Origin of the sequence: Streptomyces sp. NPDC020489, assembly GCF_044386545.1 — a bacterium.
Lineage (GTDB): Bacteria > Actinomycetota > Actinomycetes > Streptomycetales > Streptomycetaceae > Streptomyces.
In genome coordinates, this window is record NZ_JBIRUZ010000006.1 from 206828 (window position 1) to 321189 (window position 114362).

A 114362-nucleotide genomic window follows, 5' to 3' on the forward strand; every position below is an offset into this window, starting at 1 on the left:
ACACCCTATTTGAGGGTTTTACTGCGTTGTGCTCGCGGGTGGGGGGGGGGGGCGGCCCCCCGGGGGGGGCCCCCCCCCGGGGGGGGGGGGGGCCCCCCCGCGGGTTCGCCGTCAGTGGCTCACGGCTTCAGCACCAGGGTGTCGCTCGTGCTCTTGTCGACCGCGCCCTTCGAGAAGGACCAGTCCAGCAGTTCGCCCTTGACCCACTTGCTCGTCTGATCCGTGTAGTGGGCGCTGTAGGCGTGCCCCGAGGCGCCGGTGAGGTTGATCCACTTCGACTTGTCGAGGTCGCCGAGGTTGACCACCATCCGCATCGACGGCACCCAGACGACGCCGTAGCCGCCGGCGGCGTTCCAGCCGGTCGCGTTGACCGTGGCCTCGCCGCCGCTGAGCTTCCAGGGGCCGCGGTTGAGCATGTACCGCACGAAGCCGGGTCCCTCGATGCCGAGCGTCTGGTTCTTCAGGAACAGGCGGTGCAGGCGGCCCCAGCTCCAGGAGTCGATGTCCTTGCCGAGCTTGGCGGTCAGCTCCCAGCGGGCGTCGATCATGGCGCGCTTGAACAGCTCGTCACGGTTGTCGGCCTCGGGCCGGTCGCCGACCCCGTCCGGGGTCTTCCACCAGGCGCTCTTCTCGTCGTCCATGAGGTTGCGCACGACCTCGAACCAGCGGTCGCCGCCGTCCGGCTGGGCCTGGTCGGCGTCGCGCTGGCCGCACTCGCGGACCTTCTTCGACTCGTCAGCGGGCCCGGTCGTGTTGATGGGGTCCACCCACAGGCACTGGCCCTTGACCCGCAGCTCCTTGGGCAGCTTGTTGCCGAAGGCGAGCTTGAGGATGTTGCGCCAGACCGAGTTGAAGTAGGCGGCGGCCGCCGAGTCGGCGTCCTGGGTGTAGTCCCAGCCCTCCAGCAGCTTCTGCGCCTCGCGGACGTCCTTGTCGTCGATGTCGATCTTCAGCAGCTTGGGCACGAGCAGCTTGGCGATCTCGCTGCTGTTGTCCAGCTGCATCTGGCGCATGTCGTCCGTGGAGATCTTGCCGCCGTCGTCGATCTTCGACTTGATCAGGTCGGTGATGCGCTGGCTGCGGGTGCCGTAGCCCCAGTCGGTGGTGAGCGTGTACGGGTACTTGTCCTTGTCGATCACGGCCTGGTTGGCGGTGACGATGTATCCGCGCGCGGGGTCGAACTCGTAGGGCAGCTGGTCCTTCGGGATGTAGCCGGTCCAGCGGTACTTGGAGTCCCAGCCCGGCTGCGGGATCGATCCGTCGACGCCGTCCGCGCGCGTGGGGATCTTCCCGGGCAGGGTGTAGCCGATGTGGTTGTCCGTGTCGGCGTAGATCAGGTTCTGCGAGGGCACGTCGAAGAGGGCCGCGGCCTCGCGGAAGCCGTCCCAGTCCGTCGCCCTGTCCATCGCGAACACAGCGTCCATGGAGGTGCCGGGGTCGAGGGCGGTCCAGCGCAGGGCGATGCCGTAGCCGTCGCCGCGGTCGGGGGCGGCGGCGTCGACGGTGGCCTTCTTGCCGACCTTGACCAGTTCGTCGTCGCGGTCGGACAGCAGGGGGCCGTTGGTGGTCTCGCGGACGACGATCGTCTTGGACTCGCCGCCGGCGACCTTGATGGTCTCCTCGCGCGTGGTGAAGGGCTTCACCTTGCCGTCGTACAGGTAGCCGTCGCTGCTGAGCTTCTCCAGGTAGAGGTCGGTGACGTCGACGCCGGAGTTGGTCATCCCCCAGGAGATGTCCTGGTTGTGGCCGATGATCACGCCGGGCATGCCGGCGAAGGTGTAGCCGCTGACGTCGTACTGGCACTTGCTGGAGAGGGTGCGGCAGTGCAGGCCCATCTGGTACCAGACGGACGGCAGCGAGGCCGACAGGTGCGGGTCGTTCGCCAGCAGCGGCTTGCCGCTGATGGTGTGCGAGCCCGCCACGACCCAGGAGTTCGAGCCGATGCCGTTGCCGTTCACGCCGACGGCCGCGGGAAGGTCCTCGAGGACACCGTAGAGGCCCGAGAGCTGGCTCTGGAGGGCCGTGGAGCCCGAGCCGGACGCGGTGCCCGTGGTGCCGCCCGTACCCGTGCCCGTGGTGCCGCCCGTGCCCGTGCCGGCGGTCGACGTCCCCGTGCCCGAGGTGCCGTCGCCCTGCTCGAACGCCTTGGTCAGCTCGTCGTACTGGCCTTCCTGGACGATCGCCTTGTTGCGGCTGTACGGATAGTCCGGGTACAGGTCCTTGATCTGCTTGGGGCCGAGGCGGCTGGTCAGCAGGGCGCGGTCGACCTCGTCCTGCATGTTGCCGCGCAGGTCCCACGCCATCGCCTTCAGCCAGGAGACCGAGTCGACCGGCGTCCACTGCTCGGGCTTGTAGTCGTTGACGAAGCCCAGGGCGGCGTACTCGAGGGAGATCTCCTTGCCGTCCTTGCCGTGCAGGTAGGCGTTGACCCCCTTGGCGTACGCCTGGAGGTACTTCTTCGTGGCGGCCGACAGCTTGGTGTCGTACTCCTTCTTCGCCACCCGGTCCCAGCCGAGGGTGCGCAGGAACTCGTCGTTCTTGACCTGCCCCTTGCCGAACATCTCCGACAGGCGCCCGGAGGTCATGTGGCGGCGCACGTCCATCTCGTAGAACCGGTCCTGCGCCTGGACGTAGCCCTGCGCCATGAACAGGTCCTCGTCGCTGGAGGCGTAGATCTGCGGGATGCCGTAGCCGTCGCGCTTGACGTCGACCGGTCCGGACAGGCCCTCGAGCGTGATCGAACCCTTGGTCTGCGGGAAGGAGGCACGGACGGTGCTGATCGACCAGTAGGCCCCGTAGGCGACGCCCCCGATGATGGCCAGCACCAGGACGAGGACGATCAGACGGGCTTTGCGCCCCTTTTTCCTGCCGGACTTGCCGGGCTTCTGACCCGATGAGGCGGTGGTGTTGGGGGGCATCGCTGTCCTTGCTGTCCTAACGCGAGCGGCAGGCGGGGCTGTGACTTTGAATGAGCGCTGGAGCAACCATAGGCGCAGGGCCCGACGCCACTTGACGCGGAGTCGGGAACCAGCGCGCACGGGCGTTCGATCTTGCCTGGGGAAGTGTCAAGAAATCGTCAAGAGTTAGGTAAGGTAACGAAGTACTTGGGTGCGGAGACCCAGCACTTCGTGTCCTATGTACGTGAGCCCACGCGCGCGTGCCGCCCGTGAGCCAGGGAAGGGAACAGCCGCTGACCGTCCACGACCTCAACCAGCTCCTGCTCGTCTGCTCGCTCGTCCTGCTCGTCGCCGTCGCAGCGGTCCGGATCTCCTCGCGCAGCGGGCTCCCCAGCCTGCTCGTGTACCTGGGCATCGGCGTCGCCATGGGCCAGGACGGCGTCGGCGACATCCACTTCAACAACGCCGAACTGACCCAGGTCATCGGATACGCGGCCCTGGTCGTGATCCTGGCCGAGGGCGGTCTCGGCACGAAGTGGAGAGAGGTCAAGCCGGCGCTGCCGTCCGCGACCGCGCTGGCGCTGGCCGGGGTCGCGGTGAGCGTCGGGGTCACGGCGACGGCGGCGCACTACCTGGTCGGGCTGGAGTGGCGTCAGGCGCTCATCATCGGCGCCGTCGTCTCCTCGACGGACGCGGCGGCGGTCTTCTCGGTGCTGCGCAGGATCCCCCTCCCCGCGCGCGTGACGGGCACGCTGGAGGCGGAGTCCGGCTTCAACGACGCCCCCGTGGTCATCCTGGTCGTCGCCTTCTCCACGGCGGGCCCGGTCGAGCACTGGTACGTCCTGCTGGGCGAGATAGCCCTGGAACTGGCCATCGGCGCCGCCCTGGGCATCGCGGTCGGCTGGCTGGGCTCCTGGGGCCTCAGGCACGTGGCGCTGCCCGCCTCCGGCCTCTACCCGATCGCGGTCATGGCGATCGCCGTGACGGCGTACGCGGCGGGCGCGCTGGCGCACGGCAGCGGCTTCCTCGCCGTCTACCTCGCCTCCATGGTGATGGGCAACGCCAAGCTGCCGCACTGGCCCGCCACGCGCGGTTTCGCCGAAGGGCTCGGCTGGATCGCCCAGATCGGCATGTTCGTCCTGCTCGGTCTGCTGGTCACACCGCACGAGCTGGGCGACGACGTCTGGCCCGCGCTCGTCATCGGGCTGGTGCTGACCATGGTCGCGCGCCCTCTGAGCGTGGTGCTGTGCCTGACGCCGTTCCGGGTGCCGTGGCAGGAGCAGACCCTCATGTCCTGGGCCGGGCTCCGCGGCGCCGTGCCCATCATCCTGGCGACGATCCCCATGGTGAACGGCGTCGACGGCAGCCGCCGCATCTTCAACATCGTCTTCGTCCTGGTCGTCGTCTACACCCTGGTCCAGGGACCGACGCTGCCCTGGCTCGCCCGCCAGCTGCGGCTGGGCCAGGACGCGGAGGCCGCCGACCTCGGCATCGAGTCGGCGCCCCTGGAGCGGCTGCGCGGGCACCTGCTGTCCGTGGCCATCCCCGAGGGCTCCAAGATGCACGGCGTCGAGGTCAACGAGCTGCGGCTGCCGGCCGGGGCCGCGGTCACCCTCGTCGTACGCGAGGGAAAATCGTTCGTCCCGCTGCCCACGACGGTGCTGCGGCGGGGCGACGAGCTGCTCGTCGTCGCCACCGACCCCGTGCGGGACGCGGCGGAGCGGCGGCTGCGCGCGGTGGGCCACGGCGGCAAGCTGGCCGGGTGGCTGGGCACGAACGGCGAGACACCGCGGCCCGAGCGGCGCTGAACGGGCACCCCGCGAGGCGGGATGTCGTTAAGGGCACGTTTCGTACGGTTCACACCCTGGGTAATCGCAGGCGGACGACTCCATGGTGCGCGTTTTCACAGGCGCACCATGCGTTGACCCCTGTACGATGAAGGCACATTCTGATCGAACCAACTCTGCCTGACGCAGGGCTGGCGCGACCGTATGGCGGCCGAGAAGCCCCTCCGCAGTGGGCGCCGGCATCTACCGCAGTCCGCGCAAGAGGACAGCTCTCGGCGCCCCCGCACGGGCGCGCTACCAGGCGGCAGAAAGGCACGGGCCGTGGCATCCACGGTCACCTCACGCCCGGGATACGGGCAGCTGCTGCGCACCCGCGGCGCCTGGACGTTCCTGCTCCCCGGCTTCGCGGCACGCCAGCCGTTCGCGATGCTGACGATCTCCATCGTGCTGCTCGTGCAGCACACCACCGGCTCGTACGGCGCGGCCGGCGCCGCGGCGGCCGTCACCGGCGTCTCCATGGCGCTGTTCGCGCCGTACAGCGGGCGCCTCGCCGACCGCTACGGGCAGCGCACCGTCCTGATTCCCGGCGTGCTCGTCCACACGGCCTCCGGTCTGACGCTGACGGCGCTCGCGCTGTCACACGCGCCCCTGTGGGCCCTGTTCGTGGCGGCCGTCCCCACGGGCGCCTCGGTGCCGCAGGTCGGTCCGATGGTGCGCGCTCGCTGGGGCGTGAAGCTCCAGGGTTCGCCCCTCATGACCACCGCGGCGGCCTTCGAGTCCGTCACGGACGAGCTGACCTTCGTCGTCGGCCCGCTGCTGGCCACCGCCCTGTGCACCGCCGTCGACCCGGCCGCGGGCCTGCTCACGGAGGCGGCGCTGACCCTGGTCGGCGGTCTGCTGTTCGCCGCGCAGAAGAGCACGCAGCCGCGCGTCGCCCTCGACAGGCACGCACGCGTGGAGCACGGTTCCGCACTGCGGGTGCCCGGCGTGCGCGTGCTGATCGTGGCGTTCCTGGGGATCGGCTCGGTCTTCGGTGGCATGCAGGTCTCGCTGGCCGCGTTCACCGAGTCGATCGGCGAGCCGGGCATGAACGGCGTCCTGTACGGCGTCTTCGCGGCGGGCAACATGCTCTCCGGTATCGTCTGCGGCGCGATCGCCTGGAAGGTGGCTCCGCAGCGGCGCCTCCTCGTCGGCTACGGCGCGCTCGCGCTGGCCGCCTCCGGGCTGTGGGCCGCGCACTCGGTGCTCGCGCTCGCCGGACTCGGCCTGCTGGTCGGCATGTGCATCGCGCCCGCGCTGATCACCGGCTACACGCTGGTCGAGACCCTGGTGCCGGCCGGCGCCCGTACCGAGGCCTTCACCTGGCTGACCGGCGCGGTGGCGCTCGGTCAGGCGGCCGCCGTCACGGCTGCCGGACAGCTGGAGGATCGCTTCTGGAACGGTGCCGGATTCCTCGTGCCGATGGGGGGCACGCTGCTCGCCCTGGGGACCCTGCTGGCGCTGCGGTCTCGCCTGATGGCCCGGCCCCGGACACGCACGGTGGCACGTGGCGTCGGTCACCGCGTGCCGGTGACGGTGGACTGATCCTCAGGAATACGTCACTATGGACCATCGTTAGCACTCATTGAGTGAGAGTGCCAGGAGGAAGACAAGTGCCGACCTACCAGTACCAGTGCACCGAGTGCGGCGAGGGCCTCGAGGCGGTGCAGAAGTTCACCGACGACGCTCTGACCGAATGCCCGAACTGCCAGGGCCGCCTCAAGAAGGTGTTCTCCGCGGTCGGCATCGTCTTCAAGGGCTCCGGCTTCTACCGCAACGACAGCCGCGGCTCCTCGTCGAGCACCTCGCCGGCGTCGTCGAAGCCGTCGACGTCCTCCGCGTCCACCTCGACCTCGTCGTCCTCGGACTCGAAGTCGTCGAGCAGCGGCACCTCCAGCAGCACCTCCGCCGCGTAAGGACTCGTTCGCGGGACCCTGTCGTCGTACGACGACGGGGTCCTCGGCGTTTGCGGAGCCGCCCCCTGCCCTCCGCGGGGGCCCGCTAGTGTGCGGGCATGGCGAACGCAGAGATCGGTGTAATCGGCGGCTCGGGCTTCTACTCGTTCCTCGAGGACGTGACCGAGATCCGGGTGGACACCCCGTACGGGCCGCCCAGTGACTCCCTGTTCCTCGGTGAGATAGCGGGCCGCCGGGTCGCCTTCCTGCCCCGGCACGGACGCGGCCACCATCTGCCGCCGCACCGGATCAACTACCGGGCCAACCTGTGGGCGCTGCGCTCGGTGGGGGCGCGCCAGATCCTCGGGCCCTGCGCGGTGGGCGGTCTGCGCCCGGAGTACGGGCCGGGCACGCTGCTCGTGCCGGATCAGCTGGTGGACCGTACGAAGTCCCGCGTGGGGACGTACTTCGACGGGTTGCCGCTGCCGGGGGGTGCCGTGCCCCACGTGGTGCACGTGTCGCTGGCCGACCCGTACTGTCCCGTCGGGCGGACGGCGGCCTTGAAGGCGGCGCGTGGGCGGGACTGGGAGGCGGTGGACGGCGGGACCCTGGTCGTGATCGAGGGGCCGCGCTTCTCGACACGCGCCGAATCGCTGTGGCACCAGGCGCAGGGCTGGTCCGTGGTGGGCATGACCGGTCACCCCGAGGCGGCCCTCGCCCGTGAACTCGAGCTCTGCTACACGTCCTTGACGCTGGTGACGGATCTCGACGCGGGCGCCGAGACCGGTGAGGGCGTCTCGCACGACGAGGTGCTGCGGGTGTTCGCCGCGAACGTGGACCGGCTGCGGGGTGTGCTGTTCGACGCCGTGGCGGCGCTGCCGGCCAACGAGGACCGGGACTGCCTGTGCACAACCGCGTTGGGTGGCATGGATCCCGGGTTCGACCTGCCGTGACGTGGTGGAGGACGGTGGCCCCGAGCGGATGGAACTCCTCGTTCGGGTGAGGGAGTTGTCCACAGTCGGGCGCTGATCCACCTGTCCCGGCGGGCGACGGCGCGAGGCCTCATCGTGGCCTTGCAAGCCGAACCCTCGCGACAGGTGGTGCCCCGTGTCCTACGGTCCGTCCTCCCCTCCCCCGCACCTCTCCCCGCTCTCCCCGCTCGCTCCGCGTCCACCGGGCGCCGACGCCCCCGCCACCTGCGAGGTACCGCACTTCGCCCCGGTGCGGGTGGGTGGCGGACGGCGTCAACTGGCCCGGCTCGTCAGGCATCGCAGGCGGGCCGTGGCGGCGGGCCTCGCCGTCACCGCCGCCGCGCTGGTCGCCGTCGGCCCGGGCGAGGCCGACGGGGCGCGCGGGCATCCGGTGGCCGAGCCGGTACGGGAGCGCCGCGCCGTCGAGATGGTGACGGCGCCGGTACGGATCGCCGATGGGGCCACGGTCCTGTTGCTGCGGCCGGGCGACCGGGTCGACGTGATCGCCGCCGAGACGACGGCGACGGGCGGTGACGCCCAGGTGGTCGCGCGCGGGGCGCGGGTGAAGAAGGTGCCGGAACCGCTCGAAGACGCCCCGGAGAGCGGCGCGTTGGTCGTGCTCTCGGTGCCGCGCCCGATCGCGGCACGTCTCGCGGGGGCGAGCGCCACGGCCCGGCTGGCGGTGACACTGTGCTGAGCCATGCGGACCGCCTGCTGCGCGGATTCCTGTCAAGTCCCTCTTACGAGCTACCCAATTGGACAGGGTCGCCTCGCGTTGACGTAGGTTGCGGAGCTGTTTGTTCCACACCCTGCGCGTACGAGGAGAGTCCCCTAGGTGAGCGAGAAGAAGACGAGCCTCTGGGAGGGCTTCAAGGCCTTCCTGATGCGCGGGAACGTCGTCGACCTGGCCGTCGCGGTGGTCATCGGCGCCGCCTTCACCAACATCGTCAACTCGGTGGTGAAGGGCATCATCACGCCGCTGGTCGGAGCGATCGGCACCAAGAACCTCGACAGCTACAGCTCGTGCCTCCAGGCCCCGTGCAAGGTCGCGCCGGACGGGACCGTGCTGAGCGGCATCCCGATCCGCTGGGGCACCGTGCTCGGCGCGACACTCAGCTTCTTGATCACCGCGACGGTCGTGTACTTCCTGATGGTGCTGCCGATGTCGAAGTATCTGGCCCGGCAGGAGGCCCGCAGGAAGGCGAAGGAGGGCACGCAGGAGGTCATGGACGTGACCGAGCTGGAGGTCCTCAAGGAGATCCGCGACGCGCTGCTCGCGCAGCGGGGGCCCGGCCACGACATGCGCTAGCGGTCACGGTCCGGGCGGCGGTCCGGCGGGTCCGGGCGGGGGTCCGGCTGGTCCGGGCGGCGGCCAGGCCGCTTCGGGCGGCGGCCGGGCCGGTTCGGGCGGCGGCCCGGGTCGGTCAGAGGTGGTGGGGCGGCTTCTCGTCGAGGAAGCGCTTCAGGTCCGCCGCGCTGTCGGTGCCGGGTCGCTCGCCCCACCCGCGGTCCGTGTCGTCCGAGGACTGCTGGTCCAGCGGGTCGTCGAAGATCAGCGACGGCTTCGGGGCGCGCGGGGGCTCGGGGTCGGGGACGGTGCTCATGCGTCCAGGGTACGGCCCTGGGGGCGACCGGCGTCCGGGGAGGGCGGAGGCGGAGGAGGAGGCGACGGACAGTGCTTGTGAATCCGTTCACAAGAATTTCCGGCCGGTATCTGCTCTGCTAGGACGCATGACGTCCAGTTCGACTCCCCCGCCGGTTCCGTCCACGGATCGCTCCAGCCCGCTGCGCAGGCTCACCGCCCGCGCCCGCGACGAGAGCCACCGGGTCGCCTCGCCCCTGGAGCTCTTCTTCGACCTGTGTTTCGTCGTGGCGATCGCACAGGCGGGCGCCCAGCTCGTGCACGCGGTGGCCGAGTCGCACACGGGCGAGGGAATCCTCAACTACGCGATGGTCTTCTTCGCCATCTGGTGGGCCTGGATGAACTTCTCCTGGTTCGCCTCGGCATACGACAACGACGACGTCCTCTACCGGGTCGTCACCCTCGTCCAGATCGCCGGCGTCCTGGTGCTGGCGGCCGGGATCTCGCGGGCGTTCGAGGACCATGAGTTCCTGGCCGTCTGGTTGGGCTACCTGATCATGCGGCTCGCCATGTCCGCGCAGTGGCTGCGCGCGGCGCGATCGAGCGAGGGACCCGAGCGGACGACGGCCCTGCGCTACGCCTTCGGGGTGCTGCTCTGCCAGGTCGGCTGGCTCGGCCTGCTCCTGCTGCCCGAAGGCGGGCGGCCCTGGGTCTTCCTGGTGATGGCGGTCCTGGAGATGTGCGTGCCGCTGTACGCCGAGAAGGACTTCGCCACGTCCTGGCATCCGCACCACATCTCCGAGCGGTACGGCCTGTTCACGATCATCGTGCTCGGCGAGACGATCGCCGCGGCCACGGTCGCCGTGAAGTCCGCCGTGGACGAGCACGAGGCACTCGGAGAACTGCTGCCGATCGCCGCGGGCGGGCTCCTGATCATCTTCTCCGCCTGGTGGATCTACTTCGTGGTGCCGATCCACGGTCATCTGCGTTCCAACCGGCAGTCCTTCCTGTGGGGGTACGGCCACTACCTGATCTTCGCCTCGGCGGCCGCGATCGGCGCCGGGCTGGAGGTCGCGGTCGAGCAGGCGGTCGGCCACGCGCACATCTCCACGCCGGCGGCGTCGGCCGCGGTGACCCTGCCGACCGCGCTCTTCCTGCTCACCGTCTGGGCACTGCACTCACGCCACTTCAAGGTGGGCATCGCCCAGCAACTGGTGCTGCCGACCACAGCTCTGCTGGTGATCCTCTGCACGTTCCTGGGCGACTGGGCCGTCCTCGCCGCGGGCATCGTCTCGGCGCTCGCGGTGGCGACCGGGGTGACGCTGACGGCGCGCATGGCGGCCCGGGAGAGCAGAGCGGCCGTACCGGTCGGCTGACCTCCTGGGGCGGCGCCGCCGGCTGGACGAGACTGGTCCCATGACAGTTGACGCTCTGACGGATGTCACCGGCGTGCGCGTGGGACACGCGACACGCGTCGGCGACGGATGGCTCACCGGTACCACCGTCGTGCTCGCCCCGGAGGGCGGGGCCGTCGCCGCCGTGGACGTGCGGGGCGGCGGGCCCGGAACCAAGGAGACCGACGCCCTCGACCCGCGCAACGTGGTGCAGAAAGTCGAGGCGATCGTGCTGACCGGCGGCAGCGCGTACGGACTCGACTCCGCGTCCGGTGTGATGGCGTGGCTGGAGGAGCGCGGGCGCGGAGTGCCGGTCGGGGTGGACCCGGCGCATGTCGTTCCCGTCGTACCCGCGGCCTGTGTCTTCGACCTGGGCCGGGGCGGCGACTTCCGCGCCAGGCCCGACGCGGCCACCGGCCGGGCCGCGGTCGAGGCGGCCGCGGCCAGCGAGGTCGGCGCGGCGGTGGCGGAGGGGGGCGTGGGCGCCGGTACGGGTGCCGTGGTCGGGGCGATGAAGGGCGGAGTCGGTACCGCGAGCACCGTTCTCGACTCGGGGATCACGGTCGCCGCGCTGGTGGTTGCCAACGCGGCGGGCTCGGTGATGGACCCCGAGACGGGGGTGCTGTACGGGGAGTTGTTCCAGGGGCGCGTGAACTATCCGGAGGCGAGCGTTCATGAGGCCGCGTGCCGACGCCTCGCGGAGGGTGCGGCCAGGAACGCGCCGCCCCCGCTGAACACCACGCTCGCGGTGGTCGCCACCGACGCGGACCTGTCGAAGGCGCAGGCACAGAAGCTCGCCGGCACGGCGCACGACGGCATCGCGCGCGCCGTACGGCCGGTGCACCTCCTGCACGACGGCGACACCGTGTTCGCGCTGGCGACCGGACAGCGCCCGCTCGACACGGGGCACCCCCTCGCGCTGAACGACGTCCTCGCGGCCGGCGCCGACGTGGTGACGCGCGCGATCGTGCGGGCTGTGCGCGCGGCCGAGTCGGTGGAGGGTGCTGGTGGAGTGTGGCCCTCCTACGGGGAGTTGTACGGGGGCCGATGACGGAGGGCGGGACGGGCGGACAGTGATGACGGAGGTGGGGCGGCCGGGGGCGGACAGCCGCGCCCACGCCGGGGGTTGAGCGCCGGTGCGGGAGGCCTGGGAGGCCCGGGAGGTCTCCTGTCCACGGCGCGCGGATCCCGTCGCCGTGGGCGGCACGAAAGTGGCGTGATGTGGCGCAAAGTGTGCGATTGATGTCCCGGTTCTGTCACGTGATGGCGTTCACGGCTGTCGGAGGGAACCCGTGCGGTCATGGATGCGCTCTTTCTCCACACAGAGGAACGGATCACGCACATCACACGAACCTGGAGCAGCTCGTGACTACGCCGGACATATCAGCGCGGCGCGCACTCGGGGCCTGTGCCGTCCTGGCGGTCGGCGCCCTCACCCTCACCGCCTGCGGCGGTGGTGCCGATGCCGGGAAGGACGACGGCAAGAACGGCGGGGACTCACCCAAGTCGTCGGACGCGAAGATCGTCATTTCGGCCAAGGACGGTTCCACCCGCGCGTCGATCAACACGACGGCGGTCAAGGTCAGCGGCGGCAAGCTGGCCGACGTGAAGATGACGGTGGCGGGCACGGGTGAGTCCGTGCCGGGGTTCATCTCGGCGAACGGCGGGAGCTGGAAGCCGAAGGAGCAGTTGGAGCGCGGCACGAAGTACGAGATATCGGCGACCGCGAAGGACTCGGACGGACGGACCACCACGGCCGATTCGACGTTCACGACCGTCAGCAAGGCGAACAGCTTCATCGGGACGTACACGCCGGACAACGGGACGACCGTGGGCGTGGGGATGCCCGTGTCGTTCACCTTCGACAAGGCGATCGGCGACAAGAAGGCCGTGCAGTCGCACATCAAGGTCACCACCACCAGCGGGCAGAAGGTGGTCGGGCACTGGTTCGGCTCGCAGCGGCTGGACTTCAGGCCCGAGGAGTACTGGAAGGCCGGGTCCAAGGTCACGATGAAGATCGACCTGGACGGGGTCGAGGGCGCGAACGACGTCGTCGGGGTACAGAAGAAGACCGTCACGTTCACGGTCGGGCGGTCGCAGGTCTCGACGGTCGACGCCGACACGCAGACCATGACGGTCGTGCGCGACGGGAAGACGCTCAAGAAGGTACCGATCTCGACCGGTGACGCGCAGTACACCACGTACAACGGCCAGATGGTGATCTCCGAGAAGTTCCCCAAGCTGCGCATGGACAGCAGGACGGTCGGCCTCCAGAACGCCTACGACATTCCGGACGTGCCGCACGCGATGCGTCTGACGCAGTCGGGGACGTTCCTGCATGGCAACTACTGGTACAACAAGAGCAATCCGCCCTTCGGCCGGCAGGGCACCAGCCACGGCTGTGTCGGGCTCCAGGACGTGCGGGGCGGACAGGGGGACACGAACGCCGCGTGGTTCTACGACAATTCGATGCTCGGGGACGTCGTGATCGTCAAGAACTCCCCCGACAAGACGGTGTCGCCGGACAACGGCCTCAACGGATGGAACATGTCGTGGGCCGAGTGGATGGCGGGAAGCGCCGTGTGAGCGCCCGCCGAGCGCGGGGGCGCACGGGGACCGGGGCGCGCCGTCCGGGGCGCCTTGACGCGGCAACCACCCTCTGACCGGCGGTTTTTGACGGTCGCTCGGGTCGCGCGGGAACCTCTCGCGCGACCTGAGCGTTTTCTGTGCGCACGTTTTCTCGGTTCCCGGACATGATGTCCGACCGAGGGGCTACGGTATGCACCCACAAGGTGACATGCAGCAACGCCGGGAGAAGCCTTGAGCGTTCCGTACGAGACAGCAGCGTACGAGCCACGCGAGTCGCCCGAGTCTCCGGAGGAGCATCTCGCGCGACTCCTCGGTCGCGCGCTGAACTCCTTCGAGCTGCCCGACGAGACGATACGGCGACTCGACTGCGCGCTCGCGCACGACAGCTCGCTGCACTCCGCGCACCACAGCGCGGGGCTGCACCGCGAGACGTACCGCCACACCTGGCTCCTCGCCGACGGCACGGCGCTCACCCTCTGGGAGCTGGTCCACAACACCGGGCGGGACAGCGTCCCGCAGCACGAGGTGTACGTCGACGAGGAGGAGGTGCGCGCCGCCACCGCACGGCTGCCGCTGCCGCCGGACGCGCCGGACCTCGCGCTCCCGATGTCGGTGCAGCTCTCGCCGATCCCCGCGCCCCGGCACGCGTACGTGCCCGACGACTCGGCGGACCACGCGCGCCGGCTCCTGCGCCGGGCGGAGAACGCGGACCGGCCGGACGGGGAGACGGCCGAGCTGCTGCGGACGGCGTGCGCGCACCAGATCACCCAGGCGTTCGGGCGGCCGTGCCGCGCGGGGCGGATCGGACTGTGCTTCTCCCTCTACGAGCACGCGTTCCTGTTGCGTGACGGCAGGGAGATCTCCCTGTGGGAGGTCGAGCACACGGCCACGCCCGACGGACGGCACATGTGCGAGGTGTACGTCTCCGAGGACGCGGCGCGCGATGCCATGGAGCGGCGCGCGGCGCGGGTTTCGTAAGCCCCGCGTGATCCCCGAGATCCCCGTCATCTCCGCGAGCCTCGTGAGCCCCGCGATCCTCGTATCCCCGTAGGCCCTACGAGCCCCGCCGGGTGCGGTCTCAACCGCGCGCGCCGGTCGCGCCCCGCCGGACGCTGGTCCCCTGGGCCCGCCGGACGGTGGTCCGCTGAACCCGCCGGACGCTCGTTCAGCGGCCGTCGCTGAGCTGTCGTACCAGGCCCGCGAACGCGTCCCGCTCCGCCGGTGTCAGCTGGACGGCCTCCAGGTCGGGGCCGGTCTGCCGCTGGTAGGGAAGAGCCGGAAGGCCGGTGGAGGTCCGCCACAGGGTGGCCTCACGGCTGCGGCGCAGGACGCGGGTCAGGCCGACGGCCCAGACGACGGTCGCCAGGGCGAGGACGGCCATGCCCGTCAGCTGGTAGATCGAGACGTGCTCAGGCATGCGCCCCAGTAGACACCACGGTCCGGGACTTTGGCCCCGGACCGTGACGTATCTCGCAGGAGCCGTGAACAACTCACGGCTGCCCAAAGGGACATAGGACCGCTGAAACGGCCGCGGCCGGGCGCCACCCCGTCCCGCGAGGGTGGCGACCGGCCGATCTCGCCGGGGCGGGCCCTGTGCGCCCGCCCCGCCTCCCGCCGCTTACGCGGCGACGGGCTGCTTCACCTCGGCCGCCGGAGCCGCCGCGGACTCGTCGGTGCCGGTGGCCGGGTCGCCCGGGGACGTCTTGCGCACGCCCTTGAGGACGATGACCAGGCCGGCCGTGATCGCGGTGCCGATGGCGATGGCCACGAGGTAGAGAAGCGGGCTGCCGATCAGCGGGACCACGAAGATGCCGCCGTGCGGGGCGCGCAGGGTGGCACCGAAGGCCATCGACAGGGCGCCGGTGACAGCGCCGCCCGCCATCGAGGCCGGGATGACCCGCAGCGGGTCCGCCGCGGCGAACGGGATCGCGCCCTCGGAGATGAAGGAGGCGCCGAGGACCCAGGCGGCCTTGCCGTTCTCGCGCTCGGTCTGGGTGAAGAGCTTCTTGCGGACGGTGGTCGCCAGCGCCATGCCCAGCGGCGGGACCATGCCCGCGGCCATCACGGCGGCCATGATCTTCATCGCGGAGTCGCTGGGATCCTGGACGGCGATACCGGCGGTGGCGAAGGCGTACGCGACCTTGTTGACCGGGCCGCCGAGGTCGAAGCACATCATCAGGCCGAGCAGGACGCCGAGCAGAACGGCGTTGGTGCCGGAGAGGCCGGAGAGCCAGTCCGTCATGCCCTTCTGGGCCTCGGCGATGGGCTTGCCGATCACGACGAACATCAGGAAGCCGACGACGATCGAGGAGATCAGCGGGATCACCACGACCGGCATGATGCCGCGCAGCACCGGCGGGATCTTGACGCGCTGGATCGCGAGGACCACGGCACCGGCCAGCAGACCGGCGGCCAGACCGCCGAGGAAGCCCGCGGCGATGTTGGAAGCGATCATTCCGCCGACGAAGCCGGGAACGAGACCCGGGCGGTCCGCCATGCCGTAAGCGATGTATCCGGCGAGGACGGGGATGAGGAAGCCGAAGGCGACCTGACCGATCTGGAGCAGCAGGGCGCCCCAGCTGTCGACCTGGGTCCAGGAGAAGTGCTCCATGACCGAGGGCGCCTTGGTGATCTCCCAGCCGCCGATGGCGAAGCCAAGGGCGATCAGCAGGCCGCCCGCCGCGACGAACGGGACCATGTAGCTCACGCCGGTCATGAGCCACTTGCGCAGCTTGGTGCCGTAGCCGTCGCCGGACTCACCGGCCCGCTCGACCGGCGTACCCTCGCCGGACGCGGCAGTGCCCGTCACCTCACCGCGCGCGGCCTTGCCCCGCACCTCGCTGATCAGTTCCGCGGGGCGGTTGATGCCCGCCTTCACGCCGACGTCGACGGTCGGCTTGCCGGCGAAGCGGTCCTTGTCGCGCACGGGGACGTCGTGGGCGAAGATCACGCCGTCCGCCGCCTGGATGACGGCCGGGTCGAGCCGGGTGAAACCGGCCGAGCCCTGCGTCTCGACGACGAGTTCGACGCCGGCCTCGCGGCCCGCGTTCTCCAGGGACTCGGCCGCCATGTACGTGTGGGCGATGCCGGTCGGGCAGGAGGTGACGGCGACGATACGGAAGGGGCGCGCGTCCGCGGCGTCCGTGTCCGTGGCGTCCGCCTTCCTGACGTCCACGCGGGCACCCGGGGTCGGGGTCGGTTCACCCGTGGCGGCATCGGCGGAGGCCGCCCCCGATGCCGCCACGGAGTCTGCGGAGGCACCCACAGGAGCGCCCACCTCGCTCTGCGCGCCCACGGGAGCCGCGGAAGCGGCACCGGCGGAAGCCGCGCTCGCGCTCCCCGTCGGCGCATCCCCACGGATCAGCGCCGCCGCGGACGCCGCGTCCGTCGCCGCCCGCAGTGCGTCGGTGAACTCGGCGTTCATCAGCTGCCGCGCCAGCGAGGACAGGATGGTCAGATGGGCGTCGTCGGCCCCGGCGGGCGCCGCGATCAGGAAGACCAGGTCGGCGGGGCCGTCCGCCGCGCCGAAGTCGATCCCGGCAGCGCTGCGCCCGAAGGCGAGCGTGGGCTCGGTGACGTGCTCGCTGCGGCAGTGCGGGATGCCGATGCCGCCGTCGAGGCCGGTCGGCATCTGTGCCTCACGGGCGGCGACGTCGGCGAGGAAGCCCTCCAGGTCGGTCACCCGGCCCAGGGCGACCATGCGTTCCGCGAGGGCGCGTGCCGCCGCTTCCTTGGTGGGGGCGGACAGGTCGAGATCGACCAGGTCCGCGGTGATCATGTCGCTCATCGCGGGCTCCTTCGCACGCGTATCGCCCGGGGGGAGAGGTGGGCGGGGGCGGGGGTGGGGACGGGGGTGCGGTGGGGGGTGGTGGTGAGGGCGGAGCCGGGGAAGCCCCGCCCCCACCGGGTGGCAGGGCGGCTCAGGTGGCCCTGCCTCCCGCAGGCCGCGGCGAGTAACGGGGAGCCTCGCCGCGCCATGGCCGGGTCATCGGGGGGTGCGCCGCACGGCACCGGCGCGGACAGGGACGTACCCGCGCCGCACGCCCGCGGTGCCGACACGGACGTACCCGCGGCGCACGCCACCGGCGCCGCCCCGGACACGCCCCGCACCACCGGCGCCGACACCGCCGTAGAAGCCGCCCTCGCAGAAGCGGTCGTCGCAAAAGCGGTCGTCCCAGAAACTGTCGTCCCAGAAACTGTCAGGTCTCTCATGACACCGGCTCCTTCAGCGCGCGGTCGACCGGTACCTCGGACGTCACCGAGACCGCCGCCGGGTCCAGGTCGTCCGGTGTCGGCATCACGCTGCCGGGCAGCTGTACCGCCGCCGCGCCGTGGGCGACCGCCGAGGCGAGCGCCTCCGGGCCGCTGCCGCCGGCGATGAGGAAGCCGGCCAGGGAGGAGTCGCCGGCGCCCACGTTGGAGCGGACGGCGTCCACGCGGGCGCTCGCGAACCAGGTGCCCGCGCCGTCGACGAGCAACTGCCCGTCCGCGCCCAGGCTGGCGAGCACGGCGCGTGCGCCCATCTCGCGCAACTCCTCGGCCGCCTTCATCGCGTCGCCCACCGTGGACAGGGGGCGCCCGACGGCCTCCGCGAGTTCCTCCGCGTTCGGCTTCACCACGTCGGGCCGCTCGCGCAGCGCCTCCAGCAGTGCACGCCCCGAGGTGTCGAGCGCGATCCGCGCGCCTCCGGCGTGGGCCCGCGCGACGACCTCGGCGTACCAGGAGGGGGCGAGCCCCCGGGGCAGGCTGCCGCAGCACGCGATCCACGAGGCGTCACGCGACTGCATCTTCACGGTCTCCAGGAGGAGTTCCTGCTCCTCGGGAGTCAGCTCCGGACCCGGCGCGTTGATCTTGGTGAGCACCCCGTCCGCCTCCGCGAGCGCGATGTTCGAGCGCGTGGCGCCCGCGACCGGGACCGGCGCGACCTCGATGCCCTGCGCGTCGAGCAGGTCCGCCACCAGCGCCCCCGGCGCGCCGCCCAGGGGCAGCACCGCGACCGTGCGCTGCCCGGCGGCCGCCACGGCGCGCGAGACGTTGACGCCCTTGCCGCCCGGGTCCATGCGCTCGCCGGTGGCGCGGATGACCTCGCCGCGGTCGAGTGAGGGGACCTCGTAGGTGCGGTCCAGGGAGGGGTTCGGGGTGACGGTGAGGATCATGCGCGCACTACTTCCGTGCCGCCGCGCTCGATCGCGGTGGCGTCTTCGGGGCTCAGCCCGCTGTCGGTGATCAGCAGGTCCACGTCGCTCAGGTCACCGAAGCGGGCGAAGTGCTCCTGGCCGTGCTTGGAGGAGTCGGCGAGCAGCACCACGCGCCGGGCGGCGGCCACGGCCGCCCGCTTCACCGCGGCCTCGGCGAGGTCGGGGGTGGTCAGGCCGTGCTCGGCGGAGAAGCCGTTGGCCGCCACGAACAGGACGTCGGCCCGGATCTCGCCGTAGGCACGGAGCGCCCAGGCGTCGACGGCCGCGCGTGTGCGGTGCCGTACGCGGCCCCCGACGAGGTGGAGCTGGATGCCGGGGTGGTCGGCGAGGCGGGCCGCGATCGGCAGGCTGTGGGTGACGACGGTGAGGGACGCCTCCAGCGGGACGGCGGCGGCGAGGCGCGCCACCGTCGTACCGGCGTCGAGGATCAGGGTGCCCTCGGTCGGCAGTTCCGCGAGGGCGGCCTTGGCGATGTGGTCCTTCTCGTCGGCCGCCGTCGTCTCGCGCTCGGCGAGGTCCGGCTCGAAGTCGAGGCGCCCGGCGGGGATGGCGCCGCCGTGCACCCGCCGGAGAAGGCCCGCGCGGTCGAGCGCCTTGAGGTCGCGGCGGATCGTCTCCGCGGTGACCTGGAACTCCTCGGCCAGCGACACCACGTCCACCCGCCCGCCGTCACGCGCGAGCCGGAGGATCTCCTGCTGCCGCTCCGGTGCGTACATGTCCGTCGCCTCCGACTCGATGTCCGACCACTCCCGGTCGGTGCCCGAACTTGTGGTTTCGCTCGGGAGGCTACGCCCGGATGTCCGAAAAGTAAACGGGTTCAGACCCAATCGGGACCCAACCGGGCATGAACGGACTCCCGGACCTGCGCCGGATCATCCGTCGGGCCTGCTCAGGGCAGACGGAAGGCCCGGCGCCCCGGGTGGAACCCAGGTGCCGGGCCTTTTCCTCTGTGTTCAGACGAGCTCCGGCTCCCGCTCCCCCACGACGCCGCCGGTCGCCTCGGCCCCCTCCACGTGCTGCACCGCCCGCTTCGGCAGCGCGAACATCAGCAGGAAGATCACGCCCATGATCGCGGCCACCCACCACAGCGCGTGCTGGAAGGCGTTCACGAAGGCCGGGCCCACGTCGGCGGGCCGCAGATCGTCGGCGATCGTGCCGAAGAAGACCACCGAGACCAGGCCCAGTCCCAGCGCGTTGCCCATCTGCTGCACGGTGTTGATCAGACCGGACGCCGAGCCGGCGTGCTCGCGCGGCACCCCCGAGAGCACCATGTCGGTCAGCGGCGCGAAGATCAGGCCCATGCCGACGCCCATCACGACCAGGGGCAGGGCCATCTGCCAGGGGGCGATGGACATGCCGTAGCGGTCGGCCTCCCACAGGTAGAGCAGGACGCCCGCCGCCATGGTGAGCGCGCCCGCCTGGAGCACCTTGCGACCGAAGCGCGGCACCAGCTTCTGCACGGACAGCCCGGCCGCCACGGAGACCGCGATCGAGAACGGGACGCCGGTCAGGCCCGCCTTCAGGGGACGCCAGCCCAGGCCGGTCTGCATGTAGAGCGTCCACACCAGGAAGAAGATGCCGAGCGCGATCCCGAAGACGGTCTGCACCGCGATGCCCGCCGCGAAGCTCTTCACCTTGAACAGCGACAGTTCGACCAGCGGGGAGCCGTCCCGCGCGCTCTTGCGCCGCTCGTACGCCACCAGCGCCCCGAAGACGACGAGCGCGCCCGCCATCGATACGTACCCCCACAGCGGCCAGCCCAGCTCACGGCCCTGCGTCAGCGGGTAGAGCAGCATCAGCAGACCCAGCGTCACCAGGGCGACGCCCACCAGGTCCAGCTTCAGCGCGCGCGGCGCCCTGGACTCGGTGATGTAGCGGCCGCCGAGGATCAGGCCGGCGATGCCGACGGGCAGGTTGATCAGGAAGATCGGGCGCCACTCCAGACCGAACAGGTTCCACTCCGTCAGCAGCGCGCCGAGCAGCGGTCCGGACACCGCGCCCAGGCCCACGATCGCGCCGAACAGCCCGAACACCTTGCCGCGCTCCTCCGCCGGGAAGGTCGCGTGCACGATCGACAGGACCTGCGGCACCATCAGCGCCGCCATGCCGCCCTGGAGGATGCGCGCGGCGACCAGCATCTCCGGGTTCGCGGCGAAGCCGCAGAGCGCGGAGGCGACGGTGAAGCCGCCGATGCCGATGAGGAACAGCCGCTTGCGACCGTGGATGTCGCCGAGCCGTCCGCCGGTGATCAGTCCGGCGGCGAAGGCGAGCGCGTACCCCGCGGTGATCCACTGGATCTGGCTGACGGACGCGCCCGCGTCGGCCTGGATGGACGGGATCGCGATGTTGACGATCGTGACGTCGACGAGGTCCATGAAGGCCGCGGTCATCACGATCGCGAGGGCGAACCAGCGACGCCGGTCAGACGTGGAAGCCGTGGCTCCCGGGATTTCGGTGGAGGTCATGCTGTGAAGCTACGGCCGCAATAGGTCAGATCGTGTCCTAGTTCTACGGCATCCTCGAACTCATGACGACGGACACCCCGGCTCGGCTCCTCCAGCTCCTCTCCCTCCTCCAGACCCCGCGGGAATGGCCGGGCGGCGAGCTCGCCGACCGCCTGAGCGTCTCCCGCCGCACCGTGCGGCGGGACATCGACCGGCTGCGCGAGCTGGGCTATCCCGTGCAGGCGACGAAGGGCGCCGACGGCGGGTACCGGCTGGTCGCGGGCAAGGCGATGCCGCCGCTGGTCCTGGACGACGAGGAGGCGGTGGCGATCGCGGTCGGACTGCGAGCGGGTGCCGGGCACGCGCTGGAGGGCGTCGACGAGGCCTCGGTGCGGGCGCTGGCGAAGCTGGAGCAGGTGCTGCCGTCCCGGCTGCGCCACCGGGTGTCCACCCTGCAAGCGGCGACCACCCCGCTGACCAGCGGGGACGGGGCGAGCATCGCGCCGGAGACCCTGACGGTGATGGCGTCCACGGTGGCCGGGCACGAGCGGCTGCGGTTCGCCTACCGGGCGAAGGACGGGGTCGGCTCGCGGCGCGTGGTCGAGCCGTACCGGCTGGTGTCGACGGGACGGCGCTGGTACCTCGTCGCGTACGACCTCGATCGCGCCGACTGGCGGACGTTCCGGGTCGACCGGGTGAGCGAGCCGTTCGCGACCGGGGCGCGGTTCGCGCCGCGGGAGCTGCCGACGGGGAGCGCGGCGGAGTTTCTGCGGCAGTCGATGTACCGGCGGCAGGAGACGTACGGGTTCGAGGCGACCTTCGAGGCCTCGGCCGACTTCGTGGCGGCCCGGCTGCCCGGGTGGCTGGGGACCCCGGAGCCCCTGGGGGACGACCGGTGCCGGCTGCGGGCCACCGTGGGGGACGCCGTGGAGTGGATGGCGGTGCGGCTGGCCACGGTGGGCTGCGACTTCACGGTCCGGGAGCCGGAGGAACTGGTGCGCTGCGTACGGGACCTGGGTGCCCGGCTGACCCGGGCGGCGGGCGACTGAGGGCGTCCCGCTCCGCGGTACGTGGGCCTGCTCACACCGGCAAGCTATGCCCATGTGACACAATCTGCCATCCGGCGGGCGTCCCCGGGGTTCAGGTACGGGGAAGCCCGCCGCCCAGCATGCCCGGCGGCACGAACACCCCGCGAGCTGGCCCCCCTGAACCCGTAGCCCTGGAAAAGGGGCAGAGCCGGACCCCGGCGCCCGGGGGGGGGAGGGCGCCGAAGTCCGGCTCGGGGAGAGTCCCGGCGCCGGGGGGGGTTGCGACGGGACGTGGTCATCGGGGTCCGGACCGTCGTCCGGGAGTCGAACTGGTGGGCCCTGAAGTCTTGTTCCCAGGGTTCCACCTGTTGAAGCAGTCGGGGACCGCTGTGTTTGCGCCGCTTTCGCGACCCGGCGCACGCGGGCACACGGCCCGTGAGGCGAGCCGTGTCCCAGCCCTTACGCCGCCGCGTCGAACCCGGTGTCCCGGGCCAGCTTCTTCAGTTCGAGCAGCGCGTGCTTCTCGATCTGCCGGATCCGCTCGCGCGTGAGGCCGTGCTCCTTGCCGACCTCGGTCAGCGTGCGCTCCCGGCCGTCCTCGATGCCGTAGCGCATCTTGATGATGGAGGCCGTGCGCTGGTCGAGGCGGCCGATCAGGTCGTCCAGTTCCTCGCTGCGCAGCAGCGTCAGCACCGACTGCTCGGGCGAGACCGCGGAGGAGTCCTCCAGCAGGTCGCCGAACTGGGTGTCGCCGTCGTCGTCCACCGGCATGTTCAGCGAGACCGGGTCGCGGGCCCAGTCCAGGACGTCCGTGACCCGCTCCGGGGTCGAACCGAGCTCGGCGGCGATCTCGGCGTGCTCCGGGTCCCGGCCGTGCTCGCGGTTGAACTCGCGCTGCACACGGCGGATCCGGCCCAGTTCCTCGACCAGGTGGACGGGGAGGCGGATGGTGCGGGACTGGTCGGCTATCGAGCGGGTGATGGCCTGGCGGATCCACCAGGTCGCGTACGTGGAGAACTTGAAGCCCTTGCGGTAGTCGAACTTCTCGACCGCGCGCACCAGGCCCGCGTTGCCCTCCTGGATCAGGTCGAGCAGGGGCAGGCCGGCTCGCGGGTAGCGGCGGGCGACCGCGACGACCAGGCGGAGGTTGGAGCGGATGAAGACGTCCTTGGCCCGCTCGGCATCGGCGACCAGCGCCTCCAGCTCCTCGCGGGTGGCGTCCGCCCGGGCCTCCTCGAATCCGTCGAGGACCTGTCGTGCGAACACACCCGCCTCGATGATCTGTGACAGCTCGACCTCCTTGGCGGCGTCGAGCAGCGGCGTACGCGCGATCTCGTCGAGGTACATGCCGACCAGGTCGCGATCGGCGATCTCGCCGCCATGGGCGCGAACACTGTTTGCCGCGTGAGTCCCGCCAGTGGCGGACTGACGACGGGCGACGGCACGGGTTGCCATGCGTGCTCCCTTGCGGTGGTGGGCTGGCGGGTGGTCCTGTGGACGCCTGGCGCGTCTTCGGCACTGTCCTCGGGTGCCCTGCATCCGATGGAAACAACGACTGGAATCAGGACAGAATTCCCAACCGGCGCCACTATTTTTCTGATCATGCAGTACCCTGTGCGGCCACACGGGGAGGACGGGCGATGACGGAGCGTACAGAGGTGCAGGTCAGGCCAGGAGTCGAGGCCGACCTCACGGCCCTCACGGACATCTACAACCACTATGTACGTGAGACGCCGATCACCTTCGACACGTCCGTCTTCACTCCGGAAGAGCGACGCCCTTGGCTGCTCTCCCACCCTGTAGACGGTCCGCACCTCCTGAAAGTTGCCGCGGACGCGGACTCACAGGAAATTCTCGGTTACGCCACCTCCAGCCCGTTCCGCCCGAAGGCCGCCTACGCCACCTCGGTCGAGGTGACGATCTACCTCGCCCCGCACGCGGGCGGCCGCGGCATCGGCACGCTCCTGTACAAGACCCTGTTCGAGGCGCTGGCCGGCGAGGACGTCCATCGCGCCTACGCCGGCATCGCCCAGCCCAACGAGGCCTCGCGGCGCCTGCACGAGCGCTTCGGCTTCCGGCACGTCGGCACCTATCGCGAGGTCGGACGGAAGTTCGGCCGTTACTGGGACGTGGCCTGGTTCGAGAAGGAGCTGTGAGCCGGTCTCAGCCGAACTGCACCGAGCGCTTCGCCAGCCCCAGCCAGAACCCGTCGATCACCGAGCGCTGCTCCCCGAGCTCACCGGTCGCCTCGGCGGCCCCCATCGTCACGAACAGGGGTGCGAAGTGCTCGGTGCGCGGGTGGGCCAGGTGGCCGGCCGGGGACTTGTGGAGGAAGTCGAGCAGGGAGTCGACGTCCCCGGTGTCCAGCGCGTGCCGGCCCCAGTCGTCGAACTCGGCGGACCAGCCGGGCACTCCCCCGCCGGTGTGCCGCAGCGCGGCCAGGTTGTGGGTGAAGAACCCGGAGCCGACGATCAGCACGCCCTCGTCGCGCAGCGGCGCGAGCTTGCGGCCGATGTCCATGAGCTTCACGGGGTCCAGGGTCGGCATGGAGATCTGGAGGACCGGGATGTCGGCCTCGGGGAACATCTCGACGAGCGGGACGTAGGCGCCGTGGTCCAGGCCGCGGTCTGGGATGTCCTGGACGGGCACGCCGGGGGTCCGCAGCAGCTTGCGCACGGACTCGGCGAGGCGCGGGGCGCCGGGAGCCTCGTAGCGCACCTGGTAGTAGTGCTCGGGGAAGCCCCAGAAGTCGTACACGAGCGGGACCGTCTCGACCGCGCCGAGCGCGAGCGGGGCCTCCTCCCAGTGGGCGGAGACCATGAGGATCGCCCGTGGGCGGGGCAGGTCGGCGGACCAGGCGGCGAGTTCGCCGGGCCAGACCGGGTCGTCGGCGAGGGGCGGGGCGCCATGACTGAGGTAGAGCGCGGGCATGCGTTCCTGGGTGGCGGCGGACATGGCGGCTTCCTCCGGACGGAATTGCTTGAAGTCTAAAACTCCTGAGGAAAAAAGTGTACGCCGAACTTGTTTAACTTTCAAGGAGAACTCTCGTACAGTGGAACCCATGAACACGGCATCCCCCTCCACCACCGCCGAGGAGCCGCAGTGGCTCACCGCCGAGGAACAGCGCGTCTGGCGCTCCTACCTGCACGCCACCACGCTCCTCGAAGACCACATGGACCGCCAGCTCCAGCGTGACGCGGGCATGCCGCACATCTACTACGGCCTTCTCGTCAAGCTCGCCGAGTCCCCCGAGCGGCGGCTGCGCATGACCGAGCTGGCCATGCACGCCAAGATCACCCGGTCCCGGCTCTCGCACGCCATCGCCCGGCTGGAGCGGAACGGCTGGGTCCGCCGCGAGGACTGCCCCTCCGACAAGCGCGGCCAGTTCGCGGTGCTGACGGAGGAGGGCGGCCGGATGCTCGCGCAGGCCGCGCCGGGCCATGTCGCCGTCGTACGCAACGCCCTGTTCGACCGGCTCACCCCGGAACAGCAGAAGTCCCTCGGCGAGATCATGGAGATCGTCGCCGAGGGACTTCAGCCCGACGAAGCGGGTGCGGACCTGCCCTGGCTGCGCTGAGCCGCCGGCTCAGCCCCGACAGGGCAGGCCCTGGGTCGTACGTACGGAGCGTCCCCGTCCCCGTACGTACGAGACCCGGAAGGGGTACGACCCGACGGTCGCCGTCAGTGGGCGACGACCGGCACCTGGAACTCGTCCTCGATCGCCTCGCCGGAACCGGCGACCGCGTGGTCCTCCGGCTTGCCGGCGGTGACCAGCGTCACCACGATGACCGCGGCCAGGACCAGCATGCCGACGGCGAACCAGATCGCGTTGGTGTAGCCGTGCACCTGACCCTCCAGCGCCACCAGCCGGGCCTGCGCCGGGGAGGCCGCGGAGCCGATGTGGTCGGCGACGTAGGTGGTCGTGGCGGACGCGGCGATCGTGTTCAGCAGAGCCGTGCCGATCGCGCCGCCCACCTGCTGCGAGGTGTTGACCATCGCGGAGGCGACACCGGCGTCCCGGGGCTCGACGCCCAGGGTGGCAAGCGACATGGCGGGCATGAACGCCGTACCCATGCCGAGACCGAGCAGCAGCATCGCGGGCAGGATGATCGAGGCGTACGACGAACCGATCTCCAGCTGCGTCATGAGCAGCATGCCGACCGCGGCGACCAGGAAGCCGGGGCCCATCAGCATGCGGGCCGGCAGCCGGGTCATCAGGCGGGTGCCGATCTGGGTGGAGCCGACCATCATGCCGACGATCATCGGCATGAAGGCGAAGCCGGTCTTGATCGGCGTGAAGCCCTTCACGATCTGGAGGTAGTAGGTCAGGAACAGGAACGTGCCGAACATCGCGATGATCGCGATACCGAGCGAGAGGTAGATGCCGCCGCGGTTGCGGTCGGTCACCACGCGCAGCGGCAGCAGCGGGGCCTTGACCTTCGCCTCGGTGACGACGAAGGCGATCAGCAGGACCGCGGAGGCGACGAACATGCCGATGGTCACCGAGTCGCCCCAGCCCTCGGACTCGGCGCGGGTGAAGCCGTAGACCAGCGCGACCAGGCCCAGGGTGGAGAGCAGGACGCCCGGGATGTCGAGGGGGTTGCGGTTACGGCCGCCCTCGGGCTCACGGATGACGAAGTACGCGCCGAGCGCGGCGGCGACGGCGAACGGAATGTTGACGAAGAACGTCCAGCGCCAGTCCATGTACTCGGTCAGCACACCACCGAGGATGAAGCCCACCGCGCCGCCACCACCGGCGATGGCGCCGTAGATGCCGAACGCCTTGGCGCGCTCCTTGGCGTCCGTGAACATCACGGCGAGCAGGGAGAGCGCGGCGGGCGCGAGCAGCGCGCCGAAGACGCCCTGGAGGGCGCGGGCGCCGAACATCATGGCCTCGTTGGTGGCCGCGCCACCGAGCGCGGAGGCACCGGCGAAGCCGATCAGGCCGACGACGAAGGCGTTCTTGCGGCCCCACAGGTCGGCTATACGACCGCCGAACAGGAGCAGACCACCGAAGGCGAGGGCATAGGCCGTCACGACCCACTGCCGGTTGCCGTCGGAGATGCCCAGGTCGGTCTGGGCGGAGGGCAGGGCGATGTTCACGATGGTCGCGTCGAGCACGACCATCAGCTGGGCGAGCGCGATGAAGATGAGCGCCTTCCAGCGGTTGGGGTCGCCGGTGCCGGCGACCGAGCCGGGAGCCTTTGAGGCTGTTTCAGACATGGGTGTACCCACTTCGGGACTTCGTGACGGAAAAACGCAGTGACAAGGGGACGGTCCGTCTTCGGTGACGGCCGGTGAACGTCGAACGTCGTGGCAATGACTGCGGTGGCGCTCTGAAGTAATCGGTGCGGTGGGGCGCTCTGGTAATTGGTGGGGTGGTGCTCTGCGGTAAGTCGGTGCGCTGCGGTGATCGGTGCGGGGCGCTCCGCGGTAGTCGGTGCGGTGGCGCTCCGCGGTGGTCGGTGCGGTGGCGCTGTCAGTGATCGGTCAGGCCTGGCGCAGGTCCTCCATGGTCATGGCCGAGCCCGGCAGGACCGAGCGGGCCGGGGCCCGCAGCCCGTCGAGGAACAGCTGAAGGTGACGGTGGACGAACCGGTCGACGTTGAGGCAGTCGGTGCCGGCCAGCGGTCGGCTGAGCTGCGCCACGGCGACCGTCAGGTCCCCGACCCCGATGTCCGTGCGGAGCTGTCCGGCCGCCTTGGCACGGTCCATGAGCTCCGCGATGAGCTCCTCGCACCGCACGCGCGCGGCCTCCAGGTCGGGGTGGTTCTGGTCGAAGGTGCTCTGGACCATCGGGCACAGCGCGCTGACCCGTTCGTCGGCGGAGGTGTGCACGAAGCGCTCCAGAGCCTCGAAGGCGTCCCCGGTCTCGGCGAGCGCGAGCTCGGCCGCCTCCGTCGTCCGGTCCATGACGGAGCAGACGACCTCGCGGACGAGCGCGTCCCGGTCGGGGAAGTTGCGGTACACCGTGGCGTTGCCGACGCCGGCGCGGCGGGCGATCTCGTCGAGCGGCACCTCGGGGCCGAACTCGGTGAACATCTCCCGGGCGGCGGTGACGATGCGCTCCCGGTTGCGCAGGGCGTCGGCGCGGGGCCGGGTCACCTTCTTCTGCACAGTGGTCGCGGTCACGGCGTACTCCTCGGACAGGGGGTTGGCGATCCGGGGAAGGCTTCCCCGTTTCGCGCGGACACAGGTCTAAACGGGGAGACGCTCCCCGGTTATTTCGGGTTGAGGGAAAGATTTCATGTGACCTGAATCACAAAGCGGTCCGAGAGAAACCCACGTTCGGCCTCTCCAGCGAGCGCCCACCCCACCCGCGACACAGGGTGATCGCAAGGGTGCAGCCCGTGGACCTGCGGCTGCCGGGGACGGAAGAGGGCGTGCATGCAGCAGACCAGCCGGATACGACCGCGCCGCCTCGCCGCCCTCGCCTCCGTCACCGCGCTGACCCTCGGCGTCTGCACCTCGGCCGGCACCGAGCACCTCACGCCCCCGCCCGCGCCCGCGGGAGCCGGCCCCGTCGCGCTGGCCCGCACCTCCGCCCACGGCCCCTGCATGATCCGCGGCGGCACCGCCGTCCAGATGTCGGAGGGCGTGCCCACCCCCGGCGGCTACTCCCGCTCCACCGGCACGGTCCGCGCCCTCACCCTGATGATCGACTTCTCGGACGCCCCGGGCCGCGGCCGCGCGCTCGACCGCTTCGAGGAGTTCTTCCCGCAGACCCGCGACTGGTTCCGCACCAGTTCCTACGGCCGTCTCGACTACCGCGCCGAGACCCCCGTCCCCGGCTGGCTGCGCATGCCGAAGTCCTTCGGCTCCTACGGCATAGAGCGCGGCGCCCCCTTCGACCCCGGCTACCGGGAGCTGGTCCAGGACATCGTGGCCGCCGCCGACCCGAAGGTGGACTTCCGCTCGTACGACTTCCTGAACGTGCTGGTCACCCCGAACGCCGGCCCCTCCGCGCTGGACACCGTCCTGTCGGTGACCTTCGCCGGGAACCCGGACGCGCCGGTGGCCGACGGGGTGCCGGTGGCCAACGCGTCCTTCGTGTACTCACGTCAGGACGACGGCTCCGGTTCCTTCCCGCGCACCGGCTACCGGGTGCTGCCGCACGAGAACGGCCATGTCTTCGGCCTGCCCGACCTCTACACCGCCGAGGGCGGCGGCGCGGTCGGCCACTGGGACATCATGAGCGAGGACTGGGGCGCCAACAACGACCTGCTCGGCTGGCACAAGTGGAAGCTGGGCTGGCTGGACCCCTCCCAGGTCAGCTGTGTGACCACGCCGGGCACCACCGAGTACGCGCTGACCCCGCTGGCCCGCTCCGGCGGCCACAAACTGCTCTTCGTACCGGTCAGCCCCCGCACCGGGTACGCCGTCGAGCTGCGCACCCGCGACGGCAACGACGAGGCGGTGTGCCGGCCGGGCGTACTGATCTACCGGGTCGACGCGGACGTGGACACCGGCATGGGCCCGGTCTCGGTCTACGACTCCGAGCGCGACAGCGGCGGCTGCACCCGCAGCCCCAACGTCCACGCGGAGCTCTCCGACGCGCCCTTCACCTCCGGCGAGGACTTCCAGGACCGCAAGAAGGGCATCCGCATCAGCGTGCTGGGGACGGACCCGGCCGAGGACTATCGGGTGCGGGTGACGCGGAGGTGAGTGGGCGGGGGGTGCGGGGCTGGTCGGGGGGTGCCGGGGGCGCGGGCCGGGGCGCCGGGATCTGGCTGAGGGTTGTCGGGTGCGTGTGACGCGGGGGTGAGTGGCCGGGGGGCGCGGGTCTGGCCAGGGGTTGTCGGGTGCGCGGGCCGGGGCGCCGGGATCTGGCCGAGGACTGCCGGGTGCGCGGACCCCGGGCGCCGGGATCTGGCCGAGGATCGCCGGGTGCGTGTGACGCGGGGGTGAGCAACCGGGGGCGGCGCGGGTCCGGCCGAGGACTGTCGGGTGCACGGACCGGGGCGCCCGGATACGGCCGAGGAATGCCGGGTGCGCGTGACGCGGAGGTGAGTGGCCGGGGCGGACCGGGATTACGGTAGGCCTTCCCGCGACCGCCGTACCGGAGAACCGATGCCCGCGAAGACCACCACGGACCACCCGGCCGCCCTGGCTTCGGCCGGCTCCGCCGCCGCACCGGCCGAGGCGGTCACCCCGCTGATCCGCGGTGTCGCCGTGCTGCGGGAACTGACCGAGGCGGGCGGCACCCTCAGCCCGAGCGCCCTGGAACGCGCGACCGGCCTCGCCCGCTCCACGATCGACCGCATCACCTCGACCCTGGCCCGGATGGGACACGTCCGCGTCGACGGCCGAGACGTGGTCCTGACCCCCCGGCTGATGGAGCTCGGCAACGCCTATCTGGCGGCCCTGCGGCTGCCGGCCCTGCTGGACGCCCGGGCCGACCGGCTCGCCGACGAACTGGACGAGTCGGTGTCCCTCGCGGTCGCCGACCGCGACGGCATCCGCTTCATCCACCAGCACACCCGCCGCCGCGCGATGTCCCTGAGCTTCCGCATCGGCGACCTGCTCCCGGCCGAACGCACCGCGCCGGGTGCCCTGTTCGCGACGGAGTGGACGGCCACCGACTGGGCCGGCTGGCGCGCCCGCCGGGCGGCGGATCCCGAGGACCGCGGCTTTCCCGCCGTACCCCCGCGCGAACAGCCCGCCCCCACCGCGGAGTTCGAGCGGCGGGTACGGCAGGCGGGGGTGGACGGCTGGGCGCTGGACGACCAGTTGATCGAGCCGGGCCTGGTGGCCGTCGCGGTTCCGGTACGGGATCCCCGTACCGGCCGGATCGCGTGCGCGGCCAGCGTCGTGAGCCACACCAGCCGGCACACCGCGGCGGGCCTGCGCGAGACGCTGCTGCCGCGGCTGCGGGCGGCGGTGGCGGACATGGAGCGGGAGTTGCGGGAGGCGCCGGCCGGCGACACGGAGCCGCCGCCCTGCGATCTGGCCCTGTGGACCGGGGCGTCGAAGCAGGAACTGGGCCGGGAGTTCATCGAGTCCCTGGCCCGTGGGCTGACGGTGCTGACCGCCTTCGGCGAGGGCCGGGCCTCCCTGACACTGACCGAGGTGGCCAAGGCGACAGGCCTGGCACGGGCGACCGCACGCCGGGCGCTGATCACCTACGAGCACCTGGGACTGGTGACGGCGACCCCGCACCGCACGTTCACGCTCACACCGCGGGTGCTGTCCCTGGGCTTCCCGCCGCTGTCGCGGACTTCGCTGCCGCAGATCGCCACACCGCACCTCGCGGAACTGGCCGCGCGCATCCACGAGTCGGCGTCCCTGGCGGTGCTCACGGCCCCCGGCGTCTCGGGGCACGAGATCCAGTACACGGCCCGGGTGGCCACCCAGCGCGTGATGAGCGTGAACCTCGCCGTCGGCACCCGGCTGCCCGCGTACGCCACCTCCATGGGCCGTGTGCTGCTGGCCGGACTCCCCGCCGCACAGCGGGAGTTCGGCGAACTGCGCCCGCTGACCTCCCACACCGTGACGGACCCCGAGGCGCTCACCCGGGCGCTCGACGAGGTCCGCGCACAGGGATACGCCCTCGTGGACGAGGAGTTGGAGGAGGGGCTGCGCTCGATCGCGGTCCCGGTGCGCGACCGCAGCGGGACGGTGGTGGCGGCGCTGAACACCGCGATGCACACCACCCGCCGGACCACCGCGGAGTGCGTCCGCGACCTCCTGCCCGAACTCAGGGAGACGGCGGCCCGGATCGAGGGGGAGCTGCGGGTGGCGGCGCGGTTCACCCGGGTGCCGGTGGTGTGAGCGGGGGCCGGGGGGCGGCGGTGCGCGCTGGTCACGGGCCCGGGGGTCAGGCGCGGCGGGCCCCCTGTCCACGACGGAGAACGTACCGGTGACGGCGACGGCGACGGCGCGGCGACGGCGAGGTTGGGGCGCCGCCGGGGTCAGCCGGTGACGAGTTCCTCCGGTGTGGAGCGGGCGAGTTCGGCGAGGGTGCCGAGGGCCCGGGCCAGTACCTCCGGCGGGGGTGTGGCGAGGCCGAGCCGGACCGCGTTCGGGGCGTGGTGGTCGGGCGTGGTGAACGCGGCGGCGGGCACCACCCCGATGCCGTGCCGGGCGGCCGCGGCGACGAAGGTGTCCGCGCGCCACGGCCGCGGCAGCCGCCACCAGCAGTGGTAGGAACGCTGCTCGCCCCGCACCTCGAACCCCTCGAGACAGCGGGCCGCGATCCGCTGCCGGGCCACGGCCTCCCGCTGCTTGGCCGCGACCAGCGCCTGGACGACGCCGTCCTGCTGCCAGCGGTGCGTGGCCTCCAGGGCGAAGCGGGCCGGGGCCCAGCCGCCCGACCGCAGGGCGGAGAGGATCCCGTTCGTCAGCGCGGCCGGCGCCACCACGAAGCCGAGCGTCAGGCCGGGGGCGACCCGCTTGGAGAGGCTGTCGACCAGCACCGTCCGCTCGGGCGCGTACGCGGCGAGCGGCGGCAACTCGTCCTGGAGAAAAGCCCAGATGGCGTCCTCCACCGCGACGATCCCCAGCCGGTTCAGCACGTCGGCGAGCTGCTGGACCCGCTCGGCGGGCATGGTGAGCGAGAGCGGGTTGTGCAGCCTCGGCTGGACGTAGACGGCGTGCAGCGGAGCCGCCGCGTGGGCCTCGGCCACGGCCTGCGGGACCAGTCCGGACTCGTCCATGGCGAGCGGGACCAGGGTGATGCCGAGACCTGAGGCGATGGCCTTGACGACGGGGTACGTCAGCTCCTCGACGCCGAGCCGGCCGCCGGGCGGCACGAGGGCGCTGACGACGGCCGAGATCGCCTGTCGTCCGTTGCCCGCGAAGAGGACCTGGGCCGGGTCCGGGCGCCAGCCGCCGCGGGCGAGCGTGTCGACGGCGGACTCGCGTGCGGTGGGGAAGCCGACGGTGCCGACCGGGCGCAGGGCGTGTCCGAGGGCGTCGGGCCGCAGCAGCCCGGCGAGCGCGTCGGCGAGGAGCGCGTTCTGCTCGGGTACGACCGGATAGTTGAGCTCCAGGTCGATCCGGCCCCCGTCGGCGGGTTCGGTGAGGGCGGGGGCGGACACCGCGGACTCGGCGGGCACCGCGCGGACGAAGGTGCCGCGCCCCACCTCGCCCACCGTCAGGCCCCGGCGCCCCAGTTCGCGGTACACGCGGGCGGCGGTGGAGCCGGCGATGCCGTGCTGCCGGGCGAAGGCGCGCTGCGGGGGGAGGCGGTCGCCGGGGCGCAGGGCGCCGGACCTGATCTCCGCGGCGACGGCGTCGGCGACGCTCTGGTAGTCGTTCACGACCCTCCACCCAACCACAGCATTGCACCGAGCGCAATATAAAGATTGCACCGATGCAATCGGAAGCCCTAATCTCGAGCAATACAGCGGCGCGGCGGCGGGACGGGGGCTCTCATGATCGAACCGAGCGGGCTGATCGGCGTGGCGGTGGTGGCACTGGGCATGGTGCTCACGCCCGGCCCGAACATGATCTATCTCGTCTCCCGCAGCATCACCCAGGGCAGACGGGCGGGCCTGGTCTCCCTCGGCGGCGTCGCGCTGGGCTTCATGGTCTACCTGCTCGCCGCGAACCTCGGCCTGTCGGTCGTCTTCGCCGCGGTGCCGGAGCTGTACTTCACGGTCAAGCTCGCGGGCGCGGCCTACCTCGCCTACCTGGCCTGGAACGCCCTGAGGCCGGGCGGGGTCTCCGTCTTCGCACCGCAGGACGTACCGCCCGACTCGCCCCGCAGGCTGTTCACGATGGGCCTGATGACGAACCTCCTGAACCCGAAGATCGCCATCATGTACGTCTCGCTCATCCCCCAGTTCATCGACCTGGACCGTGGCCACGTCCTCCTCCAGGGCCTGCTCCTGGGCTCGGTCCAGATCGTGGTCAGCGTCGCGGTCAACCTCTGCCTCGTCCTGGCGGCCGGCGCGATCGCGGTCTTCCTGGCCCGCCGCCCCTCCTGGCTCAGGGTCCAGCGCTACGCCATGGGCACGATCCTGGGCACCCTGGCGATCTCCCTCGCCATCGACACCACACCCCCGACCAAGCCGAACTGACGCCCGCCCACAGCACCCCGACGCCGGTCACGGCCCCCACACCACCCGCTACACTGTCGCCGGTGGCATCGCACACGCCACGCCTCGCCTTCGTAGCTCAGGGGATAGAGCACCGCTCTCCTAAAGCGGGTGTCGCAGGTTCGAATCCTGCCGGGGGCACGAGATCCACAAGGGGAAAGGCCCCGGAACTCCCAGGTCAGGGATGGTCCGGGGCCTTTCTCGTGCCCGACGCCCCACTCTGCCTCGGTCCGGCTGACGGATCAGGTCATCATCAACAGCCGTGTTCAGGATCGCCCGCACGATCTGGTCAGCCTTGACCACGGTCGGCTCACCTGTCCGCGCGAGGCACCGTGCGCCAGGCCCGAACGCGAGCGGTCGTGGCTCCGCAGCGGCTCCGGCCCACGGTCGTTCGACCGACCGCGCGGTATCGTGCCGCCACGGGGAGGCGGGAGGGCATCATGAGCGAGGGCATCAGCCGAGAGCGGTTTGAGGTCGGTGACGTCTTGCTCGTCAGCTGCCCGTCAGCACGTGCACGAGTCGTCCACGTGACCCCGCGAGAAGTCTCGGTCGAGTGGCCGTGGGGACAGATTGATCCGAGCTCTGAGATCCGGTGGAACGGCCACAGGTCAATCCCCTGCACTGCGCCAGACGATGAGTGGGGCGGGCTCTTCCAGATCGACCCACATCCGGGACACCTGGAGGTCGGCGGCTACTGCCTCGTGGGCATCCCCGAGACTCTCGTACGGATCATCGACATTGGTCGTTTCGACCCACCGGCAGACGTGGGATGGCTTCCGAGACCTCACACCATGTTGATCGTGTTGCCGGTCGCCCATCCGCGCGCCCCCCGCGCGGAGGAAGAGGGCGACACCATCGACCTCGAATCGGCGGCTCCCATCAAAATCGATCTCCTCTCGCGGGGCTGACGAGTCATCTTCCGGGCCGTCTCTGAGCCGTGCGGAGATACGCAACGACGCCCACCCCGACCTCCACCACCGAGCCGCCCCCGCCCGAAGCCCCCTACTTCAGCTCGTCCGCCGTGAAGTACTCGTCCTTGATCAAGATGTCGTAGTTGGACTTGTCGACGCTCGTCGGCTGGAGCAGGACCGCGGGGACGGCCTTGACGCCGTTCTTGTAGGCGACCGCGCTGTCCACCCACGGGTCCCGGTCGCTGAGGACGTCGTCGACCACCTCCGCGGCGGCGGTGGCGAGCCGGCGGACGTCCTTGAAGACCGTCTGGGACTGCTGACCGGCGATGATCGACTTCACCGATGCCAGCTCGGCGTCCTGGCCGGTGATGATCGGCAGCGGCTTGGCGCCGGTGCCGTAGCCGTCGGAGGTGACCGCGGTCAGGATGCCGCGCGAGATGCCGTCGTACGGCGAGAGGACCGCGTCGATCCGTCGGTCGCGGTACCACTTGGCGAGGAGGCCGGTCATGCGCTTCTCCGCGGTGGGGCCGTCCCAGCGCAGGGTGGTGATCTGCTTGAGCTCGGTCTCGCCGGACGGGACGACCAACTGCTTGTTCTCCAGGAAGGGTTGCAGCAACGCCATCGAACCGTCGAAGAAATACTTGGTGTTGTTGTCGTCGGGCGAGCCGGCGAACAGCTCGATGGCGAACGGGCCCTTGCCGTCCTCCAGGCCGAGCTTCTTGATGATGTGGCGGGCCTGCATCCGGCCGACCATCTCGTTGTCGAACGAGACGTAGTAGTCGACGTTCTTGGTGCCGAGGATGAGCCGGTCGTAGGAGATCACCGGGATCTTCGCGTCGGCGGCCTGCTGGAGCACCCCGTTCAGCGACTTGTTGTCGATCGCCGCGATGATCAGCGCGTCGACGCCGTCCTTGACCAACTGCCCGATCTGCGCGACCTGCGCCTTGGGGTCGTCGTCGCCGTAGACCAGCTTGCTCTTGTAGCCCATGTCCTTCAGACGGTCGACGACGCTCTTGCCGTCCATGAGCCAGCGGTCGGAGGCCCGGGTCGGCATGGCGATCCCGACGGTACCGCCCCCCGAGCCGCTCCCGGCACTGCCCTCGTTCTCCTTGCCGCAGGCGGACAGGGTGAGGGCGAGGGACGCGGCTCCGGCGAGGACGGCTCTGCGATTGAGCATGGTGATGGTTCCTTGTGCCTCTCGTCATTGAGGGGGGTGACGGCTGGTCAGACCGAACTCCAGACAGAGCCGTGCACACAGGTCCAACGGCGAACGTTCGAAATACCGTCACACGTTCGCAAGATTGGCGTGACAGTAGGGGCAGGTGCGCGAGGTGTCAACGGTCCGAACAGGATCGGTTACAGAAACGGCATCATCGGAAGTCGACCGAAACATTCGTAAAGATTCGATCCTGGAGATGATCTCGGAAGGAGGCGAGCGTTCTTACTGACGGCTGCCATATCCGCAAATCGCTTCCCTAGCTGGGGAGTTGAGGGCCAGCCGGACCCCAGCCGCATCCGAATGTTTCGAAACAATTGCCGAAACTGTTGACAGCTGACAGGGACACTCCAAAACTGCCGATGACCGGGCTACTCGACCAGGAGGAGGCAGGCACATGAACCACATCAGTCGCAGGACGTTCGTCAGCGGTGTCGGGACCACGGCGCTGGCCGTCGCGACCGGGGTGGCCTTGCCGGGTACCGCGCACGCGGACACCGTCGTCACCACGAACCAGACCGGCACGAACAACGGGTACTACTACTCGTTCTGGACCGACGCCCCGGGCACCGTCTCGATGACGCTCGCCTCCGGTGGCTCCTACCGCACCTCGTGGCGCAACACCGGCAACTTCGTAGCCGGCAAGGGGTGGGCCAACGGCAGTCGCAGGACCGTGAGTTACTCCGGTTCCTTCAGCCCGTCCGGGAACGCCTACCTGTGTCTGTACGGCTGGACCTCGGGCCCGCTGGTCGAGTACTACATCGTCGACAACTGGGGGACCTACCGGCCGACGGGGACGTACAAGGGCAGCGTCACGAGCGACGGCGGCACGTACGACATCTACCAGACCACCCGCTACAACGCCCCGTCCGTGGAGGGCACCCGCACCTTCAACCAGTACTGGAGCGTCCGGCAGTCCCGGCGGACCGGCGGGTCCATCACCACCGGCAACCACTTCGACGCCTGGGCGCGGGCCGGGATGACGCTCGGCAGCTTCCGCTACTACATGATCATGGCGACCGAGGGCTACCAGAGCAGCGGCAGCTCCAGCATCACGGTGGCCTGAGCATGAACCCCATGAGCCGCAGGAGCCGGCAGACCCGCACCCGGCCCCCGTCCCGCTCTCTCGTCGCCCGGCTCGCGGTCCTCGCGACCGTCGCCGCCGGCACCCTCACCGTCCACGCCGGACCCGTCCACGCCGACCCCGCCCAGGCCGCCGCCGCCTGCACCGGCTACGTCGGTCTCACCTACGACGACGGCCCGTCCGCCAACACCCCGGCCCTGCTGAACGCGCTGCGGCAGAACGGGCTGCGGGCCACCATGTTCAACCAGGGCCAGTACGCCGCCGCCAACCCGGCCCAGGTGCGGGCGCAGGTCAGCGCCGGGATGTGGGTGGGCAACCACAGTTACACCCACCCGCACCTCACCCAGCAGAGCCAGGCGACGATCGACTCCGAGATCTCCCGCACCCAGCAGGCCATCGCGAACGCGGGCGGCGGCACCCCCCGGCTGTTCCGGCCGCCGTACGGCGAGACCAACGCCACCGTCCGGGCGGTGGAGGCCAGGTACGGGCTGACCGAGGTCCTGTGGCAGGTCGACTCGCAGGACTGGAACGGGGCCAGTACGGACGCCATCGTGGCGGCGGCCGGACGGCTGACCAACGGGCAGGTGATCCTCATGCACGACTGGTCCGCCAACTCCCTCGCCGCGGTCCCCCGGATCGCCCGCGGACTGGCCGCCCGCGGTCTGTGCGCCGGGATGATCTCCCCGCAGACCGGCCGCGCCGTGGCCCCCGGCTGACGGACGACCGCGGTACGCGCGGATGCCGTATTCTCGCCGCACCCGCCGTGCCCGTGACCTGGGGGGTTCCAGGGTCCGCGGCCGGCACGAGGCAGATGGGGATCCATGCGTACAGCAGTCATGGGCGCCGCTCTCAGCGGCGCCCTCCTCCTTTCCGGCACCGCCCTCACCGCGCCGGCGGCGTACGCGGCGGAGACGGGGGTGGTGATCGAGAAGGTGTCGGTCAACGGTGGCAAGTCCATCGTGTTCGGTACCTCCCGCACGGAGTCGTTCACGATCGCGGTGACCGTCTCGGACGACTCCGGCATCAGCAAGGACCTCGCGTTCCTGGCGCTCGACCGCGAGAAGGGCGACGACTACTGGTCCTTCCACGGCGTGCCGACGTGCACCGCCGTCAGCTCGACCACGTCCAGCTGCAAGCTCACCGTGCGGCTGGAGAAGGACATCGACCTGCCCCGCAACACCCTCGCGGGCCCCTGGGACGTGTACGTCCAGTTCCAGGCCAAGGACGGCGACTACTACGGCGGCGACCGGGGCACCCACCCCGTCAAGCGCCGCGCCACCCTCGGCGTCGACGCCTCGCCCGAGCCCGTCACCAAGGGCAGGAGCATCACGGTCACCGGCAAGCTGGCCCGCGCCGACTGGGACCGGTACGTCTACGCCGGCTACACCTCGCAGCCGGTCAAGCTCCAGTTCCGTCCGAAGAACAGCAGCACCTACACCACGGTCAAGACCGTCACGACCGACGGCACCGGCAAGCTGCGTACGACCGTCACGGCGTCCCAGGACGGCTACTGGCGCTGGAACTTCGGCGGTACGACCACCACCGCCGCGGTCAAGGCGACCGGCGACTACGTCGACGTACGCTGATGGGAAACAGATGTCGGAGGGTTCCCCGCATGGTGATCGCGACGGTCCGTGAGTGGCGGGACGAGGAGGGCTGGGGCGTGCTCGACAGCCCCGAGACCCCGGGCGGTTGCTTCGGGCACTACGCCGACATCCAGAGCCCGGGCTTTCGCACCCTCTCCCCCGGCCAGCAGGTCGAGTTGGAGTGGGAGGCCCCCGGCTTCCGGCAGGACGGGTACGACTACCGCGCGGTGAGCATCGTGCCCCGCCCTGCCTGAAGCCCGCTCACTGGCCGAGGGGCGCCGGCGGGGTCGTGTCCGGGACGGCCTTCGGGGGTGCCGGGGCCGGCGGGCGGGCGGGCGCCACCCGCTCCTTCGTCAGGGCCTTGGTGACCTTGCGGGCCAACAGCGGGTCCACCGGCAGGACATGGGAGGCGAACCAGCGGGCGGGCCCCGGGTCCGGGGAGGGTTCCACGAACTCCGCGCCCGCGTAGTCGTCCAGCGGCGGGTCGTAGATGTACCCGGTGACCATCCCGTGGCCCACCAGGCGTTCCACCAGCTCGTCGCGGCCCTCCACCAGGAGCGGTACGCGGAAGAGCGGGAGGGGACCGTGGTGGGCCGCCCGGTCCCGGAGCGCCGGGGACGCCCAGGGGGTGCCGGACAGCAGGGTCACCCCCTGGCGGCGGTGGGAGAGGTTCTCGTCCAGCAGGTTCAGGCGCAGGTTCAGGCCCGCCCGCAGCAGGCGTCCGTGGCGGGCGCGGTAGTCGTGCAGGTCCACGCGGATCCAGGGGTCGTACGGCGGCAGGCCCGGGGCCTCGTATGCGCTGAGGGCCAGCCGCGGGGCGTGCAGGGCCATCCGGAAGGCGTCGCGTTCCATCAGGCCCAGGCGTTGCATGGTGCGCCAGGTGGGGCGTACGAGGTGCAGGGCGCGGACCGTCGAGCGGGCCAGGGGGCGCAGGCCGGCGGCCAGGTCCGCGGTGAGCCGGGCGGGGGTGAGCAGGTCGTCCCGCAGGAGCTCCAACTCCCGTCTCGTGCGGGCGTCCTCGACCGCGAGGAAGCCGCCCGCCATCGCGGCCACGTGCTTGGACAGGCTGAAGGCCGCGGCCGTGCCGAAGGTGCCGATCGGCTGTCCGTCCACGTGCGTGCCGATCGCGTGCGCCGCGTCCTCGATCAGCGGGATGCCCAACTGGGCGCACCGGTCCCGGAGTTGGACGATGCGGTCCGGCATCCCGTACAGGCTCGTGGTCAGGACGGCGTCCACCTCGCGCCAGGTGGACTCGGGGACGGCGTCCGGGTCGATGTTGCCGTCCCAGGGCGACACCGGGGCCTGGACCGGGCGCAGGCCGGCCGCCAGGACGACGAAGAGGATCACGTCGTCGTTCACGGGGGACATCAGGACCCTGGCGCCGGGGCGGCACCAGCGCCGCAGGGCCAGGTAGAGGGCCAGTCGCGCCGAGGGCGTGAAGACGCATTCCCGTCCGAGCCGCCGCGTCATCGTCGCGGCGAGCCGCGATCCGTACGGCATCGTCACCTCTTCCCGCAAGGAGTGATGGAGGGGGCAGGAGTCCCGTGGACGGGATCTCCGAAGGGGCACCCGGCAGCGGTCTCGCGCTCTCGGATGCCGTACGAGGCGACGCTCAGGGCGTCTTCGCGCGCAGCGCGCCGACCGTCCGCAGCAGGCGGTCGGCCGGTTCCCGCAGCCGCGGGTGCGCCAGCACCGTGTTCCTGAGGCCCCGGACGGGTCTGCGCCACAGCCGGTGGGCCGCGGCGACCGGGTGGGGCCGGTAGGCGAAGCCCTCGCCGACGCGCAGTTCCCGCGTCTTGAGCCAGTCCTTGTACTCCTTGTCGCCGCGCCCCAGGTCCATCACGCGCACGCCCCGCCGTCCCGCCGCCTCCGCCATCCGCAGGTGCATCAGCAACCCCGGTGAGTAGTAGCGCAGTTCGGGGTCGTACGCCGTGAACCAGGCGGCGAACACGGTGCGCGAGGTGGGGCCGAAGTGGGCGGCGACCGGCCGGTCACCGGCGTAGACGACCGACAGGACGCCGGTGAGGTGCTCCTCGCGCAGCTGGAAGAGGTGGTCGGTGAGGGCGACGATCCAGGGCCGGGCGAAGCGGTCCATGCGGCCGGTGCGGCGGTACTGGGCCGACTTCCACCGCATCAGCTGCCGCAGCGCCCGCGGGTCCCGCTCGTCGAAGACGAACCGCAACGGGCCGTGGTCGCGGGCCAGTCGGCGTTCTTTCTTCAGGACCGTCTTGGCCAGTCCCGGGTAGGCGCCGCGCAGCCACTGCGGATAGTCGCCGTCGGCGGCCCTGAGGTCGACGACCGGGGAGGCGAAGGTCCCGGTGACGTACCGGCCCAGCGGCTTCTGCTCGTCGACCAGGTGGTCGAACTCGAAGACCGACAGCCCGCAGGCCCGCAGCAACTCCCCCATGTCCCAGGTGACTCCGGGCCGGTGGACGAGCGCCTGGCAGTCGGAGAGGCCGAGACCGATGGCCCGGCCGACGCCGAGGGGGTTGCGTTCGTACGGGAAGAAGCCGACGGGTTCCCCGTGCTCGTGCAGCACCGCCACCCGCGCCCCGCCGCGGTACCGGGCGATGCCGGCGGCGAACTCCGGGGACAGGAACGGGTTCTGGAAGTCGGGCGTCTCGTCCGTCACCCGGTGCCAGGCCTCGCGGAGCTCGGCGCCGAGCTCCTCGGGTCTGTGGATCGTGATCTGGTTCCTCGTGGAGTTGCTCATGGATCGCATGGGCGATCGCTCCCCCCAGTTCCCCCCCATGACGCGCGGGCCGCGTCCTGCCACGCGCACAGTGTGCGGTGAGGCTCAAACGTCGCGAAACAGTACGCAGCCTGTCAAGAGTGCCTGTCGTAACGGAACCGCACGGGGCGGGAGGTTCCGCTCACCTCGGCGGCCCGGCGACGTTCCGGGCGGCGACCGGCCGCCGCCAGCGCCAGCGTCACCGCGATCGACGCCGCCGCCATCACCGTCATGCCCGTCGCGGGGGAGGTCAGCTGGGCCACGGTGCCCGCGAGGGCGGCGGCCACGCCCTGCATGGTGAGCATCCCGGCGGACCGCAGCCCGAGCGCGTGGCCCGCCATGTCGTCCGGGGTGAGGGACATCAGGCGTTCCTGCTGGACCAGGCTCGCGGCGAAGCCGATGTTGGACAGGCCTACCGCCAGGGCCGCGACAGCGACCGGTGGGTGGAACGCGAAGAGCAGGTAGGGCGTCGCCAGCAGCAGGAGCAGTGGGGTGGCCAGCCGGGGGCGCAGCGCGGGGCGTACGAAGCGGCCCACCCACACGTCACCGGCGAACATGCCCAGCGCCCCGCTCGCGAACAGCGCGCCCGCGGCCTCCGGGGCGTAGGAGACGTAGAGGGAATCGCAGCCGACCACCAGGCCGTTGGGGATCCACAGGCCCAGGTAGGTGAGGCGGCGGGGGCGTGAGGACCACAGGACGGCGTTGTTGCGCCAGGTCGCCGTGACCGAGAGGCGACCCGAGGTGCGGGGCGGGCGGGCGGTCAGGCCCAGGCGGTAGCCCAGGGCCTGCGTCAGGTACAGGGCCGCCGCCAGGAGCAGGCAGGCGCGCGGGGACAGCAGTGCCAGGAGCGCGCCGCCCATCGCGAAACCCAGCACCTGCATCAGACCCGAGGCCATGTTGAACATCGAACGCCCCAGTACGAAGCCGGACTTGGGGAGGATCTCGTTCAGCAGACCGCCGGTCACTCCCCCGCCCAGTGACGCGATCAGGCCCTGTACCAGCACCACCGCGAAGACCGCCCAGACCGGCAGCCCGGGCAGCGCCAGCACCGCCGTCAGGGCCGCGAAGGCGAGTCCCGTTCCGGCCAGCGTCGCCCGCGGCGGCAGCCGGTCGGCGCCCGAGAGCAGGAAGGTCGCCCCCAGCACCTGCGCCAGCTGCGGGCCGAACATGCTCATCGCCGCCAGCAGCGGCGAGTCCGTGGCCCGGTAGACCAGCGTCGCGAGCGACAGACCGCCGGTCGTCAGGGCCGCGTTGAAGGCGGCGTAGGAGAGGAAGAAGGGGGTGAACTCCGGGGTGCGGAACAGGTCGCGATAGCTGCGCATGGACGGGAGTCTCGGAGCGATCACCGGCCGGTCGTTAATGTTTCGCGCAGACACGAAAGGTCGTACGACACATGGGCCAGTGGCTGATCGACGCCGACACCCTCGCCCGCAGCCGCTTCCTGCTCTCGCCGTTCGCCGAGACCTTCGCGAACCTGTGGCTGCTGCACCGGGCGACCGGCACCCACCCGGGCGAGGAGACCTGGCTGCGCGCGCACCTGCCCGGCTACCGCGCGCTCCTCGCCGCCGACCCGGTGACCGGACCGCTCGTCGACGCCGCGCTGCGGTCCTGGATCGCCGACTTCGTGTGCCCCACCCCGCGCGCCGGGGAGCCCTTCGAGGAGACGGTGGCCCGGGTTCGGGCGACCGCCCCCGACGCGGCCCGCGCCCACCTGCGCGTCTCCCTGGCCGGGCCGCTCCCCGCCGTCCTGGAGCGGGACGACCTGCCCGAGCGGGCGAACGCGCTGCTCACCTACGTCTGGGAGGAGACGGTACGGCCGTACTGGGACCGTCGGCGCCGGGTCCTGGAGGCCGATGTGACGGCCCGGACCGCGCGGGTGAGCCAGGGCGGGTGGGTCGCCGTGCTGGACTCGCTGCGGCCCTGGACCCGCTGGCTCGGGGAGAGCCGCTTCCAGGTCAACCTGCACGCGTACCCGCCCCGCGAGATCGCCTCCGGCGCCGAGCTGGCCTTCGTCCCGGTGACGACCGGCAACGGCTGGGTGTCGTGGGAGGGCCGGGACCGGTACGCGGTGGTCTACCCGTGCTCCGGGGTGCTCGCCGAGGACCACGACCGGCGGCCGGTACCGGCAGGACTCGGGGCCCTGATCGGCACGGCCCGGGCCCGGGTGCTGATGCTGCTCGACTCGCCCCTGAGCACCACCCAGCTCGTCGCCGTCACCGGGCAGTCGCTCGGCTCGGTCGGCCGCCATCTGCGGGTGCTGCTGGACGCGGGGCTGGTGGAGCGGCGGCGGGCCGGGAGGTCGGTGCTGTACGAGCGGACCGCGGCGGGGGACGTGCTGGTCGAGGCGCCGGGTGCCGGTCCGCGCCCCGAAGGGGCGCGGGGAACGGCGCGCCCCGCCACGGACGGCCCGCGGCCGTAATGCGACCTTCGTTCGGCTGCCCCCGGCGGAGCGCCTAGCATCCGCTTATGACTTCTGACAGCACCTCCCCTCTCTCCGTCGAGATCAACACCCTCCAGGGCGGCGCCGCCGACCTCTCCCAGTACGCCGGCCAGGCCGTCCTCGTGGTGAACGTGGCCTCCAAGTGCGGCCTCACCCCGCAGTACACGGGCCTGGAGAAGCTCCAGAAGGAGTACGCCGACAAGGGCTTCACCGTCCTCGGGGTGCCCTGCAACCAGTTCCTCGGGCAGGAGCCCGGCAGCGCCGAGGAGATCGCGGAGTTCTGCTCGGCGACGTACGGCGTGAGCTTCCCGATGACCGAGAAGGTCGACGTGAACGGGGAGGACCGGCACCCGCTCTACGAGCGGCTGGTCGGCTTCGCGGACGCCGAGGGGCACAGCGGCGACATCCGCTGGAACTTCGAGAAGTTCCTCATCGGCCGCGACGGCACGGTCGTGGCCCGCTTCTCGCCGCAGACCGAGCCGGAGGCCGCCGAGCTGGTCGCCGCCGTGGAGGCGCAGCTCGCCGCTTGACCTTGCCCCTGGGGCAGAGCCGAACCTCCCGTCACCGGGCGGACGTCGCCGTCCGGTGACGGAGGATGAACCGGTGACCGACGACCTGCTCACCATCGGCGCGTTCGCCGCCCGCTCCCGCCTGTCGGCCAAGGCCCTGCGGCTGTACGACCGGCTCGGCCTGCTGTCCCCGGCCCATGTGGACGAGGCCAGCGGCTACCGCTACTACCGCGCCGAGCAGGCCGAGCGCGCCCGGCTCGTGGCGCTGCTGCGGCAGCTGGACATGCCGCTGGCCCGGATCGCCGAGGTGGTCGAGGCGGGGGGCGTCGAGGGCGCCGAGCGGCTCGCCGCGTACTGGGCGGACGTCGAGGCGCGGGTGGCGGGGCAGCGGACGCTCGCCGAGTACCTCCGTGGACGACTGTCGGGGAGGAGCTCCGAGATGTACGGGAAGTTCGTGGTGGAGACGGTGGACCTGCCGGAACGGGTGGTGATCACCGAGAAGCGGCACATCCTGGCGGACGAGCTGCCGACGTGGATCGGCGCGTCCCTGGACCGCCTGGTGGCGGCCTCGCGGGAGTGCGGGGGCGTGAGCGCGCCGCCGTTCGTCGTGTACCACGCCGAGGTGTCCATGGAGAGCGACGGCCCCGCCGAGGCCTGCGTCCCGGTCGCCGACGAGAGCGCGGCACGGGCCTGGGCGGACGGGCCGGGGCGGACCCGGGGGACCGCGCTGCGGGTCGACCCGGCCCAGCGGTTCGCGTACACCCGCATCACCAAGGCCCAGGTCGCCCACCCGCAGATCCTGGCCGCCTTCGAGGCGGTCGAGCAGTGGATCGCCGGGCAGGGCCTCGAACAGGCGGGGCCCTGCCGGGAGATCTACTTCGCCGACTGGGACGCGGCGGGACCGGACGACGCGGTGTGCGACGTGGCGTTCCCGGTCGGGTAGCTACTTCAGCTCGTCCGGACAGGGCGTGCCCCGCGGCAGCTGGTACGGCGCCGCCAGCCGGTACGTGCCCGCCTTCGGGGCCAGCAGCTCGGTCCACCGGTCGCCGTGGACGTCCTCCTCGGTCTCCGTCAGGCAGCCGTTGACGTTGTCGTACGTCTTCGGCTCGCCGTCGGCCCGGTCCTTGGACGCCTCCGTCTCCCGGGGGCCCTCCAGGCTCTGGCCGTCGGCGTCGACGATGCTCAGCCACGGCGAGTAGGGGATCCGGATGAGGATCCGGCCCGGCTCCCTGACCTGGAGGGTCATCTCACCCTGCGCGGCCCGGTCGACGACCGCGTTGGGCTCGGCGAGCGGCGTCGGGTCGGTCACCTGGAACAGCTGCCAGTTGGCGTCCCCCCAGATCTGCTTCAGATACGGCATCCCGCGCTGCACCAGCGCCCGCTCGCGCTCCCCGCCGTCGTCGGGCTCGTCCTTCGGCAGGACCACGAAGTGCACGGCCCAGCGCTTGAGCCACTCGTGGTAGTTCGCCGAGTTCAGGGTGTCGTCGTAGAAGAGCGGGTTGCGCTTGATGTCGGCCTGGCGGTTCCAGCCGCGGGCCAGATTGACGTACGGGGCGAGCGCGGAGGCCTCGCGGTGGGAGGCGGCCGGGACGACCTCGACGCGGCCCTTCTCGGCGCCGACCTCCTGGAGCTCGTTGACGAGCGGGGCCAGCTCACGGGCCCAGGAGGCGGCCGGGGTGGTGTGGACGACGTCGTCGACCGACTTGAAGCCGATCCAGCCGGTGAACACGGCGATGGACAGGGCGATCGCGTACCACTTGCGGCTGCGCGGGACGGCGTAGGGCAGCGCCGCCACCAGGGTGACCCCGGCGAACAGCATGGGCAGCCGGGAGATGTTCGTGCCGATCTGGGAGCTGATCAGCCAGACGAGCAGGACCCCGAGCGCGTAGACCCCGGCCGTCAGCCGGACCGTCTTCCATCCCTTGGGGACGAGCACGCAGACCAGCACGCCGTACAGGAACGGCAGGATCACCGAGCCGATCTTCATGGGCTGGGTGCCGGAGAACGGGAACAGCCACGCCGAGACCGCCACCACCGCGCTCGGCGCGAGCCCCAGCGCCCAGGCGCCCGGCCGCCGCTTCTGGAGGAACAGCGCCGCGGCCACCAGCCCGACGAAGAGTCCCGCCACCGGCGAGGCCATCGTGGCGAGCGCGGCCAGCGGCGCCGCGCACAGGGCCTTCGCCCACCGCTTGTAGCGCCAGCGGTGCGGCCAGCAGAACACGACGGCGACCGCGCCGAGCGCGAACACCGTGCCCAGACCGAAGGTCACCCGCCCGGAGGCGGCGTTGCACAGGAACGCGAAGACCCCGGCGAGCGCCGCCCACAGCGGGTTCTTCACCGACCTGCTGCGGATGAGAACCATCGTCAGCAACCCGGCGGAGATCGTCCCCGCGATCATCATCGTCGTACGGACCCCGAGGACCGACATCAGATACGGCGAGACCACGCTGTACGACACCGGGTGCATCCCGCCGTACCAGGCCAGGTTGTACGCCGAGTCCGGGTGCCGGCCGACGAACTCCGCCCAGGCGTCCTGGGCGGCGAGGTCGCCGCCGCTGTTGGCGAAGGTGAAGAACCAGACGATGTGCAGAACGCCGGAGAGCGCGGTGATCGACAGGACGGGGTGTCTCAGCAGCCGCTCACGCAGAGCGAGGAAGGCGGTGTACGCCGCCGACTGCTGTCGCTGCTGGGCGGGAGCGCTCTCGCGCTCCGCGCCGTCACGCGGCGCGGGCACCCGTATTCGCGGGCCCGCTCCCGGGTCCGGATCGGCGTCGTCGGCGCGTGTCGGCTCGGCTGTGGCCACCTTCAGGCACTCCCCGTGTCCCGTCTTCTTTTCTCGGCCCCGTCCCGTTCCGGCCATGTTCACGGCCGCGTCACCGGGACCGGCGACCTGCCCCGATTCGTGACGCTAGCACGCTCCCCCGCTCTCGGCCTCGCCCGAGCGTCAGGGCCCCCGTCACCGACGGGCGCCCTGACGGGTACCCGGGTGATGGGGTGCCCACGACCTCTTCGCGGCGGTTTCGCCGTACGCGTCGGCCGCCGCCGTACGGGTCAGGTGATGCGCGTGAGCTTGGCCGCGAAGCCCGGCTCGACGAGGTCCTCCTGAAGCGCGACCGGCACCTTCACCGCACCGGCGGAGGCGTCACCCACGGTGAGCGTGCCCACCTTGGTGCCGGCCTCGGCGCTGTGCGGCACGTCGTCGCCCGCGAACGTCAGCTTGACGGTGAGCCCCGACCAGCCGACGGCCGTGACGTCCTTGGTGGCGATCACGGGGGTCCGGCCGCCGAGACCGTCGTCGACGTACCCGACGACCTCGCCCTTCTTGATGATCGTCGAGGACTTCAGCGCGTCCTGCGCCGCCCGGATGAGCTGGTCTCCGGCCGTCAGCGCGGCGCTGAGGATGGTGTTCTCCACGCCACCGGCGGGCTGCCGGATGACGGCGCCGACGATCGTCCGGGTCTCCCCGTTCACGTCCTTCTTCGCGGCGAAGACGAGGTTGCCGAGGGCGGAGGTGGTGGTGCCGGTCTTGATGCCGACGACGTTGTTCTTGCCGACGAGCTGGTTCCAGTTGGAGTGGTTCTCGCCCTTGTAGTCGTCGTACGACATCATCGCGGCGACCTCCCGGAACGCGGGGTACTCCATCGCCTTCTTGGCGAGCTTCACCTGGTCCACGGCGGTGGAGACGGTGGTGTTGTTCAGCCCGGAGGGGTCGGTGTACGTCGTGTTCGTCATCCCGAGGTCCTCGGCGGCGGCGTTCATCTTCTCCACGAACGCCTTCTCCGAGCCGGCGTCCCAGCGGGCCAGGAGCCGGGCCACGTTGTTCGCGGACGCGATCAGGATGCTCTCCAGCGCCTCGCGCTGGGTGATCGAGTCACCGGCGGTCACCTTCACGGTCGACTCCTGGCCGGCGTTCTCGCCCTGCTGCTGCGCGGCCTGGTCGACCTTGATCTTCGGACCGGCGGCGCCGCTCTTCAGCGGGTGGTCGCGCAGGACGAGATACGCCGTCATGACCTTGGCGACACTGGCGATCGGCACGGACTTCTGCTCGCCGGAGGAGCCGAAGCTGCCGATGCCCTGGACGTCGAGGGCGGCCTGTCCGTCGGCCGGCCACGGGATGTCGACCTTGCCGCCGTCGAAGGAGTAGCTGTCCTTCGCGGTCAGCTCCAGAGTCGGCGCCGGGAGTGGGCGCACGGACTGCACGATCGCGAACACGACCAGGACGAGCAGGACGAGCGGCGTCCAGATCTTGACCCGGCGGACGGTGGTGCGGAGCGGGGTCTCCGGGGGCGGCGGGGTGTTGGTGAGCTCGGCCAGCAGGTCCAGCGGCGGCTTCGGCGGCAGGGGCTGCTGGGTGGTCCGCTCGGGTCCGACCTGCGGGACAGAGGCGGTCATGTCGGGCTTCAGCGCGACGAACTTGCTGGTGCGCTCGGCGGGCTGCTCGACGGGACGCGGGCGCTGCGCGGGGCTCTGAGCGGGGCTCTGGGCTGCGCCCTGGGCGGGGCTCTGAGCTGGGCCCTGGGTTGGGCTCTGAGCTGGGCTCTGGGTGGGCGGCAGCTTGAGCATGGTGGTGGGCTGGTCCACGGGCGCCTCGGCTGCGCCGTCGCGCTTGTCGTCGCTCCCACCCGCACCACCCGCGCGGCTCTCGTCGTCACCTGCGGGTGGCCCCTGCGGGGCGTCCTCGCCGTCGGCGGCTTGCGGAGCGGGGGTGACTCGGGGGGTGAGGGTGGGGGTGTCGGTGGGGGGCTTGGCGGTGCGCTTGGCTGCGGGCTGGGCGGGGGTGGCGGCGGGTGCGGCGGGCTTGTCGGCGGCGGGGGCGGTGGCGGTGGTGTGGTCGGGGGTGGCGTCCTCGACGTCGGCCGTCTTGTCGGCGGGCTCCGGCACGGCGTCGGCCACGCGGTCCTCGGGCTCGGCGTCCGCGCCGGGCCTCACGGCGTCGGTCACCCGGTCCGCGGGCACGGGGCCCGCGCCGGGCTTCGCGGCGTCCGCGACCCGGTCCTCGGGCTGGGCAGACTCCGCCACGCCGTCCTCGGGGTCGGTGGACTCCGGCCCGGCGTCGGTCACCCGGTCCTCGGGCTCGGCGTCCGCGCCGCGCTTCACGGCGTCGGTCACCCGGCCCTCGGGCTCGGGGCCCGTACCGGGCTTCGCGGCATCCGCGACCCGGTCCTCAGGGTCGGCGGACTCCGGCACCGCGTCGGCCACCCGGTCCTCGGGCTCGGGGCCCGAGTCGGGCTCTACGGCGTCGGTCACCCGGTCCTGGGGCTCCGCGCCCGCGTCGGGCTTCACGGCGTTGTCCGGCCGCTCAGCGGTCTCGGCGGCCGCGGCCTCGGCGCGCGGGTCCGACGTCGGCGCCGGGTCCCCGGTCCGCACCCAGGCGGCCACCGCGGCCCGCAGCCGGGCGTCACCCGCCGGCTCGGCCTTGGCACCCCAGGAGCCGCCCGTGGCGGCCTCCCCGGCACCCTTGGTGGCATCGGCGGCGCGCGTGCGGCCGGCCGCCACGGCATCCCCCGCGTTTTCGGCGTCAGCCGTCACGGCCGCATCGGCGTCACGCGAGCCGTCAGCGCCCTCGGCCGCGTCACGCGGACCCCCGGCGCCCTCGGCGTCACGCGAGCCGCCGGCACCCTCGGGGTTCCCGGCAGCACCGACTCCGGCCCTACCGGCACCCTGGGCGCCCCCAGCCGCGTCAGCATCACGCGAACCGTCAGCATCCTCAGCGTCACCCGCTACGGCCCCTCGGGCGCCCCCAGCCGCGTCAGCGTCACGCGAGCCGTCAGCGCCCCCAGCCGCGTCACGCGAACCCTCGACATCACGCGAGCCGTCGGCACCCTCGGGGTCCCCGACAGCGCCCGCCCCGGCCCTTCCGGCGCCCCCGGCGTCACGCACCCCGGCCCCTCCGGCGCCCCCGGCGTCACCCGAACCCTCGGTACCCCCGGCCGCGCCGGTGGCCTCCGGGGGCTCCCCAGGGCCCGGCTCCGCTGCCGCGCGGGCCTTTGCCACGTCCTGGGTCGAGAAGACCCGCGTGGCCGTGTCGACGGCGCGGCGCGGTGTGGGCCGGTCCGTTTCGCGGGCGACCGCCAGGCGGGGGTCGCGTACCTCGCTCCGGGCCTCGGGAACCGGACTCGCGCTCCCCGACGTCGGTTCTGCCGACGACTCGCGCTGCTTCGACCTGTCGGGGGACTCGCCCGCCACCGATGCCTCCTAAACCGTGGACCGTCTGAACCGCCGTGCCCTGACAGTGCTCCCCCGCGCTGTCCGAACCATGTACCAGTGTCCCGCTGTGAGGGCTTGGCTCCTGCGGTAGACGAGAACGACATACCTACTGGTTCCACTACAAACAGGTCACGCACCCTCGACAGACCAATGTGAGAGGGGTCACCCTGTCTTTCATCCACGCGGGGAGGCATGGATGGGCAGGAGCCGCAGAACACTTCCGGAGGAGCTTCTGCTGCTGGCGTTGGACCCGGCCACGGGTACCACCGCACAGCCGCAGTCGCTCGACCTCGGTCTGGCCGGAGCACAGCTAGTGGAGCTGGCGCTGGCCGGACGGATAGCCCCTGACGGGGATCGTATCGCCGTGGTGTCCCCACGGCCGACTGGAGATCCGACACTGGACTGCGCGTTGGAGTTGCTGCGAAGGCGTGGCGCTCCGGTGCGAGCCGTCCACTGGATCGGCGGGCCGCGTCTCGGGCTCCGCCAGACCTACCTCTCGCATCTGGAGCGGTGCGGCATGGTGCATGCCGTGGCGGGCCAGATGTGCGGAGTGCTGCCGACGACTCGCTACCAGGCGAGTCAGACCGAGATCAGCCGGGAGATCAGAGCCCGGCTGGACTCCGCGATCCGTACCGGTGTGCCACCGGACCCGCGGACCGCGGCGCTCGCCGCCCTGGCGCACGCGGTCGGCCTCGGCAAGCACCTGTATCCGGGCAACGAGGGTCGCTCCTCGCGGTCCCGGCTGCGGGATCTGATCAGGCACGACCCCATGGGCGGTCTCGTCGCGCACGCCGTGATGGACGTCCAGAACGGCGTGGCGGCACAGCCCCGCCGCAGCCCGGCCCCGGCCGGCCGTCCGGCCGGACCAGGCGTCAGGCAGGCAGCGGAGCCCGCTCGCGGCGTTCCGGTGCAGCCGCACCGCGGTTCCATGGCGCGTGTCGTGGCCCACTGAGCCGCGGCACCACGACACGAGCGACCACAGAGCCGCAGTACAGGCACCACCGCACCACACGCACCTCCGGCGTACCCCAGACCCGGTCACGGGAGCCGCTGGTCCGCGCGGGGCGGCGGGACCGTGTGTCCGGACGACACCACGGCCTCGCCGCCCCGCGCGGCTTTTCGTGCCCGCGGGGCCCCAACTGCCTTCCGATCACGGCGAACTGGCGTCTGTGCTGCGCATATCCACGGTTTGCCAGCGGTAGAAAGCCCTGTGGTGGCAGTCTGCTCAACAGCAGATACGCATAGTGGCAGTTCTTGATGGCACGCAGCCGGAGGTGCACGTCCCGTGGCGTCCAATGTCAATCCCACCGTCAGGCGACGCCGGCTCGGCCAGGAGTTGCGCCGGCTCCGTGAACTCAAGGGCATGACGGCCGAAGAGGTGGCCGAGCGGCTTCTGGTCTCGCAGTCGAAGATCAGCCGGCTGGAGAACGGCCGGCGCAGCATCAGCCAGCGCGACGTCCGCGACCTGTGCGGGGTGTACGAGGTCGAGGACCACCGGATCGTCGACTCCCTGATGCAGATGGCCAAGGACAGCCGCCAGCAGGGGTGGTGGCACTCCTTCGGCGACATCCCGTACAGCGTCTACATCGGGCTGGAGACGGACGCCGCGAGCCTGCGCGTGTACGACCCCCAGGTGGTCCCCGGTCTCCTCCAGACCCGTACCTACGCGGAGTCGCTGATCTCGGGCGCGCTGCCCGAGGCGACGGCGACCGACATCGACAAGCGCGTCCAGGTGCGGCTGCGCCGGCAGGAACGTGTCTCCGCCGCCGAGAACCCGCTCCGGCTGTGGGCGGTCCTGGACGAGGCGGCACTGCGGCGCGAGGTCGGCAACCGGCAGGTGATGATCGAGCAGTTGGAGCATCTGATCGAGATGTCTCAGCTGCCGCACGTCACGGTGCAGCTGATCCCGTTCACGATGGGCGCGCACCCGGGGGTCAGCGGGCAGTACGCGATCCTGGAGTTCCCCGACGCCGCCGATTCCAGCGTGGTCTACATCGAGGGCGTGACGAGCGACCTCTACCTGGAGAAGGCGCAGGACGTGCAGAAGTACAGCGTCATGTACGAGCACTTGCGGGCACAGGCCCTCAATGCGGACCAAAGCCGCGAGTTCATCTCCAGCATCGCGAAGGACTACGCGCGCTGAGCCACTCCGCCAGGGAAGGCGCCGAAAGGTACACCTTCGCCTACCCGTGATGGAAGACCCCACTGGAATATGCCACCCGCCCGGGTGAATACTCCCTCCGCTGCCCGATGTTGGCGAGTAGCGTCGATCACGCCATCGGATAACAACCTTGGCGCAAACCCGTGCCGTGCGGATCAAGACAACCGCGCGCCACGGCGACAGCAACTCAGCAACTGGCTATCGGAGCGAAAATGGCAATCAAGCAGGGCGCCGCGGACACGTGGGTCAAGTCTTCGTACTCCCAGGGCAACGGCGCGTGCGTGGAGATCAAGTCCCCTGTCCTGTCGGCGATGGCCGTCCGGGACTCCAAGGTCCAGAACGGCCCCACACTGGCCTTCCCCGCGGACGCGTGGAACGCCTTCGTCGGCTCGGTGAAGGCTTAGCCGATCGAGTGATCGAACAGCACCACACAACTCCACAAGCACCATCGAAGAGCCCTCTCGTCGAGCTCGCCGTCCTTGCCGAGGGGGCTCGGCTTGTGCCCGGGGGCGGGGCTACCGCAGCCGGTCCACGTAGGTGTCCGTGCCGGGCAGCGTCGGGATGAACGGCGCCACCAGTTCCACCCGCCCCAGCCCGGCCTCCTCGACCGGCTCCGCCAGCCCCGTGAAGTACGCCTCCCAGCAGTCCCGCGGATCGGCCTCCAGGAACCACAGCAGCGTCAGCCGGGTGTCGACGCCCTCGACCTGCTTCACATAGGTCATCCGGTCCCCCGGCAGCGGTGTGGGCCGGAAGACCGTCACCATCGCCACCGGCGACCCCGCGACCCGCCGGGGCAGGTGCCGGGTTCGCAGCCACTGGAGCAACTCGGCCCGCTGCCCGGCGGATTCGGCGTCGATCACCTCGACGACCAGCCCCGCGTAGGGGTGGTCGAGGGCGTGGAAGTCGCGGGGGCCCACCGCCCCGTCCCGGTACACGGTCGTCTCGTGGTCCTGGAAGGCCGTGAAGACGTGGGTGCGGTCCTGGTAGACCCGGGCGTCCCGGTTGAGGCGCTTGTTGATGCCGACGGTCCACTTCATGTGGTCGTCGTAGCGGCCCTCGGTGATCCAGTACGTCGAGAGGTAGCACCCGGCGGTGACCGGTTGCGCGACCGCCGACTTCTCCGGGTAGCGCAGGAGTTGGAGGTCGCGGGTGGCGACCCAGCGGCGCCCGGCGTACATCCAGGGCATCGCCATCGCGCCGGCGTAGTAGTGGTCGTCCTCGTACCAGCGGTTGTACGCGTACTCGTGGCCCGGGTGCGGCTCGACCATGGTGATGAGCGCGTGGCCGGGGTGGACGCCGTACGGGCCCACGGCGGCCAGTTCGGCGTAGGTCTGACTGCGGGTCTCCTCGCTCATGCCCTTCCCCTTCCTGGGTGGCTCGCCCATACTCTGACGCCCCGTCAGATAGAGCGCCAGAGCCAGGGAGGGCCCATATGTCACTGCTCACGGGCAAGACGGTCGTCGTGTCGGGCGTCGGCGCCGGACTCGGCCACCAGGTCGCCGCGGCCGTCGTGCGGGACGGCGGGAACGCCGTGCTGGGGGCCCGCACCGAGGCCAACCTCGCCAAGAGTGCGGGCGAGATCGATCCGGACGGGGCGCACACCGCGTACCGGCCGACGGACATCACCGACGAGCAACAGTGTCTGGCGCTGGCCGAGTTGGCGACCGAGCGGTTCGGGCGGATCGACGCGGTGGTCCATGTGGCCGCCTGGGACAGCTACTTCGGGGGCCTGGAGGACGCGGACTTCACGACCTGGCAGTCGGTGATCGACGTGAACCTGCTGGGCTCGCTGCGGATGACCCGGGCGTGTCTGCCGGCGCTGAAGGCGGGGGGCGGCTCGGTCGTCTTCATCGGGACGCAGTCGGCCGTGGCCGCCCCCTCGCAGGTGCGGCAGGCGGCGTACGCGGCGTCGAAGGGGGCGCTGACGAGCGCGATGTACTCCCTGGCCCGGGAGCTGGGCCCGCACCGCGTCCGGGTCAACACCGTGCTGCCGGGCTGGATGTGGGGGCCGCCGGTGCAGGCGTACGTGCGGTTCACCGCCCAGGCCGAGGGCGTGGGCGAGCCGGAGGTCCTCGGCAGGCTCACCGAGCGCATGGCCCTGCCCGATCTCGCCACGGACGGGGATGTGGCGGACGCGGCGGTGTTCCTGGCGTCGGATCGGGCGCGGGCGATCACCGGGCAATCCCTGCTGGTCAACGCCGGGGAGCTGATGCGCTGAGTTCACATGGATGAACCAGAACCATCATGCCGAATACTTTTACCTCCCCTTGACCTTCCGCTGGCTTGTCGTGTTCACGCGGCAGCGCCCACGATGAGCGCCGGGTCGAACCCCTGGGAGGACGCACATGAACGGTCTCGACTGGGCCGTGCTCATCGGCTATTTCGGCGTGATGGTCGCGATCGGCGTGTGGTCGCACAAACGCGTGGACAACGTCAGCGACTTCTTCACCGCCGGCGGCAAGATGCCCTGGTGGCTCTCCGGCATCTCGCACCACATGTCGGGCTACAGCGCGGTGATGTTCACGGGGTACGCGGGCATCGCGTACACCTACGGCGTCACCTCCTTCGTGACGTGGTCCTTCCCCATCGCGCTCGGCATCGCGATCGGTTCGAAGCTGTTCGCGCCGCGCATCAACCGGCTGCGCTCACGCCTCCACGTGGCCTCCCCGCTGGAGTACCTGAAGAACCGCTACGACCTCAAGACACAGCAGGCGCTGGCCTGGTCCGGCATGCTGCTGAAGATCGTGGACGTCGGCGCGAAGTGGGCCGCGATCGCGACCCTGCTGTCCGTGTTCACCGGCATCTCCCTGAACCAGGGCATCCTCATCACCGGCACCATCACCGCCGTCTACTGCACGATCGGCGGCCTGTGGGCGGACGCGCTGACCGAGCTGGGCCAGTTCGTCATCCAACTCCTCGCCGGTGTCGCGATGTTCGTCGCCGTGGTCGCGGAGCTGAACGACAAGGGCATCGGCTTCCTCGAGGCCTGGGACCGCCCGGAGCTGGAGGGCCACGGCGAGCCGCTGGTCGGCCCCTACGGCACCGTCTTCCTCCTCGCGTTCCTGTTCATCAAGCTCTTCGAGTACAACGGCGGCATGCTCAACCAGGCCCAGCGCTACATGGCCACGGCGAGCGCCCACGAGGCCGAGCGCTCGGCGCGGCTGTCGGCGATCCTGTGGCTGGTGTGGCCGGTGGTCCTGTTCTTCCCGATGTGGATGTCCCCGCTGCTGGTGGAGTCCCAGAAGCCGGACGGCTCCGACTCCTACGGCCTGATGACCGAACAGCTCCTGCCGCACGGTCTGCTGGGCCTGGTGATCGTCGGGTTCTTCTCCCACACCATGGCGATGTGCTCCTCCGACGCCAACGCCATCGCGGCCGTCTTCACCCGTGACTGCGTCCCGGTGGTGTGGCAGCGCGCCCGGACGTGGAGCGAGGGCCAGGGGCTGCGGGTGGCCCGGGTCGCGACCGTGGTCTTCCTCGGGCTGTCGATGGCGGCGGCGACCCAGGTCAACTCGCCCGCCTTCAAGGACATCATCACGGTCGTCATCAAGTGGGTGGCCGGGCTGATGGGCCCGATGGCCATCCCGATGATGCTGGGCCTGCTGCGCCCCTTCCGCCGCTCGGGTCCGACGGCCGCGCTCACCAGCTGGTCGCTGGGCCTGCTCACCTTCTGGCTGGTCAACTACCCGATCAACTGGAACGTCGACGGCGGCGTCCCGTTGCAGTACCAGGTCTCCATCCCGCTCGCGGTGTCCCTGGTGCTCTACATCCTCGTCGGCTTCCTCAAGCCGGAGGACACCCCGGAACGCCTCGCGATCATCGAGAAGATCAACACGGACGACGACGGGACGGGCTCCGCGGCGGCCGCGATCCCGGCGCCCGCGGGCGGCGTGGAGGACGCGGTGGGCCGTACGGCGGTGAAGGACTGACGGACCGCACGGGCCCCGGGGCGCACCGGCCTCGGGGCTCCCGCGGTCCGGCGCGGTCTCGCGCGGGGCCCGGCACCGGGCGCTCAGGCCCGTGGGTACCGGGCCAGCCATCCCGGGGCCGCGCCCGCCGGGCCGTGCAGCGCGGGGCCCTGGGTCATCTCCATGGCGAAGTCGTCGGCCAGCGCCAGGATCGTCGGCCGCCCCTCCAACTCGGCCAGCCAGGCCGGCGGCAGGGCGGTCTCGCCGTGCAGGGCGCCGAGCAGGCCGCCGGTGAGGGCACCGGCCGCGGCGGAGGGGCCGGCGTGGTTCACGGCGAGGCAGAGCCCGTGGCGGACGTCCTCCCCGACGAGAGCGCAGTACACGGCCACCGCGAGCAGTCCCTCGGCGGTCGTCGCCTCCCCCAGGAGCTCCTCCACCCGCTCCGGCGAGGGAATGCCCTGCCGTACGGCACCCAGGGCGTGCTGGAGGGCGTCCGAGACGGTCTGGTGCCCCGGCCGGGCGGCCAGCAGCGCCAGCGCCCGCTGCACGGCCCCGTCGAGGCTGTCGCCGCGGGCCAGCGCGTGCACGATCACGGCGTACGCCCCGGCGGACAGGTACCCGACCGGGTGCCCGTGCGTCTGCGCCGCGCACTCCACCGCGAGCTGGACGACGAGCTGCGGCTCCCACCCGACGAGCAGCCCGAACGGCGCGGACCGCGCGGCCGCCTCCGGTCCCGCCTCACCGGGGTTCTTGGGCAGCTCCAGGGTCCCCATGTGCTCGTCGCCCAGCCCGACGAGCAGCGCGCGGGCGGGGTCGCGCCGGGCGTAGAGCCACTCCTCCCGGGCCAGCCATCCGTCGTCCTTGCGCCGCTCGTCGGGCCCCCAGTCCCGCTGGGTGGCGGCCCACCGCAGATACGCCCGGTGCAGATCGGTCGGCGGGTGCCAGGCTCCGGTGTCCCGCCGCACCTGGGCGCGGATCAGCCCGTCGACGGAGAAGAGGGTCAGCTGCGTGAGGTGGCTGACGGTGCCGCGCCGGCCGTACCCGAACCCCAGGTCGACCAGGCCCTCGGAGCCGTACTCCGCGCGGATCTCCTGCAGGGCGAGGCCGTCCACCGGCGCGCCCAGCGCGTCCCCGACGGCGACCCCGAGCAGCGCCCCGCGCACCCGGCTGCGGAAGTCCTGCTGCTCGGCCCGCCCCCACACGGCCCCGGCTGTCGCACCCACTAGACCTCCCACGGCGACCGTCCGTACGTACGACGCTCAGCACTGTATGCGAACGCGGTGGACATTCTGGCTCGATGGGGGCGGCGTACCGCGGGCCCCGCCGGGAAAAATGGTCGCCATGGCCACGACATCCTCACGCAGCGCACTGCACCTCACCAGCACCCTGCTCACGGCGACCGTCGCGCTCTACATGGCTCTGGTCGCCTTCGGGAACATCACCGACTTCGGCACCAACCAGGCGTTCGTGCGGCACGTGCTCGCGATGGACACCACGTTCAAGGACGACGACCTGATGTGGCGGGCGATCACCAGCCGGGCACTTCAGGACACCGCGTACGTCGCGATCATCGTGTGGGAGACCCTCGCTGCGCTGGTGCTGGGCTACGGCACCTGGCTGTGGTTCCGGCGCGACGACGCACGGGCGCGCCGGTTCTCCACGTACGGCCTGCTGATGGTGATGCTGCTCTTCGGTGCCGGGTTCATCGCGATCGGCGGGGAGTGGTTCTCGATGTGGCAGTCGCAGGACTGGAACGGGCTGGACGCGGCGCTCAGGGTGTTCGTGCTGAGCGGGGTCGTGCTGCTGGTCGTGCAGCTGTCCGGGCGGGACTCAGCTCATCAGTCCGAGGCGTGAGCGGCGGCGCCGGATCTCGCTCATGCGGTCGCGGACGTGGTCGGCCGGCAACTCCTCCGCCAGGCGGGCCAGTTCCTCGAATATCGTCATGTAGTTGCCGCCGCCCGTCTCGCCTCGAAGCTCCCGTTCCCGCTCCACGAACGGCCGGACCGCCTTCCACACCGAGATGATCCGGGTCCGCAGGATCGTCACCAGCAGGGTGTCGTCGAGCAGCCCGAAGACGGCGAGGTTGGCGAAGGACTGGTAGTAGTACACGACGCCGAAGAAGGCCTGCTTGGCCTCGTCGGGCAGCCCGCGCACGCCGTTCGCCGGGTCCTGCTCCGCCCCCAGCCGCAGGCACACGTAGTCGTGCTGCTCGTGGAACTCGGCGGACCGGAACTCCGCGAGCAGGTCGATCACGACCGATATGTGGTTGGCGTGGTGGGCTATGCGGGCCTGCCGCGCGCTGAACACCACGGAGGTCACCACGGCGACGAGGGCGATGGCCGTGGTCGCGACGTTGAAGACGACGGAACTGTCCATCCGGCCACCGTACGGAGCCGTGCGGGCCGGTGGGGGCCACTTGAGGGGCCTACTCGACCACCACGACACTCGTGCCGGTCGCGCCGAACGTCCACAGCGCCGCCCCGTCCGCCTTCTTCATGCGGATGCCGCTGGTCCGGGTGCCGGAGGCGACGGCCGGGGGCGAGGAGCCGTCCACGGCGTTGGAGAAGGCGACGGACAGGCCGGACTTGCTGGCGAAGTAGACGATGTGCTCGATCTCGACGCCGTCGGAGCCGGTGGTGGAGTCCCGGCGGACGTCGACCTTGTAGTCGCCGGGGTCCGGGCTCACCGTGCCCGGCCACACCGGGAAGGTGCGCCGGGCCGCGTCGCTCGCGTCGACCAGCCAGACCCGCTTCTCGCCGAGCGAGTAGACGATCCGGCGGCCGGTGCCGGAGTCGTCCGGCACCGCCGTGGAGGAGGGCTTGGGGGGCGACGCCGAGGGCTGCGCGGACGCCGACGCGCTCGGGCGGGCGGCGGCCGTGGCCTCGGGCTTGACGCCCTTGTCCGCCTGGACGGTCAGGGCGACGACCACTGCTATCGCCCCCACCGTCAGACCGGTCACCCAGACCTTCGGGGCAGGCACGGCACGTATCTCCTCAGCTCACCGACAGCGTCGGATCATCGTACTGCCGTGCGCCCGCCCTCTTGGTCGCCGTCCGCGTCAGTCCAGCACCGGCAGCAGCTCCGGCAGATGCCCGTCCGACACCGCCGCCGCCCGCCGGCGCTCCTCGGGCACCTCGCCGTACAGCGTCGTGCGCGGCCGGGCGGGACGGCCCGCCGCCTGCGCGACCGCGATCAGGTCCTTGACCGACTTGTAGGAGCCGTACGACGAGCCCGCCATCCGCGAGATGGTCTCCTCCATCAGCGTGCCGCCCAGGTCGTTCGCGCCGGAGCGCAGCATCTCCGCCGCGCCCTCCGTGCCGAGCTTCACCCAACTGGTCTGGATGTTGGGGATGTACGGGTGCAGCAGCAGCCGCGCCATCGCCGTCACCGCCCGGTTGTCCCGCATCGAGGGGCCGGGGCGCGCGATGCCCGCCAGGTACACGGGTGCGTTGGTGTGGATGAACGGCAGCGTGACGAACTCCGTGAAGCCGCCGGTGCGTTGCTGGATGCCTGCCAGGGTGCGGAAGTGGCCCAGCCAGTGCCGGGGCTGGTCGACGTGGCCGTACATCATCGTCGAGGAGGAGCGGATGCCGAGGTCGTGCGCGGTCTCGACGACCTCGATCCAGGTCGCCGTCGGCAGCTTGCCCTTGGTCAGGACCCAGCGGACCTCGTCGTCGAGGATCTCGGCGGCCGTGCCGGGGATGGAGTCCAGGCCCGCCTCCTTGGCCGCCGTCAGCCACTCGCGGATCGACATCCCGGTGCGGGTCGCGCCGTTCACCACCTCCATCGGGGAGAAGGCGTGCACATGCATGCCGGGGACCCGCTTCTTGACCGCCTCGGCGATGTCGAAGTACGCCGTCCCGGGCAGGTCGGGGTGGATCCCGCCCTGCATGCAGACCTCCACCGCGCCCACCTCCCACGCCTGTTGGGCGCGGTCGGCGACCTGGTCCAGGGAGAGCGTATAGGCGTCCGCGTCCGTGCGGCGTTGGGCGAAGGCGCAGAAACGGCAGCCGGTGTAGCAGACGTTGGTGAAGTTGATGTTCCTGGTGACGATGTACGTCACGTCGTCGCCCACCGCCGACCTGCGCACGTCGTCCGCGATCCGGGTCAGGGCGTCCAGCGCGGGCCCGTCCGCGTGCAGCAGCGCCAGCGCCTCGGGATCCGTCAGCCGCGTGGGGTCGTCGGCCGCCACCCGCAGCGCCTGCCGTACGTCGGTGTCGATCCGCTCCGGGACCATCCCGGGCGCGGCCGCCTCCCGCAGGGCGCCCCAGTCGCCGTAGACCTCGTCGAAGTCGTCGCGGCGGTCGGAGGTGCGGCCCTCGGTGTCGATGGCGGAGTGCAGGTCCGTACGGCCGGACGCCACGAAGACCTCCTCCGGCTCCTGCCAGGGCAGACCCTGCGGCAGGGCCTCGGAGCGGGCCAGGCCGGTCTCCGGGTCCGCCAGGGCGCGGACGTGCGGCAGCAGCCGGGGGTCCAGCCACGGCTCGCCGCGCCGCACGAACTCCGGGTACACGCACAGCCGTTCACGCAGCTGGAAACCGGCCGCGGCCGAGCGCTCCGCGAGCTCCTCGATCTGCGGCCAGGGCCGTTCGGGGTTCACATGGTCGATCGTCAGCGGGGAGACCCCGCCCCAGTCGTCGATGCCGGCGCCGATCAGCCGCTCGTACTCGGAGTCGACCAGGTTCGGCGGGGCCTGGAGGCAGGCCGAGGGGCCCATGATGTGCCGCGCCACGGCCACCGTCGCGACCAGTTCGTCGAGTTCGGCGTCCGGCATGCCGCGCATCGCGGTGTCCGGCTTGGCGCGGAAGTTCTGGATGATCAGTTCCTGGATGCCGTGGTAGGCGCGGGACACCCGACGCAGCGCGAACAGGGAGTCCGCGCGCTCCTCGTACGTCTCCCCGATCCCGATGAGCAGGCCGGAGGTGAAGGGGACCGACGAGCGGCCCGCGTCCTCCAGCACCCGCAGCCGGACGGCGGGCTCCTTGTCCGGGGAGCCGTGGTGCGGGCCGCCGGGCTGCGACCACAGCCGCTCGGCCGTCGTCTCCAGCATCATGCCCATGGACGGCGCCACCGGCTTCAGGCGCTGGAAGTCCGTCCACGACATCACGCCGGGGTTCAGGTGCGGCAGCAGGCCGGTCTCCTCCAGGATGCGGATGGAGATGGCGCGGACGTAGGCGATGGTGTCGTCGTAGCCGTGCGCGTCGAGCCACTCCCGGGCCTCCGGCCAGCGGTCCTCCGGCTTGTCGCCGAGGGTGATCAACGCTTCCTTGCAGCCCTGCGCGGCCCCGCGCCGGGCTATGTCGAGGACCTCGTCCGGCGACATGAACATCCCGTGCCCGGCACGGCGCAGCTTGCCGGGCACGGTGACGAACGTGCAGTAGTGGCACTTGTCCCGGCACAGCCGGGTCAGGGGGATGAAGACGCTCTTGGAGTAGGTGATGACGCCGGGGCGGCCGGCCGCCTCCAGGCCCGCGTCACGGACCCGGGCGGCGGACGCGGTGAGGTCGTCGAGGGCCGCGCCGCGCGCCTGGAGGAGGACCGCCGCCTCGCCGGCGTCGAGGGCCACGCCGTCACGGGCACGTTTGAGGGCGCGACGCATGGAGTTCTCGGTCGGGCCGGTTCCGGGGGTCGCGGAAGTCGTCATGACGTCGAGCATACGGACGGGCTCCGCCGGTTCGGCGGGGTCGGGGGTCGTCCTGGGGGCGGTGGTGCGGTGCCGGGTGCGGGTGTGTCGTGGCCGGTCGCGCCCAGGCGGCGACAGCCGCACATCGACACGGCCCCGCGCCCCCGGGCGGCTCCGTCGCCCTCGGTCAGACGTACTCGGCGTATGCGTCCAGCACCCGCAGCACCTCCGCCTCGCCCGCCGGCGGCAGCTGCACCACGACCTCCTCGATGCCGAGGTCGGCGTAGTGCGCGAGCTTGCCCGGGGTGGGGAAGACGGCGTACGGGACGACCTGGAGGGCGTCCGGGTCGCGGCCCGCGTCCGCCCAGGCGGCGCGCAGGACCGGGAGCGACTCGGTCAGACCGCGCCCGCCGATCGGCAGCCAGCCGTCGGCGTACTCGCTGATGTGCGCGAACAGCTTGGGTCCGGCGGCCCCGCCGACGAGCGTGCGCGGTCCGACGACCGGGCCGCGTTGCTTGCGGACCGGCTTGGGGAACGCGAGCGAGGCCCGCACCCGGCCGAACTCGCCCTCGTACGCGGTCGGTTCGTCCTGCCACAGGGCCCGCATCAGCGCCATCCGGTCGCGGACCAGCTCCCGCCGGGTCCGCCAGTCCACGCCGTGGTCGGCGGCCTCCTCGACGTTCCAGCCGAAGCCGAGGCCGAGGGTGAAGCGGCCGCCGGAGAGGTGGTCCAGGGTGGCGATCTGCTTGGCCAGGTCGATCGGGTCGTGCTGGGCGACCAGCGTGATGCCGGTGCCGAGTCCGAGCCGTTCGGTGACCGCCGCCGCCTGGCCGAGGGCGACGAAGGGGTCGAGGGTGCGGCCGTACTCGGGTGGCAGCTCACCGCCCGCCGGGTACGGCGTCACCCGCTCCACCGGGATGTGGGTGTGCTCGGGCAGGTAGAGACCGGCGAACCCCCGCTGCTCCAGCTCACGGGCGAGCCGGGTGGGGGTGATCGTCTCGTCGGTGAGGAAGATCGTGGCGGAGATGCGCATGACCGCATCTCTACCGCGCCGGGTCCCAGATGTCCATACCGACTGGTCGGCATCGCGTGCGCGGGGAGCGGGGCCACGCACCGAACCGCCCTGATTCCCTTTTCTTCCACGGGAGTTCACCGCCATCCCCGACAGTGGAGGCATGTGTGAGGACGAGCGCCAGATCGCAAGACGCACACTCGTGACGGGCACCGCCGCCGCGCTCACCCTGGGGAGCGTGACCTTCGCCCCGGCGTCCGACGCGGCCGACGGGGACCGGCGGACGGTGACGATCCGTGGCACCCTGCCCACCGGATCCCCCGACTTCGTGTACGTGCCGGTCGAAGTCCCCTCCGGCGTACGGGAGATCAGGGTCGCCTACACCTACGACCGCCCCGCCGTCCCGGCCGGCACCGCCGGCAACGCCCTCGACATCGGCATCTTCGACGAGCGGGGCACCGAGCTGGGCGGGCGGGGTTTCCGGGGCTGGTCGGGCGGCGCCCGCACGGAGTTCTTCCTGCGCGCCGACGACGCCACCCCCGGCTACCTCCCGGGCCCGGTGCGCGAGGGCACCTGGTCGATCGCCCTCGGCCCCTACACGGTGGCGCCGCAGGGCCTGTCGTACGAGATCACGGTCACCCTGACCCACGGCGAGCAGGGCGCCGTCGTCGCGCCGGCCTACCCTCCCTCCCGCGCCAGGGGGCGGGGCCGCGCCTGGTACCGGGGCGACTGCCACCTGCACTCCTGGTACTCCGACGGCCGCCGCACCCCGGCCCAGATCGCCGCGCTGGCCCGCTCGGCGGGGCTGGACTTCATCAACACCTCGGAGCACAACACGCACGCGGCGCACGCCCATTGGGCCGATCTGGCGGGCGAGGACCTGCTGATCATGCTCGGCGAGGAGGTCACCACCCGCAACGGCCACGTGCTGGCCCTCGGCACCGACCCCGGCACCTTCGTCGACTGGCGCTACCGGGCCCGCGACAACCGCTTCGGCCGGTTCGCCCGCCGGATCCGGCGCTCCGGCGGCCTGGTGGTGCCCGCCCACCCGCACGCCACGTGCATCGGCTGCGGCTGGCGGTTCGGCTTCGGCGAGGCGGACGCGGTGGAGGTCTGGAACGGCCCGTACACGCCGGACGACGAGGTGGCCCTGGCCGACTGGGACGCCCGGCTCGTGGCCTCCGTGCGGGACGGCGGCCGGGCCTGGCTCCCGGCGATGGGCAACAGCGACGCCCACCGGGACCCGGACGTCGTCGGCCTCCCCCAGACCGTCGTCCTCGCCGACGACCTGACCCGCGAGGCGATCCAGGACGGCATCCGGGCGGGGCGGTCCTACGTCGCCGAGTCCAAGGACGTCTCGCTGACCTTCACGGCGTCGGGCGGCAAGGGCGAGCACGCCGGCATCGGCGACCGACTGACGGCCGCCCCGGACACCCCGGTCACGATCCGCCTGGAGGTCTCGGGCGCCCCCCACTGCACCGTCCGCCTCGTGACCGACCAGGGCGTCCTGCACACGAGCCCTCCCCTGCCGGCCACGGGGTCGGGCGTGGTGGAATGGCGCACCACACCCGCGCACGCGGCCTATGTCCGGGCCGAGGTGAGACACGAGGGAGCAGTGGGCCCGTTGCCGGGAGCACTGGCGGCCTTCACGAACCCGATCTTCCTGGGCCGGCGGTAGGAGGACCGCCGGGCCTCGGGGGCACCGGGTCCGCACCACCCGAATCTCCAGGAGACTCAGTGACCATGCCCCCTCGCCACGAGCGCAAGTACCGTGCCGTGTCCGCGTTTCAGCGGGTGCTCAACCCCGTGCTGCGCCGATTGCCCTTCCAGACCGTCCTGGAGACCACCGGACGTGTCTCGGGGCTCCCCCGCCGTACCCCGGTGGGCGGGCGGCGGGTCGGGGACTCCTTCTGGCTGGTCTCGGAGTTCGGCGAGCGTTCGCAGTACGTGCGCAACCTCAAGGCCGACCCCCGGGTCCGGGTCCGGCTGCGCGGCCGCTGGCACACCGGCACCGCGCATCTGCTGCCCGAGGACGACCCGGTCGCCCGGCTGCGCGGTCTGCCGAGGCTGAACAGCGCGGGGGTGCGGGTGATGGGGGCGGGGCTGCTGACGGTACGGGTGGACCTGGACGGCTAGGCGGCGCCTCCAGCACCTCCGGGGCCCGCACCCCCTGGTTCCCCTCACCCCGGCCAGACGATCGCCTGGACCTCGCTGTAGGCGTGGAGGGCGTAGGAGCCGACGTCCCGGCCGACGCCGCTCTTCCTGAAGCCTCCGAAGGGTGCCTCCATGTTCCGGCCGACGGTGTTCACGCCCACGCCGCCGGACCGCAGGCGCCGGGCCACGCGGAAGGCCCGGGCCACGTCCCCGGACCAGACGTAGTCGATGAGGCCGTAGTCGGAGTCCTGGGCGAGGGCGATGCCCTCCTCCTCGTCGTCGAAGGGGACCACCGAGACGACCGGCCCGAAGATCTCCTCCCGGACCACCCGCATCCCGCTGGTGCAGTCGGCGAGGAGGGTGGGGGCGACGTAGAAGCCGCGCTCGTGCGACGGCCGTTCGCCGCCCGCGACCACGGTCGCGCCCTCCTTGCGCCCGATCTCCACGTATCCCTCCACCCGCTCGCGGTGCTCGGCGGAGATCACCGGCCCGACGACGGTGTCGGCCGCCCGCGGGTCCCCCACCTTGAGGCGCCCGGCGTACGCGGCCAGCGCGTCCACGAGCCGCTCGTGGATGCCGCGCTGCGCGATCACCCGGGTCGGCGCGGTGCAGATCTGCCCGCTGTAGAAGGAGAAGGTGGTGCCGATGCCGGCGACGGCGGCGGCGAGGTCGGCGTCGTCGAAGACGAGGGCCGCCCCCTTGCCACCCAGCTCCATCAGCTGGCGTTTCATCCCGCGCCCGCACACCTCCCCGATGCGCTGCCCGACGGCGGTGGAGCCGGTGAAGGAGACCATGTCGACGTCCGGCGAGTCCACGGCGGCCTCGCCGACCGCCACCGCCCGCCCGCTGACCACGTTCACGACCCCGCGCGGCACCCCGGCCGCCTCCAGTGCCTCGGCCATCCGGTAGACGGAGAGCGGGTCCTGCGGGGCGGGCTTCACGACGACCGTGTTGCCCATGGCGAGCGCGGGGGCGATCTTGCCGGCCGGATTGGCCCAGGGGTTGTTGTACGAGGTGACGCAGGTGACCACCCCGACGGGCTGCCGGACGGCCAGCGCGCCCATCACCCCGGCCCTGCCCATGGGCCCGGCCTCGTTGATCTGCGGCGGGATCGCCCACTCGGCGGGCTCCACGCGCGCGTACCGCTGGAACCGGGCGGCCGCGACCCCGACCTGAAGGGCCCGTGCCGTCCCGGTGGTGGCGCCGGTCTCGGCCTGGGCCAGCTCGGCGTACTCCGTGAACCGCGACCGGATGACGTCGGCGGCCCGCGCGAGCAGCGCCGCCCGTTCCTCGGGCGCGGTCCGCGACCAGGGGCCGAAGGCCTCGCGGGCCGCCGCACAGGCCGTGTGCACCTGGTCCCGGGAGGCCTCCGGCGCCCACCCGACGAGCCCCTCGGTGGCCGGGTCGACGACCTCGTAGTGCCCGCCGTCGGGCTCGACCCACTCCCCGCCGAGGAACAGCCGCTGGCGGTGCTCCCGGGTCATGCGGTCGCCACCGTGCGGGTGTCCCGGCCCGAGCGCAGCACCCGGCCCGGCACGGCCCCGGTCGGCACGTCGTCCCGGATCGCCTCGACGCCGTTGACCCATACGGCCCGTATCCCGAGGGCCTTGGAGTCCAGTCGCGGGCTGTCCCCTGGCAGGTCGTGCACCAGGGTGGCCGTGCCCGCGTCGATCCGTTCCGGGTCGAAGAGCACGAGGTCCGCGTGGAAGCCCTCCCGGATCCGGCCGCGTTCCCTCAGCCCGAAGAGCCGGGCCGGGTCGTCGGTGAGCATCCTGACCGCCTGCTCCAGGGTCGTGAGCCGGCGCCCGCGCAGACAGTCCCCGAGGAACCGGGTGGTGTACGGCGCCCCGCACATGCGGTCCAGGTGCGCCCCCGCGTCGGAGCCGCCGAGCAGGACGTCCTCGTGCTGCCAGGTCTCGGCGCGCAGGGCCCAGGAGGCGGGGTCGTTGTCGGTGGGCATGGGCCACAGGACGGTGCGCAGGTCGTCGGCGGCGCAGATCTCCACCAGGCAGTGGAAGGGGTCCTGCCCGCGCTCCTCGGCGATGTCCCGGACCACCCGCCCGCTCAGTCCGACGTTGGCCTCGCTGTAGGTGTCGCCGATGACGTACCGCCCGAAGTTCGCGAGCCGGCGGAAGACCCCGGCCTCCTTGGAGTCGGCCCGGCGCAGCATCTCGGCCCGCACGTCCGGGTCGCGCAGGGTGGCGATCCGCTCCGGCACGGGCAGGCCGAGGACCGGTCCCCACCCGGGGATGAGGTTGAGGGCGCAGAAGGTCCCCAGCGACATGTTCATCGGCGTCAGGATCGGCATGGTGAGCGCGACGACCCGGCCGCCGGCCTTGCGGGCCCGCTCACTGGCGAGCAGCTGCCGGGGCACCCGCTCGGGCACGGAGGCGTCGATGGTCAGCACGTTCCAGTTCAGGGGCCGTCCGGCCGCCGCACTCATCTCCACGAACAGGTCGATCTCCGCGTCGCTGAACTGGTCGAGACAGCCGGCCACGATGGCCTCGATCTGCGTCCCCTCGTGCTCGCCGACGGCCCTGGCCAGCGCGATGAGTTCGGCCGGCTGCGCGTGCCGGGAGGCCACGGGGCGCCCGTCGCCGTCGGAGTGCGTGGACGACTGGGTGGTGGACAGCCCCCAGGCCCCGGCGTCCATGGACTCGTGGAACAGCCGCAGCATGGCGTCAAGTTGGCCCGGCGTGGGCTGACCGCCCACGGCGTCCGCGCCCATCACGTACCGCCGCAGCGCGCAATGCCCCACCATGAACCCGGCGTTGACGGCGATCCGCCCTTCGAGCGCGTCCAGGTACTGGCCGAAGGAACTCCAGCTCCAGGGCGCCCCCTCCTCCAGGGCGACCAGCGACATGCCCTCCACCTTGGACATCATCCGGCGCGTGTAGTCGGCGTCCTCGGGACGGTCGGGGTGGAGCGGCGCGAGGGTGAAACCGCAGTTCCCGGCGGCGACGGTGGTGACGCCGTGATTGAGGGAGGGGGTGGCGTACGGGTCCCAGAAGAGCTGGGCGTCGTAGTGGGTGTGGGGGTCGACGAAGCCGGGGGCGAGGACGAGTCCGGTGGCGTCTTCGGTGGTGCGGGCTTCTTCCGTGACCTGGCCGATGACGGCGATCCGCCCGTCACGGATGCCGAGGTCGGCGGTGAGGGCGGGGGCCCCGGTCCCGTCGACAACGGTCGCACCTTTGATGACGTGATCGAGCATGAGCGTTGCCTCCTTGAACTCCGGGCCTGTGCGGACACCTGGGGGCGCGGGGCTGTGTCAATGTGCAGCCACCGCCGCGTGAGCGCGACCAGCCCCCACACGCCCGCAGCCGCCCACGACGCTCAGACACCCCTCCGGAACCGCGTGGTCCTGTGCACGGGATCCGTGTCGATCTTCGGGATCACGTGCTCCCCGATGAGCCGGATCGTCTGAAGCGTCTCCTCCTTCGGCACCCCCACCGGCAACCCGAAGCTCAGCTGGTCCGCCCCGGCCTGCTCCCACCGCTTGCACTGCCGGGCCACCTCGTCCGGGTCCCCGCAGATCAGCAGTTCCTCCTCGATGAGCAGCTCCACGAACTCCGCGGTGTACTCCGGCAGCGTCTCCGGCCACTCGGGGAACCCCTCGGGCCGCGGGAAGGTGTCGTGGTAGCGGAACACCAGCGAGGGCAGGTAGTGCAGCCCGCCGTTGACGGCGATCTCGACGGCCTCGGCGTGGGTGGGCGCGCAGATGGCCGTGGTCGTGACCATCACGTTGTCGTTGACGAAGTCCCCGATCGGCTCGGCGTTCACGACCGCCGTCTTGTACTGCTCCAGCACCCACTCCATGTCGGAGACCTTCTGCACGCTGAAGCCGAGGACCCCGAGTCCCTTCTTGGCCGCCATGGCGTACGACGGCGGCGACCCGGCGGCGTACCACATCGCGGGGTGCGACTTCCCGTACGGCTTGGGCAGCACCTTGCGCGGCGGCAGCTGCCAGTGCTTGCCCTGGAAGCCGACGTACTCGTCCTGGAGCCACATCTTGGGGAACTCGGCGATGGTCTCCTCCCAGATCTCCTTGGTGTGGTTCATGTCGGTGATGCCGGGCAGGAAGCCGAGGATCTCGTGCGACCCCGCGCCCCGCCCGCTGCCGAACTCGAAGCGGTTGCCGGTGAGATGGTCGAGCATGGCGACCTTCTCGGCGACCTTCACCGGGTGGTTGACCTGGGCCAGCGGGTTGAAGATCCCGGAGCCGAGGTGGATGCGTTCGGTGGCGTGGGCCAGGTAGCCGAGGAAGACGTCGTTGGCGGAGAGGTGCGAGTACTCCTCCAGGAAGTGGTGCTCGGAGGCCCAGGCGTACTTGAACCCGGACTTGTCCGCCTGGATGACGTACTCGGTCTCCTCCATCAGCGCCTTGTGCTCGGCCAGCGGATCGGTCTCGGCGCGCTTGCCCACGTATCCCTGTACAAAGAGCCCGAATTCCAAGGCGGTTCACCCTCCCCAGTCATTTCTGACGCTCCGTCAGATTCCTGATCTGCCGCCGACTGTGGCACCGGGCGCAGACAGCGTCAATAGCTGACGACCGGTCAGCTGCGCCCGGCCGGAGTCACAGGACCGAGACCCCCGCGAGCCAGCCCCCGTCGATCACGAAGGGCTGCCCTGTGATGTACGAGGAGTCGGCGGAGGTCAGGAACAGCGCGAGCCGCGCCACCTCCTCCGGGCGCCCGATCCGGCCCAGCGGTACGACCTTGCGGTAGAAGCGGTCCAGCCCCCGGGAGGCCTGTTCCCCGTCCGCGGTCGGGTCCAGGACGGCCGGGTTGGACATCGCGGTGTCGATCGCCCCCGGGCACATGGCGTTGACCCGGATGCCGCGCGGTGCCAGCTCCAGCGCGGCGACCCGGGTGAGCCCGAGGATCGCGTGCTTGGAGGCGGCGTAGGCGCCCACGCCCGCCATCCCGGTCATCCCGGTGTAGGAGGCGGTGTTGACGATCGTGCCCCCGTCGGACAGCACCGGACCCACGGCCTTGATCCCGAGGAAGCAGCCGACCTGGTTGACGTTCACGATCTGCATGAACTCGTCGAGCGGCGTGTCGAGGAGGGTGTGGAAGCGCAGGATCCCGGCGTTGTTGACGAGCCCGTCGAGGCGGCCGTACTCCTCGACGGCGGCCTGGGTCGCTCGCCGCCAGTCGGACTCCTGGCTCACGTCGAGGTGGACGTAGAGCGCCCCGATCTCCTCGGCGAGTGCCTTGCCCTGCTCGTCGAGGACGTCGGCGACCACGACCTCGGCGCCCTCCGCCCGGAACAGCCGTGCCTCCTGCTCTCCTTGTCCGCGCGCCGCCCCGGTCACGATCACGACGCGCCCGTCCAGCTTGCCCATGCGATGGCTCCTCACAGCCGGGGTCCGACGTTGGCGCCGAACGCCGCGATCTGGTCGGTGAGTTCGGCGCGGCTGCGGCTGCGCAGCCGCACCTGGATCTGGTGCACGCCCATCGCGCGGTAGGCGCGCAGGGACTCGGCGAGCTGCTCCGCGGACCCGGTGAGGGTCCGGCGTCCGACGTCCCAGGCCGGCTGCCCGACGTAGAGCGGCTCGGCGATGGCGCCGACGGTGAACGGGGCGTCGAAGCCCGCCTGTTCGCGCAGTCGGCGGATCGTGGCGATCTGTGCGGGCAGCCGGTCGCGCGGGTCGCCCTGCGGCAGCCAGCCGTCCCCCTTGAGGGCGGCCCGGCGTACGGCGGCGGGCGAGGAGCCGCCCACCCAGATCGGCACCCGGGGCTGGGCCGGCCGGGGCCGCTGCCCGAGCCCCTCGAAGTCGTACAGCTTGCCGTGGTGCTCGGGGAACTCCTCCGGCCCGAGGCAGGCCCTGAGGGCGTCGACGGTCTCGTCGAGCACGGCCCCGCGCCGGCGGAAGTCGACCCCCAGCGCCTCGAACTCCTCCTGCACGTGCCCCGCGCCGACCCCGAGGGTCAGCCGGCCGCCGCTGAGGTGGTCGAGGGTCGCGTACTGCTTGGCGGTCAGGAGCGGGTGCCGCAGACCCACCACGGCGACATGGCTGAGCAGTCGTACGCGCTCGGTGACCGCGGCGAGGTGGGCGAGGGTGGCGACGGGGTCGTACCAGACGGTGCTCATCGCGGGCGCGAGGCGGCGCGGCACGGCGACATGGTCGCAGACGGCGACGTAGGCGAACCCGGCGTGGTCGGCGGCCCGAGCGACATAGACGAGGTCGGCGGGGTCGCCGGCGGTCTCCCAGGGCTCGGTGTAGAGGGTGCTCTGGGACTGGATGGGCAGCTGGATGCCGTACCGGAGCCCCTGGGGAGGGGTCGGGGCGGCGGGGGCGGGACGGGGGGATTCATCGGTCGTGCGGTGAGGCTGCATGGCACTCCCAGCCGACTTGACGGACCGTCAGTTCTGGCGGCGGTGTCATGGTGCGGCGCGCCAGGGCAAATGACAAGGCGTGCAAGGGCCCCGCACCCGTCGGCCCGGGCACGCCCGACCTCCTCACGTCCCGGACCACAGCCCTTCCGGCGTGAGGCCGAGCAGGTCGATGGCGTTGCCGCGGACGATCTTCTCGACGACGTCCGGGGGCAGGTGGCCCATCTGGGCCTCGCCGACCTCGCGGGACCTGGGCCAGGTGGAGTCGGAGTGGGGGTAGTCGGTCTCGTAGAGGACGTTGCCGAGGCCGATGGCGTCGAGGTTGCGCAGGCCGAAGGCGTCGTCGAAGAAGCAGCCGTAGACGTGGTCGGCGAAGATCTCGGACGGCGGGCGGTGGACCTTGTCGGCGACGCCGCCCCAGCCGCGGTTCTCCTCCCAGACGACGTCGGCGCGCTCCAGGATGTAGGGGATCCAGCCGATCTGGCCCTCCGCGTACATGACCTTGAGGTTCGCGAAGCGCTCGAACTTGCCGCTCATCAGCCAGTCGACCATCGAGAAGCAGCAGTTGGCGAAGGTGATGGTGGAGCCGACGGCGGGCGGGGCGTCGGCGGAGGTGGAGGGCATCCTGCTGGAGGAGCCGATGTGCATGGCGATGACGGTGCCGGTCTCGTCGCAGGCGGCGAAAAAGGGGTCCCAGTCGTCGGTGTGCACGGAGGGCAGGCCCAGGTGCGGGGGTATCTCGGAGAAGGCGACCGCCCGTACGCCCCGCCTTGCCATGCGGCGGACCTCGGCGGCGGCCGCCTCGGCGTCCCACAGCGGGATGAGGGTCAGCGGGATGAGCCGCCCCCGCGCCTTCGGGCCGCACCACTCCTCCACCATCCAGTCGTTGTAGGCCCGCACGCACAGCAGGCCCAGCTCGCGGTCCGCGGCCTCGGTGAAGGTCTGGCCGCAGAAGCGCGGGAAGGTGGGGAAGCACAGGGCGGACTGGACGTGGTTGACGTCCATGTCGGCGAGGCGGGCGGGAACGTCGTAGGAGCCGGGGCGCATCTGCTCGTAGGTGATGACTTCGAGTTTGATCTCGTCCCTGCTGTAGCCGACGGCGGTGTCGAGGCGGGTGAGGGGGCGGTGCAGGTCCTCGTAGACCCACCAGTCGCCGATCGGTCCGTCGTCGCCCGGCCGGCCCATCACCGGCTTGAACCGGCCGCCGAGGAACGTCATCTCCTTCAGCGGGGCGCGGACCGTGCGGGGGCCGATGTCCAGGTACTTCTTCGGGAGCCGGTCCTGCCAGACGTGCGGCGGCTCCACGGTGTGGTCGTCGACGGAGATGATCTTCGGGAATTCCGGGGTGGTTTCCGGGGCGCTTGCCGCGATGGTCTCCATGGCGCCCACGGTAGCGCCGATCTGACGGTCCGTCAGCTGGCGGGACGGTGCCCGGTGCTGGTGGTTCCTGTGCGGAAGTGCGCGAAGTACGGCGGCAGCCTTTGGCCGTTCCCGCGCGTCCGCCTGTGATCGCGCTCTCCACAGCTGACGCATCTGCCATGAACAAGGCAAACTGGCGTTGTTGCTCACTGTGTCTAGGGGGACGCGATGGACGGTGTATCGCGGGTGCCTGCGCAGCGGCGTCCCGGCTCCTCGGCGGAGTCCGGACCGCCGCTGTGCTTCGGCGTGCTCGGACCGGTGCGCGCCTGGCGCGGCGAGGAATCCCTGCCCACGGGTTCGCCGCAGCAACGGGCCCTGCTGGCGGCGCTGTTGCTGCGGGAGGGCCGTACCGCGACCGCGGCCGAGCTGATCGACGCCCTGTGGGGCGAGGAGCCGCCGTCCCAGGCGCTGGCCGCGCTGCGGACCTACGCCTCCCGGCTGCGCAAGGTCCTCGGCCCCGACGTCCTGGTGAGCGAGTCCGGCGGCTACGCGATCCGCTCCCTCGGCGAGGGCGCCCTGGACCTCGCGGTGGCACAGGAGCTGGCCACCGAGGCCGAGAAGGCGCGCGGCACCGGTGATCTGTGCCATGCGCGGGAGGTGCTGGGGCGGGCCCTGGCCCTGTGGGACGGCGAGGTGCTGGCGGGCGTGCCGGGCCCGTACGCCTCCTCGCAGCGCGTCCGCCTGGAGGAGTGGCGCCTGCAACTCCTGGAGTCCCGCCTCGACATGGACCTGGAACAGGGCTGCCACGCGGAGGCGGTCTCGGAACTGACGGCCCTGACCGCCGCCCACCCCCTGCGGGAGCGGCTGCGCGAGCTGCTGATGCTCGCCCTGTACCGGTCCGGCCGTCAGGCGGAGGCGCTCGCCGTGTACGCCGACACCCGCAGGCTGCTCGCCGACGAACTGGGCGTGGACCCGAGGGCGGGCCTGCGCGAGCTCCAGCAGCGCATCCTGCGGGCCGACCCGGCGCTCGCCGAACCCCCCTCCCCGCAGCCGGAACCCGCGGTCGCCCCCGTCCGCCCCGCCCAACTCCCGGCGACCGTACCCGACTTCACCGGGCGCGCGTCCGTCGTCGCCGAGCTGGGCGAGGTGCTCGCCGGCGCGGAGGGCCGCGTGATGGCGCTCTCGGCCCTCGCGGGCATCGGCGGCGTCGGCAAGACCACCCTGGCCGTCCACGTCGCCCACCAGGTCCGGTCGTCCTTCCCCGACGGCCAGTTGTACGTCGACCTCCAGGGCGCGGGCGCCCGGACCGCGGATCCGGAGACGGTCCTCGGCACCTTCCTGCGGGCCCTGGGCACCGCCGACTCGGCGATCCCCGACTCCCTGGAGGAACGGGCGGCGCTGTACCGCTCGGTCCTGGACGACCGCCGCGTCCTGGTCCTCCTCGACAACGCCCGCGACGCGGCCCAGGTGCGCCCCCTGCTCCCCGGCACGGCGGGCTGCGCGGCCCTGGTCACCTCCCGGGTACGGATGGTGGACCTCGCCGGGGCGCACCTCGTCGACCTGGACGTGATGTCGCCGGACGAGGCGCTGGCCCTGTTCACGAAGATCGTCGGCGAGGAGCGGGTGGGCAGCGAGCGGGAGGCCGCCCTCGACGTCGTCGCGGCCTGCGGCTTCCTCCCGCTGGCCATCCGCATCGCGGCGTCCCGCCTGGCGGCGCGCCGCACCTGGACGGTCTCGGTGCTCGCCGCGAAGCTCGCCGACGAGCGCCGCCGCCTGGACGAGCTCCAGGCCGGTGACCTCGCCGTCAAGGCCACCTTCGAACTCGGCTACGGCCAGCTGGAGCCCGCCCAGGCCCGCGCCTTCCGCCTCCTGGGCCTCGCCGACGGCCCCGACATCTCGCTGTCCGCCGCGGCCGCCGTACTCGATCTGGACCGGGAGGAGACCGAGGACCTCCTGGAGTCCCTGGTCGACACCTCCCTCCTCGAATCCGCCGCCCCCGGCCGCTACCGCTTCCACGACCTGGTCCGGCTCTACGCGCGTGCGTGCGCGGAACGCGACGAACGGCCGCCGAGCGAGCGGGGCGCGGCCCTGTCGCGGCTGCTGGACTTCTACCTGGCCACGGCGGCCGGGGTGTACGGGATCGAGCGGCCCGGGGACCGGCTGGTGGAGCATCTGGAGCCGACCGACCATCCGGGGCTGACGTTCACGGACCGGCACCGGGCCCAGGACTGGCTGTACTCGGAGGCGAACTGCCTCCTGGCGTGCGTGCGCCAGGCCGTCGCCGGTCCGCAGCTGCGGCGGGCCGTCGACCTGCTGTGGGCCGCCAAGGACCTGGCCGAGTCGGGGGCCAACTCACGGGAGTTCGGCGCGGTCGCCGAGGCCGCGACGACGGCGGCCCGCGAGGCCGCCGACCGCCACGCGGAGGCCCGCGCCCGGGTCACCCTGGCGGACAGCCACCTCGCCGGCGGGCGTTTCGACCAGGCGGACCAGGAGGCACGGCAGGCCACGGCGCTCGCCCGCGAGTCCACCGACCCGGTGCTGCGGTGCTGGGTGCCCAACCTCCGGGGCGCCATCGCCTTCTACCAGAACCGGCACGTCGAGGCCGCCACGCACCTCACCGAGGCCATCTCCAGCTTCCAGGAGGCCGACGACCTCCCCGGTGAGGCCAGCGCCCTGTGCAACCTCTCCAGGTCCCACCTGGCCGTGAACCACACGCACAGCGCCATCGAGCTGGCCCAGCGGGGCACGGACATCTACGACCGTCTCGGGCACTCCCTGCGCGGGGCGAACGGCCGGTACGCCCTCGGGCTCGCGCTGGCCCAGGCGGGGCAGCTGGCGGAGGCCGCCGAGCGGCTCGGCCAGGCGCTCGAGGTCTTCCGGGACAGCCGTCAGCGCCTGTGGGAGGGCATGACGATCTTCCGGATCGCGGAGGTCCGGATGGCCGAGGGCCGACTCGCCGACGCCGCGGCGCTCGCCGAGCAGTCGCTGGCCGTGCTGCGCGGCATCGGGGGCGAGTGGCGGCGCGGCAACATCCTCACGGTGCTCGGCCGCGCGCTCGCCGGGATCGGCCAGACCGGACGCGCCCGGGTCTGCTGGCGGGACGCCCTCGGCATCTACGAGGCGTTGGGCTCCTCGGAGGCCGAGGAGGTACGCGCGCTGCTGGCTCCCGTCCAGGCTGCCTGAGCCCCAGGTCGGAGCCGTTCATCATTCGTTTATCGCATCCCGTCACCCTGAGGTTGTCGATCCGTCGCGTCGGGGGGCAGACGGGTCCACCACGGAGGGCCGCCGACAAGGTGAGCGGTCCTCGACGCCCGTCCGGCGGCCCTCGGGGGAGTCGCCGGGCGGGTCCACAGCCGGCTGACAGGAGTTGCGGACCCATGACCGACACCACGAAGAACGACGGCGACATCAAGCCGCTCGACATCCACGTGACCGACGCGCCCGCGGGCACGGACGGCGACGTCCTCAAGCCCACCGACATCCACGTCACGGACGAGAAGGCGGGCACGGACACGGTGAAGCCGACGGACATCCACGTCACGGACGAGCCTGCCTGACCCACTCGGAGCTTCTTCCCGCACGGGGATCGGCCGCGGCGGCGCGGAGGGGATGCCGCCGCGGCCGAGGCATGCCCTCACACGGCGTCCGCCGCCCGCCCCGGCCCGCGCAGCCGCCCCTTCACCACCTTGCCGCTCGCGTTGCGGGGCAGCTCGCCCACGAACTCGACCTCTCGTGGCACCTTGTAGTTCGCCATCTCCCGCCGGGACCAGGCGATCAGGTCGTCCGCCGTCGTCACCGACCCCGGGCGCCGCACCACGTACGCCTTGGCTACTTCGCCCAGGCGCGGGTCCGGGACGCCGACCACGGCGACGTCCAGGACGTCCGGGTGGAGGCCGAGGAGCTGCTCTATCTCGGCCGGGTAGGCGTTGAACCCGCCGACGATGAACATGTCCTTGAGACGGTCGGTGATGCGGAGGTTGCCCGCCTCGTCCAGGACACCGACGTCGCCCGTCCGCAGCCAGCCCTCCGGGTCCAGGACCTCCGCGGTCGCGACCGGGTCCTGGTAGTAGCCGCGCATCACATGGAAGCCGCGGACCAGGACCTCGCCGGGGGTGCCCGCGGGCAGGGGGGCGCCGGTCGGGTCCGCCACCCGGACCTCCGTGCCCGGGATCGCCCGCCCCGAGGTGGACGCGATCACCGACGGGGGGTCGCCGCGGCGGCACATGGTGACGACGCCGCTCGCCTCGGAGAGGCCGTAGGCGGTGAGGACGGTCTCCACGCCGAGTTCGCCGCGCAGCCGTTCCACCAGGGTCAGCGGGACGACCGCGGCGCCGGTCACCACCAGGCGCAGCGCGGACAGGTCGTGGGCCGTCCGGGAGGGGTGGTCCAGGAGGGACTGGTGCAGGGTCGGGGGGCCGGGCAGCACGGACACGCGTTCCGCGGCGATGTTCGCCAGCACGGTGTCCACGTCGAAGACCGGCTGGGGGATCATCGTCGCGCCCCGCATGAGGCAGGCGATCACGCCCGCCTTGTAGCCGAAGGTGTGGAAGAAGGGGTTGACGATCAGATACCGGTCGCCCTGCCGCAGGCCCGCCAGTTCGCTCCAGATCGCGTAGGCCCGCAGGGTCTGGGCGTGGGTGATGACCGCGCCCTTGGGGCGGCCGGTGGTCCCGGAGGTGAAGACGATGTCCGAGGGCCACGAGCCGCGCACCGAGGCCGCCCGCCGCCGGACCTCCGCCTCGTCCACGCCGTCCCCGCCGGCGAGGAAGTCCTTCCAGCTGCGGTAGTCGGCCGGGGCGTCGTCGGACAGGACGACGACCTGTTCCAGCGCGGGCAGCCCGGGCCCGTCCGCGAGCGCCCTGCGCAGCGAGGCGACGTAGGAGGTGCCGAGGAAGGTGCCCGTCACGAACAGCAGGCGCGCGCCGCTCCTGCGCAGGACGTCGGCCGCCTCGCCGCCCTTGAACCGGGTGTTCAGCGGCACCAGCACCGCCCCGGCGGACACCGCGCCGAGCGCCGCGACCATCCAGTCCAGGCTGTTGGGGGCCCAGATCGCGACCCGGTCGCCGGGTGCCACCCCGCTCGCCACGCAGGCCGCCGTCGCCCGCTCCACGCGCTCGCCCAGTTCGGCGTACGTCACCCGGGTACGGCCCTCCACGACGGCTTCCACGTCCGCGTACCGCCGCGCCGCCGACCGGACCAGACCCGGAACGCTTCCCCACTCCTCGTCTCCGCGCACAACCGGCCTCCAGAACCCACTAGCTGACTGACCGTCAGATTAGCTGTAGCCTGACGCACTGTCAGCCAGGTGGACAGCCCTCGCGGAGGTGCCCCATGACCGGACTCAAGGACGCCACCGCCATCGTCGGCATCGGCCAGACGCCCTTCGCCAAGAACCTCCCCGAGGACGAGAGAACGCTCGCCTGCCGGGCCGTTCTCGCCGCCCTGGACGACGCCGGCATCGCCCCGGGCGAGGTCGACGCGCTCGCCTCCTTCACCATGGAGGAGACCGACGAGGTGGAGCTGGCGAAGGCGGTCGGCCTCGGCGACCTCACCTTCTTCAGCAAGGTCGGCTACGGGGGCGGCGGTTCCTGCGCCACCGTCGCCCATCTCGCGGCCGCCATCGCCTGCGGACAGGCGACGGTGGGGGTGGCCTGGCGGTCCCGCAAGCGCGGCTCGGGACCCCGGCCCTGGCGCGACACCGTCGCCCAACTCCCCACCCCGGCCCAGTGGACCCGCCCCTACGGGCTGCTGCGGCCGGTCGACGAGATCGCCATGCTCACCCGCCGCTACATGCACGAGTACGGCGCCACCCGGGACCACCTGTTCAACGTGGCCCTCGCCTGCCGCAACCGCGCCAACCAGAATCCGGCCGCCGTCATGTACGAGCGCCCCCTCACCCGCGAGATGTACATGACCTCCCGCTGGATCAGCGAGCCGCTCTGCCTGTTCGACAACTGCCTGGAGACGGACGGGGCGTTGGCCTGTGTCGTCGTCAGCAGGGAGCGCGCCCGCGACTGCCCCCACACCCCGGTCTACGTCCACTCCGCCGCCCAGGGCCTGCCCGCCCAGCACCACGGCATGGTCAACTACTGGAACGACGACCCGCTCTCCGGCCCCGCCTGGACCGCCGCCCGGCATCTGTGGAAGCACGCCGACCTCACCCCCGAGGACGTGGACGTCGCCCAGATCTACGACGCGTTCACCGCCCTGATCCCGCTCTCCCTGGAGGGCTACGGCTTCTGCGGGCGCGGCGAGGGCGGGGCGTTCACCGAGCAGGGCGCCCTGGAGATCGGCGGGCGGCTGCCGCTCAACACCGGCGGCGGCGGCCTCAGCGAGGCCTACGTCCACGGCTTCAACCTCATCAACGAAGGCGTCAAGCAGCTGCGCGGGACCGCTGCCGCCCAGGTCCCGGACGCCGCGACCTGCCTGGTCACCGCCGGTGAGGGCGTCCCCACGTCCGCGCTCCTGCTCAGGAGGTAACCCGTGCTCACCCCCGTCGTCGACCCCGAGGGCGCCCCCTTCTGGCACTACGCCGCCCAGGGCGAACTCCGCGTCCAGACCTGCGCCGACTGCCGCGCACCCCGCTTCCCGCCCCGCCCGTGCTGCCCGCGCTGCCAGTCCTTCGACAGCGGCTGGGAGAAGGTCAGCGGTTACGGCCGGGTCTGGTCGTACGTGGTCCCCCATCCCCCGCTCCTGCCGGACTACGCGGAGCGGGCGCCGTACAACGTCGTCGTCGTCGAACTCGACGAGGACCCCCGCATCCGGCTGGTCGGCAACCTGGTCGCCTCGGCCGGGGCGCCGCTCGACTCCGTCGATCCGGGGCGGATCCGGATCGGCGCCCGGGTGCGGGCGGTGTTCGCCGACGGGCTCGTGCAGTGGGTGGCGGCGTGAGCGGGCTGCGGATCACGGCCGACCAGGACACCGGCGTTGCCGTCGTCACCCTGGACCGGCCGCACCGGCTCAACGCCATCGACCTCGCCCTGCGCGACGAACTCGTCGCGTGCTGGGGCGCGTTGCGGTTCGACGACACCGTGCGGGCGATCGTCCTCACCGGGGCGGGCGAGCGCGCCTTCTGCACCGGCCTGGACCGGGACGCCGAGGTTCCGCAGCCCGGCTCCCCCTACATGACCGACGATCCGCTCCTGCGCGTCGGGCCCAAGGCGAACGACCTGTGGAAACCGGTGATCGCCGCGGTGCGGGGCATGGCCTGCGGGGGCGCCTTCTACCTGCTCGGGGAGGCGGACTTCGTCGTCGCCGACACCACCGCCGCCTTCTTCGACCCGCACACCAGTTACGGCATGGTCAGCGCCTACGAGTCGGTCCTCCTGGCGCAGCGGATGCCGTACGGCGAGGTCGCCCGGATGATGCTCATGGGGACGGCGGAGAGGGTCTCCGCCGAGCGGGCCCTCGCCGTCGGGCTGGTCTCCGAACTCACCGAGCCCGGCGCGGCGTTGGAGGCGGCGGTGGAGTGTGCCGCGGTCATCGCCGGGTATCCGGCCGAGGGCGTCCAGGGCACGGTCCGCGCCCTGTGGGCGGCCAAGGAGGCCGCTCTCGCCGCCGGGTTCGCTCAGGCCCCGCATCTGATCTCGCTGGGGAACCTGCCGGGCGAGCGGCAGGCGGAGCTGTTCGCCGCCCGCCGCTCCGGGTTCAGGACCCGGTGACGTCGTCCCAGGTGGACGAGGCGACCGGGTCCAGGTCGCAGTGGTCGACCTTGGCGGCGTTCTCCTCGACGTCGGTCACCTCGATCCGCAGGGTCTTCGTGCCGTAGGCGGGCACGGTGACCTGCTCGGTGGTGCCGTCGACCACGTCGTCGTCGGCTTCCATGAAGGTGAGGTGGACGTCGAAGGTGCTCCCGGTGCTGTTCGGGTTGGTGACCTCGACCGTCGCGTACGCCTCCGCCACCGTCGCACAGCTGATCAGCCGCGCCGTACCGTCCTCATGGCCGGACGGGGACGACTCCCCGGACGAACCCCCGGAATAGTCGTCGTCGTAGTTGTCGTCGTCGTAGTCGTCGTAGTCGTGGTACGTCCCCGAGCCGCCACCCGAGGTGGACGACGAGCTGTCGTGGTCCTGGCTGGAGCTGCTGCATCCGCCCCCACTGTGACCACCGCTCCCGTGCCGGCCCTTCGTGCTCGTCGAGAACCCGGACAGGGCCAGGACCACCAAGGCGATGACGGCTGTGAACTTGAGAGTGCGCCCCCGTGCGATCATGCCGCCACTCTAGCGAGCAGTTGTCACGGCCATGCCACTACGTGGTGCCCGTTCCGTACGACGGCCATGACCAGCGGCTCACGCGGTCCTGGCCGTCCCCGTCCCCTTCTCCGCGTCCAGCGCGTACACGCAGCGGTCCTTGCTGCACGCGTACACCACGCCGTCCTTGACGACCGGGGCGCCGGTGATCTCGCCGCCGGTGGCGAGCTTCCAGCGCAGCCGGCCATCGTCGGCCTTGAGGGTGTACAGCAGGTGGTCGGTGGAGCCGAAGTGGATGCGCCCCTCCGCGACCGCGGGCGTGCCCACGATGTCGCCGCCGGACTGGAAGCGCCACTTCGGGGTGCCCGTGACCGCGTCCAGGGTGTAGAGCCCCTTGCCGCTGCCCACGTGGACATGGCCCGCGACCACCAGCACCGGCTCGATGGAGGCCCGGGACTCGGTGGCGATGCGCCAGCGGTCGCGGCCGTCGGAGGCGTCCAGGGCGTAGACCGTGCCGAGGTAGTCGGCGAGGTACACGCCGCCGCCGGTCACCGCGGGGCCGGGGACGAAGGCGGGCGGGCACAGGAAGACCGCGGGGGCCTCGAAGTGCCACTTCACCTGGCCGGTGGCGATGTCCAGCGCGAGCACCCGGGTGCCGGCGGAGACGTACGCGTAGCCGTCCGGGGCGTGCGTCACCCGGACCGGTACGCCGCCGCAGGAGGCCGCGTCGCCGATGGGGTACGACCAGCGCTCGTCGCCGGTGCGGGCGTCCAGGGCGCGCAGCCGGGCGTCCTGCCAGACGTAGACCGTGCCGTCGTGCAGGGCCGGGCCCGCCTCGGGGGACTCGAAGTCCGTCTGCGCGCCGGTGATCTCCCACAGCTTCTGGCCGCCCGAGGCCTCCCAGGCCTGGACGCCGCCGCCCCGGGTGCCGGTGACGACGGTGCCCCGGTCGGCCTTGAGGGAGTAGACCCAGGCGTCCGTCTGCAACCGCCACAGATCGGCGCCCTCGCGGGCCTCCAGGGCGAAGAGGGTGGGGCCGTCGGAGGCGTGGATACGGCCGTCCGCGACCGCCATCGACCAGGCGACGTCCCGGGTCTTGAAGCGGCGCCGTCCGGTGGCCACGTCGAGGGCGTGCACCTCGAAGGAGGTGACGTAGACGAGGTCGTCGGCGACGGCGGGGGTGCCCCACACGTCGTTCGACATCCGGAACCGCCAGGGGCGCCAGCCGCCGCCGGGCTCCGGGGCCGGCGGGGGCGCCGGGATGACGGGGTCGGCGCCGTTGACACCGGGGCGCGGCTTGGACCAGCTGGCGACCAGCCCGGCCTCCGGCGGCGGCGCCTTCACGGCGGCGGCGCGGGCGTCGGCGACGCGCGGTCCGGGCCCGATGGGGACCTGGGCGCCCGCCAGGCGCACCGGGCCGGTGTCGGGGGCGCCGACGGGCACGCGCGCGGGGACGACGGGGTCGTGCGGGGGCGGCGGCGGCACGGGGGCGACGCGGCCGCCCGCGCTGCGGCCGGCGGGGCCCGGTCTGACGGCCGTCCGCCCGTTGCGGCGGCCCTCGATCAGGCTCACCGCGCGCTCGGGCAGCCAGGCCGACGCCGTACCGCTGTCGTCGGAGCCGGAGCCGAAGAGGTGGGGGGCGAGCTGGGCCTGGAGGTCGGCCGGGTTGGGGCGGCCGGTGGCGTCCATCTGCATGCAGGACTCGATGAGCGGGCGCAGCTCGTCCGGGAGGCCTTCGAGGTCGGGGCCCTCGCGCAGCAGCATGAAGACCGTCTCGACCGGGTTGGCGCCGTGGAAGGGCGGGTGGCCGGTGGCGGCGAAGACCAGCATCGAGCCGAGCGAGAAGACGTCGCTCGCGCCGGTCACGCTGCGGGAGTCCTTGGCCTGCTCGGGTGACATGTAGGCGGGGGTGCCGACGGCGACGTTCGTCATCGTCAAACGCGTGTTCGATACGCCGGAGGCGATACCGAAGTCGATCACCCGCGGGCCGTCCTCGACGACCAGGACGTTCGACGGCTTGAGGTCGCGGTGCACCAGTCCCGCGCCGTGGATCGACTGGAGGGCCTCGGCGACGCCCGCCGCGAGCCAGCGCACCGCCTGGGCCGGCAGCGGCCCGCACTCGTTCACTATCTCCTCGAGGGAGGGCGCGGGAACGTACGCGGTGGCCAGCCAGGGCACGGCCGCACGGGGGTCGGCGTCGACGACGGCCGCGGTGTAGAAGCCGGAGACGGCCCGGGCCGCCTCCACCTCCCGGGTGAAGCGGACGCGGAACAGCTGGTCCTCGGCGAGTTCCGTACGGACCGTCTTGATCGCCACGCGCCGGCCGGACGCCGAGCGCGCGAGATAGACCAGCCCCATGCCGCCGGCGCCCAGCCGTCCCAGCACCTCGAACGGCCCGATCCGCCGCGGATCGTGCTGTGTCAGCTGATCCACCACTTGCCTGCCACCTCCCCGTACGGGCCGCGTCACACCCTTATGCACGCGACCCCGTGCAGCGTCTCACCACCGCACCGCCATGGCGGCACGCACCCTGATTCTTCCTGGCCGAGGCGCAGGTTGCGAACCCGGGTGCACATCGGGATGTCTCACGCCAAAACAGTAGGTCTCAGCGCTCGGACTTCCCGGCGGCACGCTCCAGCAGCGCGAAGGACGCCCCCTGATTGTCGGTGACGACGGCCGCTTTCCCGTACGACGTCTCGAAGGGTGGAGCCTGGACCCGCCCACCGAGCCGGCTCACCGCGGCGAGGGCCGCCGCACAGTCCTCGACGCCGAAGTGGACGAGGAAGTGGGGCGGCATCTCGGCCGGGAAGACGTCCAGCACGGGGGCCCGGCCGAAATCGGGGGTCGCCCCGGGCCCGAACAGGGCGTCGTGGAAGAGCCCGCCGTAGAAGGTGTTGGCCGCCTCGGTGTCCCGTGCGTACAGCTCGGCCCAGACGAACGCGCCCGGCTCGTGCCGCACCCCGAAACCGGTGTGGGTGTCCGGCTCCCACAGCCCGAAGACGGCGCCCTCCGGATCGGTGACCAGGGCGCTGGTCCCGAGGTCGCCGACCGGCACGGGGGCGGTGACGACCTGTCCGCCGGCCGCCCAGACGCGGTCGGCGAGGCCCTCGATGTCGGGGGTCGCGAAGTACACCGTCCAGACGGTGGGCATCCGCCCGTCCGTCTTGTGCGCGAGCGCGGCGACCGGCTCGCCCTCCCGCAGGGCCCACACGGCCCCGCCGTACCGCTGCTCCTCGAAGGTCCACCCGAAGAGCTCACCGTAGAACCGCTTGCCCGCCTCGACGTCGGGAAGCTGCGCGTCCACCCAGCACGGGACGCCCTCTCCGTACGTGGATGCCCTGTTTTCGGCCATACCGCCAAACTAACGGCGACTCACGCACCCCGCAGACCAGCGCACCAGCGCCGAAGAGCCCGCGCACCCCATTTGCAGTCGGCCGAATCGCGCTCCCATCACCCCTCGGTAAGCTGACGGCATGACAGGACAAGTGCGTACCGTCGACGGCCGCGTGGCCGGCCGGCGTGGGCAGGCGACCCGGCAGAAGCTGCTCGACTGCCTCAGCGAGATGCTCAGCTCCTCCCCTTACCGGGACGTCAAAGTCATCGATGTCGCCCGGAAGGCGGGCACTTCACCCGCGACCTTCTACCAGTACTTCCCGGACGTCGAGGGCGCCGTCCTGGAGATCGCCGAGCACATGGCCACCGAGGGCGGCCAGTTGACCCAGCTGCTCGAAGGGCGGTCCTGGGTCGGCAAGGCCGGCTGGAGCACCGCGCAGGAACTCGTGGACGGGTTCCTGGAGTTCTGGCGCAGGAACGACGCGATCCTCAGGGTCGTCGACCTCGGCGCCGCCGAGGGGGACAAACGGTTCTACAAGATCCGTATGAAGATCCTGAACTCCGTGAACAACTCCCTGGCCGACGCGGTGGCCGAGTTGCAGTCCAAGGGCAAGGTCGACAAGGACGTGAACCCGGCGGCGGTCGCCGGTTCGCTGGTCGCGATGCTCGCGGCCGTCGCCTCGCACCAGAAGGGCTTCCAGAGCTGGGGTGTCAAGCAGGCCGAACTCAAGCCCAACCTGGCGCTGTTGGTCTATCTGGGCGTGACCGGGAAGAAGCCGACCAAGTAGCCGAAGTCCTTTTTCAGGCACCAAGTCCTGTCTGGCGGGCGGTGGTTCACCCCTGGTGAGCCGCCGCCTGCCGCTATGCCGGCAGCGGCCGGTCGGTGACCACGTGCTTCATCACCAGTGTGGACGTCAGCCGCTGTACCCCCGGCAGCGTGGCCAGCCGTTCGTCGTACAGCCGTTGATAGGCCGCGAGGTCCGCCGCGACCACCCGCAGCAGATAGTCCGGCTCCCCGAACAGCCGCTGCGCCTCCTGCACCCCCTCCACCTCCGCCACCGCCCGCTCGAACCCGGCGACGGTGTCCCGGTCCTCCTGCCGCATGGTCACGAACACCAGGGCCTCGAAGTTCAGCCCGACGGCCGAGGGCCGCACGACCGCCCGGTAACCGCTGATGGCGCCGGCCCGCTCCAGCTCCCGCAGCCGCCGGTGGCAGGGCGAGACGCTGAGCCGCACCCGGGCCGCCAGCTCGGTCACGGTCAGTCGCCCGTCCTGCTGAAGCTCGGCAAGGATTTTCCGGTCCACGTCGTCCATGGGGAAAATCCTTTCACGCACCCCGCGATCATGAGCAAACTTCGGGAACACTTTCGGGCCATTCACGCCTAATGTCCCCAGCATGGACCTCGGGCTGCTGTTCTCCTTCCTCGCCGTCGACCTGCTGCTGGTCTGCGTCCCCGGCGCCGACTGGGCGTACGCGATCTCCGCGGGCCTGCGCGGCGGGCAGGTGGCGGCGGCCGTGGGCGGCCTGGTCAGCGGGTACGCCCTGCACACCGTCCTGGCGGCGGCGGGCCTCGCCGTCCTGGTCGCGGGCTCCCCCGCGCTGCTCACCGCGCTGACGGTGGCCGGGGCGGCCTATCTGGTGTGGCTGGGCTGGACCGTGCTGCGCCGACCGGGGGTCCCGGGGGCCGGCGAGACGGTCCGGACGGGCGGCGCGCGCGTCTTCCTGCGCGGCGCGACGATCAGCGGCCTCAACCCCAAGGGCCTGCTGCTCTACCTGTCCGTCATGCCGCAGTTCCTCACCACGACGGGCGCGCGCCTCCCGGTCGCCGCCCAGACCACCGCCCTCGGCCTGCTGCACATGGCGGCCTGCGCCGCCGTCTATCTGACGGTCGGCCGCACGGCCCGCACGGTCCTGGGCGCCCGCCCGGCTGCGGCCCGCGCGGTCACCCGGACCTCGGGGGCGGCGATGCTCGGGATCGGCGCCTTCCTCCTCGTACAGCGGCTGGCGACGCTATGACCTCGGGACGATCCGGAAGACGCGGATCTCCCGCGCCACCCGCTGCTGGTAGGCGGCGTACGGCGGCCAGAACACCAGCAGCCGGTCCCACACGGCCGCGCGCTCCGCTCCCTCGAGGAGCCGGGCGCGGACCGGGACGTCCCTCCCCTTCCAGCTGATCTCGGCGTCCGGGTGGGCGAGGAGGTTGTGGGTCCAGGCGGGGTGGTCCGTGCGGCCGAAGTTGGAGCCGATGAGGATCCAGCTCCGGCCGTCCTCCTCGGGCATGCAGGCCAGCGGCGTCCGCCGGACCAGCCCGCTGCGGGCGCCGGTGGAGGAAAGGATCACGCCCGGCAGCATCTGCGCGCTGAGGATGACCCTCCCGCGGGTGAGCCGGTGGACGGCCCGGTCCAGTGCCGGGATCACATGGGGGGCCACCTTGGCGAACCCCCGCGTCGACGAGATCCGCTGCACCGCGCGTTCCCCGATCACACCGCCACCTCCGGCCGTCCCGGTCCGAAGAGCCGCGCCGCGTCGGCCGCGTGCGCCCGCAGCCGGTGCACCGGCCCGAACAGCAGCTCGTCGCCGGCGGCCCGCTTGAAGTACAGCTGGACGTCGTGCTCCCAGGTGAAGCCGATGCCCCCGTGCAGCTGGATCCCCTCGCCCGCGGCGCCGCGCAGCGCCTGGAGCCCCTGGGCGAGGGCGAGGGCGCCGACGCGTTCCCCGTGCGCCGTGGCCCAGGCCGCGTAGTAGGCGGCCGAGCGTGCCGCCTGGACCGCCACGTACACGTCGGCCAGCCGGTGCTTGACCGCCTGGAAGGAGCCGATGGGCCGCCCGAACTGCTCCCGCCGGCCCACGTACTCCACGGTCCGCTCCAGCACCCGGTCGGCGGCCCCGACGGCCTCGCAGGCCAGGACGGCGGCGGCGCGGTCCCCGAGCAGGGCGAGCGCGCCGAGCACGTCCGCGCCCTCCTCGCCCAGCAACTCGGCGTCCACGTCCCTGAGGTGGAGCCGGGCGAGGGGGCGGGTGGCGTCGAGGGCGGTCTGCCGTGCGCGCACCAGCCCGTCGGCGTCGCCGGGGACGAGGAAGAGCAGGGTGCGGGAGCGGGCGAACCCGCCGGTGTGCGCGGCGACGAGGAGCATGCCGGCCGAGTGCCCGTCCAGGACGTGCCCGATCTCGCCGTACAGCGTCCAGCGGTCCCCGGCGCGGCGGGCCTGCACGCCGCCCGCGCGGCCGCCGCCCGCCCAGTCCCCGTCGTTGCCGGCGACCAGGGCGAGGCCGGTCGCGGGTGCGGCGAGGGTGGCGGTCAGCGAGCCCGCGGCGATCCGGGGGAGCAGGGCGTCGCGCTGGGTCCCGGTGCCGAGGGCGAGGATCAGCGGGGCGGCGAGGACGGCGGTGGCGAGCAGGGGCGAGGGGGCGAGGACCCGTCCGGTCTCCTCCGCCGCGAGGGCGAGCTCGGTGACCGAGCAGCCGACCCCGCCGTACGCCTCGGGGAGGGCGAGACCGGGCAGGCCGAGCTGTTCGGCGAGCGCGGTCCACAGCCCGGTGTCGTACCCGGCGGGGGTGTCGACGGCGGCCCGCAGCTCCTGCGCGCCGCACCGCTTGTGCAGCAGTTCGCGCAGGGCGCGGCGGATCTCGTCCTGCTCGGCGGTGAAGCCGGCGTCCATGGCGACCCCTTCCCTCCGGATCTGACGGTCCGTCATATTAGGAGCGGTGGGTCCAGTTGCCCAGACAGAGGGAGAGACCATTCATGACTGCCGGAACCCGCAAGGTCGCCGTGGTCGGGGTGGCCCTCTCCGACTGCGGCCGGCTGGACGACGTGACGCCGTACGCCCTGCACGCGCAGGCCGCGCGCCGGGCCCTGGCGGACGCCGGGCTCGACCGGTCGCTGGTGGACGGCTTCGCCTCGGCCGGCCTGGGCACGCTGGCGCCCGTCGAGGTCGCCGAGTACCTGGGGCTGCGGCCGAGTTGGGTCGACTCCACCTCCGTGGGTGGCTCGACCTGGGAGGTCATGGCGGCCCACGCGGCGGACGCGATCGCGCTGGGCCACGCCGACGTGGTGCTGCTGGTCTACGGCTCGACCGCCCGGGCCGACGTCAAGGCGGGCCGCCGCACCGGCACCCTGTCCTTCGGCGCCCGCGGGCCGCAGCAGTTCGAGGTCCCCTACGGCCACACCCTGATCGCCAAGTACGCCATGGCGGCCCGCCGCCACATGATCGAACACGGGACGACGATCGAGCAGTTGGCGGAGGTGGCGGTCCAGGCCCGGGCGAACGCGGCCCTGAACCCCGAGGCGATGTCCCGCACCCCGATCACCGTCGACGAGGTGCTGTCCGGCCCGATGATCGCGGACCCCTTCACCAAGCTGCACTGCTGTCTGCGCTCCGACGGCGGGGCGGCGGTCCTGCTGGCGGCGGAGGAGTACGCGCGGGACTGCCGCACCGCCCCCGTCCGGGTCCTCGGCACGGGCGAGTACGTCTCCCACGCCACGATGTCCGAGTGGCCGGACTTCACGGTGTCCCCGGCGGCGGTCAGCGGCCGCCTCGCCTTCGAACGGGCGGGCGTGAGACCGGCGGAGATCGACCTCGCCGAGATCTACGACGCCTTCACCTACATGACGTTGGTGACCCTGGAGGACCTGGGCTTCTGCGGAAAGGGGGAAGGGGGGTCCTTCGTGGAGAAGGGGCGGCTGCGGGTCGAGGGCGGGGACCTCCCGGTCAACACCGACGGCGGCGGCCTGTCCGCCCAACACCCGGGCATGCGGGGCCTGTTCCTGCTGGTGGAGGCGGTACGGCAGCTGCGGGGCGAGGCGGGGGCCCGGCAGGTGCGGCGCCGGAACGGCGACCTGCCGGCGCTGGCGGTGGCCTCGGGCACCGGGGGGTGGTTCTGCTCGTCGGGGACGGTGGTGCTGGGGCGGGGGTGAGCCGCGGCGGCTGTCGTCCCGGCGGGCACGGGATCGGCGTACCGGGGAACAGGCCTGCCCCGTAAGGGCGTTGAGCTTACGGCAGCCTGTCCCAGAGCGAGGAGGACCGTGATGGCCCTGACCCGGTCGGAGCGCGAGCAGTTCCTGGCACAGCCCCATGTCGCCGCCCTGTCGGTGACCGCCGAGGAGGGCCGCGCCCCGCTCTCCGTGCCCATCTGGTACCAGTACGAGCCCGGCGGCGACATCTGGATCATCACCGGCCTCGGCTCCCGCAAGCAGCGGCTGATCGACGCGGCGGGCCGCTTCACCCTGCTGGTGGACACGGTCGAGCCGACCCTGAGGTACGTGTCGGTGGAGGGCCCGGTCCTCGACACCAGCCCGGCCACCGTGGAGCTCCTGCGGGAGATCTCCGCGCGCTACCTGCCGCCGGAGAAGGTGGAGGGGTTCGTCGACCACGCCTGGAAGAACCACGGCGAGCAGGTGATCGTCCGCATGCGCCCGGAGCGCTGGGTGACGGCCGACATCGGCTCGGTGTGACCACCGGGCGCGGGCACGGGACGGCCCGCGCGAGAATCGGGGCATGGGAACCGATCTTCACGAGCTTCTGAGATCACTGCGGGTATGGGCGCCGGAGATCACCGAGCTGCCCCCCTTCGACCCCGACGAGGCCCCCGCCGAACCGCTCGCGCTGTTCACCCGGTGGTTCGCGCAGGCGGTGGCGGCGGGCCAGCCCGAGCCGCACACGATGTCCCTGGCCACCTCGGACGACGAGGGCCTCCCCGACGTCCGTACGGTGATGCTGCACGGCGCCGACGCCACCGGCTGGTCCTTCGCCACCCATGTCACCAGCCGCAAGGGCCGCCAGCTGACCGCGCGCCCGTACGCGGCCCTCGGTTTCTACTGGCCCGCCCTCGGCCGCCAGGTCCGCCTCCGCGGCCCGGTCACCGCCGCCGCCTCCGCGGAGGGCCAGGCCGATCTGCACGCCCGCTCCACGGGCGCCCTGGCCGCGGCCCTGACCGGGCGGCAGAGCGAGGTCCTGGGGTCCCTGGCGGAGCTGGCCGAGGTGTCCGAGGCCGCCTGGACCGAGGCCCGGCGCAGCCCGGACTCCCCCGTCCCGACCTGGACCCTCTACCGGCTGGCCCCGGACGAGGTGGAGTTCTTCCAGGGAGACGCCCGGCGGCGGCATGTGCGGCTCGCGTATCGCCGTACGGCATCGGGGGCGGGGGCCGGGGCGGGGGCCGTGTCGGGAGGCTGGAGCCGCGTCCTGCTCTGGCCCTGACGCCCGACGCCCGCAGCGGGGGGCCCGGGACGGGCCGGACCCGGGGCGGCCCCTCACCCCGGGGGTGGCAACTCGCCGAGCTGGTGGGGCCGTTGGCGTCGGCGCAGGTCGGCCTTGGCGCCGGTGTGCCGCTGCCGGGCGTCGGTGAGGCGCGGGTCGTGTCGTGGTGTGCGGCCACTGCCGGCAGCGTGTGCCCCGGGGTGGCCAGGTGCCCGGCCAGGGCCTGCTCCTACTCCTGCTCCTGCTCCTGCTCCCGCTCCCGCGCCTTCGCCGCGGTGAGAGTGCAGGAAGGTTCCGGCAATGGCGAGGAACGCGTCGGGATCCTCGACCAGGGTCCCCTTCATCGCGCCCCCACCTCCGGGTCGGTGGCCAGTCGGGCGTGCAGGTGCACATCCCGGAACGCGTCCTGCCGGCCCGCCTCGAACATCGCTCCGCGCAACGTGCCCTCGTAGGGGAAGCCGCAGCGCTCGGCTATGCGGCAGGAGGCGTGATGGCCGAGGGCGTGGCCGAGTTCGAGGCGGTGCAGGCCCAGGTCGGCGAAGGCCCAGCGGGCGACGAGGGTGAGGGCGCGGGCGGCGACGCGGTGGCCACGGGCCTCGGGCAGAACCCAGTAGCCGATGCGGGCGACCCGGACGACGTGGTCGATCTCGTTGACCCCGATGTGCCCCAGCGTCGTGCCGCTGGCCGCGTCCGTGATCCGGAACGCGGCGCTGGCGCCCTCCGCCACGCTCCGCGCGCCGGCGCGCAGCGAGGCGCGGGCGCCCTCGAGGTCGGTGACCGTCTTCAGGGGGGTGTTCCAGCGCCGGAACTCGGGGTCGGAGCGGCCGCGCAGCCAGGCCGCCGCGTCGGCGTCGGAGTCGGGGTCCCAGTGCCGCAGCCGCAGCCCGTGGCCGAGCAGTTCGGGAGCGGGGTGGCTCGGGGACCGTTCGCGTGTATGGGACATCGGGCCATTGAATACGGAAGGGGCCCGCCGATCACCCCCTCGGCCGGAGCACCGCGGTCCCTTTCGGCCGGAACACGGGGATGCCTTGCCGGAAACCGACCTCCAGGGCCAGGCCGGCCCGCAGGGACCCGGGTGCGCAGTCCACCACCTCCGTCATCATCCGCGGCCCTTCGGAGAGTTGGACGACGGCGGCGACGTACGGGGTGCGCTCCCCGAAGGGCGGCAGGTCGTTACGGTGGACGATGGACCAGGTGTACAGCTGCGCCTCGCCGCTCGCCCGCTCCCAGCGGACGTCCTCGCTCCAGCAGTGCGGGCAGAACTCGCGCGGGTAGTGGTGGGCCCGCCCGCACGCCCCGCAGCGGCGGACCAGCAGCCGGCCCTCCCCGGCGGCGTCCCAGTAGGCGCGCGTGAAGGCGTCCGCCTCGGGGAGGTCGTGGCGCGCCTCCATCAGAACCATCCCAGCGCCGCGTCCAGGGACCAGCTCTGCCAGGACATCGCGAACAGCGCGACCACGGAGATCAGCGCCATCATCGCGTTCTGCCCCTGCTCGGCCCAGTCGTGGATCATCAGCGTGAAGTAGAGGAGGTTCAGGAGCAGTCCGCCGATCAGCGCGACCGGGGTCAGCAGCCCGGCCACCAGGCCGAGGCCGAGGGCCAGTTCGGCGTAGACGACGACGTACGCCATGGTCCGCGGCCGGGGCGCGACCATCACCTGGAAGCCCGAACGCACCGCGTTCCAGCGGTGCTTGGCGGCGACGTCGGCCGCCCAGGCGATGCCGGTGCCGCGTTCGAACCAGCCCTTCTTGTCCTTGTGCCGCCAGCTCTCCAGCCACCACAGCCCGAGTCCGATCCGCAGCAGGGCGAGCCACTGCGCCCCGGTGAGCCAGAGGGAGTCCATGGATCTGACGGTACGTCAGATAAAGCCTCGCGGGGAAGACCGTGTGCCCAGGCCGGGAGAAACCTGTGCGTCGGCCTCGAAGCTGTGCGTCGGCCATGAGTCCGGGCAGATTGTTGGCAATCTTGTTGGCACTCACCTACGTTCGAAGGCGCAAGGAGACAGCGGTCTCGGGGCCGAGCGAGAGGCATCACCGTGAAGCACAGGGCAGTCAGGCGCAGGAGTGTCGTGCTGGGCATCGGCGCGACGGCCGGGGTCGCGGCCGTCGGCGGCGTCGCCCTGAGCGCCCGGGCCGACAGCGGGAGCAGCGGTACGACGTCCTCCGGGGCCCTGGTCTTCGACAAGGACGCCTACACGGTCAAGACGACCACGGTCACCGACACCCACGGCGACGAGCACAGCGTCACGTACCACTTCTGGAAGGCCGTCACCTACGTCGCCAAGCCGGTCGACGCGACCTACCAGTCCCTGATCGTCAGCGCCCCCGTCGAGATCGACGGCACGGCGGTCGACCCCAGCGACGCGCCGATCCTGTTCGCGAACTCCGTAGGCGGTTACATGCCTTCCTCGGTCGCCGAGGCCACCGGGGTCGGCGCGGGCGGCATGTCCACGGGCGGCGGTGGCGCGCCCGGCGGCGCCACGCCCAGCGGTTCACCCTCCGCCGCCCCCAACGCCAACGACAACACCAACGCGAACGGGGGCGCGACCGCGAGCAACCAGCTCCTCGCGCTCGCGGCCGGCTATGTCGTCGTCGAGCCCGGCGCCCGCGGCCGCACCCTGAAGAACTCCGTCGGCGAGTACTACGGCACCGCCCCCGCCGCGATCGTCGACCTCAAGGCGGCCGTGCGGTACGTCCGCTTCAACAAGGGCCGCATCCCCGGCGACACCGACCGGATCGTCTCCGCCGGCACCAGCGCGGGCGGCGCCCTGTCCTCGCTGCTCGGCGCCTCCGGCGACGGCGCGCTCTACGACGAGGCGCTCGCGGAGATCGGCGCCGCCGACGCCTCCGACGCGGTCTTCGCGGTCGGCGCCTGGTGCCCGATCACCGACCTGGAGCACGCCGACGGCGCCTACGAGTGGAACTGGGGCACCAACGCGCTCGGCACCGGCGACCAGGTCGACCAGAGCGTCTCCAGGGAGCTCCGCTCGCAGTTCGCCGAGTACCAGGCCTCCCTGAAGCTGAAGGGCCTGAACGGCTTCGGCACGCTCAACGCCCGCAACTACGACACGTACCTGTTGAAGCAGTACATGGAGCCGTCGGCCACGGCCTACCTGGCCGCCCTGTCGGACTCCGAGCGCGCGGCCTACCTGGCGAAGAACACCTTCCTCACATGGTCCGGCGGCCGGGCGAGCTTCTCCTGGGAGGACTTCCTCACCCACGTCGGCGCCCGCAAGAAGACCGCCCCGGCCTTCGACGCCCTCGACCTGTCGGCGGGCGAGAACAACCTGTTCGGCACGGGCACCACCGCCTCCCGCCACTTCACGGCGTACGGCGCGAGGAACGACTCCACGGGCCTGGGCTCGAAGCGGGTCGCGGGCGACATCCCCGAGAAGCTGCGCCTGATGAACCCGATGTACCACCTGGCGCGGAAGAACCCGGGCCGCGCCAGGCACTGGTGGATCCGGCTCGGCACCAACGACACGGACACCTCGCACGTGATCTCCGCCAACCTCGCGGCCGCCGCGAAGGCTCTGGGCGACGAGGTGAACCACCTCTACTACTGGGACCAGGGCCACGGCGCCAACACCGACCCCGGCGACTTCATCACCTGGATCGCGAAGGTGACGGGCCACAGCCAGAGGTGACCCCCTAGAGCGCGGTGCCAGGTTTCCCGTCATAGGACCAGGCCACCGCACCACCACGGCGCCGGGCCCCGCCACGCGGGCGGTCCCGGCGCCGTGGCCCCGCCCCGGCCGCGGCTCGGGGGCGGCTCGGGGCGTCCCTCACCCGTTCCGCCACAACCGGGCGCCCTACGCCACGATTCGCACCCACTCCTCCTACGGGCGTGATCGATCCGCAACCAATTCCGGTCTTGACCGAGACCCATCAACGGTTTGTCTGATTACGCTCGCGAACATGTCCGACTTCGCCGACCTGCCAGCGCCCTCCGCGGCCCGCCCCGTGTACGTCATCGGCGGCGGTCCGGCCGGTCTCGCCGCCGCCCACGCGCTGCGCGCCCGGGGCATCCGTGCCGTGGTGCTGGAGAGGTCCGACCGGGTCGGGGCGTCCTGGCGGCGCCACTACGACCGCCTCCGCCTGCACACCACCCGCCGCCTCTCGGCCCTGCCGGGGCTCGCGATGCCCCGCCGGTTCGGCCGCTGGGTCGCCCGCGAGGACGTGGTGCGCTACCTGGAGAAGTACGCCGAGCACCACGAGCTGGAGACCGTCACCGGCGTGGAGGTCTCCCGCGTCGAACGCTCCCCCGACGGCACCGGGTGGCTGCTGCACGCCACCGGCGGCCGCGAACTGACCGGCGCCGCGGTGGTCGTCGCCACCGGCTACAACCACACCCCGCTGATCCCCGACTGGCCGGGCCTGAAGTCGTACACCGGCGACCTCGTCCACGCCGCCGACTACCGCGCACCCGGCCCCTACGCCGGCCGGGACGTCCTGGTCGTCGGCGCCGGCAACACCGGCGCGGAGATCGCCGTGGACCTGGTGGAGGGCGGCGCCTCGCGGGTACGGCTCGCGGTGCGCACCGTCCCGCACATCGTGCGCCGCTCCACGGCGGGCTGGGCCGCCCAGTACACGGGGGTGCTGGTACGCCGGCTGCCCGTCGGCCTCGTCGACCGGCTCGCCCGGCCGATGGCGAGGCTCAGCGTGCCGGACCTCTCCGCGCACGGCCTGCCCCGCCCCGACACCGGCCTCTACACCCGGGCCCGCGAGGGCGCCATCCCCGTCCAGGACGTCGGTCTCATCGCCGCCGTGCGCTCCGGCAAGGTCGAGGTCGTGGCCGCCGTCGAGGGCTTCGAGGACGCCGAGGTGCTCCTCGCCGACGGCACCCGCGTCACCCCGGACGCGGTGATCGCGGCCACCGGGTACAGCCGCGCCCTGGAGGACCTCCTCGGCCACCTCGACGTCCTGGACGAGCGGGGGCTGCCGGTGGTCAACGGGCCGCGCGCCCCGCGGAACGCGCCGGGCCTGTACTTCACCGGGTTCGTCACCCCCCTCAGCGGGACCCTCAGGGAAGTGGCGAAGGACGCCGAGCGGATCGCGCGGACGATCGCCAGGGACGGGACCCGGCAGGTCTCCGGGCTCCCCGTCTGACGCGGCGCCCTCTCCGTCAACTCCCTCACGTGCGGCTTTCGTTACTCCTGGGTCAGAAGTAGCGAGAGAGCTGTACGCCGCCACCGCACGGGGCCAGAATGTGAGCACTGTTCATGTTCTGGCTCCACTCCCACCTCTCGCTCTTGACGGAGGACGCACGTGGCACGCGATAGACAGCTCTCCCGCCGCTCCCTGCTCGGCGGTGCCGCCGCGGCCGGTGCCGTGACGCTCACCGGCACCGCGGCCTCGCCCGCCGCCGCGGCCACCCGGGAGGCCGACGTGGTGATCGTCGGCGCCGGGCTCGCCGGACTCACCGCGGCCCGCGACCTGGTGGCGGCCGGCAAGTCGGTGGTCGTCCTGGAGGCCCGTGACCGCGTCGGCGGCCGGGTCGTGAACCTCCCGCTCGCCAACGGCGGGGTCACCGAGGGCGGCGGCGAGTTCATCGGCCCCACCCAGGACCGCATCAAGGCCCTCGCCGACTCCCTGGGCGTCGCGACCTTCGCCACCTACAACACCGGCAAGAACCTCCTCTACAAGGACGGCAAGAGGACCCCGTACGCCACCGACGGCCTCCTCGGCTCGGTCCCGCCCATCGACGCGGCCGGTCTCGCCAACGCCGCCATCGTGCAGGCCACGTTGGACGACCTGGCCAAGCAGATACCGGTGGACGCGCCCTGGACCGCGCCGAAGGCCGGCGAGTGGGACCGGCAGACCTTCGAGACCTGGCTGCGCGCCAACGCGGTGGTCCCCTCGGCCAAGTTCCTCTTCGACGTGGCCTGCACGTCGATCTTCTCGGCCGAACCGCGCGAACTGTCCTTCCTGTTCGTGCTCTTCTACATCGCCGCCGCCGGCAACGAGACCACCGTCGGCACCCTGGAGCGCCTCACCGAGACCGCGAACGGCGCCCAGGAACTGCGCTTCGTCGGCGGCTCCCAACTGGTGCCGCTCAAGCTCGCCGCCACCCTCGGCGACCGGGTGGTGCTGAACGCCCCGGTGCGCACCATCGTCAGGTCCGGCGCCACGTACGTGGTCACCGCCGACGGGACCACCGTCACCGCCAAGAAGGTCGTCGTCGCCGTGCCCCCGCCGATCGCCGCGCGCATCACCTACGACCCGCTGCTCCCGGCCTCCCGCGACCAGCTCACCCAGCGCCTGCCGATGGCGTCGGTCGGCAAGGCCATCGCGATCTACGACACCCCCTTCTGGCGTGCCGACGGCCTCAACGGGCAGGTCGTCAGCGACACCGGCGTGGTCAGCTCCACCTTCGACAACTCCCCGCCGGACGCCTCCTACGGGGCCCTGATGGGCTTCATCGAGGCCGACGAGGCCCGCAGGTTCGACGCGGCGAGCGAGGCGGAGGTCAGAGCAGCCGTCCTGAAGGACTACACGACCTACTTCGGCGCGAAAGCGGCCTCCCCCACCTCGTTCGTCCTGCAACGCTGGAACAACGAGGCCTACACCCGCGGCGGCCCCGTCTCCATCGCCGCCCCCGGCGTCCTGACCCAGTACGGTCCGGCCCTGCGCACCCCTGTCGGCGGCATCCACTGGGCGGGCACGGAGACCTCCGTCCACTGGATGGGGTTCATGGACGGCGCGGTGCGGTCGGGCGAGCGGGTGGCGAAGGAGGTCCTGGCGGTGCTCTGAGCGGCGTCCAGGCGGGTCCGCGCCTGGCGGTGCCCCGAGCGGCGTCCAGGCGGGTCCGCCGGGCGGTGCGGTGGCGGTCCTTGCCCAACTTTGCGTGCACGACCATTCCTGACACAGCGTCAGTTCCTTTAATCTGACACTGCGTCAGTTAATCGCTGTCACACAGGAGCGGGCGGACCGATGCTTGGATCAACCCACGGCACCCTCACCACCGACTCCCGCCGGGCCCGGGTCATCGCATGCGGCGAGCAGCCCGGGCCCGCCGTCCACGGCAGGCCGGCCGACGTCGACGACCTCGACGTCAGCGGCCGCCCGCTGTACTGCGACGTCCCCGATCTGGAGCGGTTCTTCCGGCCGGAGTCGGTCGCCGTGATCGGCGCCTCCGACGGCGAGGGCCGCCCCAACACCGGCGTCACCCGGCAGCTGATCGCCTGGTCCGAGCGGGTCGGCGCCCGACTGCACCCGGTGCACCCGACCCGGCCGGCCGTCTTCGGCATCCCCTGCGTGGCCTCCGTCGCCGACCTGCCCGAACAGGTCGACCTCGCCGTACTGCTCGTGGCCGACCCGCTCCCCGTGATCGAGGAACTGGCCGAGGCGAAGGTGAGGTTCGCGGTCGTGTTCGCCTCCGGGTTCGCGGAGACCGGCGAGGCGGGCGCCGCCGCGCAGGACCGGCTGGCCGCGACCGTGCGGCGCTCCGGGATGCGGCTGCTCGGCCCGAACACCAACCTCAACGCCTTCGAGCGGTTCCGCGACGACCTCGACGGGCCCGGCATCGCCCTGATCACCCAGTCCGGGCACCAGGGCCGCCCGGTCTTCGCCCTCCAGGAGCTCGGCATCCGCCTGACCCACTGGGCGCCGACCGGCAACGAGGCCGACCTGGAGACCGCCGACTTCCTCTCCTGGTTCGCCGAGCGGCCCGAGGTGGGCGCCATCGCCTGTTACGTGGAGGGGATCAAGGACGGCCGTTCCTTCCTGCTCGCCGCCGACCGGGCCGCCCGCCGCAAGGTGCCGGTGGTCGCGGTCAAGGTGGGCCGCACCGAGACCGGCGCCCGCACGGCCGCCTCCCACACCGGCAAGCTGACCGGCGCGGACGCCGTGGTGGACGCGGCGATGCGGCAGTACGGCGTGATCCGCGTCGACGGCCTCGACGAACTCCAGGACACCGCCGCCCTGTTGGCCCGCGCCCGCCCGCCGCGGGCCGACGGGGTCGTCGTCTACTCGATCTCGGGCGGCACCGGCGCCCACGTCGCCGACCTGGCGACGCGGGCGGGCCTGGAGCTGCCCCCGCTCTCCCCGGCCAAGCAGGCCGAACTCCACCAGTGGATACCGGAGTACCTGAACGTCACCAACCCCGTCGACAACGGCGGCCACCCGGTCGGCGACTGGCGCGGCCGGAAGATCATCGACGCGATCCTCGACGACCCGTCGGTCGGCGTGCTGATCTGCCCGGTCACCGGCCCCTTCCCGCCGCTCAGCGACACACTGGTGCGGGACCTGGTGGACGCGGCCGAGCGGACCGACAAGCTGGTGTGCGTGGTCTGGGGCTCCCCGGTCGGCACCGAACCGGCCTACCGCGAGGTCCTGCTCGGCTCCTCCCGCGTCGCCACCTTCCGCACGGTCGCGAACTGCGTCACCGCGGTCCGCGCCTATCTCGACCACCACCGCTTCGTCACCGGCTACCGCTCCCCGTTCGACGAGGCCCCGCGCACCGTCTCCCCCTCCTTCCGCAAGGCGCAGGCCCTGCTGCGCCCGGGCCGGCAGCTGAGCGAGCACGCGGCCAAGCAGCTGCTGCGGGCCTACGGCATCCGGGTCCCGCGCGAGCAGCTGGTGACCAGCGCCGCGGCGGCCGTCCGCGCCGCCGGTCTGGTGGGCTACCCGGTGGTGATGAAGGCGTCCGGGGCGCAGATCGCCCACAAGACGGAGCTGGGCCTGGTGAAGATCGGCCTCACCTCCGCCAGCCAGGTCCGCGACGCCTACCGGGAGTTGACCGACATCGCCCGCTACGAAGGGGTCTCGCTGGACGGGGTGCTGGTCTGCCAGATGGTCGAGCGGGGCGTCGAGATGGTCGTCGGCGTCACCCACGACGACCTCTTCGGACCGACCGTGACGGTGGGCCTCGGCGGGGTGCTCGTGGAGGTCCTGCGCGACACCGCCGTACGCGTGCCGCCGTTCGGGGAGGAGCAGGCCCGGGACATGTGCGGGGAGCTGCGCGGGCGGGCCCTGCTGGACGGGGTCCGGGGGCGCCCGCCGGCGGATCTGGACGCGCTCGTCGAGGTCGTCCTGCGGGTGCAGCGCATGGCGCTGGAACTCGGCGGCGAGCTGGCCGAGTTGGACATCAACCCGCTGATGGTGCTGGACCGCGGCCAGGGCGCCGTGGCGCTGGACGCGCTGGTGGTGTGCCGCTGATGGCGACGGCCGGGGTGCGCCAGGAGACCCGTGACCACGTCCGCCACATCACGCTCGACCGGCCCGAGGCCCTCAACGCCCTTGCCCCGGAGCACCGGGACCACGTCATCGGGCTGCTGGGCGACGCCTCCGCCGACCCGGACGTACGGGCCGTGGTGCTCACCGGCACCGGCCGGGGCTTCTGCGCGGGCGCGGACCTGCGCGGCACGTCCGCGACGGCCGAGCGGGTCCCCGGTGACGTGGCCCGCACGATCCGCCTCGGCGCGCAGCGGCTCGTCGCGGCCGTCCTCGACTGCGAGAAGCCGGTGATCGCCGCGGTGAACGGGACGGCGGCGGGCATCGGCGCGCATCTGGCGTTCGCCTGCGACCTGGTCCTCGCGGCGCAGTCGGCCCGTTTCATCGAGGTGTTCGTCCGCCGCGGGCTGGTCCCCGACGGCGGCGGCGCGTACCTCCTGCCCCGGCTGATCGGCCCGCAGCGCGCCAAGGAGCTGATGTTCTACGGCGACGCGCTCACCGCCGCCGACGCCGAGCGACTCGGGCTGGTCAACCGGGTCGTGCCGGACGCGGAGTTGGACAAGACCGCGCGCGAGTGGGCGATCCGTCTCGCCACCGGCCCGACCCGCGCCCTCGCGCTCACCAAACAGCTCGTCAACGCCTCCCTCGACACCGACCGCGCCACCGCCTTCGCCGCGGAGGCGGCCGCACAGGAGATCAACATGACGACCGAGGACGCCCGGGAGGGCGTGGCGAGCTTCGTGGAGCGGCGGAGTCCGCGGTTCACGGGCCGCTGAGGGCGGGGCCGGCCTTTGCGCGCCCGGCGTTCCCCGCACCCCTTCCCATCTGACGGACCGTCAGCTTCAATGGGAAGGTGATGGGACAAGCAGGCATGGCAGAGGCCGCCGTCCGCTATCTCCGGTCGGCCGGGGCGCCCGCGCCCGTGGAGGCGCTGCCCCGCCCCGAGCTGCGCTGCGTCCGTGAGGGCGAGCGGGCACCGGTCGGGCAGGGCGAGTTCCGGCGGGTGCTGGGGAGCTTCGCGACCGGCGTGGCGGTGGTGACGGCCCCCGCGACCGACGCCGAGGACCCCGAGGCCGGCCCCGCCGGGTTCGCCTGCCAGTCCTTCTCCTCCCTCTCCCTCGACCCGCCGCTGGTCACCTTCATGGTCGGCCGCACCTCGACGACCTGGCCCCGCATCGCGCGCGCCGGGGTCTTCTGCGTCAACGTCCTCGCCGCCCACCAGGGCGAGCTGTGCCGCGGCTTCGCGGTGAGCGGGGCGGACAAGTTCGCGGGCGTGCCCTATGACGCGGCACCCTTCTCGGGGGCACCGCGCCTCGCGGACACGCTCGCGTGGATCGACTGCGCGATCCACGCGGTGCACACCGGCGGCGACCACCTGATCGTGGTGGGGCGGGTGGCGGCCCTGGGAGCGAGCGAGGAGGAGCGGGCGCCGCTGCTGTTCCACAAGGGCCGGTTCGTCTAGCGGCGGCTCACACCAGGGCCGGGACGACCGTGGCCGGCCGCCGCCTGATCACCAGCGCCATCAGCGCCGCCACCGCGCACAGCGCCCCGGACGTGTACCAGACCGTGTCGTACGCGCCGAAGGCGTCCCGTGCCACGCCGCCGAGGAAGGCCACGAGCGCCGCCCCGACCTGGTGCGAGGCGAGGACCCAGCCGAAGACGATCGCGCTGTCGTCGCCGTACTGCTCGCGGCAGAGCGCGACGGTGGGCGGGACGGTGGCGACCCAGTCCAGGCCGTAGAAGACGATGAAGAAGATCATCGGCGGGTGGACGCTCGGCCCGAGCAGCATGGGCAGGAACAGCAGCGAGATCCCGCGCAGGGCGTAGTAGACCGCGAGCAGCCGGCGCGCGTCGAAGCGGTCGGTGAACCAGCCCGAGGCGATCGTGCCGACCACGTCGAACACCCCGATGACCGCGAGCAGCGAGGCGGCCGCGGTGACGGGCATGCCGTGGTCGTGGGCGGCGGGCACGAAGTGGGTCTGGATCAGGCCGTTGGTGGAGGCGCCGCAGATCGCGAAGGTGCCGGCGAGCAGCCAGAACGGGCCGGTGCGGGCGGCCTTGTAGAGCACGGTGACCGCGCGGCGGGCGGCGCCCGGCACGGGCTCCGGCTTGGGCACGAACTCCGTCGCGCCGTACGGCTTCAGGCCCACGTCGGCGGGGTGGTCGCGCAGCAGCAGCCAGACGAAGGGGACGACCGCGAGGGCGGCCAGGGACACCGTGACGGCCGCCGGGCGCCAGTCGTGCCGCTCCACCATCCAGGACAGCGCCGGCAGGAAGATCAGCTGGCCGGAGGCGGAGGCGGCGGTCAGGATGCCGGTGACCAGGCCGCGCCGCGTGGTGAACCAGCGGTTGGTGACCGTCGCCGCGAACGCCAGCGCCATCGACCCGGAGCCCAGGCCCACCAGCAGCCCCCAGCACAGCAGCAACTGCCACGCCGCCGTCATCCACACCGTCAGCCCCGAGCCGGCCGCGATCGCGGTGAGCGCCACGGCGACCACCCGGCGGATGCCGTAGCGGTCCATCAGCGCGGCCGCGAAGGGGGCGGTGAGCCCGTACAGGGCGAGGTTGATCGAGACGGCCGCGCCGATCGTGCCGCGCGACCAGCCGTACTCCTGGTGCAGCGGGTCGAAGAGCAGGCCGGGCAGGGAGCGGAAGGCGGCCGCCCCGATGATCGTCACGAAGGTGACGGCGGCCACGTACCAGGCGCGGTGGATGCGGCTCGGCTTCTTTCCCGTGCGGGGCGCCTGGACGGCGTCGGGTCCGGTTGTCTGGGTCACGCCATAGAGCTTCCGATCTGCCCCTGTCCCGATCGAGTGGCCCGAAGGACAGCATTCGTTAGGATCGGGCCATGAGCCGTGAGCCGGAGTTCCGCCCGCACCGCGTCGTCGTCCTCGCCATGGACGGCCTGCTCCCCTTCGAGCTGGGCATCCCGCACCGGATCTTCGACCGCCCCAAGGACGCCGCGCACCGGCGCCTCTACGAGGTCGTGACCTGCTCGATCCGGCCGCCGGGCCCGGTCCGCACGGACTCCGACTTCGACGTCATGGTCCCCAACGGCCCGGAGGCCCTGGCCACCGCCGACACCGTGATCGTCCCGGCGTCCTACGAGTTCGGCCCGGTCTACGAGGAGGGCGTCCTCACCCCCGAGCTGGCCGCCGCGCTCGCCCACATCCGCCCCGGCACCCGGCTCGCCTCCATCTGCACCGGCGTCTACGTCCTCGCCGCCGCGGGCTACCTCGACGGCCGCCCCGCCACCACGCACTGGGCGGACGCCGAGCGCCTCCAGCGGCTCTTCCCCCGCATCAAGGTCGACCCGGACGTCCTGTACGTGGACGACGGCGACGTCCTGACCTCCGCGGGCGTCGCCGCCGGCATCGACCTGTGCCTGCACATGGTCCGCCGGGACCACGGCACCGCCGTCGCCAACGCGGTGGCCCGGCGCACGGTCGTACCGCCGCACCGCGAGGGCGGCCAGGCCCAGTACATCCGGCGCCCGCTGCCCGAGCCCCAGGTGTCCGGCACCACCACGGCCCGTGCCTGGGCGCTGGGCCGGCTGCACGAGCCGATCCAGCTGCGGGACATGGCCGAGCAGGAGTCGATGTCGGTGCGGACCTTCACCCGCCGCTTCCGCGAGGAGGTCGGCATGAGCCCCGGCCAGTGGCTGACCCAGCAGCGTGTGGAGCACGCCCGCCACCTGCTGGAGACCACCGCCCTCTCCGTCGACCAGGTCGCCCGGGACGCCGGTTTCGGCACGGCCCAGTCGATGCGCCAGCACCTCCAGGCAGCGCTCGGCGTCACCCCGACCAGCTACCGGCGAACGTTCCGCACGGGGAGCGGGATCAACGGCTAGGCGCCCCACGGCGTGAGCGCCCACCTTCCCGGGCGGCATCGCCCCGTGTCGGCGACACCACGCGAGCCCGGCGGGACGGCGTCCCCGGCGCCGGCCGGCCCGACGGGACCGCCGGACAGGCCCGTCGTGGCCCCGAGCCCACGGCAGCGTCAGGAGCGGCCAGCCCTGCCCGGCCCCCGAGCCCAAGGCACCGCCAGAAACCAGCCGCCCCAGCCCGCGCAGCGTCAAGCGCGGCCCGCCCGGTCCCCCACAGCCCCCAAGTCCTCGGCGGCGTCGGCCGGCACCGTGGCCTCCCGGCGGGTCTCTCCCCACCACCCGAGCGCCGTCAGCAGCAGTGTCAGTGTCACGCCCGCCAGGATCGCCGTGGACGGGGTCACCACCTGGAGCAGCCCGCCGACGAGGGACCCGGTGACCGCGTACCCCGCGCCCGCGGCCGCGTACATCACGGAGTACCCCGCGGCCAGCGCGCCCGGCGGCACCGCCTCCCGCAGGGACAGGTTGCGGGTGATGAGCGCGCCCGACTGGAGCATGCCCGCCAGGACGAGGGCGACCGCGATCCCGGCCGCCCCCGGTATCAGCGCGGCGAGGCTCACGAAGACCGACATCCCGCACATCAGCACCACACTGCGCCCCCGGAGCCGCCCCGGCCACGAGCGCAGCCCGTACACGAACGCCCCGAGGCCCGCCCCGACGGCCAGCCCCGCCAGCATCGGTCCGGACCAGCCGACGCCGATGCCGCGCTGTTCCAGCAGGGCGGGCAGCGTCAGTTCCGCCAGGCCGAGCAGGGTGAGGCTCGCCGCGCCCGTGACGTACACCGGCCAGGCGCGCAGCAGCACTCCGACGCGCCCGGACTCCCCGCCCCGCTCGCCCGTGTCCCAGCGGGCCGGCAGACACCAGTGCCCCGCGATGGACAGCGCCATCAGCGCGGCCCCGAGCAGCAGCGGGAGTCTCGGCGCGACCCCGAGGGCGAGCCCGGCGACCGCGACCGGGGAGACGGCCCACACCCCGGACATCAGCATCGACTCGGCGGACAGCGCCTGTGTCACGGACCGCTCCGGGACCAGCGAGGTCAGCAGCGCCCGCTGCCCTCCGGCGACCGCGGCCGGTGCCGCCCCGGCCAGGAACGCGAAGACCGCCAGCACCACGGGATGCGCCCCGGCCAGCGCCCCGAGCCCCGCGAACCCGGCCGCCCCGCCCGCGAGTCCGAGCGCCAGATGCCGACGGCCCCGCGCCGGGTCCATCCGCATCCCGAGCACCGGCGCCCCGATGATCTCGCCGATCACGTACGCCGTCGCGAGCGCCGCCCCCAGCGTGTAGCCGCCGGGGCGCTCGCGCACCAGGAAGACCAGCGCCAACGGGGCCATGGCGACCGGCATACGGGCGGCGACGGCGGTGCAGGACCAGATGAGCACCGGTGGGGTGGCGACGTCTCGGTAGGTCATGAGTCGAAACTACGACGCGGCACCGACAGCGCCCCATGAGTTTTCCGACGCCTGTGGAAAACCCTGGGCATGTCCACAACTCCCGGCGATGCGCCCGGCCCTCACGGCACCGTGACCCCGGCCAGCATGCCCTCCGTTCAGAAGGTCAGCACGCCTCTGGCCACCTTCCCCGCCTCCGCGTCCGCCGCCGCCCGTTCGAACTCCTCCACCGGATAGGTCTGCGTGACCAACTCGTCGAGCAGCAGGCGCCCTTCCCGGTACAGCTCGGCGTAGAGCGCGATGTCGCGCTGGGGCCGCGAGGAGCCGTAGCGGCACCCCAGGATCGACTTGTCCAGGAACAGGGACGCCACCACGAAGGACGCCTCCGCCCCGGCCGCGGGCATCCCGAGCAGGACCGCCTGCCCGTGCCGGTCCAGCAGGTCCACGGCCTGCCGTACGAGCTCGACGCGCCCCACGCACTCGAAGACGTGGTCCGCCCCCGTGGGCAGCAGTTCCCGCACCCCCTCGGCTGAGGTCAGGAAGTCGGTCGCCCCGAACTGCCGCGCCACCGCCTCCTTCGCCGGATTGGCGTCGACGGCGACGATCCGCAGCGCCCCCGCGATCCGCGCCCCCTGAAGGACGTTGAGCCCGATCCCCCCGGTCCCGATGACGACGACACTGTCCCCGCGGTCCACCCTCGCCCGGTTCAGCACGGCCCCGACCCCGGTCAGCACCCCGCACCCGATGAGCGCGGCGGACGGCAGCGGGATGTCCCGCGGGATGCGCACCACCTGCACGGCCCTGACCACGGTCCGTTCGGCGAAGGCGGAGTTGGAGGCGAACTGGAACAGCGGCCGCCCGCCCAGCGAGAACGGCTGTCCGGGCCGCCCGATGGCCTTGCGGCACATGGTGGGCCGCCCCCGGTCGCAGTCCGGGCAGGTCCCGCAGTTGGCCAGCGTGGACAGCGACACATGGTCGCCCGCCGCGACGTGCGTGACCCCCTCCCCCACGGCCTCGACGATCCCCGCCCCCTCGTGTCCCAGCACCACCGGCACGGGGAAGGGAATGGTGCCGTCGACGACCGACAGATCGCTGTGGCACAGCCCCGCCGCCGCGACGGCGACCAGCACCTCCCCCGGCCCCGGTCCCCGTACCTCCAGGTCGTCGACGACCTCGACCCGCTTCCCGTCGAACACCACGCCGCGCATCACACAACCCCCTTGGGTTCCTTCGGCAGCCCGAGCACCCGCTCGGCGATGATCGTGCGCTGGACCTGGTCCGAGCCGCCGTAGATGGTGTCGGCCCGGGAGAACAGGAACAGGTGCTGGAACGCGTCGAGTTCGTAGGGCGCGGCGGCCGACCAGTCGGCGGGGCCCACGCCGGCCCGCACGCCCCGCACCTGCATCGCCAGCTCCCCGAGCCGCTGATGCCACCCGCCCCACAGCAGTTTGGCGACGCTGGAGGCGCCCGTGTCGCCCGAACCCCCGAGCGTGCGCAGGGCGTTCCATCGCATCGCCCGCAGTTCGGCCCACTGCCGGACCAGCCGGTCCCGTACGACGGGATCCGTGACCGCACCGCTCGCCACGGCCGCCGCCACGACGCGCCCCAACTCCTCGGCGAACCCGATCTGCTGGGCGAGTGTGGACACCCCCCGCTCGAACCCGAGCAGGCTCATCGCGACCCGCCAGCCGTCGCCCACGCCCCCGACGACGTGCTCGGCGCGCGCGTGGGCCCCGTCGAAGAAGACCTCGTTGAACTCGCTGGTCCCGGTCATCTGCCGGATCGGCCGCACCTCGATCCGCCCCGGTTGGTCCATGGGCACCAGCAGGAAGGACAGGCCGTGGTGGCGTACGGAACCCGGTTCACTGCGGGCCAGCACGAAGCACCAGTCGGCCTCGCGTGCGAGCGAGGTCCAGATCTTCTGCCCGGTGATCCGGTACGCCCCGTCCGCGTCCCGCTCGGCCCGGGTGCGCACCCCGGCCAGGTCGGACCCGGCGCCGGGTTCGCTGTACCCCTGGCACCAGAGTTCGTCCCCGGCGGCGATGTCCGGCAGGAACCGGGCCTTCTGCTCGGCCGAGCCGTGCGCGAGCAGGGTGGGTGCCAGCAGGTTCTCCCCGATGTGCCCGGACCGCGGCGGCGCCCCGGAGCGCGCGTACTCCTCGGCCCAGACGACCTGTTGGGTGAGTGTGGCGGTCCGGTTGCCGTACCCGCCCTCGGACCATCCCAGCCCGATCCACCCGGCTTTCCCCAGGGCGCGCTCCCAACCGCGACGGTCCCGCTCAGCCGTGACATGTGCGCCGAGCCACGCCCGAGCCTCCGCACGGAAGGCCTCGTCCTCAGCGGTGAACCCGAAGTCCACGGACCTCTCCTCCAATACGCCGGATGCGCCGACTCACCCAGGGGCGCGGGGAACTGCGCGACACGCCACGACGAACCCGCAGCCGTCACTCACCGATCCACGTCCCCCTGGGGCCTGTTGTGCACGTGGCCCTAGGCGTTGGGCCGTTCCCCCTCCCGCGCCGCCCTTTCCATCCCCGCCACCCGCGACAGCATCGGCATCGGGTCCACCCCCACCGTCCCCGGCAGGAACTCCGCGATCGTCTCCGGCGTCCACCCGCCGGAGGCGTACGCCGCGCGCAGTTCCCGCGGCTGGGCCCACACCGCGATCTTCGGCCCGGCGACCGTGTACACCTGCCCGGTGATCTCCCGGGCCCGCTCCGAGAGCAGGTACACGACGAGCGCGGCCACGTCCTCCGGCTCCCCGATCTCCGCCAGTTCCATGGGCACCCCGGCCGACATCCGGGTACGGGCCACCGGCGCGACGGCGTTGGCGGTGACCCCGTACTTGCTGAGACCCAGTGCCGCGCTGCGCACCAGCGAGATGATCCCGCCCTTGGCCGCGCTGTAGTTGGCCTGCGAGACGGACCCCTGGTGGTTTCCGCTGGTGAACCCGATCAGGGTCCCGCCCCGCTGCCGCCGCATCACCGCGGAGGCCGCCCGGAACACGGTGAACGTGCCCTTCAGATGGGTGGCGACCACCGGGTCCCACTCCTGCTCGGTCATGTTGAACAGCATCCGCTCGCGCAGGATCCCGGCGACGCAGACGGCCCCGTCGAGGCGCCCGTAGGACGACAGCGCCATGTCGACGATCCGTTGGCCGCCCGCCATGGTCGAGACGTCGTCGGCCACCGCGACGGCCTCGCCGCCGGCCGCCTCGATCTCCTTGACGACCTCGGCGGCGACCTCGCTGGTCGGCGATCCGCCGTCCACGGACACCCCGTAGTCGTTGACGACGACCGACGCTCCCTCGGCCGCCGCCGAGAGTGCCACCGCCCGTCCGATCCCGCGCCCGGCCCCGGTCACGGCGATCACCTTGCCTGCCAAGAAGTTCCCCACGCCCGGCCCCTTCCCGCGGTTTCTGACGGACCGTTAGATTTTATGACCCGTCAGACACCCGTAGACAAGCCCCGGGGAGCACCGATGCCACTGACCGCGATGCATCCGGCGTTTCACGACATCGCCAAGCGCGTGAACAACTGGGGACGTTGGGGCGCCGACGACGAGATCGGCACCCTCAACCTGATCACCGACGAGGTGGTGCGGCAGGCCGCGGCGGAGGTCAGGACAGGCCGCCGGGTCCCGCTCGCCCTCCCGTTGAAGGAGGACGGGGTGCAGAGCGGGATGATCCCGGGGCGGATCAACCCGCTGCACGCCATGACGCAGATCAACCAGGAGATCTTCGGCCCCGGCACGGTCGCGTGCAGCGACGACGCGGTGACCATGGGGCTCCAGGCGGCCACCCACTGGGACGCGCTCACCCATGTCTCGCACTCGGGCAGGCTCTACAACGGCCGCCCGGCCGGCACCATCACCGCGCACGGCGGCGCCGAGTTCGGCGGGATCGACAAGGCCCGGCACATCGTCTCGCGCGGGGTCCTGCTGGATGTCGCCCGTGCGCACGGCACGGCCCGGCTGGGCAGCTCGCACGCCGTCACCCCGGAGGACCTGGAGGCCGCCGAGGAACTCGCGGGCACCCGCGTACGGGCGGGCGACATCGCGCTCGTACGGACCGGGCAGGTGCAGGTCTACCTGGCGGGCGACAAGCACGCCTACGGCCATCCGTCGCCGGGGCTGTCGGTCCGTACGCCGGAGTGGTTCCACGCCCGCGATGTCGCGGCGGTCGCGAACGACACGCTGACCTTCGAGATCTTCCCGCCAGAGATCGAGGACCTGTGGCTGGCGGTGCACGCGCTGGACCTCGTGGAGATGGGGATGCTCCAGGGCCAGAACTGGAATCTCGAAGAGTTGTCCACAGCCTGTGGAGAAGAGGGCCGCTACACGTTCCTGCTGTCGGCCATGCCCGAGCCGTTCGTCGGCGGGACGGGGACGCCGGTGGCGCCGGTCGCCGTCCTGTGACCCGGCGGGCGCGGACAAGGCCGGGCGGCGGCACCCGGACACCCGCCCCCGAGCAGGGCGTCGCGTGCCGCCGTCCGGCTCCGGCGTACCCGCCCCGACTCCTCCTGGCCCCGAAGGGAGCCGACGCCGAATCACGACCCACACTCGCCGAGGGCTCCCGTCACCGGAGCCCTCGTCGTCCCCTCGCGGCGAATCGCTGACCACAAGCGTGAGCAAACGGGCACGTGGCGTCAACGCCCGTCCTGGGATTTATCGCTTACGCACCCTTTGTGACGGGCGCGCACGGAAGCACGTCCCGGCGCACCGCCCCCGGACCGGCCGACATCGGCCGGTGCGCCGTGCGACCGTGCACCGGCCGCGCGGCCCGCGGGCGACGGCGGTCTGCGGCACCGCACCCCGTGGCGCGGCGGCTCAGACGGCCTCGTACGCCAGCCCTTCGTACCCCTCGAACGCCGGGGCGCCGCCGCCGAAGGTCGCCGGGGCCTCTCGGCCGCGGGCCGCGCAGCGGTCGAGTTCGCACCAGATGCGCTTGCCGGCCCCTTCGAGGGTCCAGCCCCACCGGTCGGCGAGGCCGTCGACCAGGGCGAGACCGCGCCCGCCCGTGGCGTCACCGTCGACGCAGCGCGGCACCGGGGCCCGGCCGCTGGCGTCGGCCACCTCCAGGCGGACGGTGGCCTGTTCGGTCGCCGTACCGGGCAGCGACAGCAGCAGCACGGCCGGCCGGCCGGTGTGCACCACGGCGTTGGTGACCAGTTCGGACACGAGCAGGACCACGGTCTCGGCGAGCGGCTCGTCGGCCCCCACGCCGGACCGGGCGAGCCGCGAGCGGGCCCACCTGCGGGCTCGCCCCACCTCTGCGGGGTCGGGCCGGATCTCCAGCTGCACTTGAAGCACCTGCACCGCTCACACCATCCGAACCGGCAGACACATAGCCTCGCGCCTCACGAGGGCCACGATCGTAGCCATTTTTTGCATGGCCAGAACAATGGCCAACGCCGGGGTCACAGAACGTGATTCCCTTACGAGACAGCATGGTTGACGTACAGTCACCCCAACAAGCGCTTCGGGCATATTCCAGCGCGAAGGAGTACCCCGGTGGCATACTGTGCGACGCTCGCTGCGGGAAGTCGAACAGGTGGCGGCCGACGGCCCACCGACCCGGCGAGAAGCGACGCGCACCGCCGCATCCGGAGCCGCCCCAGAGGCAACACCGGCACCGCTCGTGCTCGGAACCACTCGCATCCCACAGAAGGTACCGGAGCGACGCGCCGACTCCAGGCCGTGACGGGTCACGCATAGGACACAACCCGATATCAACGCTCCGTGACCCCGGTGTGCCACGATCCGCGACATTCGCGGGACGGACCTCGCGAGGCGGCCCGGTACGGCGCCTGTCAGGCCGTCAGCTCGGCCGCGAGCAGCTCCTCGCTCTCCGTGCGGCCACCGCCGCGCCGCGCCCGCACCCACGCCCGCTTCAGATGCAGATGCACCTCGGACTCCCAGGTGAAGCCCATGCCGCCGTGGATCTGGAGGCAGTCGCGGGCGCCCTGCTCCGCGGCCTCGTCGGCGAGCAGCCGGGCCGCGGCGATGTCGGCCGGGTCGGCGGTGACGGCGGCGGCGTAGACGGCAGCACGGGCCACCTCGGCCCGCACCAGCAGCTGTGCGCAGCGGTGCTTGACGGCCTGGAAGGCCCCGATCGGCCTGCCGAACTGCTCGCGCGTCCGGGCGTGTTGCACCGCCAGCTCGCACACCCGGGTGGCCGTCCCGAGCTGCTCGGCGGCGGTCAGCAGCACGGCGACGGGGTCGGTCGCCGCGGCCCCGGGTACGCGGTGCAGCGGCGTCAGCGGGTCGACCGACCGGAGGGGCACGGCACCGTCGGCGTCCCCGTGGACCACGTCGGCGGCGTCCAGCCACTCCACGAGACCGGCGTCGACGGCCGCCACGACGACCGAGCCGTCGGCCGCCCCGGGCACCGTGCCCGCGGCGAGGTGGGTGGCCACCAGCGGGCCCGGCAGCAGCGCCCGCCCGGCCTCCTCGAAAGCCAACACCGTCTCGCACAGCCCCAGTCCGACCCCGCCCCGCGCCTCCGGCAGCCGCAGCGCGAAGAACCCGGCCTCCCCCAGCTCCCGCCACAGCGCCCGGTCCAGTCGGCCGGGTGCCGCCACGGCCGCCCGCAGCGCCTGCGCGTCGAAGCGCCGGGCCAGCACCTCCCGGACCCCGCCACGCAACGCCTTTTGTTCTTCGGTGAGTTGGAAACGCACGTCAGGACCCTTTCGGCAGCCCCAGAACCCGCTCGGCCACGATGTTCCGCTGGATCTCGGAGGTCCCGGCGGCGATGGTGTACGACAGCGAGGACAGCCGGTCCAGGACCCACGGCCGGTCGAGGTCCAGGGCGTCCGGGCCGAGGACGTCGGCCGCGGTGTCGTACAGCTCCTGCCGGGCGTGCGAGTAGCCCAGCTTGAAGACGGAGCCCCCGACCCCGGGCACCCCGCCGGACGCCTGCGCCTCGCTCACGTTCCACTGCGTCAGCCGCCACAGCGCCCGGAACTCGGCGTTGAGCCGCCCGAGCCGTCGTCTGAGCTCCGGCTCGTCCCACCGGCCGTTCTTGCGGGCCTCGGCGGCGAGTTCGCGCAACACCCGTCGGCACGCGACGACTTCGCCGACGAAGGCGGTGCCGCGTTCGAAGGACAGCGTCACCATGGTCACCCGCCAGCCGTCGTTCTCCGCCCCGACCCGGTTGCCGACCGGCACCCGCACCTCGTCGAGGAACACCTCGGCGAACTCGGCGGACCCGGCGAGGGTCCGCAGCGGCCGTACGGTGATACCCGGCGCGTCCATCGGCAGGGCCAGCCAGGTGATGCCGCGGTGCTTGGGGGCGTCCGGGTCGGTCCGCACCAGCAGCTCGCACCAGTCGGCGACCTCGGCGTGCGAGGTCCAGATCTTGGACCCGGTCACCACGTACGCGTCGCCGTCCCTGCGCGCGCGGGTCCGCAGGGCCGCGAGGTCGGACCCGGCGTCCGGTTCGCTGAACCCCTGGCACCAGACCTCCTCGCCGCGCAGGATCGGCGGCAGCCAGCGGGCCCGCTGCTCCTCGGTGCCCTCGGCGGCGATGGTGGGCCCGGCGTGCAGCAGCCCGACGAACCCGGCGCCCACATAGGGCGCGCCGGCCTTCTCGGTCTCCTCCAGGAAGATCAGCCGCAGGGTGGGCGAGGCGTCCCAGTGCACGTGCCCGTACCCGGCGTCGTACAGCATCCGCTGCCAGCCGAGGTCGTGGGCGCGCCGCGCGGGCCAGTCGTCGGGGGACGGCCGGGGAGGCAGCGTGGGCAGCGCGGCGGCCAGCCATTGTCTCAACCCCGCCCGGAACTCCTCCTCCTCGGGCGTGCACGACAGGTCCATCAGCGGTCGAGGTCCAGGCCGAGCATGCGGATGGCGTTGCCCCGCATCAGCTTGTGGACGGTCTCGTCGTCGAGGCCCTTCACATGGTCGAGGGCGACCTCCTTGGTGTGCGGGAAGGTCGAGTCGACGTGCGGGTAGTCGGTCTCGAAGGTGGCGTTGTCCCGGCCGACCACGTCCAGCGAGGCCACCCCGTGCTTGTCGCGGAAGAAGCAGCAGAAGATCTGCCGGTAGTAGTACGTCGACGGCGGCTCGGGGACGAGGTCGCGCACCCCGCCCCAGGCGCGGTGCTCCTCCCACACGTCGTCGGCGCGTTCCAGGGCGTACGGGATCCAGCCCATCTGGCCCTCGCTGTAGGCGAGTTTGAGCCGCGGGAACTTCACCAGCACGCCGCTGAACAGGAAGTCCATCATCGAGGCCATGGCGTTGTTGAAGCTGAGGGCGGCCTGGACGGCGGGCGGGGCGTCGGGGGAGGCGGCCGGCATCTGGGAGCTGCTGCCGATGTGCATGTTGACGACCGTCCCCGTCTCCTGGCAGACCGCGAAGAACGGGTCCCAGTAGCCGGAGTGGATGGAGGGCAGGCCGAGATGGGTGGGGATCTCGGAGAAGGTCACCGCCCGCACGCCCCGCGCGGCGTTGCGCCGGATCTCGGCGACGGCCAGCCCGACGTCCCACAAGGGGATCAGGCACAGCGGGATGAGCCGGCCGCCGCTGTCCCCGCACCACTCCTCGACCATCCAGTCGTTGTAGGCGCGCACACAGGCGAGCGCGACCTCCTTGTCGTGCGCCTCGGCGAAGGTCTGGCCGCAGAAGCGCGGGAAGGTCGGGAAGCACAGCGAGCCCTCGACATGGTTGAGGTCCATGTCCTTCAGGCGCTCGACGGGGTCCCAGCACCCGCGCCGCATCTCCTCGCGGGTGATGCCCTCCAGGGTCATCTCGTCGCGGTCGAAGCCGACGGCGGCGATGTTGCGCTTGTACGGGAACTTCAGGTCCTCGTAGATCCACCAGTCGGTGGGCGGGCCGTCGGGGTCCATCGTGATCTGGTACTTGCCGCCGACGTAGGCCAGTTCACCGATCCCGGCGGTGAGCGGCTGCGGGCCGCGGTCCCGGTACCTGGCGGGCAGCCAGGTCTTGAACAGGTGCGCGGGTTCGATCACATGGTCGTCGACGCTGATGATGCGGGGCAGTTCGGTCGGCATGATCCCCTCCGCCGGACGGTGTTCACCTGACAGGCACTATCTGATGGATCGTCAGATAGCATGTCACCTGACGAGTCGTCAGCCAAGCAGGGG

99 protein-coding genes and 1 tRNA gene are annotated in these 114362 nt (G+C 72.1%); 51 read left to right on the top strand and 49 right to left on the bottom strand.

All coding sequences use genetic code 11. From position 1 onward, the window contains the following. Positions 1-119: 119 nt before the first annotated feature. On the bottom strand, positions 120-2918 hold the full coding sequence (locus tag ACH41F_RS18055) for a penicillin acylase family protein (RefSeq protein ID WP_391234363.1): 2799 nt from the start codon (positions 2916-2918) through the stop codon (positions 120-122). Between the two features lie 248 nt (positions 2919-3166). On the opposite strand from ACH41F_RS18055, the gene ACH41F_RS18060 reads away from it, so the two are divergent. The 6 genes from ACH41F_RS18060 to mscL all read left to right on the top strand — a co-directional run bounded on the left by ACH41F_RS18060 (position 3167) and on the right by mscL (position 8898). After that, a complete protein-coding gene (locus ACH41F_RS18060; RefSeq protein WP_391234361.1) occupies positions 3167-4705 on the top strand; it encodes a potassium/proton antiporter in 1539 nt (512 codons plus the stop codon). 300 nt (positions 4706-5005) lie between these two features. Continuing rightward, positions 5006-6268: an MFS transporter gene (locus ACH41F_RS18065; protein WP_391234360.1), complete on the top strand. Its 1263-nt coding sequence runs from the start codon at positions 5006-5008 to the stop codon at positions 6266-6268. A 68-nt stretch (positions 6269-6336) separates the two neighbouring features. Continuing rightward, positions 6337-6639: an FmdB family zinc ribbon protein gene (locus tag ACH41F_RS18070; RefSeq protein WP_391234358.1), complete on the top strand. Its 303-nt coding sequence runs from the start codon at positions 6337-6339 to the stop codon at positions 6637-6639. 98 nt (positions 6640-6737) lie between these two features. Beyond that, positions 6738-7571 (top strand): S-methyl-5'-thioadenosine phosphorylase, encoded by an 834-nt coding sequence (locus ACH41F_RS18075; RefSeq protein ID WP_391234356.1) that lies wholly within the window; start codon positions 6738-6740, stop codon positions 7569-7571. A gap of 154 nt (positions 7572-7725) precedes the next feature. Then, positions 7726-8286, top strand: coding sequence for a hypothetical protein (locus ACH41F_RS18080; protein ID WP_391234354.1), 561 nt, complete (start codon positions 7726-7728; stop codon positions 8284-8286). Between the two features lie 138 nt (positions 8287-8424). After that, positions 8425-8898, top strand: coding sequence for a large conductance mechanosensitive channel protein MscL (gene mscL / locus ACH41F_RS18085; RefSeq protein ID WP_391234352.1), 474 nt, complete (start codon positions 8425-8427; stop codon positions 8896-8898). 115 nt (positions 8899-9013) lie between these two features. Here mscL and ACH41F_RS18090 read toward each other — a convergent pair whose 3' ends face one another. Next, positions 9014-9193, bottom strand: coding sequence for a hypothetical protein (locus ACH41F_RS18090; RefSeq protein ID WP_391234350.1), 180 nt, complete (start codon positions 9191-9193; stop codon positions 9014-9016). 127 nt (positions 9194-9320) lie between these two features. On the opposite strand from ACH41F_RS18090, the gene ACH41F_RS18095 reads away from it, so the two are divergent. The 4 genes from ACH41F_RS18095 (at position 9321) to ACH41F_RS18110 (ending at position 14132) form a co-directional block, all read left to right on the top strand. Continuing rightward, positions 9321-10547, top strand: coding sequence for a low temperature requirement protein A (locus tag ACH41F_RS18095; protein ID WP_391234348.1), 1227 nt, complete (start codon positions 9321-9323; stop codon positions 10545-10547). A gap of 40 nt (positions 10548-10587) precedes the next feature. Then, positions 10588-11616: a P1 family peptidase gene (locus ACH41F_RS18100; RefSeq protein WP_391234346.1), complete on the top strand. Its 1029-nt coding sequence runs from the start codon at positions 10588-10590 to the stop codon at positions 11614-11616. 314 nt (positions 11617-11930) lie between these two features. After that, positions 11931-13151 (top strand): Ig-like domain-containing protein, encoded by a 1221-nt coding sequence (locus tag ACH41F_RS18105; RefSeq protein ID WP_391234345.1) that lies wholly within the window; start codon positions 11931-11933, stop codon positions 13149-13151. A gap of 234 nt (positions 13152-13385) precedes the next feature. Further along, positions 13386-14132: a DUF6227 family protein gene (locus ACH41F_RS18110; RefSeq protein ID WP_391234343.1), complete on the top strand. Its 747-nt coding sequence runs from the start codon at positions 13386-13388 to the stop codon at positions 14130-14132. A 187-nt stretch (positions 14133-14319) separates the two neighbouring features. On the opposite strand, the gene ACH41F_RS18115 is transcribed toward ACH41F_RS18110, so the two are convergent. From ACH41F_RS18115 to ACH41F_RS18135, 5 genes are all read right to left on the bottom strand, one after another. Beyond that, complete coding sequence (locus tag ACH41F_RS18115; protein ID WP_391234341.1) at positions 14320-14571, bottom strand: hypothetical protein; 252 nt, start codon at positions 14569-14571, stop codon at positions 14320-14322. Between the two features lie 201 nt (positions 14572-14772). Beyond that, positions 14773-16941: a fructose-specific PTS transporter subunit EIIC gene (locus tag ACH41F_RS18120; RefSeq protein WP_391234339.1), complete on the bottom strand. Its 2169-nt coding sequence runs from the start codon at positions 16939-16941 to the stop codon at positions 14773-14775. 421 nt (positions 16942-17362) lie between these two features. Continuing rightward, complete coding sequence (gene pfkB, locus ACH41F_RS18125) at positions 17363-18310, bottom strand: 1-phosphofructokinase (protein WP_391234337.1); 948 nt, start codon at positions 18308-18310, stop codon at positions 17363-17365. Further along, complete coding sequence (locus ACH41F_RS18130) at positions 18307-19068, bottom strand: DeoR family transcriptional regulator (protein WP_391234335.1); 762 nt, start codon at positions 19066-19068, stop codon at positions 18307-18309. Before ACH41F_RS18130 ends, pfkB begins: the two co-directional genes overlap by 4 nt. Positions 19069-19305: 237 nt before the next feature. Continuing rightward, entirely contained in the window at positions 19306-20817 is a 1512-nt protein-coding gene (locus tag ACH41F_RS18135; protein WP_391234333.1) for a DHA2 family efflux MFS transporter permease subunit, read from the bottom strand. Positions 20818-20879: 62 nt separating this feature from the next. Here ACH41F_RS18135 and ACH41F_RS18140 point away from each other — a divergent pair, with 62 nt between their 5' ends. Then, entirely contained in the window at positions 20880-21845 is a 966-nt protein-coding gene (locus ACH41F_RS18140) for a WYL domain-containing protein (protein WP_391234331.1), read from the top strand. A 438-nt stretch (positions 21846-22283) separates the two neighbouring features. Here ACH41F_RS18140 and ACH41F_RS18145 read toward each other — a convergent pair whose 3' ends face one another. Further along, positions 22284-23279: a sigma-70 family RNA polymerase sigma factor gene (locus ACH41F_RS18145; RefSeq protein WP_391234330.1), complete on the bottom strand. Its 996-nt coding sequence runs from the start codon at positions 23277-23279 to the stop codon at positions 22284-22286. Positions 23280-23464: 185 nt separating this feature from the next. On the opposite strand from ACH41F_RS18145, the gene ACH41F_RS18150 reads away from it, so the two are divergent. Next, positions 23465-23980, top strand: coding sequence for a GNAT family N-acetyltransferase (locus tag ACH41F_RS18150; protein WP_391234328.1), 516 nt, complete (start codon positions 23465-23467; stop codon positions 23978-23980). 7 nt (positions 23981-23987) lie between these two features. On the opposite strand, the gene ACH41F_RS18155 is transcribed toward ACH41F_RS18150, so the two are convergent. Further along, positions 23988-24779, bottom strand: a complete 792-nt coding sequence (locus ACH41F_RS18155; protein ID WP_398836549.1) for a dioxygenase — start codon at positions 24777-24779, stop codon at positions 23988-23990. Positions 24780-24885: 106 nt separating this feature from the next. Between ACH41F_RS18155 and ACH41F_RS18160 the strand changes: the two genes are divergently transcribed. After that, positions 24886-25401: a MarR family transcriptional regulator gene (locus ACH41F_RS18160; protein WP_391234323.1), complete on the top strand. Its 516-nt coding sequence runs from the start codon at positions 24886-24888 to the stop codon at positions 25399-25401. A 104-nt stretch (positions 25402-25505) separates the two neighbouring features. On the opposite strand, the gene ACH41F_RS18165 is transcribed toward ACH41F_RS18160, so the two are convergent. Beyond that, positions 25506-27047: a DHA2 family efflux MFS transporter permease subunit gene (locus ACH41F_RS18165; protein WP_391234321.1), complete on the bottom strand. Its 1542-nt coding sequence runs from the start codon at positions 27045-27047 to the stop codon at positions 25506-25508. A 267-nt stretch (positions 27048-27314) separates the two neighbouring features. After that, complete coding sequence (locus ACH41F_RS18170; RefSeq protein WP_391234319.1) at positions 27315-27956, bottom strand: TetR family transcriptional regulator; 642 nt, start codon at positions 27954-27956, stop codon at positions 27315-27317. Positions 27957-28211: 255 nt separating this feature from the next. On the opposite strand from ACH41F_RS18170, the gene ACH41F_RS18175 reads away from it, so the two are divergent. Together ACH41F_RS18175 and ACH41F_RS18180 are read left to right on the top strand one after the other, a co-directional pair. Next, positions 28212-29489 carry a M6 family metalloprotease domain-containing protein gene (locus tag ACH41F_RS18175; RefSeq protein ID WP_391234317.1) on the top strand — a complete coding sequence of 426 codons (1278 nt, stop codon included), beginning with the start codon at positions 28212-28214 and terminating at the stop codon, positions 29487-29489. A gap of 405 nt (positions 29490-29894) precedes the next feature. Beyond that, the gene (locus tag ACH41F_RS18180) at positions 29895-31595 is read left to right on the top strand and encodes an IclR family transcriptional regulator C-terminal domain-containing protein (protein ID WP_391234315.1); all 1701 of its coding nucleotides are present in this window, start codon (positions 29895-29897) and stop codon (positions 31593-31595) included. A gap of 140 nt (positions 31596-31735) precedes the next feature. On the opposite strand, the gene ACH41F_RS18185 is transcribed toward ACH41F_RS18180, so the two are convergent. Beyond that, positions 31736-33085 carry an aminotransferase class I/II-fold pyridoxal phosphate-dependent enzyme gene (locus ACH41F_RS18185; protein ID WP_391234313.1) on the bottom strand — a complete coding sequence of 450 codons (1350 nt, stop codon included), beginning with the start codon at positions 33083-33085 and terminating at the stop codon, positions 31736-31738. Between the two features lie 114 nt (positions 33086-33199). Between ACH41F_RS18185 and ACH41F_RS18190 the strand changes: the two genes are divergently transcribed. The 3 genes from ACH41F_RS18190 to ACH41F_RS18200 all read left to right on the top strand — a co-directional run bounded on the left by ACH41F_RS18190 (position 33200) and on the right by ACH41F_RS18200 (position 34773). Next, positions 33200-33847 (top strand): LysE family transporter, encoded by a 648-nt coding sequence (locus tag ACH41F_RS18190; protein ID WP_391234311.1) that lies wholly within the window; start codon positions 33200-33202, stop codon positions 33845-33847. Between the two features lie 86 nt (positions 33848-33933). Continuing rightward, positions 33934-34006, top strand: a tRNA-Arg gene (locus ACH41F_RS18195). Between the two features lie 299 nt (positions 34007-34305). Continuing rightward, on the top strand, positions 34306-34773 hold the full coding sequence (locus ACH41F_RS18200) for a hypothetical protein (protein ID WP_398836552.1): 468 nt from the start codon (positions 34306-34308) through the stop codon (positions 34771-34773). Between the two features lie 94 nt (positions 34774-34867). Here ACH41F_RS18200 and ACH41F_RS18205 read toward each other — a convergent pair whose 3' ends face one another. Continuing rightward, positions 34868-35953, bottom strand: a complete 1086-nt coding sequence (locus tag ACH41F_RS18205) for a substrate-binding domain-containing protein (RefSeq protein WP_391234307.1) — start codon at positions 35951-35953, stop codon at positions 34868-34870. A 436-nt stretch (positions 35954-36389) separates the two neighbouring features. Here ACH41F_RS18205 and ACH41F_RS18210 point away from each other — a divergent pair, with 436 nt between their 5' ends. The 4 genes from ACH41F_RS18210 to ACH41F_RS18225 all read left to right on the top strand — a co-directional run bounded on the left by ACH41F_RS18210 (position 36390) and on the right by ACH41F_RS18225 (position 38916). Beyond that, the gene (locus tag ACH41F_RS18210) at positions 36390-37058 is read left to right on the top strand and encodes a glycoside hydrolase family 11 protein (protein WP_391234305.1); all 669 of its coding nucleotides are present in this window, start codon (positions 36390-36392) and stop codon (positions 37056-37058) included. 11 nt (positions 37059-37069) lie between these two features. Continuing rightward, entirely contained in the window at positions 37070-37792 is a 723-nt protein-coding gene (locus tag ACH41F_RS18215) for a polysaccharide deacetylase family protein (RefSeq protein ID WP_391234303.1), read from the top strand. A gap of 105 nt (positions 37793-37897) precedes the next feature. Continuing rightward, entirely contained in the window at positions 37898-38662 is a 765-nt protein-coding gene (locus ACH41F_RS18220) for a hypothetical protein (RefSeq protein WP_391234301.1), read from the top strand. 29 nt (positions 38663-38691) lie between these two features. Then, on the top strand, positions 38692-38916 hold the full coding sequence (locus tag ACH41F_RS18225; RefSeq protein ID WP_391234299.1) for a cold-shock protein: 225 nt from the start codon (positions 38692-38694) through the stop codon (positions 38914-38916). A gap of 7 nt (positions 38917-38923) precedes the next feature. Here the strand turns inward: ACH41F_RS18225 and ACH41F_RS18230 are convergent, their stop codons facing one another. From ACH41F_RS18230 to ACH41F_RS18240, 3 genes are all read right to left on the bottom strand, one after another. Then, the gene (locus tag ACH41F_RS18230) at positions 38924-40162 is read right to left on the bottom strand and encodes a DegT/DnrJ/EryC1/StrS family aminotransferase (protein ID WP_391234297.1); all 1239 of its coding nucleotides are present in this window, start codon (positions 40160-40162) and stop codon (positions 38924-38926) included. Positions 40163-40274: 112 nt separating this feature from the next. Next, complete coding sequence (locus ACH41F_RS18235) at positions 40275-41384, bottom strand: GNAT family N-acetyltransferase (protein ID WP_398836554.1); 1110 nt, start codon at positions 41382-41384, stop codon at positions 40275-40277. Between the two features lie 104 nt (positions 41385-41488). Continuing rightward, positions 41489-42715 carry an MFS transporter gene (locus ACH41F_RS18240; protein WP_391234293.1) on the bottom strand — a complete coding sequence of 409 codons (1227 nt, stop codon included), beginning with the start codon at positions 42713-42715 and terminating at the stop codon, positions 41489-41491. A gap of 71 nt (positions 42716-42786) precedes the next feature. Between ACH41F_RS18240 and ACH41F_RS18245 the strand changes: the two genes are divergently transcribed. The 3 genes from ACH41F_RS18245 (at position 42787) to ACH41F_RS18255 (ending at position 45285) form a co-directional block, all read left to right on the top strand. Beyond that, positions 42787-43812, top strand: coding sequence for an ArsR/SmtB family transcription factor (locus ACH41F_RS18245; protein ID WP_398836555.1), 1026 nt, complete (start codon positions 42787-42789; stop codon positions 43810-43812). A gap of 47 nt (positions 43813-43859) precedes the next feature. Next, on the top strand, positions 43860-44363 hold the full coding sequence (locus ACH41F_RS18250) for a glutathione peroxidase (protein WP_391234289.1): 504 nt from the start codon (positions 43860-43862) through the stop codon (positions 44361-44363). A 73-nt stretch (positions 44364-44436) separates the two neighbouring features. Next, positions 44437-45285: a MerR family transcriptional regulator gene (locus ACH41F_RS18255; protein WP_398836556.1), complete on the top strand. Its 849-nt coding sequence runs from the start codon at positions 44437-44439 to the stop codon at positions 45283-45285. Here the strand turns inward: ACH41F_RS18255 and ACH41F_RS18260 are convergent, their stop codons facing one another. Both ACH41F_RS18260 and ACH41F_RS18265 read right to left on the bottom strand, forming a co-directional pair. After that, the gene (locus tag ACH41F_RS18260; protein ID WP_398836557.1) at positions 45286-47145 is read right to left on the bottom strand and encodes an MFS transporter; all 1860 of its coding nucleotides are present in this window, start codon (positions 47143-47145) and stop codon (positions 45286-45288) included. A 248-nt stretch (positions 47146-47393) separates the two neighbouring features. Then, complete coding sequence (locus ACH41F_RS18265) at positions 47394-49871, bottom strand: serine hydrolase (protein WP_398836558.1); 2478 nt, start codon at positions 49869-49871, stop codon at positions 47394-47396. An 874-nt stretch (positions 49872-50745) separates the two neighbouring features. On the opposite strand from ACH41F_RS18265, the gene ACH41F_RS18270 reads away from it, so the two are divergent. The 3 genes from ACH41F_RS18270 (at position 50746) to ACH41F_RS18280 (ending at position 53114) form a co-directional block, all read left to right on the top strand. Further along, the gene (locus ACH41F_RS18270) at positions 50746-51501 is read left to right on the top strand and encodes a GPP34 family phosphoprotein (protein WP_391234282.1); all 756 of its coding nucleotides are present in this window, start codon (positions 50746-50748) and stop codon (positions 51499-51501) included. A gap of 333 nt (positions 51502-51834) precedes the next feature. Next, positions 51835-52692, top strand: coding sequence for a Scr1 family TA system antitoxin-like transcriptional regulator (locus ACH41F_RS18275; RefSeq protein ID WP_391234280.1), 858 nt, complete (start codon positions 51835-51837; stop codon positions 52690-52692). A 230-nt stretch (positions 52693-52922) separates the two neighbouring features. Then, positions 52923-53114, top strand: coding sequence for a DUF397 domain-containing protein (locus ACH41F_RS18280; RefSeq protein WP_391234278.1), 192 nt, complete (start codon positions 52923-52925; stop codon positions 53112-53114). A 111-nt stretch (positions 53115-53225) separates the two neighbouring features. On the opposite strand, the gene ACH41F_RS18285 is transcribed toward ACH41F_RS18280, so the two are convergent. After that, on the bottom strand, positions 53226-54065 hold the full coding sequence (locus tag ACH41F_RS18285; protein WP_391234276.1) for a hypothetical protein: 840 nt from the start codon (positions 54063-54065) through the stop codon (positions 53226-53228). Between the two features lie 77 nt (positions 54066-54142). On the opposite strand from ACH41F_RS18285, the gene ACH41F_RS18290 reads away from it, so the two are divergent. After that, positions 54143-54928 (top strand): SDR family oxidoreductase, encoded by a 786-nt coding sequence (locus tag ACH41F_RS18290; protein ID WP_391234274.1) that lies wholly within the window; start codon positions 54143-54145, stop codon positions 54926-54928. A 127-nt stretch (positions 54929-55055) separates the two neighbouring features. Further along, positions 55056-56639: a sodium:solute symporter family protein gene (locus ACH41F_RS18295; RefSeq protein ID WP_391234272.1), complete on the top strand. Its 1584-nt coding sequence runs from the start codon at positions 55056-55058 to the stop codon at positions 56637-56639. 83 nt (positions 56640-56722) lie between these two features. On the opposite strand, the gene ACH41F_RS18300 is transcribed toward ACH41F_RS18295, so the two are convergent. Further along, entirely contained in the window at positions 56723-57841 is a 1119-nt protein-coding gene (locus ACH41F_RS18300) for an ADP-ribosylglycohydrolase family protein (protein WP_391234270.1), read from the bottom strand. A gap of 118 nt (positions 57842-57959) precedes the next feature. Here ACH41F_RS18300 and ACH41F_RS18305 point away from each other — a divergent pair, with 118 nt between their 5' ends. After that, positions 57960-58472 carry a DUF2165 family protein gene (locus ACH41F_RS18305; RefSeq protein WP_391234268.1) on the top strand — a complete coding sequence of 171 codons (513 nt, stop codon included), beginning with the start codon at positions 57960-57962 and terminating at the stop codon, positions 58470-58472. On the opposite strand, the gene ACH41F_RS18310 is transcribed toward ACH41F_RS18305, so the two are convergent. From ACH41F_RS18310 to ACH41F_RS18325, 4 genes are all read right to left on the bottom strand, one after another. After that, entirely contained in the window at positions 58449-58994 is a 546-nt protein-coding gene (locus tag ACH41F_RS18310; protein WP_391234266.1) for a hypothetical protein, read from the bottom strand. The two genes, ACH41F_RS18305 and ACH41F_RS18310, sit on opposite strands and share 24 nt — an antisense overlap. Positions 58995-59043: 49 nt before the next feature. Continuing rightward, on the bottom strand, positions 59044-59607 hold the full coding sequence (locus tag ACH41F_RS18315) for a hypothetical protein (RefSeq protein WP_391234429.1): 564 nt from the start codon (positions 59605-59607) through the stop codon (positions 59044-59046). Positions 59608-59676: 69 nt separating this feature from the next. Then, positions 59677-62262: a bifunctional FO biosynthesis protein CofGH gene (locus ACH41F_RS18320; protein WP_391234264.1), complete on the bottom strand. Its 2586-nt coding sequence runs from the start codon at positions 62260-62262 to the stop codon at positions 59677-59679. 166 nt (positions 62263-62428) lie between these two features. After that, complete coding sequence (locus tag ACH41F_RS18325; RefSeq protein WP_391234262.1) at positions 62429-63274, bottom strand: TIGR03619 family F420-dependent LLM class oxidoreductase; 846 nt, start codon at positions 63272-63274, stop codon at positions 62429-62431. Positions 63275-63416: 142 nt separating this feature from the next. On the opposite strand from ACH41F_RS18325, the gene ACH41F_RS18330 reads away from it, so the two are divergent. Both ACH41F_RS18330 and ACH41F_RS18335 read left to right on the top strand, forming a co-directional pair. Next, positions 63417-64931: a CehA/McbA family metallohydrolase gene (locus ACH41F_RS18330; RefSeq protein ID WP_391234260.1), complete on the top strand. Its 1515-nt coding sequence runs from the start codon at positions 63417-63419 to the stop codon at positions 64929-64931. Between the two features lie 65 nt (positions 64932-64996). Beyond that, the gene (locus tag ACH41F_RS18335) at positions 64997-65389 is read left to right on the top strand and encodes a nitroreductase/quinone reductase family protein (protein WP_391234427.1); all 393 of its coding nucleotides are present in this window, start codon (positions 64997-64999) and stop codon (positions 65387-65389) included. Positions 65390-65433: 44 nt separating this feature from the next. Here ACH41F_RS18335 and ACH41F_RS18340 read toward each other — a convergent pair whose 3' ends face one another. The 6 genes from ACH41F_RS18340 to ACH41F_RS18365 form a co-directional block, all read right to left on the bottom strand. Then, on the bottom strand, positions 65434-66891 hold the full coding sequence (locus tag ACH41F_RS18340; RefSeq protein ID WP_391234258.1) for an aldehyde dehydrogenase family protein: 1458 nt from the start codon (positions 66889-66891) through the stop codon (positions 65434-65436). Beyond that, positions 66888-68618, bottom strand: coding sequence for an amidohydrolase family protein (locus ACH41F_RS18345; protein WP_391234256.1), 1731 nt, complete (start codon positions 68616-68618; stop codon positions 66888-66890). Before ACH41F_RS18345 ends, ACH41F_RS18340 begins: the two co-directional genes overlap by 4 nt. Positions 68619-68740: 122 nt before the next feature. After that, the gene (locus tag ACH41F_RS18350; protein ID WP_391234254.1) at positions 68741-69859 is read right to left on the bottom strand and encodes an LLM class flavin-dependent oxidoreductase; all 1119 of its coding nucleotides are present in this window, start codon (positions 69857-69859) and stop codon (positions 68741-68743) included. A 121-nt stretch (positions 69860-69980) separates the two neighbouring features. After that, positions 69981-70751 (bottom strand): SDR family NAD(P)-dependent oxidoreductase, encoded by a 771-nt coding sequence (locus ACH41F_RS18355; RefSeq protein ID WP_398836563.1) that lies wholly within the window; start codon positions 70749-70751, stop codon positions 69981-69983. An 11-nt stretch (positions 70752-70762) separates the two neighbouring features. Continuing rightward, a complete protein-coding gene (locus ACH41F_RS18360; RefSeq protein ID WP_398836565.1) occupies positions 70763-71746 on the bottom strand; it encodes an LLM class F420-dependent oxidoreductase in 984 nt (327 codons plus the stop codon). 123 nt (positions 71747-71869) lie between these two features. Continuing rightward, a complete protein-coding gene (locus ACH41F_RS18365) occupies positions 71870-73123 on the bottom strand; it encodes an amidohydrolase family protein (RefSeq protein WP_391234248.1) in 1254 nt (417 codons plus the stop codon). A gap of 207 nt (positions 73124-73330) precedes the next feature. Between ACH41F_RS18365 and ACH41F_RS18370 the strand changes: the two genes are divergently transcribed. Both ACH41F_RS18370 and ACH41F_RS18375 read left to right on the top strand, forming a co-directional pair. Next, positions 73331-76285 (top strand): BTAD domain-containing putative transcriptional regulator, encoded by a 2955-nt coding sequence (locus ACH41F_RS18370; RefSeq protein WP_398836567.1) that lies wholly within the window; start codon positions 73331-73333, stop codon positions 76283-76285. Positions 76286-76479: 194 nt separating this feature from the next. Next, the gene (locus ACH41F_RS18375) at positions 76480-76659 is read left to right on the top strand and encodes a hypothetical protein (protein WP_391234243.1); all 180 of its coding nucleotides are present in this window, start codon (positions 76480-76482) and stop codon (positions 76657-76659) included. A gap of 77 nt (positions 76660-76736) precedes the next feature. On the opposite strand, the gene ACH41F_RS18380 is transcribed toward ACH41F_RS18375, so the two are convergent. Continuing rightward, positions 76737-78338 (bottom strand): FadD3 family acyl-CoA ligase, encoded by a 1602-nt coding sequence (locus tag ACH41F_RS18380; protein ID WP_398836568.1) that lies wholly within the window; start codon positions 78336-78338, stop codon positions 76737-76739. Positions 78339-78433: 95 nt separating this feature from the next. Between ACH41F_RS18380 and ACH41F_RS18385 the strand changes: the two genes are divergently transcribed. The 3 genes from ACH41F_RS18385 to ACH41F_RS18395 are packed head-to-tail and all read left to right on the top strand — an operon-like array spanning position 78434 to position 80763. Beyond that, positions 78434-79582: a lipid-transfer protein gene (locus tag ACH41F_RS18385; protein WP_391234239.1), complete on the top strand. Its 1149-nt coding sequence runs from the start codon at positions 78434-78436 to the stop codon at positions 79580-79582. A gap of 3 nt (positions 79583-79585) precedes the next feature. Further along, a complete protein-coding gene (locus ACH41F_RS18390) occupies positions 79586-79993 on the top strand; it encodes an OB-fold domain-containing protein (RefSeq protein ID WP_391234237.1) in 408 nt (135 codons plus the stop codon). Next, positions 79990-80763: an enoyl-CoA hydratase-related protein gene (locus ACH41F_RS18395; protein ID WP_391234235.1), complete on the top strand. Its 774-nt coding sequence runs from the start codon at positions 79990-79992 to the stop codon at positions 80761-80763. The genes ACH41F_RS18390 and ACH41F_RS18395 overlap by 4 nt, the downstream gene beginning before the upstream one ends. Here the strand turns inward: ACH41F_RS18395 and ACH41F_RS18400 are convergent. The 3 genes from ACH41F_RS18400 to ACH41F_RS18410 form a co-directional block, all read right to left on the bottom strand. Next, entirely contained in the window at positions 80750-81313 is a 564-nt protein-coding gene (locus tag ACH41F_RS18400; RefSeq protein WP_391234233.1) for a hypothetical protein, read from the bottom strand. The two genes, ACH41F_RS18395 and ACH41F_RS18400, sit on opposite strands and share 14 nt — an antisense overlap. A 78-nt stretch (positions 81314-81391) precedes the next feature. Next, the gene (locus tag ACH41F_RS18405; RefSeq protein WP_391234232.1) at positions 81392-83728 is read right to left on the bottom strand and encodes a PQQ-binding-like beta-propeller repeat protein; all 2337 of its coding nucleotides are present in this window, start codon (positions 83726-83728) and stop codon (positions 81392-81394) included. A 169-nt stretch (positions 83729-83897) separates the two neighbouring features. Continuing rightward, entirely contained in the window at positions 83898-84644 is a 747-nt protein-coding gene (locus tag ACH41F_RS18410) for a VOC family protein (protein WP_391234231.1), read from the bottom strand. A 133-nt stretch (positions 84645-84777) separates the two neighbouring features. On the opposite strand from ACH41F_RS18410, the gene ACH41F_RS18415 reads away from it, so the two are divergent. Next, entirely contained in the window at positions 84778-85413 is a 636-nt protein-coding gene (locus ACH41F_RS18415; protein ID WP_391234425.1) for a TetR family transcriptional regulator, read from the top strand. A 73-nt stretch (positions 85414-85486) separates the two neighbouring features. Here ACH41F_RS18415 and ACH41F_RS18420 read toward each other — a convergent pair whose 3' ends face one another. After that, complete coding sequence (locus tag ACH41F_RS18420; protein WP_391234230.1) at positions 85487-85939, bottom strand: Lrp/AsnC ligand binding domain-containing protein; 453 nt, start codon at positions 85937-85939, stop codon at positions 85487-85489. Between the two features lie 82 nt (positions 85940-86021). On the opposite strand from ACH41F_RS18420, the gene ACH41F_RS18425 reads away from it, so the two are divergent. Further along, positions 86022-86642 carry a LysE family transporter gene (locus tag ACH41F_RS18425; protein WP_391234229.1) on the top strand — a complete coding sequence of 207 codons (621 nt, stop codon included), beginning with the start codon at positions 86022-86024 and terminating at the stop codon, positions 86640-86642. Here ACH41F_RS18425 and ACH41F_RS18430 read toward each other — a convergent pair. After that, positions 86637-87110, bottom strand: a complete 474-nt coding sequence (locus tag ACH41F_RS18430) for a nitroreductase/quinone reductase family protein (RefSeq protein ID WP_391234228.1) — start codon at positions 87108-87110, stop codon at positions 86637-86639. The genes ACH41F_RS18425 and ACH41F_RS18430 overlap by 6 nt on opposite strands. After that, entirely contained in the window at positions 87107-88285 is a 1179-nt protein-coding gene (locus ACH41F_RS18435) for an acyl-CoA dehydrogenase family protein (protein WP_391234227.1), read from the bottom strand. Before ACH41F_RS18435 ends, ACH41F_RS18430 begins: the two co-directional genes overlap by 4 nt. 83 nt (positions 88286-88368) lie before the next feature. Between ACH41F_RS18435 and ACH41F_RS18440 the strand changes: the two genes are divergently transcribed. The 3 genes from ACH41F_RS18440 to ACH41F_RS18450 all read left to right on the top strand — a co-directional run bounded on the left by ACH41F_RS18440 (position 88369) and on the right by ACH41F_RS18450 (position 90820). Beyond that, complete coding sequence (locus ACH41F_RS18440; RefSeq protein ID WP_391234226.1) at positions 88369-89541, top strand: thiolase C-terminal domain-containing protein; 1173 nt, start codon at positions 88369-88371, stop codon at positions 89539-89541. Between the two features lie 111 nt (positions 89542-89652). Beyond that, complete coding sequence (locus ACH41F_RS18445) at positions 89653-90078, top strand: pyridoxamine 5'-phosphate oxidase family protein (protein WP_391234225.1); 426 nt, start codon at positions 89653-89655, stop codon at positions 90076-90078. A gap of 43 nt (positions 90079-90121) precedes the next feature. Continuing rightward, positions 90122-90820 (top strand): pyridoxal 5'-phosphate synthase, encoded by a 699-nt coding sequence (locus ACH41F_RS18450; protein ID WP_398836572.1) that lies wholly within the window; start codon positions 90122-90124, stop codon positions 90818-90820. Positions 90821-91160: 340 nt separating this feature from the next. On the opposite strand, the gene ACH41F_RS18455 is transcribed toward ACH41F_RS18450, so the two are convergent. From ACH41F_RS18455 to ACH41F_RS18465, 3 genes are read right to left on the bottom strand one after another with little or no spacing between them, the layout of a single operon-like run. Continuing rightward, a complete protein-coding gene (locus ACH41F_RS18455; RefSeq protein ID WP_398836573.1) occupies positions 91161-91763 on the bottom strand; it encodes a GNAT family N-acetyltransferase in 603 nt (200 codons plus the stop codon). A 31-nt stretch (positions 91764-91794) separates the two neighbouring features. Further along, entirely contained in the window at positions 91795-92211 is a 417-nt protein-coding gene (locus ACH41F_RS18460) for an OB-fold domain-containing protein (protein ID WP_391234222.1), read from the bottom strand. Continuing rightward, a complete protein-coding gene (locus ACH41F_RS18465; RefSeq protein WP_391234221.1) occupies positions 92211-92660 on the bottom strand; it encodes a DoxX family protein in 450 nt (149 codons plus the stop codon). Before ACH41F_RS18465 ends, ACH41F_RS18460 begins: the two co-directional genes overlap by 1 nt. 192 nt (positions 92661-92852) lie before the next feature. On the opposite strand from ACH41F_RS18465, the gene ACH41F_RS18470 reads away from it, so the two are divergent. The 6 genes from ACH41F_RS18470 to ACH41F_RS18495 all read left to right on the top strand — a co-directional run bounded on the left by ACH41F_RS18470 (position 92853) and on the right by ACH41F_RS18495 (position 101452). Next, positions 92853-94463: a subtype B tannase gene (locus tag ACH41F_RS18470; protein ID WP_398836575.1), complete on the top strand. Its 1611-nt coding sequence runs from the start codon at positions 92853-92855 to the stop codon at positions 94461-94463. 271 nt (positions 94464-94734) lie between these two features. Then, positions 94735-95925: a flavin-containing monooxygenase gene (locus tag ACH41F_RS18475; RefSeq protein WP_398836577.1), complete on the top strand. Its 1191-nt coding sequence runs from the start codon at positions 94735-94737 to the stop codon at positions 95923-95925. A gap of 159 nt (positions 95926-96084) precedes the next feature. After that, positions 96085-97569 (top strand): flavin monoamine oxidase family protein, encoded by a 1485-nt coding sequence (locus ACH41F_RS18480; protein ID WP_398836579.1) that lies wholly within the window; start codon positions 96085-96087, stop codon positions 97567-97569. 180 nt (positions 97570-97749) lie between these two features. Then, positions 97750-99975 carry an acetate--CoA ligase family protein gene (locus ACH41F_RS18485; RefSeq protein WP_391234217.1) on the top strand — a complete coding sequence of 742 codons (2226 nt, stop codon included), beginning with the start codon at positions 97750-97752 and terminating at the stop codon, positions 99973-99975. Next, positions 99975-100766, top strand: coding sequence for an enoyl-CoA hydratase-related protein (locus ACH41F_RS18490; RefSeq protein WP_391234216.1), 792 nt, complete (start codon positions 99975-99977; stop codon positions 100764-100766). Before ACH41F_RS18485 ends, ACH41F_RS18490 begins: the two co-directional genes overlap by 1 nt. Positions 100767-100861: 95 nt before the next feature. Next, the gene (locus ACH41F_RS18495) at positions 100862-101452 is read left to right on the top strand and encodes a flavin reductase (RefSeq protein ID WP_391234215.1); all 591 of its coding nucleotides are present in this window, start codon (positions 100862-100864) and stop codon (positions 101450-101452) included. 7 nt (positions 101453-101459) lie between these two features. Here the strand turns inward: ACH41F_RS18495 and ACH41F_RS18500 are convergent, their stop codons facing one another. Beyond that, the gene (locus ACH41F_RS18500) at positions 101460-102767 is read right to left on the bottom strand and encodes an MFS transporter (protein ID WP_398836581.1); all 1308 of its coding nucleotides are present in this window, start codon (positions 102765-102767) and stop codon (positions 101460-101462) included. Between the two features lie 71 nt (positions 102768-102838). Between ACH41F_RS18500 and ACH41F_RS18505 the strand changes: the two genes are divergently transcribed. Beyond that, on the top strand, positions 102839-103840 hold the full coding sequence (locus ACH41F_RS18505; RefSeq protein WP_398836583.1) for a GlxA family transcriptional regulator: 1002 nt from the start codon (positions 102839-102841) through the stop codon (positions 103838-103840). A 224-nt stretch (positions 103841-104064) separates the two neighbouring features. On the opposite strand, the gene ACH41F_RS18510 is transcribed toward ACH41F_RS18505, so the two are convergent. The 4 genes from ACH41F_RS18510 to ACH41F_RS18525 all read right to left on the bottom strand — a co-directional run bounded on the left by ACH41F_RS18510 (position 104065) and on the right by ACH41F_RS18525 (position 108657). Continuing rightward, the gene (locus ACH41F_RS18510; RefSeq protein WP_398836585.1) at positions 104065-105282 is read right to left on the bottom strand and encodes an MFS transporter; all 1218 of its coding nucleotides are present in this window, start codon (positions 105280-105282) and stop codon (positions 104065-104067) included. Between the two features lie 137 nt (positions 105283-105419). Beyond that, complete coding sequence (locus ACH41F_RS18515) at positions 105420-106469, bottom strand: alcohol dehydrogenase catalytic domain-containing protein (protein WP_391234211.1); 1050 nt, start codon at positions 106467-106469, stop codon at positions 105420-105422. Then, positions 106469-107620 (bottom strand): acyl-CoA dehydrogenase family protein, encoded by a 1152-nt coding sequence (locus ACH41F_RS18520; protein WP_391234210.1) that lies wholly within the window; start codon positions 107618-107620, stop codon positions 106469-106471. Before ACH41F_RS18520 ends, ACH41F_RS18515 begins: the two co-directional genes overlap by 1 nt. 131 nt (positions 107621-107751) lie before the next feature. Next, positions 107752-108657 carry an SDR family oxidoreductase gene (locus ACH41F_RS18525; protein WP_398836588.1) on the bottom strand — a complete coding sequence of 302 codons (906 nt, stop codon included), beginning with the start codon at positions 108655-108657 and terminating at the stop codon, positions 107752-107754. A gap of 84 nt (positions 108658-108741) precedes the next feature. Between ACH41F_RS18525 and ACH41F_RS18530 the strand changes: the two genes are divergently transcribed. Then, the gene (locus ACH41F_RS18530) at positions 108742-109677 is read left to right on the top strand and encodes a cyclase family protein (protein ID WP_398836590.1); all 936 of its coding nucleotides are present in this window, start codon (positions 108742-108744) and stop codon (positions 109675-109677) included. A 411-nt stretch (positions 109678-110088) separates the two neighbouring features. Here the strand turns inward: ACH41F_RS18530 and ACH41F_RS18535 are convergent, their stop codons facing one another. The 4 genes from ACH41F_RS18535 to ACH41F_RS18550 form a co-directional block, all read right to left on the bottom strand. Next, positions 110089-110562: an ATP-binding protein gene (locus ACH41F_RS18535; RefSeq protein ID WP_391234423.1), complete on the bottom strand. Its 474-nt coding sequence runs from the start codon at positions 110560-110562 to the stop codon at positions 110089-110091. Positions 110563-111071: 509 nt separating this feature from the next. After that, the gene (locus tag ACH41F_RS18540) at positions 111072-111938 is read right to left on the bottom strand and encodes an acyl-CoA dehydrogenase family protein (RefSeq protein ID WP_398836592.1); all 867 of its coding nucleotides are present in this window, start codon (positions 111936-111938) and stop codon (positions 111072-111074) included. A 1-nt stretch (position 111939) separates the two neighbouring features. Then, on the bottom strand, positions 111940-113073 hold the full coding sequence (locus tag ACH41F_RS18545; protein ID WP_398836595.1) for an acyl-CoA dehydrogenase family protein: 1134 nt from the start codon (positions 113071-113073) through the stop codon (positions 111940-111942). Further along, positions 113073-114269, bottom strand: coding sequence for an amidohydrolase family protein (locus ACH41F_RS18550; protein ID WP_391234205.1), 1197 nt, complete (start codon positions 114267-114269; stop codon positions 113073-113075). The genes ACH41F_RS18545 and ACH41F_RS18550 overlap by 1 nt, the downstream gene beginning before the upstream one ends. Positions 114270-114362: the final 93 nt, after the last annotated feature.

Bases quoted from the DNA above. Each gene is read 5' to 3' on its own strand.
- ACH41F_RS18245 (WP_398836555.1), top strand. From the start codon at position 42,787: ATGGGCCAGTGGCTGATCGACGCCGACACCCTCGCCCGCAGCCGCTTC.
- ACH41F_RS18305 (WP_391234268.1), top strand. From the start codon at position 57,960: ATGGCCACGACATCCTCACGCAGCGCACTGCACCTCACCAGCACCCTG.
- ACH41F_RS18340 (WP_391234258.1), bottom strand. From the start codon at position 66,891: ATGACCCGGGAGCACCGCCAGCGGCTGTTCCTCGGCGGGGAGTGGGTC.
- ACH41F_RS18280 (WP_391234278.1), top strand. From the start codon at position 52,923: ATGGCAATCAAGCAGGGCGCCGCGGACACGTGGGTCAAGTCTTCGTAC.
- ACH41F_RS18270 (WP_391234282.1), top strand. From the start codon at position 50,746: ATGGGCAGGAGCCGCAGAACACTTCCGGAGGAGCTTCTGCTGCTGGCG.
- ACH41F_RS18190 (WP_391234311.1), top strand. From the start codon at position 33,200: ATGATCGAACCGAGCGGGCTGATCGGCGTGGCGGTGGTGGCACTGGGC.
- ACH41F_RS18330 (WP_391234260.1), top strand. From the start codon at position 63,417: ATGTGTGAGGACGAGCGCCAGATCGCAAGACGCACACTCGTGACGGGC.
- ACH41F_RS18175 (WP_391234317.1), top strand. From the start codon at position 28,212: ATGCAGCAGACCAGCCGGATACGACCGCGCCGCCTCGCCGCCCTCGCC.
- ACH41F_RS18515 (WP_391234211.1), bottom strand. From the start codon at position 106,469: ATGCGCGGCGTGGTGTTCGACGGGAAGCGGGTCGAGGTCGTCGACGAC.
- ACH41F_RS18325 (WP_391234262.1), bottom strand. From the start codon at position 63,274: ATGCGCATCTCCGCCACGATCTTCCTCACCGACGAGACGATCACCCCC.
- ACH41F_RS18165 (WP_391234321.1), bottom strand. From the start codon at position 27,047: ATGTCTGAAACAGCCTCAAAGGCTCCCGGCTCGGTCGCCGGCACCGGC.
- ACH41F_RS18250 (WP_391234289.1), top strand. From the start codon at position 43,860: ATGACTTCTGACAGCACCTCCCCTCTCTCCGTCGAGATCAACACCCTC.
- ACH41F_RS18150 (WP_391234328.1), top strand. From the start codon at position 23,465: ATGACGGAGCGTACAGAGGTGCAGGTCAGGCCAGGAGTCGAGGCCGAC.
- ACH41F_RS18335 (WP_391234427.1), top strand. From the start codon at position 64,997: ATGCCCCCTCGCCACGAGCGCAAGTACCGTGCCGTGTCCGCGTTTCAG.
- ACH41F_RS18295 (WP_391234272.1), top strand. From the start codon at position 55,056: ATGAACGGTCTCGACTGGGCCGTGCTCATCGGCTATTTCGGCGTGATG.
- ACH41F_RS18550 (WP_391234205.1), bottom strand. From the start codon at position 114,269: ATGCCGACCGAACTGCCCCGCATCATCAGCGTCGACGACCATGTGATC.
- ACH41F_RS18355 (WP_398836563.1), bottom strand. From the start codon at position 70,751: ATGGGCAAGCTGGACGGGCGCGTCGTGATCGTGACCGGGGCGGCGCGC.
- ACH41F_RS18545 (WP_398836595.1), bottom strand. From the start codon at position 113,073: ATGGACCTGTCGTGCACGCCCGAGGAGGAGGAGTTCCGGGCGGGGTTG.
- ACH41F_RS18220 (WP_391234301.1), top strand. From the start codon at position 37,898: ATGCGTACAGCAGTCATGGGCGCCGCTCTCAGCGGCGCCCTCCTCCTT.
- ACH41F_RS18495 (WP_391234215.1), top strand. From the start codon at position 100,862: ATGGCAGAGGCCGCCGTCCGCTATCTCCGGTCGGCCGGGGCGCCCGCG.
- ACH41F_RS18145 (WP_391234330.1), bottom strand. From the start codon at position 23,279: ATGGCAACCCGTGCCGTCGCCCGTCGTCAGTCCGCCACTGGCGGGACT.
- ACH41F_RS18400 (WP_391234233.1), bottom strand. From the start codon at position 81,313: ATGATCGCACGGGGGCGCACTCTCAAGTTCACAGCCGTCATCGCCTTG.
- ACH41F_RS18420 (WP_391234230.1), bottom strand. From the start codon at position 85,939: ATGGACGACGTGGACCGGAAAATCCTTGCCGAGCTTCAGCAGGACGGG.
- ACH41F_RS18235 (WP_398836554.1), bottom strand. From the start codon at position 41,384: ATGCGATCCATGAGCAACTCCACGAGGAACCAGATCACGATCCACAGA.
- ACH41F_RS18445 (WP_391234225.1), top strand. From the start codon at position 89,653: ATGGCCCTGACCCGGTCGGAGCGCGAGCAGTTCCTGGCACAGCCCCAT.
- ACH41F_RS18460 (WP_391234222.1), bottom strand. From the start codon at position 92,211: ATGGAGGCGCGCCACGACCTCCCCGAGGCGGACGCCTTCACGCGCGCC.
- ACH41F_RS18205 (WP_391234307.1), bottom strand. From the start codon at position 35,953: ATGCTCAATCGCAGAGCCGTCCTCGCCGGAGCCGCGTCCCTCGCCCTC.
- ACH41F_RS18200 (WP_398836552.1), top strand. From the start codon at position 34,306: ATGAGCGAGGGCATCAGCCGAGAGCGGTTTGAGGTCGGTGACGTCTTG.
- ACH41F_RS18455 (WP_398836573.1), bottom strand. From the start codon at position 91,763: ATGTCCCATACACGCGAACGGTCCCCGAGCCACCCCGCTCCCGAACTG.
- ACH41F_RS18155 (WP_398836549.1), bottom strand. From the start codon at position 24,779: ATGTCCGCCGCCACCCAGGAACGCATGCCCGCGCTCTACCTCAGTCAT.
- ACH41F_RS18370 (WP_398836567.1), top strand. From the start codon at position 73,331: ATGGACGGTGTATCGCGGGTGCCTGCGCAGCGGCGTCCCGGCTCCTCG.
- ACH41F_RS18215 (WP_391234303.1), top strand. From the start codon at position 37,070: ATGAGCCGCAGGAGCCGGCAGACCCGCACCCGGCCCCCGTCCCGCTCT.
- pfkB (WP_391234337.1), bottom strand. From the start codon at position 18,310: ATGATCCTCACCGTCACCCCGAACCCCTCCCTGGACCGCACCTACGAG.
- ACH41F_RS18345 (WP_391234256.1), bottom strand. From the start codon at position 68,618: ATGCTCGATCACGTCATCAAAGGTGCGACCGTTGTCGACGGGACCGGG.
- ACH41F_RS18140 (WP_391234331.1), top strand. From the start codon at position 20,880: ATGACGACGGACACCCCGGCTCGGCTCCTCCAGCTCCTCTCCCTCCTC.
- ACH41F_RS18365 (WP_391234248.1), bottom strand. From the start codon at position 73,123: ATGGAGACCATCGCGGCAAGCGCCCCGGAAACCACCCCGGAATTCCCG.
- ACH41F_RS18210 (WP_391234305.1), top strand. From the start codon at position 36,390: ATGAACCACATCAGTCGCAGGACGTTCGTCAGCGGTGTCGGGACCACG.
- ACH41F_RS18360 (WP_398836565.1), bottom strand. From the start codon at position 71,746: ATGCAGCCTCACCGCACGACCGATGAATCCCCCCGTCCCGCCCCCGCC.
- ACH41F_RS18100 (WP_391234346.1), top strand. From the start codon at position 10,588: ATGACAGTTGACGCTCTGACGGATGTCACCGGCGTGCGCGTGGGACAC.
- ACH41F_RS18240 (WP_391234293.1), bottom strand. From the start codon at position 42,715: ATGCGCAGCTATCGCGACCTGTTCCGCACCCCGGAGTTCACCCCCTTC.
- ACH41F_RS18095 (WP_391234348.1), top strand. From the start codon at position 9,321: ATGACGTCCAGTTCGACTCCCCCGCCGGTTCCGTCCACGGATCGCTCC.
- ACH41F_RS18490 (WP_391234216.1), top strand. From the start codon at position 99,975: ATGGCGACGGCCGGGGTGCGCCAGGAGACCCGTGACCACGTCCGCCAC.
- ACH41F_RS18120 (WP_391234339.1), bottom strand. From the start codon at position 16,941: ATGAGCGACATGATCACCGCGGACCTGGTCGATCTCGACCTGTCCGCC.
- ACH41F_RS18425 (WP_391234229.1), top strand. From the start codon at position 86,022: ATGGACCTCGGGCTGCTGTTCTCCTTCCTCGCCGTCGACCTGCTGCTG.
- ACH41F_RS18310 (WP_391234266.1), bottom strand. From the start codon at position 58,994: ATGGACAGTTCCGTCGTCTTCAACGTCGCGACCACGGCCATCGCCCTC.
- ACH41F_RS18130 (WP_391234335.1), bottom strand. From the start codon at position 19,068: ATGTACGCACCGGAGCGGCAGCAGGAGATCCTCCGGCTCGCGCGTGAC.
- ACH41F_RS18530 (WP_398836590.1), top strand. From the start codon at position 108,742: ATGCCACTGACCGCGATGCATCCGGCGTTTCACGACATCGCCAAGCGC.
- ACH41F_RS18510 (WP_398836585.1), bottom strand. From the start codon at position 105,282: ATGACCTACCGAGACGTCGCCACCCCACCGGTGCTCATCTGGTCCTGC.
- ACH41F_RS18435 (WP_391234227.1), bottom strand. From the start codon at position 88,285: ATGGACGCCGGCTTCACCGCCGAGCAGGACGAGATCCGCCGCGCCCTG.
- ACH41F_RS18410 (WP_391234231.1), bottom strand. From the start codon at position 84,644: ATGGCCGAAAACAGGGCATCCACGTACGGAGAGGGCGTCCCGTGCTGG.
- ACH41F_RS18375 (WP_391234243.1), top strand. From the start codon at position 76,480: ATGACCGACACCACGAAGAACGACGGCGACATCAAGCCGCTCGACATC.
- ACH41F_RS18225 (WP_391234299.1), top strand. From the start codon at position 38,692: ATGGTGATCGCGACGGTCCGTGAGTGGCGGGACGAGGAGGGCTGGGGC.
- ACH41F_RS18055 (WP_391234363.1), bottom strand. From the start codon at position 2,918: ATGCCCCCCAACACCACCGCCTCATCGGGTCAGAAGCCCGGCAAGTCC.
- ACH41F_RS18115 (WP_391234341.1), bottom strand. From the start codon at position 14,571: ATGCCTGAGCACGTCTCGATCTACCAGCTGACGGGCATGGCCGTCCTC.
- ACH41F_RS18485 (WP_391234217.1), top strand. From the start codon at position 97,750: ATGCTTGGATCAACCCACGGCACCCTCACCACCGACTCCCGCCGGGCC.
- ACH41F_RS18450 (WP_398836572.1), top strand. From the start codon at position 90,122: ATGGGAACCGATCTTCACGAGCTTCTGAGATCACTGCGGGTATGGGCG.
- ACH41F_RS18440 (WP_391234226.1), top strand. From the start codon at position 88,369: ATGACTGCCGGAACCCGCAAGGTCGCCGTGGTCGGGGTGGCCCTCTCC.
- ACH41F_RS18180 (WP_391234315.1), top strand. From the start codon at position 29,895: ATGCCCGCGAAGACCACCACGGACCACCCGGCCGCCCTGGCTTCGGCC.
- ACH41F_RS18475 (WP_398836577.1), top strand. From the start codon at position 94,735: ATGTCCGACTTCGCCGACCTGCCAGCGCCCTCCGCGGCCCGCCCCGTG.
- ACH41F_RS18385 (WP_391234239.1), top strand. From the start codon at position 78,434: ATGACCGGACTCAAGGACGCCACCGCCATCGTCGGCATCGGCCAGACG.
- ACH41F_RS18320 (WP_391234264.1), bottom strand. From the start codon at position 62,262: ATGACGACTTCCGCGACCCCCGGAACCGGCCCGACCGAGAACTCCATG.
- ACH41F_RS18135 (WP_391234333.1), bottom strand. From the start codon at position 20,817: ATGACCTCCACCGAAATCCCGGGAGCCACGGCTTCCACGTCTGACCGG.
- ACH41F_RS18160 (WP_391234323.1), top strand. From the start codon at position 24,886: ATGAACACGGCATCCCCCTCCACCACCGCCGAGGAGCCGCAGTGGCTC.
- ACH41F_RS18290 (WP_391234274.1), top strand. From the start codon at position 54,143: ATGTCACTGCTCACGGGCAAGACGGTCGTCGTGTCGGGCGTCGGCGCC.
- ACH41F_RS18230 (WP_391234297.1), bottom strand. From the start codon at position 40,162: ATGCCGTACGGATCGCGGCTCGCCGCGACGATGACGCGGCGGCTCGGA.
- ACH41F_RS18090 (WP_391234350.1), bottom strand. From the start codon at position 9,193: ATGAGCACCGTCCCCGACCCCGAGCCCCCGCGCGCCCCGAAGCCGTCG.
- ACH41F_RS18505 (WP_398836583.1), top strand. From the start codon at position 102,839: ATGAGCCGTGAGCCGGAGTTCCGCCCGCACCGCGTCGTCGTCCTCGCC.
- ACH41F_RS18465 (WP_391234221.1), bottom strand. From the start codon at position 92,660: ATGGACTCCCTCTGGCTCACCGGGGCGCAGTGGCTCGCCCTGCTGCGG.
- ACH41F_RS18285 (WP_391234276.1), bottom strand. From the start codon at position 54,065: ATGAGCGAGGAGACCCGCAGTCAGACCTACGCCGAACTGGCCGCCGTG.
- ACH41F_RS18075 (WP_391234356.1), top strand. From the start codon at position 6,738: ATGGCGAACGCAGAGATCGGTGTAATCGGCGGCTCGGGCTTCTACTCG.